93 protein-coding genes and 1 pseudogene (1 of these 94 running past the window's edge) are annotated in these 115,343 nt (G+C 62.0%); 32 read left to right on the forward strand and 62 right to left on the reverse strand.

What is annotated here, in order from left to right; translation table 11 throughout:
• From dnaA to ACN9M3_RS00025, 5 genes and pseudogenes are all read left to right on the forward strand, one after another.
• Nucleotides 1-1,392, forward strand: a complete 1,392-nt coding sequence (dnaA, locus tag ACN9M3_RS00005; RefSeq protein WP_426319736.1) for a chromosomal replication initiator protein DnaA — start codon at nucleotides 1-3, stop codon at nucleotides 1,390-1,392.
• A gap of 180 nt (nucleotides 1,393-1,572) precedes the next feature.
• Nucleotides 1,573-2,679: a DNA polymerase III subunit beta gene (gene dnaN, locus ACN9M3_RS00010; protein ID WP_426166308.1), complete on the forward strand. Its 1,107-nt coding sequence runs from the start codon at nucleotides 1,573-1,575 to the stop codon at nucleotides 2,677-2,679.
• 155 nt (nucleotides 2,680-2,834) lie between these two features.
• The gene (gene gyrB, locus ACN9M3_RS00015; RefSeq protein ID WP_426319738.1) at nucleotides 2,835-5,330 is read left to right on the forward strand and encodes a DNA topoisomerase (ATP-hydrolyzing) subunit B; all 2,496 of its coding nucleotides are present in this window, start codon (nucleotides 2,835-2,837) and stop codon (nucleotides 5,328-5,330) included.
• 38 nt (nucleotides 5,331-5,368) lie between these two features.
• Nucleotides 5,369-6,196, forward strand: coding sequence for a hypothetical protein (locus tag ACN9M3_RS00020; protein ID WP_426319740.1), 828 nt, complete (start codon nucleotides 5,369-5,371; stop codon nucleotides 6,194-6,196).
• 452 nt (nucleotides 6,197-6,648) lie between these two features.
• Nucleotides 6,649-6,879 (forward strand): annotated as a pseudogene (locus tag ACN9M3_RS00025) (integrase core domain-containing protein); the annotation flags it as partial.
• A gap of 61 nt (nucleotides 6,880-6,940) precedes the next feature.
• On the opposite strand, the gene ACN9M3_RS00030 reads toward ACN9M3_RS00025, so the two are convergent.
• From ACN9M3_RS00030 to ACN9M3_RS00065, 8 genes are all read right to left on the reverse strand, one after another.
• Nucleotides 6,941-9,694: a DEAD/DEAH box helicase family protein gene (locus ACN9M3_RS00030; protein WP_426319742.1), complete on the reverse strand. Its 2,754-nt coding sequence runs from the start codon at nucleotides 9,692-9,694 to the stop codon at nucleotides 6,941-6,943.
• Nucleotides 9,694-11,388, reverse strand: a complete 1,695-nt coding sequence (locus ACN9M3_RS00035; protein WP_426319744.1) for a site-specific DNA-methyltransferase — start codon at nucleotides 11,386-11,388, stop codon at nucleotides 9,694-9,696. The genes ACN9M3_RS00030 and ACN9M3_RS00035 overlap by 1 nt, the downstream gene beginning before the upstream one ends.
• On the reverse strand, nucleotides 11,389-12,138 hold the full coding sequence (locus ACN9M3_RS00040; protein ID WP_426319746.1) for a hypothetical protein: 750 nt from the start codon (nucleotides 12,136-12,138) through the stop codon (nucleotides 11,389-11,391).
• A 7-nt stretch (nucleotides 12,139-12,145) separates the two neighbouring features.
• Nucleotides 12,146-13,966: an AIPR family protein gene (locus ACN9M3_RS00045; RefSeq protein WP_426319748.1), complete on the reverse strand. Its 1,821-nt coding sequence runs from the start codon at nucleotides 13,964-13,966 to the stop codon at nucleotides 12,146-12,148.
• Nucleotides 13,938-17,021, reverse strand: a complete 3,084-nt coding sequence (locus tag ACN9M3_RS00050) for a TrlF family AAA-like ATPase (protein ID WP_426323890.1) — start codon at nucleotides 17,019-17,021, stop codon at nucleotides 13,938-13,940. Before ACN9M3_RS00050 ends, ACN9M3_RS00045 begins: the two co-directional genes overlap by 29 nt.
• Entirely contained in the window at nucleotides 17,021-19,891 is a 2,871-nt protein-coding gene (locus tag ACN9M3_RS00055; protein WP_426319750.1) for an SNF2-related protein, read from the reverse strand. The genes ACN9M3_RS00050 and ACN9M3_RS00055 overlap by 1 nt, the downstream gene beginning before the upstream one ends.
• A 62-nt stretch (nucleotides 19,892-19,953) precedes the next feature.
• Entirely contained in the window at nucleotides 19,954-20,151 is a 198-nt protein-coding gene (mads1, locus tag ACN9M3_RS00060; RefSeq protein WP_426319752.1) for a methylation-associated defense system helix-turn-helix domain-containing protein MAD1, read from the reverse strand.
• Nucleotides 20,152-20,345: 194 nt separating this feature from the next.
• Nucleotides 20,346-21,290 carry a type VI secretion system Vgr family protein gene (locus tag ACN9M3_RS00065; protein ID WP_426319754.1) on the reverse strand — a complete coding sequence of 315 codons (945 nt, stop codon included), beginning with the start codon at nucleotides 21,288-21,290 and terminating at the stop codon, nucleotides 20,346-20,348.
• Nucleotides 21,291-21,486: 196 nt separating this feature from the next.
• Here ACN9M3_RS00065 and ACN9M3_RS00070 point away from each other — a divergent pair, with 196 nt between their 5' ends.
• From ACN9M3_RS00070 to ACN9M3_RS00125, 12 genes are all read left to right on the forward strand, one after another.
• Nucleotides 21,487-22,440: an aspartyl protease family protein gene (locus ACN9M3_RS00070; RefSeq protein WP_426319756.1), complete on the forward strand. Its 954-nt coding sequence runs from the start codon at nucleotides 21,487-21,489 to the stop codon at nucleotides 22,438-22,440.
• 34 nt (nucleotides 22,441-22,474) lie between these two features.
• Complete coding sequence (locus ACN9M3_RS00075; protein ID WP_426319758.1) at nucleotides 22,475-22,780, forward strand: hypothetical protein; 306 nt, start codon at nucleotides 22,475-22,477, stop codon at nucleotides 22,778-22,780.
• A gap of 58 nt (nucleotides 22,781-22,838) precedes the next feature.
• On the forward strand, nucleotides 22,839-23,303 hold the full coding sequence (locus ACN9M3_RS00080) for a hypothetical protein (protein WP_426319760.1): 465 nt from the start codon (nucleotides 22,839-22,841) through the stop codon (nucleotides 23,301-23,303).
• A 488-nt stretch (nucleotides 23,304-23,791) separates the two neighbouring features.
• Complete coding sequence (locus ACN9M3_RS00085; protein WP_426319762.1) at nucleotides 23,792-25,054, forward strand: TonB C-terminal domain-containing protein; 1,263 nt, start codon at nucleotides 23,792-23,794, stop codon at nucleotides 25,052-25,054.
• 65 nt (nucleotides 25,055-25,119) lie between these two features.
• A complete protein-coding gene (locus ACN9M3_RS00090; RefSeq protein WP_426319764.1) occupies nucleotides 25,120-25,779 on the forward strand; it encodes a TetR/AcrR family transcriptional regulator in 660 nt (219 codons plus the stop codon).
• 94 nt (nucleotides 25,780-25,873) lie between these two features.
• Entirely contained in the window at nucleotides 25,874-26,146 is a 273-nt protein-coding gene (locus tag ACN9M3_RS00095) for a type II toxin-antitoxin system Phd/YefM family antitoxin (protein WP_426319766.1), read from the forward strand.
• Entirely contained in the window at nucleotides 26,143-26,466 is a 324-nt protein-coding gene (locus tag ACN9M3_RS00100) for a type II toxin-antitoxin system RelE/ParE family toxin (RefSeq protein WP_426319768.1), read from the forward strand. The genes ACN9M3_RS00095 and ACN9M3_RS00100 overlap by 4 nt, the downstream gene beginning before the upstream one ends.
• Before the next feature lie 142 nt (nucleotides 26,467-26,608).
• Entirely contained in the window at nucleotides 26,609-26,944 is a 336-nt protein-coding gene (locus ACN9M3_RS00105) for a c-type cytochrome (protein WP_426319770.1), read from the forward strand.
• On the forward strand, nucleotides 26,941-28,308 hold the full coding sequence (locus ACN9M3_RS00110) for a D-arabinono-1,4-lactone oxidase (protein ID WP_426319772.1): 1,368 nt from the start codon (nucleotides 26,941-26,943) through the stop codon (nucleotides 28,306-28,308). Before ACN9M3_RS00105 ends, ACN9M3_RS00110 begins: the two co-directional genes overlap by 4 nt.
• An 8-nt stretch (nucleotides 28,309-28,316) precedes the next feature.
• Entirely contained in the window at nucleotides 28,317-29,594 is a 1,278-nt protein-coding gene (locus ACN9M3_RS00115; protein WP_426319774.1) for an alanine racemase, read from the forward strand.
• Nucleotides 29,595-29,852: 258 nt separating this feature from the next.
• Entirely contained in the window at nucleotides 29,853-30,359 is a 507-nt protein-coding gene (locus ACN9M3_RS00120; protein WP_426319776.1) for a hypothetical protein, read from the forward strand.
• A 34-nt stretch (nucleotides 30,360-30,393) separates the two neighbouring features.
• Entirely contained in the window at nucleotides 30,394-30,777 is a 384-nt protein-coding gene (locus ACN9M3_RS00125) for a type II toxin-antitoxin system CcdA family antitoxin (RefSeq protein ID WP_426319778.1), read from the forward strand.
• Between the two features lie 68 nt (nucleotides 30,778-30,845).
• Here the strand turns inward: ACN9M3_RS00125 and ACN9M3_RS00130 are convergent, their stop codons facing one another.
• Nucleotides 30,846-31,142, reverse strand: coding sequence for a helix-turn-helix domain-containing protein (locus ACN9M3_RS00130; RefSeq protein ID WP_426319780.1), 297 nt, complete (start codon nucleotides 31,140-31,142; stop codon nucleotides 30,846-30,848).
• Nucleotides 31,143-31,326: 184 nt separating this feature from the next.
• Here ACN9M3_RS00130 and ACN9M3_RS00135 point away from each other — a divergent pair, with 184 nt between their 5' ends.
• Nucleotides 31,327-33,336 (forward strand): neutral/alkaline ceramidase, encoded by a 2,010-nt coding sequence (locus tag ACN9M3_RS00135; protein WP_426319782.1) that lies wholly within the window; start codon nucleotides 31,327-31,329, stop codon nucleotides 33,334-33,336.
• A gap of 24 nt (nucleotides 33,337-33,360) precedes the next feature.
• Here ACN9M3_RS00135 and ACN9M3_RS00140 read toward each other — a convergent pair whose 3' ends face one another.
• Nucleotides 33,361-33,666: a hypothetical protein gene (locus ACN9M3_RS00140; RefSeq protein ID WP_426166389.1), complete on the reverse strand. Its 306-nt coding sequence runs from the start codon at nucleotides 33,664-33,666 to the stop codon at nucleotides 33,361-33,363.
• Between the two features lie 242 nt (nucleotides 33,667-33,908).
• Here ACN9M3_RS00140 and ACN9M3_RS00145 point away from each other — a divergent pair, with 242 nt between their 5' ends.
• The gene (locus ACN9M3_RS00145; RefSeq protein ID WP_426319784.1) at nucleotides 33,909-34,130 is read left to right on the forward strand and encodes a hypothetical protein; all 222 of its coding nucleotides are present in this window, start codon (nucleotides 33,909-33,911) and stop codon (nucleotides 34,128-34,130) included.
• A 1-nt stretch (nucleotide 34,131) separates the two neighbouring features.
• Here ACN9M3_RS00145 and tssF read toward each other — a convergent pair whose 3' ends face one another.
• The 11 genes from tssF to ACN9M3_RS00200 all read right to left on the reverse strand — a co-directional run bounded on the left by tssF (nucleotide 34,132) and on the right by ACN9M3_RS00200 (nucleotide 45,843).
• The gene (gene tssF, locus ACN9M3_RS00150; protein WP_426319786.1) at nucleotides 34,132-35,808 is read right to left on the reverse strand and encodes a type VI secretion system baseplate subunit TssF; all 1,677 of its coding nucleotides are present in this window, start codon (nucleotides 35,806-35,808) and stop codon (nucleotides 34,132-34,134) included.
• Nucleotides 35,809-35,810: 2 nt separating this feature from the next.
• A complete protein-coding gene (locus ACN9M3_RS00155; protein ID WP_426166398.1) occupies nucleotides 35,811-36,569 on the reverse strand; it encodes a hypothetical protein in 759 nt (252 codons plus the stop codon).
• A 93-nt stretch (nucleotides 36,570-36,662) separates the two neighbouring features.
• Nucleotides 36,663-37,925, reverse strand: a complete 1,263-nt coding sequence (locus ACN9M3_RS00160; protein WP_426166401.1) for an NAD(P)/FAD-dependent oxidoreductase — start codon at nucleotides 37,923-37,925, stop codon at nucleotides 36,663-36,665.
• 13 nt (nucleotides 37,926-37,938) lie between these two features.
• Nucleotides 37,939-40,839, reverse strand: coding sequence for a diguanylate cyclase (locus ACN9M3_RS00165; protein WP_426319789.1), 2,901 nt, complete (start codon nucleotides 40,837-40,839; stop codon nucleotides 37,939-37,941).
• Between the two features lie 2 nt (nucleotides 40,840-40,841).
• A complete protein-coding gene (locus tag ACN9M3_RS00170; RefSeq protein WP_426319791.1) occupies nucleotides 40,842-41,144 on the reverse strand; it encodes a c-type cytochrome in 303 nt (100 codons plus the stop codon).
• Nucleotides 41,141-41,818 (reverse strand): sulfur oxidation c-type cytochrome SoxA, encoded by a 678-nt coding sequence (gene soxA, locus ACN9M3_RS00175; protein WP_426319796.1) that lies wholly within the window; start codon nucleotides 41,816-41,818, stop codon nucleotides 41,141-41,143. Before soxA ends, ACN9M3_RS00170 begins: the two co-directional genes overlap by 4 nt.
• A gap of 122 nt (nucleotides 41,819-41,940) precedes the next feature.
• Nucleotides 41,941-42,264, reverse strand: coding sequence for a thiosulfate oxidation carrier complex protein SoxZ (soxZ, locus tag ACN9M3_RS00180; protein WP_426319798.1), 324 nt, complete (start codon nucleotides 42,262-42,264; stop codon nucleotides 41,941-41,943).
• A 1-nt stretch (nucleotide 42,265) separates the two neighbouring features.
• Nucleotides 42,266-42,709 (reverse strand): SoxY-related AACIE arm protein, encoded by a 444-nt coding sequence (locus ACN9M3_RS00185; protein WP_426319800.1) that lies wholly within the window; start codon nucleotides 42,707-42,709, stop codon nucleotides 42,266-42,268.
• The gene (soxX, locus tag ACN9M3_RS00190; RefSeq protein WP_426319802.1) at nucleotides 42,706-43,068 is read right to left on the reverse strand and encodes a sulfur oxidation c-type cytochrome SoxX; all 363 of its coding nucleotides are present in this window, start codon (nucleotides 43,066-43,068) and stop codon (nucleotides 42,706-42,708) included. Before soxX ends, ACN9M3_RS00185 begins: the two co-directional genes overlap by 4 nt.
• An 88-nt stretch (nucleotides 43,069-43,156) precedes the next feature.
• Nucleotides 43,157-45,352 carry a molybdopterin cofactor-binding domain-containing protein gene (locus tag ACN9M3_RS00195; protein WP_426319804.1) on the reverse strand — a complete coding sequence of 732 codons (2,196 nt, stop codon included), beginning with the start codon at nucleotides 45,350-45,352 and terminating at the stop codon, nucleotides 43,157-43,159.
• The gene (locus ACN9M3_RS00200; protein WP_426319806.1) at nucleotides 45,349-45,843 is read right to left on the reverse strand and encodes a (2Fe-2S)-binding protein; all 495 of its coding nucleotides are present in this window, start codon (nucleotides 45,841-45,843) and stop codon (nucleotides 45,349-45,351) included. The genes ACN9M3_RS00195 and ACN9M3_RS00200 overlap by 4 nt, the downstream gene beginning before the upstream one ends.
• A 167-nt stretch (nucleotides 45,844-46,010) precedes the next feature.
• Here ACN9M3_RS00200 and ACN9M3_RS00205 point away from each other — a divergent pair, with 167 nt between their 5' ends.
• On the forward strand, nucleotides 46,011-46,613 hold the full coding sequence (locus ACN9M3_RS00205) for an OmpW/AlkL family protein (RefSeq protein ID WP_426319808.1): 603 nt from the start codon (nucleotides 46,011-46,013) through the stop codon (nucleotides 46,611-46,613).
• Between the two features lie 10 nt (nucleotides 46,614-46,623).
• On the opposite strand, the gene ACN9M3_RS00210 is transcribed toward ACN9M3_RS00205, so the two are convergent.
• From ACN9M3_RS00210 to ACN9M3_RS00230, 5 genes are read right to left on the reverse strand one after another with little or no spacing between them, the layout of a single operon-like run.
• Nucleotides 46,624-47,094 (reverse strand): DUF2244 domain-containing protein, encoded by a 471-nt coding sequence (locus tag ACN9M3_RS00210; protein ID WP_426319810.1) that lies wholly within the window; start codon nucleotides 47,092-47,094, stop codon nucleotides 46,624-46,626.
• A gap of 9 nt (nucleotides 47,095-47,103) precedes the next feature.
• A complete protein-coding gene (locus tag ACN9M3_RS00215) occupies nucleotides 47,104-48,324 on the reverse strand; it encodes a hybrid sensor histidine kinase/response regulator (protein ID WP_426319812.1) in 1,221 nt (406 codons plus the stop codon).
• Complete coding sequence (locus ACN9M3_RS00220) at nucleotides 48,324-48,929, reverse strand: chemotaxis protein CheB (protein ID WP_426319814.1); 606 nt, start codon at nucleotides 48,927-48,929, stop codon at nucleotides 48,324-48,326. The genes ACN9M3_RS00215 and ACN9M3_RS00220 overlap by 1 nt, the downstream gene beginning before the upstream one ends.
• Nucleotides 48,929-49,759, reverse strand: a complete 831-nt coding sequence (locus ACN9M3_RS00225; protein ID WP_426319816.1) for a CheR family methyltransferase — start codon at nucleotides 49,757-49,759, stop codon at nucleotides 48,929-48,931. The genes ACN9M3_RS00220 and ACN9M3_RS00225 overlap by 1 nt, the downstream gene beginning before the upstream one ends.
• Nucleotides 49,759-53,289 (reverse strand): response regulator, encoded by a 3,531-nt coding sequence (locus ACN9M3_RS00230; RefSeq protein ID WP_426319818.1) that lies wholly within the window; start codon nucleotides 53,287-53,289, stop codon nucleotides 49,759-49,761. The genes ACN9M3_RS00225 and ACN9M3_RS00230 overlap by 1 nt, the downstream gene beginning before the upstream one ends.
• A gap of 113 nt (nucleotides 53,290-53,402) precedes the next feature.
• On the opposite strand from ACN9M3_RS00230, the gene ACN9M3_RS00235 reads away from it, so the two are divergent.
• Nucleotides 53,403-53,852, forward strand: a complete 450-nt coding sequence (locus ACN9M3_RS00235) for a hypothetical protein (protein WP_426166440.1) — start codon at nucleotides 53,403-53,405, stop codon at nucleotides 53,850-53,852.
• 9 nt (nucleotides 53,853-53,861) lie between these two features.
• On the opposite strand, the gene ACN9M3_RS00240 is transcribed toward ACN9M3_RS00235, so the two are convergent.
• Nucleotides 53,862-54,797 (reverse strand): zinc-dependent alcohol dehydrogenase family protein, encoded by a 936-nt coding sequence (locus ACN9M3_RS00240; RefSeq protein WP_426319820.1) that lies wholly within the window; start codon nucleotides 54,795-54,797, stop codon nucleotides 53,862-53,864.
• 108 nt (nucleotides 54,798-54,905) lie between these two features.
• Here ACN9M3_RS00240 and ACN9M3_RS00245 point away from each other — a divergent pair, with 108 nt between their 5' ends.
• Entirely contained in the window at nucleotides 54,906-55,784 is an 879-nt protein-coding gene (locus ACN9M3_RS00245; protein ID WP_426172352.1) for a LysR family transcriptional regulator, read from the forward strand.
• Here the strand turns inward: ACN9M3_RS00245 and ACN9M3_RS00250 are convergent.
• Nucleotides 55,781-56,782 carry an aldo/keto reductase gene (locus tag ACN9M3_RS00250; protein WP_426319822.1) on the reverse strand — a complete coding sequence of 334 codons (1,002 nt, stop codon included), beginning with the start codon at nucleotides 56,780-56,782 and terminating at the stop codon, nucleotides 55,781-55,783. The genes ACN9M3_RS00245 and ACN9M3_RS00250 overlap by 4 nt on opposite strands.
• Nucleotides 56,783-56,883: 101 nt before the next feature.
• Here ACN9M3_RS00250 and ACN9M3_RS00255 point away from each other — a divergent pair, with 101 nt between their 5' ends.
• A complete protein-coding gene (locus tag ACN9M3_RS00255; protein WP_426319824.1) occupies nucleotides 56,884-57,777 on the forward strand; it encodes a LysR family transcriptional regulator in 894 nt (297 codons plus the stop codon).
• Between the two features lie 70 nt (nucleotides 57,778-57,847).
• On the opposite strand, the gene ACN9M3_RS00260 is transcribed toward ACN9M3_RS00255, so the two are convergent.
• The 14 genes from ACN9M3_RS00260 to ACN9M3_RS00325 form a co-directional block, all read right to left on the reverse strand.
• Nucleotides 57,848-59,209: a thioredoxin family protein gene (locus ACN9M3_RS00260; RefSeq protein WP_426319826.1), complete on the reverse strand. Its 1,362-nt coding sequence runs from the start codon at nucleotides 59,207-59,209 to the stop codon at nucleotides 57,848-57,850.
• Nucleotides 59,210-59,212: 3 nt separating this feature from the next.
• Complete coding sequence (folE, locus tag ACN9M3_RS00265; RefSeq protein WP_426166450.1) at nucleotides 59,213-59,779, reverse strand: GTP cyclohydrolase I FolE; 567 nt, start codon at nucleotides 59,777-59,779, stop codon at nucleotides 59,213-59,215.
• 49 nt (nucleotides 59,780-59,828) lie between these two features.
• A complete protein-coding gene (gene nudC / locus ACN9M3_RS00270) occupies nucleotides 59,829-60,641 on the reverse strand; it encodes an NAD(+) diphosphatase (RefSeq protein WP_426319828.1) in 813 nt (270 codons plus the stop codon).
• Between the two features lie 45 nt (nucleotides 60,642-60,686).
• Nucleotides 60,687-61,448, reverse strand: coding sequence for a hypothetical protein (locus ACN9M3_RS00275; RefSeq protein WP_426319830.1), 762 nt, complete (start codon nucleotides 61,446-61,448; stop codon nucleotides 60,687-60,689).
• A 75-nt stretch (nucleotides 61,449-61,523) separates the two neighbouring features.
• Nucleotides 61,524-62,594 (reverse strand): hypothetical protein, encoded by a 1,071-nt coding sequence (locus ACN9M3_RS00280; protein WP_426319832.1) that lies wholly within the window; start codon nucleotides 62,592-62,594, stop codon nucleotides 61,524-61,526.
• Nucleotides 62,591-65,404 (reverse strand): DUF4132 domain-containing protein, encoded by a 2,814-nt coding sequence (locus tag ACN9M3_RS00285; RefSeq protein WP_426319834.1) that lies wholly within the window; start codon nucleotides 65,402-65,404, stop codon nucleotides 62,591-62,593. The genes ACN9M3_RS00280 and ACN9M3_RS00285 overlap by 4 nt, the downstream gene beginning before the upstream one ends.
• 15 nt (nucleotides 65,405-65,419) lie before the next feature.
• A complete protein-coding gene (locus tag ACN9M3_RS00290; RefSeq protein ID WP_426319836.1) occupies nucleotides 65,420-67,477 on the reverse strand; it encodes an SWIM zinc finger family protein in 2,058 nt (685 codons plus the stop codon).
• Nucleotides 67,474-68,598 (reverse strand): vWA domain-containing protein, encoded by a 1,125-nt coding sequence (locus tag ACN9M3_RS00295; RefSeq protein WP_426319838.1) that lies wholly within the window; start codon nucleotides 68,596-68,598, stop codon nucleotides 67,474-67,476. Before ACN9M3_RS00295 ends, ACN9M3_RS00290 begins: the two co-directional genes overlap by 4 nt.
• Nucleotides 68,595-70,973, reverse strand: coding sequence for a DUF5682 family protein (locus ACN9M3_RS00300; RefSeq protein WP_426319840.1), 2,379 nt, complete (start codon nucleotides 70,971-70,973; stop codon nucleotides 68,595-68,597). The genes ACN9M3_RS00295 and ACN9M3_RS00300 overlap by 4 nt, the downstream gene beginning before the upstream one ends.
• Nucleotides 70,970-72,079 carry an ATP-binding protein gene (locus tag ACN9M3_RS00305; protein ID WP_426319842.1) on the reverse strand — a complete coding sequence of 370 codons (1,110 nt, stop codon included), beginning with the start codon at nucleotides 72,077-72,079 and terminating at the stop codon, nucleotides 70,970-70,972. Before ACN9M3_RS00305 ends, ACN9M3_RS00300 begins: the two co-directional genes overlap by 4 nt.
• 4 nt (nucleotides 72,080-72,083) lie before the next feature.
• Nucleotides 72,084-75,947 (reverse strand): WGR and DUF4132 domain-containing protein, encoded by a 3,864-nt coding sequence (locus tag ACN9M3_RS00310; RefSeq protein WP_426319844.1) that lies wholly within the window; start codon nucleotides 75,945-75,947, stop codon nucleotides 72,084-72,086.
• A gap of 33 nt (nucleotides 75,948-75,980) precedes the next feature.
• Entirely contained in the window at nucleotides 75,981-79,505 is a 3,525-nt protein-coding gene (locus ACN9M3_RS00315; RefSeq protein ID WP_426319846.1) for a DUF4132 domain-containing protein, read from the reverse strand.
• Between the two features lie 78 nt (nucleotides 79,506-79,583).
• A complete protein-coding gene (locus ACN9M3_RS00320; RefSeq protein ID WP_426319848.1) occupies nucleotides 79,584-83,102 on the reverse strand; it encodes a DUF4132 domain-containing protein in 3,519 nt (1,172 codons plus the stop codon).
• Between the two features lie 347 nt (nucleotides 83,103-83,449).
• Entirely contained in the window at nucleotides 83,450-84,496 is a 1,047-nt protein-coding gene (locus ACN9M3_RS00325; protein ID WP_426166474.1) for an RNA-guided endonuclease InsQ/TnpB family protein, read from the reverse strand.
• 142 nt (nucleotides 84,497-84,638) lie between these two features.
• Here ACN9M3_RS00325 and ACN9M3_RS00330 point away from each other — a divergent pair, with 142 nt between their 5' ends.
• Nucleotides 84,639-84,923, forward strand: a complete 285-nt coding sequence (locus ACN9M3_RS00330) for a nucleotidyl transferase AbiEii/AbiGii toxin family protein (RefSeq protein ID WP_426166476.1) — start codon at nucleotides 84,639-84,641, stop codon at nucleotides 84,921-84,923.
• A 126-nt stretch (nucleotides 84,924-85,049) separates the two neighbouring features.
• Here the strand turns inward: ACN9M3_RS00330 and ACN9M3_RS00335 are convergent, their stop codons facing one another.
• From ACN9M3_RS00335 to ACN9M3_RS00355, 5 genes are all read right to left on the reverse strand, one after another.
• Nucleotides 85,050-85,844 (reverse strand): hypothetical protein, encoded by a 795-nt coding sequence (locus ACN9M3_RS00335; protein ID WP_426166478.1) that lies wholly within the window; start codon nucleotides 85,842-85,844, stop codon nucleotides 85,050-85,052.
• A 100-nt stretch (nucleotides 85,845-85,944) separates the two neighbouring features.
• The gene (locus ACN9M3_RS00340) at nucleotides 85,945-87,276 is read right to left on the reverse strand and encodes a type II toxin-antitoxin system HipA family toxin (RefSeq protein ID WP_426319851.1); all 1,332 of its coding nucleotides are present in this window, start codon (nucleotides 87,274-87,276) and stop codon (nucleotides 85,945-85,947) included.
• Between the two features lie 3 nt (nucleotides 87,277-87,279).
• Complete coding sequence (locus ACN9M3_RS00345; RefSeq protein ID WP_426319853.1) at nucleotides 87,280-87,627, reverse strand: helix-turn-helix domain-containing protein; 348 nt, start codon at nucleotides 87,625-87,627, stop codon at nucleotides 87,280-87,282.
• A 754-nt stretch (nucleotides 87,628-88,381) separates the two neighbouring features.
• On the reverse strand, nucleotides 88,382-89,416 hold the full coding sequence (locus ACN9M3_RS00350; protein ID WP_426319855.1) for a hypothetical protein: 1,035 nt from the start codon (nucleotides 89,414-89,416) through the stop codon (nucleotides 88,382-88,384).
• A 711-nt stretch (nucleotides 89,417-90,127) separates the two neighbouring features.
• Entirely contained in the window at nucleotides 90,128-90,310 is a 183-nt protein-coding gene (locus tag ACN9M3_RS00355; protein ID WP_426319857.1) for a hypothetical protein, read from the reverse strand.
• Nucleotides 90,311-90,449: 139 nt separating this feature from the next.
• On the opposite strand from ACN9M3_RS00355, the gene ACN9M3_RS00360 reads away from it, so the two are divergent.
• Nucleotides 90,450-90,794, forward strand: coding sequence for a hypothetical protein (locus ACN9M3_RS00360; protein ID WP_426319859.1), 345 nt, complete (start codon nucleotides 90,450-90,452; stop codon nucleotides 90,792-90,794).
• Between the two features lie 77 nt (nucleotides 90,795-90,871).
• Here ACN9M3_RS00360 and ssb read toward each other — a convergent pair whose 3' ends face one another.
• Both ssb and ACN9M3_RS00370 read right to left on the reverse strand, forming a co-directional pair.
• On the reverse strand, nucleotides 90,872-91,378 hold the full coding sequence (gene ssb / locus ACN9M3_RS00365; protein WP_130316421.1) for a single-stranded DNA-binding protein: 507 nt from the start codon (nucleotides 91,376-91,378) through the stop codon (nucleotides 90,872-90,874).
• 105 nt (nucleotides 91,379-91,483) lie between these two features.
• Entirely contained in the window at nucleotides 91,484-92,707 is a 1,224-nt protein-coding gene (locus ACN9M3_RS00370; RefSeq protein ID WP_426319861.1) for an arabinose transporter, read from the reverse strand.
• 112 nt (nucleotides 92,708-92,819) lie between these two features.
• Here ACN9M3_RS00370 and ACN9M3_RS00375 point away from each other — a divergent pair, with 112 nt between their 5' ends.
• From ACN9M3_RS00375 to ACN9M3_RS00385, 3 genes are all read left to right on the forward strand, one after another.
• Complete coding sequence (locus ACN9M3_RS00375; protein ID WP_426166482.1) at nucleotides 92,820-93,458, forward strand: TetR/AcrR family transcriptional regulator; 639 nt, start codon at nucleotides 92,820-92,822, stop codon at nucleotides 93,456-93,458.
• A gap of 83 nt (nucleotides 93,459-93,541) precedes the next feature.
• On the forward strand, nucleotides 93,542-96,394 hold the full coding sequence (gene uvrA / locus ACN9M3_RS00380) for an excinuclease ABC subunit UvrA (protein WP_426166484.1): 2,853 nt from the start codon (nucleotides 93,542-93,544) through the stop codon (nucleotides 96,392-96,394).
• On the forward strand, nucleotides 96,394-96,852 hold the full coding sequence (locus ACN9M3_RS00385) for a YbaK/EbsC family protein (protein ID WP_426319864.1): 459 nt from the start codon (nucleotides 96,394-96,396) through the stop codon (nucleotides 96,850-96,852). The genes uvrA and ACN9M3_RS00385 overlap by 1 nt, the downstream gene beginning before the upstream one ends.
• A 1-nt stretch (nucleotide 96,853) precedes the next feature.
• Here the strand turns inward: ACN9M3_RS00385 and ACN9M3_RS00390 are convergent, their stop codons facing one another.
• The 5 genes from ACN9M3_RS00390 to ACN9M3_RS00410 form a co-directional block, all read right to left on the reverse strand.
• The gene (locus ACN9M3_RS00390; RefSeq protein WP_426319866.1) at nucleotides 96,854-97,594 is read right to left on the reverse strand and encodes a hypothetical protein; all 741 of its coding nucleotides are present in this window, start codon (nucleotides 97,592-97,594) and stop codon (nucleotides 96,854-96,856) included.
• A gap of 13 nt (nucleotides 97,595-97,607) precedes the next feature.
• Nucleotides 97,608-99,782, reverse strand: a complete 2,175-nt coding sequence (locus tag ACN9M3_RS00395) for a hypothetical protein (protein ID WP_426319868.1) — start codon at nucleotides 99,780-99,782, stop codon at nucleotides 97,608-97,610.
• A gap of 6 nt (nucleotides 99,783-99,788) precedes the next feature.
• On the reverse strand, nucleotides 99,789-100,835 hold the full coding sequence (locus tag ACN9M3_RS00400) for a hypothetical protein (protein ID WP_426166492.1): 1,047 nt from the start codon (nucleotides 100,833-100,835) through the stop codon (nucleotides 99,789-99,791).
• Nucleotides 100,836-100,889: 54 nt separating this feature from the next.
• A complete protein-coding gene (locus ACN9M3_RS00405; protein ID WP_426166494.1) occupies nucleotides 100,890-101,495 on the reverse strand; it encodes a 2-hydroxychromene-2-carboxylate isomerase in 606 nt (201 codons plus the stop codon).
• Between the two features lie 203 nt (nucleotides 101,496-101,698).
• Nucleotides 101,699-102,316, reverse strand: a complete 618-nt coding sequence (locus ACN9M3_RS00410; protein WP_426319871.1) for a TetR/AcrR family transcriptional regulator — start codon at nucleotides 102,314-102,316, stop codon at nucleotides 101,699-101,701.
• 121 nt (nucleotides 102,317-102,437) lie between these two features.
• Between ACN9M3_RS00410 and ACN9M3_RS00415 the strand changes: the two genes are divergently transcribed.
• Nucleotides 102,438-104,978 (forward strand): kelch repeat-containing protein, encoded by a 2,541-nt coding sequence (locus ACN9M3_RS00415; RefSeq protein WP_426319873.1) that lies wholly within the window; start codon nucleotides 102,438-102,440, stop codon nucleotides 104,976-104,978.
• Here ACN9M3_RS00415 and ACN9M3_RS00420 read toward each other — a convergent pair.
• Nucleotides 104,972-105,460, reverse strand: coding sequence for a GNAT family N-acetyltransferase (locus ACN9M3_RS00420; RefSeq protein ID WP_426166500.1), 489 nt, complete (start codon nucleotides 105,458-105,460; stop codon nucleotides 104,972-104,974). The two genes, ACN9M3_RS00415 and ACN9M3_RS00420, sit on opposite strands and share 7 nt — an antisense overlap.
• 20 nt (nucleotides 105,461-105,480) lie before the next feature.
• Complete coding sequence (locus ACN9M3_RS00425) at nucleotides 105,481-105,927, reverse strand: GNAT family N-acetyltransferase (RefSeq protein WP_426319875.1); 447 nt, start codon at nucleotides 105,925-105,927, stop codon at nucleotides 105,481-105,483.
• A gap of 292 nt (nucleotides 105,928-106,219) precedes the next feature.
• Here ACN9M3_RS00425 and ACN9M3_RS00430 point away from each other — a divergent pair, with 292 nt between their 5' ends.
• Nucleotides 106,220-107,014, forward strand: a complete 795-nt coding sequence (locus ACN9M3_RS00430; protein WP_426166504.1) for a DUF6624 domain-containing protein — start codon at nucleotides 106,220-106,222, stop codon at nucleotides 107,012-107,014.
• Here the strand turns inward: ACN9M3_RS00430 and ACN9M3_RS00435 are convergent, their stop codons facing one another.
• From ACN9M3_RS00435 to ACN9M3_RS00455, 5 genes are all read right to left on the reverse strand, one after another.
• Nucleotides 107,015-108,814 carry a DUF2201 family putative metallopeptidase gene (locus ACN9M3_RS00435; RefSeq protein ID WP_426319878.1) on the reverse strand — a complete coding sequence of 600 codons (1,800 nt, stop codon included), beginning with the start codon at nucleotides 108,812-108,814 and terminating at the stop codon, nucleotides 107,015-107,017.
• The gene (locus tag ACN9M3_RS00440; RefSeq protein WP_426166508.1) at nucleotides 108,811-109,884 is read right to left on the reverse strand and encodes an AAA family ATPase; all 1,074 of its coding nucleotides are present in this window, start codon (nucleotides 109,882-109,884) and stop codon (nucleotides 108,811-108,813) included. Before ACN9M3_RS00440 ends, ACN9M3_RS00435 begins: the two co-directional genes overlap by 4 nt.
• Before the next feature lie 4 nt (nucleotides 109,885-109,888).
• On the reverse strand, nucleotides 109,889-110,035 hold the full coding sequence (locus ACN9M3_RS00445; protein ID WP_200951750.1) for a hypothetical protein: 147 nt from the start codon (nucleotides 110,033-110,035) through the stop codon (nucleotides 109,889-109,891).
• Nucleotides 110,036-110,038: 3 nt separating this feature from the next.
• Nucleotides 110,039-111,247: an RtcB family protein gene (locus ACN9M3_RS00450; RefSeq protein WP_426166511.1), complete on the reverse strand. Its 1,209-nt coding sequence runs from the start codon at nucleotides 111,245-111,247 to the stop codon at nucleotides 110,039-110,041.
• 258 nt (nucleotides 111,248-111,505) lie between these two features.
• Nucleotides 111,506-112,021, reverse strand: coding sequence for a hypothetical protein (locus ACN9M3_RS00455; protein WP_426166513.1), 516 nt, complete (start codon nucleotides 112,019-112,021; stop codon nucleotides 111,506-111,508).
• Between the two features lie 93 nt (nucleotides 112,022-112,114).
• Here ACN9M3_RS00455 and ACN9M3_RS00460 point away from each other — a divergent pair, with 93 nt between their 5' ends.
• Nucleotides 112,115-112,594 (forward strand): hypothetical protein, encoded by a 480-nt coding sequence (locus tag ACN9M3_RS00460; protein ID WP_426166515.1) that lies wholly within the window; start codon nucleotides 112,115-112,117, stop codon nucleotides 112,592-112,594.
• Nucleotides 112,595-112,639: 45 nt separating this feature from the next.
• On the opposite strand, the gene ACN9M3_RS00465 is transcribed toward ACN9M3_RS00460, so the two are convergent.
• Complete coding sequence (locus ACN9M3_RS00465) at nucleotides 112,640-114,502, reverse strand: phosphoenolpyruvate carboxykinase (GTP) (protein WP_426166517.1); 1,863 nt, start codon at nucleotides 114,500-114,502, stop codon at nucleotides 112,640-112,642.
• A gap of 359 nt (nucleotides 114,503-114,861) precedes the next feature.
• Between ACN9M3_RS00465 and ACN9M3_RS00470 the strand changes: the two genes are divergently transcribed.
• On the forward strand, nucleotides 114,862-115,343 hold the 5' portion of the coding sequence (locus ACN9M3_RS00470; RefSeq protein ID WP_426319881.1) for a D-2-hydroxyacid dehydrogenase family protein. It continues 469 nt past the right edge of the window; 482 of the gene's 951 nt are visible here — the first part of the coding sequence; its start codon is at nucleotides 114,862-114,864; its stop codon lies beyond the right edge, outside the window.

Below are 115,343 nucleotides of genomic sequence, written 5' to 3' on the forward strand. Positions count from 1 at the left end.
ATGGATAATTTCTGGCAGTCCTGTTCCCAGCAACTGGAACTTGAGCTGACGCCGCAACAATTCAGTGCCTGGATTAAGCCGCTTGTGCCCCTCGATTTCGAGAACAACAAGCTGCGTGTTGCTGCGCCAAACCGGTTCAAGCTGGATTGGGTAAAGACCCAATTCGCGAGCCGCATCACGGCCCTGGCCTGCCAGTACTGGGAAACCGTCATCGAGGTGCAGTTCGTCCTCGACCCGCGCACCCACGCCCCGAAAAAGCCTGCCGCACCGGCCGTGGTCTCCGGCCCGCTGAGTGACATGCGCCCGGAAAGCCCGGCCGCCGCCGCCGCGCCGACCGCCGCCGCCGAATACCAGAACCCGAAAACCCGCGAAAACAGCCGCATCAACCCGGACCTGACCTTCGAATCCTTCGTGACCGGCAAGGCCAACCAGCTGGCGCGCGCCGCCGCGATCCAGGTAGCGAACAACCCTGGCGTGTCGTACAACCCGCTGTTCTTCTACGGCGGCGTAGGCCTGGGCAAGACCCACTTGATCCACGCGATCGGCAACCAGGTAATGGCCGACCAGCCAGGCGCCCGCATCCGCTACATCCACGCAGAACAGTATGTTCGCGACGTAGTGACCGCTTACCAACGCAAGGGTTTCGACGACTTCAAGCACTACTACCACTCGCTGGACATGCTGCTGATCGACGATATTCAATTCTTCGGCGGGAAGTCCCGCACGCAGGAAGAATTCTTCTATGCGTTTGAAGCGCTGATCGCGGCCAAGAAGCAGATCATCATCACCTCGGACACGTATCCGAAAGAGATCACCGGCATGGACGACCGCCTGATCTCGCGCTTCGACTCCGGCCTGACGGTGGCGATCGAGCCGCCGGAACTGGAAATGCGCGTCGCGATCCTGCTGAAGAAAGCCAAGTCCGAAGGCGTGACCTTGAACGACGACGTCGCCTTCTTCGTGGCCAAGCACCTGCGCTCCAACGTGCGCGAGCTGGAAGGCGCGCTGCGCAAGATCCTGGCTTACTCCCGCTTCCACGGCAAGGATATTTCGATCGACATCGTGAAAGAGGCGCTGAAGGACCTGCTGTCTGTGCAAAACCGCCAGATTTCTGTGGAAAACATCCAGAAAACGGTGGCGGACTTCTTCAACATCAAGGTAGCGGACATGTATTCCAAACGCCGCCCAGCCAACATCGCCCGCCCGCGCCAGATCGCCATGTACCTGGCCAAGGAGCTGACCCAGAAATCGCTGCCGGAAATCGGCGAACTGTTTGGAGGACGCGACCACACCACCGTGCTGCATGCCGTGCGCAAGATTGCGATGGACAGGACCAAGAACCCGGAGTGCAATCACGAGTTGCATGTGCTGGAGCAGACGCTGAAAGGCTAAAACCGGTAAAGCGGCGGGAACTGGCCCTAGGTCCAGCTCCCGTCCCTCACTGCAAATCACGCGACCGTCGCGTATCAGTGTCTGACCCTGCGGGTCAGACACTGGGTTACCGGTTTCAGACTGCTATACTGTCGAGTTAACAAAAGAACCAACGTACCAACCCATTAACTGAGGATATTTATGCAACTGGTCAAAACCACCCGAGACACGCTTCTCCGGCCACTGCAGATTGTGAGCGGTATTGTCGAGCGTCGGCACACTATGCCGATTCTGGCCAATATCCTCATCCGCAAGGAAGGCGAAAGCGTCTCGTTCCTTTCCACCGACACCGAAGTCCAGATCACGACCCACGCAGACATCGGCTCGGGTGCCGACGTTACCGGCACCACGGTCGCCGCGCGTAAGCTGCTGGACATCCTGCGCGCCCTGCCGGAAGCCGGCGACGTAACCATGACCCTGCTGAACAAGCGCCTGACCGTCCAAAGCGGCAAATCGCGCTTCGCCCTGCAGACCCTGGCCGCCGAAGAATTCCCGACCGTGCAGCAAGCCGAAAGCTTCACCGCCAGCTTCCAGCTGCCGCAAAAGACCCTGAAGCACCTGTTCAACATGGTGCACTTCTCGATGGCGCAGCAGGACATCCGGTACTACCTGAACGGCCTGCTGCTGGTATTGGACGGCAACAAGGTGATCGCCGTAGCGACCGACGGCCACCGCCTGGCCTTCTGCCAGGTAGAGACCGACCAGAACTTCGCCCGCGAAGAAGTGATCATCCCACGCAAGACCATCATCGAACTGCAACGCCTGCTGGAAGAAACCGACGAACCAGTCTCGCTGGACATCGCCGCAAGCCAGGTCAAGCTGACCTTCGCCGACATCGAGCTGATCTCCAAGCTGGTGGAAGGCAAGTTCCCTGACTACACCCGCGTGATCCCGAAGGGCTATACCAACAACTTCACCATTGGCCGCGAAGAGCTGCTGCGCTCCCTGCAGCGCGCCGCGATCATGACCAGCGATAAGTTCAAGGGCGTGCGCTGCATCATCACCCCAGGCTCGCTGAAGATCTCGTCCACCAACGCGGACCAGGAAGAAGCGGTTGAAGAACTGGAAATCGACTACGGCGGCGACAGCGTGGACATCGGCTTCAACGTGACCTACCTGCTGGACGTGCTGAATAACCTGAAGTGCGACCAGGTGAACGTGGCGCTGGGCGATAGCAACTCGTCCGCGCTCATCTCGATTCCTGAGAACGCAGACTTCAAATACGTTGTAATGCCGATGCGCATTTAAAACCGGTAAAGCGGTGTCTGACCCGCAGGGTCAGACACCGGTCTGCCGGAGCCGCTGGCCGTAGAACAGATGGTGTCAGACCCTACGGGTCTGACACCGGTTTACCGGTTTAAAAAAGAGCAGAAAAAGAAATTCGTTAAGAGAGAAAGCAGTCCATGTCCGAAAGCCACAACGAACAACCAAAGGCCAAAGCAGAAGAATACGGCGCCTCCTCGATCCAGATCCTGGAAGGCCTGGAAGCAGTCCGCAAGCGTCCCGGCATGTACATCGGCGACACGTCGGATGGCACCGGCCTGCACCACCTGGTATTCGAGGTGCTGGACAACTCGATTGACGAAGCCCTGGCCGGCCACTGCTCCGAGATCCACGTCACCATCCACAGCGACAACTCGATCTCGATCACCGACAACGGCCGCGGCATCCCAGTCGGCCTGAAGATGGACGACAAGCACGAGCCAAAACGCTCCGCAGCCGAAATCGTACTGACCGAGCTGCACGCCGGCGGCAAGTTCGACCAGAACGCCTACAAAGTCTCCGGCGGCCTGCACGGCGTGGGCGTCAGCTGCGTGAACGCACTGTCCAAGCTCCTGCGCGTGACCATCCGCCGCGACGGCAAAGTCCACCAGATGGAATTCGTCAAAGGCGTCGCCCAGAACCGCGAGATCGAAATGATCGACGGCGTGGCGACATCCCCGATCAAAGTGATCGGCGAAACCGACAAGCGCGGCACCGACGTGCACTTCTGGGCCGACGAAGAGATCTTCACCCACGTGGAATTCCACTACGAGATCCTGGCCAAGCGCATCCGCGAACTGAGCTTCCTGAACAACGGCGTCAACATCAAGCTGACCGACCAGCGCACCGGCAAGGAAGAAGTGTTCGCCTTCGAAGGCGGCACCCGCGGCTTCGTTGAATACATCAACAAAGCCAAGACCGTGCTGCACCCGACCGTGTTCCAGGCCACCGGCGAACGCCAGTCCGACCAGGGCACCACGATCTCGGTCGACGTCTCCATGCAATGGAACGACGCCTTCAACGAACAGGTACTCTGCTTCACCAACAACATTCCGCAGCGCGACGGCGGCACCCACCTGACCGGCCTGCGCGCGGCAATGACCCGCGTGATCAACAAGTACATCGACGAAAACGACTTCGCCAAGAAAGCCAAGGTCGAAATCAGCGGCGACGACATGCGCGAAGGCCTGACCTGCGTGCTGTCCGTCAAAGTACCGGAGCCAAAATTCTCCAGCCAGACCAAGGACAAGCTGGTCTCCTCCGAAGTACGCGGCCCAGTGGAAGAAATCGTCGCCAAGACGCTGACCGACTTCCTGATGGAAAAGCCGAACGACGCCAAGATCATCTGCGGCAAGATCGTGGAAGCAGCACGCGCCCGTGAAGCAGCCCGCAAGGCTCGCGACCTGACCCGCCGTAAAGGCATCATGGACGGCCTGGGCCTGAGCGCCAAGCTGGCCGACTGCCAGGAAAAAGACCCAGCCCTGTCTGAACTGTACATCGTCGAGGGTGACTCCGCAGGCGGCTCCGCCAAGCAGGGCCGCGACCGTAAGTTCCAGGCCATCCTGCCGCTGCGAGGCAAGGTGCTGAACGTGGAGAAGGCGCGCTTCGAAAAGATGCTGTCGTCCGAGCAGATCACCACCCTGATCGCCACCCTGGGCACCAGCATCGGCGCCGACGAATTCAATATCGAAAAGCTGCGCTACCACCGCATCATCATCATGACCGACGCGGACGTCGACGGCGCCCACATCCGCACTCTGCTGCTGACGCTGTTCTACCGCCAGATGCCGCAGCTGGTGGAACGTGGCCACATCTACATCGCCCAGCCGCCGCTGTACAAGGTGAAGGCCGGCCGCGATGAGCGCTACCTGAAGGACGACCTGGAAGAAGCCGGCTACATGATGAACGTAGCGCTGAACACCGCCGCCCTGACCCCGCGCGAAGGCGCAGACCTGATCCAGGGCGAAGCGCTGGGCGAACTGGCCCGCACGTACAACATGGCCAACGCCATCATGACCCGCCTGACCCGCGTGATCGACCGCGCCGCGCTGACCGCCATCATGACCGGCGTAGCGCTGGACCTGGGCACCATCGAGTCCGCACAGAACTCCGCCGAAGCGCTGATGGCCAACATCGACGACAGCGCAGTAAAAGTCGTGGTGACCACCGACGAAATGACCGACAAGCACACCCTGCGCATCGAACGCCTGCACCACGGTAACGTGAAGGTCTCCTCGATCGACGCCGACTTCGTGCAAGGCGCCGACTACAAAGTGCTGGCCGACGCCGCCGCCACCTTCACCGGCCTGATCGGCGAAGGCGCCGTGATCCGCCGCGGCGAAGGCGAGCGCACCAAGGAAAGCGCCGTGGTCGACTTCCACCACGCCATGCAGTGGCTGCGCGACGAAGCGGAACGCACCGTTTCCAAGCAGCGCTACAAAGGTCTGGGCGAGATGAATCCAGAGCAGCTGTGGGAAACCACCATGGACCCAACCGTCCGCCGCCTGCTGAAGGTGCAGATCGAAGATGCGATTGCCGCTGACCAGATCTTCACTACGCTGATGGGGGATGATGTGGAACCGCGACGGAACTTCATTGAGACCAACGCACTGCGCGCAGGTAACATTGACGTTTAAACGGTACGACTAATTCAACTTCGAAAAGCCTCGGCTGTATGCTGAGGCTTTTTTTCATTTTAGATATGGCCAAATCGCAAAAATCCTCTTCGCAAGGTACCTTACAAATAGTTCCTGCCACCTCTGCTGCCCCTCTCATCACTCCAAAAGCTAACTTTGGCGGCCCGTCGGTTTGGCTTTCTGGCATTACCTTGCTGCTGACTGTTGTGACAGTGATGCTGTATGCCGCAGGTAAGGCTTATCGTGCTGCGCACTTAAACGAATTTGGTGGATCGGACTGGATGGTACCCTGGTCATCTCAAGAATTAATTTACCTCGGCGCGACCTGTCAATTGTCGAAACTGCTCTTTGTACTCCCCGCACTCCTCGTTTTTTGTCTCGCATCGATGTTGTGTGTCCTTCTGTTATTAGTCGGAAAGCGATTCGCCAAGAGATTCGTTAAGGATCGCAAAGGCAAGCCCAATCGAGCTCCTTCCAATGACACAGCACCGTCAAATAGCTTTGACGATATAGTCGAATTTCTGAGCTTACTTTCACATGTAAGCGCTATATCTGCGCTTATCGTCGTCATGTGTACAGTGTATGTAAGTCTGGCCGAAAAGAAGGGAACGCAGGACGCGAGAGAAACGATAGAAAATATCCTGACAAATTCTAGCCCCAACAGAACTAAGCACCTTCTTTACTATACTGAAATCACTAGGAAAATTCAGTCCGAAACCATAACCGAACGTGGATATGCAGTCACTTGCAATGAAAAGGCATGCCTACTCTATATGGCTCCAATAGAGCGCGGCGACTCACCGACACTGAAATTCGTCCCCTTAGACAACATAACAAATTGCGTGACTTCTTCGAAAGCCTTCTGAAAAAGAATTGATCTGAGACGAACATCAACGACAGCGCCGTGAAGGTGCGCGTGGCTACTGACGAACGAACTAATCGACAAGCACACTCTGGTAATCGAGCGTATGCTCCACGGTAACGTGAAGATTTCCTCGAACGACGCCGACTTCGTGCAAGGCGTCGACTACCACGCTCCATCGACAAGTGCAGGATTCGAACAATATTGTTTTCACAACCATGTGTTGAAGCGGATGAGGGAGCGCAAGATAATCAAGTAAAGTGGACCCATCAGTTGTAGTAGTTCAGATCTGATCGTACAGTAAGGCCTTGCCAAGGGTGGGGTTACCCGGTTTGATAGAGGTGCGAATCTTTATTAAACCAGCATGAAAACGCAAGGAGTAACCCCATGCGTAGTTTTCCTCAGAACGTCATTAAACACAAGGTCGGCCTGCTAAATTTGGCGACCGAGCTTGGCGAGCGCTTCCACAAGACAGTGCTGAACGAGTTTTACCAGGTGAACTTCCGTAAGAAGATCTACCGCAGCATCGCAGAACTGCAGGAAGACCTGGACGACTGGGTCTATCGCTACAACTACGAGCGCACGCACCAAGGGAAGATGTGCTGCGGACGCACGCCAATTCAAACACTAATTGACGGAAAGGAGGCGTGGCGCGATAAAATCAGCGCATTGAACGACGGAATTTGACCTGACAGAACCGACGTCAAACCGGGGCACTGTCAGATCGGATCGCGACCACTACAGATTATCAGTGGGCTGCTGTCCCGTCCTTGAAGTGCATCTCAAATTGCAAGAAGTCGCTAAGTCGTTTTGACTCAACAATGCTATCGTGCGGTACCAGGAGGTAGTGCCAAGCCTTGCCATTTACTGATGCCGCATGGTCTGACGCATGCGTGCACCAACGCGCTGCGGCGGCGGCTTTTGCCTGCACCTCTTGCGTGTCGATATCGGCCCGAGCCTTAGTCTCGACCATGAAGATTACAGCGTCAGCCTCTGCAACGAAGTCGGGGATGTACTCCGGCTGCTCACTGCCCAGTTTGTAGTAAATCTGAAACTGTCCCTTGGCGGGCTTGAACCACTTTAAGGCATCGCGTTCCAGGATGACCGCGAAGCGGCGTTCGGTGTCTGAGTCGAACTTCTGTAGTGGGTATAGGCAGCGGGAAAATCCACCAAACAGCATCTGCTTGATCTTGCCCAGCTCTGTCACGGTTTCACGATAGTGGTGCGCTATTTGCCCTGCCACCGCCGTGTAGTTGCATGGTTTGAGTTCAGTGAAGCCTCGGCTGACCTGTACCTCGTACTCGGTGGCCTCTTCCCAGAAGTGGGCCATCATTTCGGCCCGGATCAGACGGGCTAGTTCCGCGCCATAAGTGTCGAACACTTCGTGCAGCTCGTTCTCGGAATAGTTCTGTGCCTTGTAATGGGCAACCGCTTGACTTGCAAGGTCATAGAGCAACTCTGCCTGCGTAAAGTAGTCAATGTCGTCAAAGTCGATCAACTTCTTGACGATGTAGTCCTCGAAGCGCTGCTCCCTGATGCCAGCTTCCCGGCTCATAGTGAACTGATGATTCGTACGCAGCTCCTGACCCACGATCTCACGTTGACCTGGCTGGAAGTTTGGCAGCGAACCCAACTTAAACTGGTGGAACCCCGTGGTGACGTCACCAGCGGGCACCACTGCAATTCGAGGAATGTCGATGGTTTGCTGGACCACGATCTCAGTGGTCTTGGACACCACTGCCGACAAATCAAGCGCAGGTAATCCATCATCTGAGCCAGCCAGCAAATCACCTTGGGCAGGCTTCAAGCGCTCGGTCACCTCAGTCAGGATGGCCAATTGCACCTTCGGGGTAAGCAGCGCGTTGCTGGTCGGTACAAGGTCACGCTGGACCTCGTACTTGCCAATCACATCCATCACAACGCGCGCAACTTGACGCTCACGCGCTGTGGTGAATATAGGCGCAAGTGCAGTGGCTGGCGCGACTCCAGCGCTGGCTGGATGGGTGGCAATAGTCGGCGCTTCGGAGAGCCCGAGGAGTGCCATCGCCCCGGAGCCAACTTGCACGCTCACCTTCTTGTCGTCGGCGCTCGGGGCCTCAAGAATTACTTGCGTCAGTCGTATCGGCGAATCGCCCCGGTTAGCCTCGTCGATGATTTCTTGAAACTTATCGTGCGCCACGATGTTCAGGCGGTCCACCGCGGCCACCCCGGTGCGTTTGCCATAGGGCAAGCGCAGGCCACGACCGATAGACTGCTCGATCAGCGTTCGCGCGTTGGCTGCGCGTAAGGGCACGATAGTGTAGAGGTTGGTCACATCCCAGCCCTCTTTGAGCATATTGACGTGGATAACGATCTCGGTGGGTTCATCCACGCTTTCCACCGCGAGAAGCTTTGTGATCATCTCCTCTTCTTCGGCGCCGGTGCGGCTGGAATCCACTTGGATCACTTTGTCCGCGTAGCGCCCTTCGTAGAAGGACGACGACTCAATCAGCATCTTCAACTGCGACGCGTGAGTGGTATCCCGCGCAATCACGAGCATGAAGGGCTTAACCACCTTCACTCCATTTTCTCGGGCGTAGGTTAGAAGCTCAACCTTAGTCGTCTCGTGTAAGCGGACACCATCTTCAAGCTTGATTTTTTCGATCTCCTCGGGCGAATGAGCCCGGGCGTCGAAGTTGCGCTGGGTAACGGCAGCAGGTTCTTTGACGAAGCCGTCCTCCATCGCCCGCGCTAAAGGGTAGTCCATCACGACGTTCTTGAAGGGCACTGGGCCGCGCGTCGACTCGACGAAGGGGGTGGCTGATACCTCAAGGCCGAATAGTGGCTTCAGCTCATTGACGGACCGCACTCCGGCACTTGCGCGATAGCGGTGCGACTCGTCCATCATCAAGACAAGATCGGGTAGATTTGCCAGATGATTGAAGTAGCTGTCTCCTAGCACCTCCTTCATCCGTTTGATGCGTGGCTCTTTTCCGCCACGGACCTCCGAGTTGATCTTGGAGATGTTGAAAATGTTGATACGCACGTCGTGGGCGAAGCCCATTACTTGGTCGTCTACCGCTGCGCCAGTCTGGTCATAGTTGTCACCCGTAATGATTAGTGGCGGCTGCTGTGCAAACTCTGAAATGCCCTTGAACACATACTTCGGCGTGTTGCGTGTGAAATCTGTGATCAGCTTGTTGTAAATCGTCAGGTTGGGCGCGAGCACGAAGAAGTTATTGATGCCGTGGGCCAGATGCAGATAAGCGATAAAGGCACCCATCAGGCGCGTTTTTCCAACGCCCGTGGCAAGAGCAAAGCATAGCGAAGGGAACTCACGCTCGAACTCCTCTAATGTGCTGAACTCGGCTCTCAGGGTGGACAGGATGATAGAGACATCGCGCTCGTGCACTAACAGTTCGGGAGCGGCATCGAGCGCATTAGCCAGCTTGACGAGAGACTCGGCCTGGGGGGAGCGCAGAGACAGGCGAGCGGTGACTGCATGAAGGACGCGGGTATCCATTATTCGTTCTCCCCAAACAGGCCGCCCTGTCCCGCGTTGACGAGGGCTATTTTCTTACTCTTGGTTTTTTTGACGTTTTCGCTATCGGCCGCAGGCGGTGTTTCCTCAATTTGTGCCATCGGCAGGTTGGCTACGTTGAGGCTGTAGTCGTCGTGGCCCCATTCGCAGCGGGCCAACACCATCTTCGGAATTTTCTTCAACGTCAGACTCGGCCAGCGTTCAGCAGCCTTTGCTGCCGTCACACCGCGAAAGGCCGAACAACAAACCAGCAGGCTATATTCTGGACCTACTTCATCAGACAGGGCCTGCAACTGCTCGGCGGACAGAGTCTGAGTTGTGACATAGATGAAGTCACGTTCGCTGGAATAGCCATGCTGCCACCAGTGCGTCTCCGACGGCGCGTAGGTGAAACCTTCCAGCTTTGCCAGTGCCTCGGCCAGTTGAGCGGCGTTGTACTCTGGGTTGACGACCGGATTACCCCAGCAGTCGTTGATAATCAGAGTGGGTGCCAGACGGTAGTAACGGAAACCGCCGCCCCCCTCCCAGCTGACGGCTTCAGTAATACCGCCTTTGTCCTCTCCATCAATCACTTTCTTCAGCCGCGGGATGACATGCGTATGGCAATGCTCGCCCAGTTCAACCATGATCCAGCGACGGCCCATCTTTTGCGCGACCGCACCGGTAGTGCCAGAGCCTGCGAATGAGTCGAGCACGAGATCGCCGGGTCGGGTGGCTAGGGTAAGGACGCGCTCAAGCAATCTTTCCGGTTTCGGAGTGTCGAATAGATTTCCTCCAAACAGAGCGCGCATCTCTTTCTTTGATTCGTCATTGTGCCCAACCTCGTCATACGTCCAGATGGTCGTGCTCGGGATGGTATCGGTTACCTCTGAGAGAAATCTCTTGTATGCAGGGCGGGCGTCGCCGTCTACTCCGAACCAAATGCGATTGTCGGAGATTAGTTCCGCGAATTTTTCTTTCGTATAACGCCAACTTGTTCCGGGAGGCGGATAAACTTCCCGACCAGATGGCAATTTGACTGGAAAGATTGCGTAGTCTCTGGCTTCGTTTCGTAAAACGTCACTTGCCTTCCATGGGCCTCTCGGATCGTTGTCGCGATTGGTATATCTGCCGGTTTGCTTCTCAGTTTTTGCGAGACGACCGAGATTAAACTTGGTCAAATCTTTTGCAATGACCAAGACAAAGTCGTGCGAAGTGGAAAAGTACTTCGAATCAGATTTAGGGGCGTATTTTTTTTGCCATATGACTGTTGAGACAAAGTTTCCGCGCCCGAATATTTCGTCGCATAGTACTTTTAGGTAATGACCTTCATTGTCGTCAATTGTGATCCAAAGTGAGCCGTCATCGGAAAGAAGTTTTTTGATAATCTCAAGGCGATCCCGCATCAAGCCCAACCAAATCGAATGCTCTAAACCGTCCTCGTAATGAGTAAACGCACTACCGGTGTTGTATGGCGGATCGATAAAGACACATTTAACTTGTCCTGAGAACTCTTGCTCTAGAGCTTTGAGTGCGAGAAGGTTGTCGCCAAAAATCAGACGATTGTCAAAAATATCGGCACTGGTGAAACGCTTGGTTGCGTGATACGACTTGCTTTGATCCTCAAGAAGAATCCTTGGCTCAAGCTTTGGCTTCCGTTCTTTGCCGATCCATGTAAGTTCGAGTTTTTTATTCATTTACGCACCTGAAGTGTTACGACCGACAACTGCATGCATCATTTGGATGCAGTCATGGGCCTGGCATACTGGATATATTGCGCGGTATGACGCGCCGTCCTGATCTGTTCTGTCAACACCCTTGGACTCTAGGATTCGTCTGCTTGCGCCGCCGACGACATAGCCAGTAACAGAGCCGGCCTTTAGCTGATCTTCAAATGTTTTTATATTCAGACTGCTCTCGTTCGGAACGTCTTGCGGGCGGAGGTAATAAACCACCTGGAAATACCAGTCCCTTGGGGGCTCGACAGGTTTGTTTGCCGAGGTGTACCAGCCGTAAACGGAAAGTTTTTCGACAATTTTTGAAACCGGGGCAAGTTTATAGCAGAATGACGACCTAACCTCAATGGTTTGCGTCGCTTGTGTTCTCAGATTTGTCAGCTCCAAATCGTAAGGATCTGGATTCTCAAAATTGTCGGCTCTATTCTTGTCATATTCACTGACGTCATATACGTTGGTCATACCCCAATGACTTATGCATTGGGAAATCATCGTTAGCACTGCTGAATCGGCGAGCTTTCCTGCAATTATTCGATTCTTGATAACCTCGGGCGATCTGCGAATGCCGCCAGGGTTATGAGCGTTGATAAATTGGACCTTAGCGTCAGCAACGGCGATAGCAGAATCTATGTCATTCTGATCAAAGTTGACCTCCACAACAGAATGATTGACCACTCCAGAGCAAGGCCATTTAGTTGATTGTATTTTCATTTTGCTTTTACAGTTGTGGTGCGCGTTGCGACAAATAGTCGAGTAGGCGCTTGCGCGGGTAGGCGTCCGCCGCATTTTGAACATTGCGTAGTGGTGCTATCGCCGGATCGCCGGCCAGCTCGAAATGTGTTTCCATCAGGTCGGCCAGAAAGGCTGCGACGTTACCTTGGTTGCGGAAATAGGCCAGTGGCCCCTCCAGAAGGAGCCGTTGCCGCCCGAGGTCGAAAGCCTGCTGCCGCAGTTGATCAAGAGGTAGGCTGATAAGTGCAGGAATTGTCGTCGGATCGATGACAGCCGCTGCGCCAATTTTGTTACGCAGGCGCTTCAACATTACCGCTGCGATGGCGTGAACTCCGTGCCGATAAATCAGGCGCTCCTGGCTGCGTGCCGCCGCGTTCTGCTCATACCCGATTACGAGAGTGCGAATCGCGCGGAGGCATGCCACGGCGTTGATTAGAGTGACTCCCCTAAGAACAGTAGTGAACAGGGCCTGGTACTCAGCAGAATCGGGATCGGCGAGGCGCGCGGGTTCGCTCCTGAGCCAGACTGCGTAGCGTGGGTCGTTCTGCTGCAATGCCAGTGCACGCAACGCTTCGTCGAGCGTGACGGCATCACTACCATTTGTCATGGCCTCTGGGCGATAATGGTAGTCAAAGCCAAGGTGGGCGATCTCCTGCCGTAAGCGCTCCTGATTTTCGTCCAGAGAGGCAAAGTTGGCGGTCTGTACGGGGTTTTGGTGATTGCGAGCCTTGGTTATGGTCTTCCCAAACTGACCATCTGCCGATGCATTGATCAAGGTGAGCATCACCTTGGCATCATCAATGCACTTGTCAGGGTACTGACGTACGAATTCTGCAGCCGACGCGACAGTCTGCGCGCCGTTGATAATGGACAGACCGCGAACCTTAAATTTTTTGACGCCGTTCTTGTTGGCCTTGGGCTCAATCAGGTCACAGACTGCAGTGACACCGTTATTGAGGTAGAAGAAATCGACTGGGGCATCGTGCAGAGTGCTCTTGATGGCCTTGTTGACATCGGATTTGCTGCTGCCAAGGAAGTAGCGGATGTTGCGTTCGTATAGGGCCTTACCATGTGTCTGGTGAAGCGCCACCAAGTCTGCCAAGCGTGCGACGCCGTAATAGGTGGCTCGTGGGCTTTCGATTTTCGCGTATTTCTGCAATGAGATATCAGAGTGCACGGGCTGATATGCCTGCTCCGCCAGCAGGTCGCGGACTATCTCTGTCGCCGCGTAGTATTCGACATGCTTGTCCAGCCGCTCTTCATCGAGGTCGTCATCGTCGAGCAGCGCCTGCAAAGCTTCACTAGCGGCTTTTGAAATTCCATCACCGGTGTATGGCACAACTAGCTTGATGTGGCTACACGCATCGAGCGCGCCCTCAATATCGGCCCTCCGACTTTGGACGTTTTCGTTGAATGCGGTGAAGTCCTGTTTGAGCAACAGGCGAATACCCTCACAGAACGGCAATGCATCCTCTTGCTTGAACTGTTCGGACTCCTTCAACTTAGTTTGCAGTAGGTACAACGTCTCTGTCTGCGCGTGATAGTGGATCGCGTCGATACCTTTGTCGTTGAAATCGTCCACAACCGAGGCGGCCGCCGCCTGTGGCGTGATGTCAAGCAGCTTGTGGAGGACGAAGGCACTGAAAGCACGCGAAAGCTGCTTTGCCGCTTGATCTGCGGGATTTGCGTTGCCGAGCAATGGTGGAAGGAAAGGCACAAAGCGAGTGGAGAGTGCTCTCTTGAGGATGGTCAAGTACTGAGGATCGAGCGCTGCCATTTCAGTGATACTTCCCGTTTCGGTTTTCAAATGCGGGCTTCGTACCTTCTAGTACGGTCACGACGACTTCGTTCAGCCCAGTATTCTCGATGGCGCCCGATTCGTAGCGGATGGTGGAGTCATCCCCCCGGTCGAACGTCGCATGGATAATTTGTTCTGCGTCGCACACAACCGCCAAGTTGGGGTTGTGTGTGACCATGATGATCTGCCGCTGCTTCTTGGCTTCGGCGAGAACGGGAACTAACAAACGGAACACCGTCTCGTTGTCGAGGTTTTCCTCCGGCTGATCGAGGATGATAGGGGTCTTCCCCTTGTCCACCAACAGGTAAAAGATCAGCAAAAGCGCCCCACGCTGACCAGGGGACAACTGTTCGATCTGAGTATCCAGGAAGAGTAGCGAGTAACGAGGCTCAAGGAAGTTCAAGCCGAAGATGAGGTCGTAGACAGCCGCTGCCGACTGCCCCTTCTTTAGCAAGCTGAAAATCCCCGCCTCCGAACCCGAGGCTTTTGCCGCTTCCAAGACTTTCTCCTGCAAGGAGGTAATAAAGTCTATCGCTCCATTTTTTGCGTTCAAGTCATGTCCATCGAACAGTCTTCTGATGGTTGAAAGCGCTTCGTCCTGCCCACGAAAGTCGCCAGAGGTCTGCTTTATCAACGCAAACAGTTGGTCGGCAATTGCATCGACGGATGCCGCAAGCGTCGCCTGGAACTGCAACCGGTAGTCTTCGCGTATCAGGACATTCTTCTGAATCAGGTCCTGCACCGGCTTGAACAGTTCTGCGCGCGAACGCCGCTGTGCATCAAGAGTGTCGAAGATCTCCGCCGACAACTGCAAACGGCTCGCTTCCAACTCTTTGAGTTGCTGAGGAAGCTCCTTGATCTGCTCGATCCTGGTTTCCAATCCGACCTTGGTCTCAGGCTCAGTCGTTGAGCCGATAAGTTCGTTGCGCTTTGTGTTCCACTCCGCAAGCTGGCGCAGGTAGGTCTCATACTGCTGCTGCGGTGCGTTCAGCTTCGCCGTGAAACTTTGTTGTGTTGCGATGAATGAAGTTAGGTCTGCCGCCAATTTTTCAGATTCGATCTTTATCTCGCCTTGCTTCGTCGCCAATTCGGTCGCCTTTTCGTCGAGGACGGCCGTCTTGATGTCGATGGCCGCAAGATCGGTCCAAGCGAAGTCAAGAAGCTTGAGATCATCGGTGATGGTTTTTTCGGCTTGATCGAAAGCTCGTTGCAGCAACCTCAGCTGCTCGCGAATATTCCCTATGGCCTTCTGTCGTTTTGCAAGTTCAGTGGTCTCGCCTGTAATTTCTTGGCCGCGCTTCCTGGCAGCTTCCGCCTGTTTACTTGCTGCAGCCAAGCCATCAGCCGATTGCTTCTGCTCAGGGCTCACCTGCTCGGTAGGCGCGGCGACTTCCATGGGTTTCAGCTTGTCGTGCTCCTCGATCTGCTTGCGCTTCAGCAGGAGTAAATCAGTGAGTTTCTTCAGCTCTATAGGCTGAAGCTGCTCCTCGATACGAACGATCGCCGCATTGGCCGAAGTAAGTTCCTTACGGTACTCGCCGAGTCGGTTCCGAAGCGACTGCTCCTGCTGCTCGGTCAGTTGATCGAAGTCGAGCGCACCTAGCCTCATCTCTTCGCTCGCATGTGAGAAGATCACCGACCTTAGCTCCCTTTCGAAAGCATTCGATTTGCCAGACACGTGTTCATTGCAAAGCTCTTCGAAATAGCCTTGTGGGATATAGCGAACAAGTTCTGCCTTCTCTTCAGAAGGCGACTCATGCAATGGCCGAGCCTCGGTACTTTCGTCTCGCCAGGTCAGTGTTCCGGTGAAATGGCGTGCAGGTTCTCCAGTCTTGCCCCAAAAGCGATCCTTCTTCAAAAAGCTGAAGTGTTTGGACTGCTTGGAATTGCCGAGGGTCGCGATAACATCTGCCAAAGCGCTTTTGCCACTTCCTTTGTTCCCGATGATGGCGACAAGATCAGGGTTTAGTGGAATGTCACAGCCGTGCAGCCACTGCCCCACGCCAGCCTTAACTCCCGTTTTGGTAATCTCGATAGACTCAATGTAGAAAGTCTTGTTCGATTCAACTTCTTGGACCTTGGGTGGCTTGTCGCCAATGAATGAGCGTTTTGCTGGCTCAAGAATAGCTTGCTTGAGACCGTAAAACGTCGGGTCGGCCTTGATCCAAGTTTTCTTCCCCGAGGGGAAGTCGCCGTATCCCCGCTTGTTGTTATCACCTGCTATCCCAACGAAGCAGTGGGCATCGCTCCCTGAGACAGCCAGGCGCGGGATATTCTTCAGCCCCGCTTGAAAGTTCTGAAAATACTTGGCATTGCCCTGTGTCTGCTCTCCAACAAATGCATCACGTAGGTCAATGTTCCGTGTTTCGAAGATCGGTGATGTTTGGAAGAGATTCATGGTGTAGGCGTAGTGCTCCTGCCATACGACGTCTGCCAATCCATCGTTAGTGTCAAACGGCATTAAGCCTATTGCGTGATCATTGGGCACCTTACGGATCGCCTCCCGGTATGAGTCAGCGTTGATCTCCGCAATCACAGCACCCGCGAGCAAAGCCTTTTCGTCGGATGCGTCTACCTCGGCCTTCTTGAAACCGTGATGCTTCAGCTTGTCCTCAGGGATCCTCCGAGCGAGTTCCCTCAATGCAGAATCCGAAAGCGGCCTGTCTATCAACTCAATGCGCAAAGCAGATTTGAAATCGAGAAGCACCTGTTCTTCAACATCGTTCGAGAACAACACATGGGCGTTCAGTCGTCCTTTCATCGGAGCGGCGAGTCGTAGCTCAATACCTGGAAGAACAAGCTTTTTTAGGACGGGGGCGTGTTGATCCTTGAGGCGCTTTTGCAGCGCAAGCCAGCCATCGAATGTCCAGTAGTCCATGATTGCGAACACGGCTGGTTCGGCATTGTTCATGGCCTTGATCATCTCATCGACCAGCTTTTTGTTCGTCGCAGAGGATAGGTCGTCATTGAACCTTTCTCCCAACCAATGGAACGATGCTGGCGTATGGATATGCAAGTCCCACTGCCGCCAAATTGCACCTCGTGAAAGGTCTCTTTTTGTCATCATTTCAGTTCCCACTCGATAGTGAACAGTACGCGCTCCTCCACTTGCTGTTGAAGTTGCAATTCCAACTTGCCAATGAGGTCGTTGCGCTGGGCTTCTACTTCATCCTGCCGGGCGAACAACTCGCGCCTCAGTTTGCTACGTTTGCCTTCAAGTTCACGCTGCTTCTTCTGCCAGGACAACTTTTCTTCCAGCGTAGGCGCTGTGGCAGCGGTGCCACGCACCTCCTTGATTTGCCGGTCAATCTCTCTGATTTCCTGCTCAAGGCCTAGCTTCAAGTCGTCGGCCCACGCATCCAGCTTCTGAACTTCCTGCTCGAAGTAGCCGAGGTTACGTTGATTAATCTCACGCAGCAGTGCAATCATTCGTGACTCGACGTCTTTTTCGAGCGCAGCGTTGCTAATGCTGGACAGGTCGATCATTTGGCTGACGGCGGGAAGGCGCAGCAGCTTTCCCGGGTCATCCTCGGCCAGCGGTGTACCATCTGCCGTAGCCGCAGCAACGATCATGTGCTGCTCCATTCGACCCAAGGCTTCGACCGTGACCAACTTCAGCGCGAGTATGCCGGTCTGGCCGCGGTGGACTTTGAGCGTACTGACTTGAGCACCATAAGCTTCGTAGTCGAAGACCAGTTTGGCCTGGCCGAGTTTTCGGTTCTTCGCTTGCGAAGTTACCCATTCGGCCAGCGGATGGCTGAGTCGGTACAAGTGAGCTTCGCCGCTTCGCCGTGGTAATTCGTAGCGACCAAGCTCGATTTCGCTGAGGCCAGTATCAGGCCGGCGCTGGAGTGAGAAGCCGTCGTCGTCGAATGCGGCGCACTGGCCAAGTTCGGCCCTTGTAAGGTCCAAGAGCATGCGCTCGTAGCGACCACGCGCCGCTTTGCTAGCCTCGGCTCGGACACGTAGCTTGTCCTGCACCTCCTCGTCGAAATTCTCAAGAAGGAGCTGCCTGGTTTTGACCATTGCCTCGTTGATCTCATTGGATAGATCGAACTGCAATTGCTCGAAGCTGGACTTGATGGCCTCTGAGTCGCGAGAATTCTGATAAATCTCGGCGATGCGACGCTCGAAGTCCACACCGGAGCCGATGACACCGAGCACTTCGTCGCTGGCACCAAAGACGCCCTCAAAGAGCTTGAACTTCTGCGACAGCAGCTCATAGACACGCTTGTCGGCTTCGTTACTGAGATCGATCAAGTTAACCACGACCACATCAAACTTCTGTCCGTAGCGATGGCAGCGACCGATCCGCTGCTCAATGCGCTGCGGGTTCCACGGCAGGTCGTAATTGATTACAAGGGAACAGAACTGAAGGTTGATCCCTTCCGCGCCAGCTTCGGTGGCGATCATCACCGTGCCGCGCTCCTTGAAATGCTCAACCAACGCAGCGCGGGTATCCGCGGTTTTTGAGCCGGTGATGCGATCCGTTCCTTCATGGCGTTTCAGCCAATCGCGGTAAATCGCTTGTGCACGAGCGTCGCTGTTGGTGCCATTGAACAGCACAATGCCCTCCCCGTAGGAGGTGCCTTCCATAAGGGATAACAGGTAGTCCTGGGTCCGCTTGGACTCGGTAAAGATAATGGCCTTCTTGGCCGCGCCTAACCTTTCTAGTTCCTCGAACGCACGTACTAGCGCGGTAAGAAGCGCATTGCCTTTTGCGTTGTCGCGGATGCTTGTCGCCAAGTCCTTGAACTGGTGCAGTTCCTCGATTTCCTGAGCGATGGCGTTACGTTCGCTCAGCGACGGAGACCCTGCCGTCGGGCCATGCTCGGTCCACTCATCGGCCGTCTCGTCGAGTGACTCATAGTCGTCATCTAGCACGTCAGCAAGATCGGGAACTTCGGCCATCTCGTCCAGCACGCCTTGGAGGCGCTTGGCCATGGTCTCTAGTGCTCCGGCAATGGCATGGGTGCTAGAGGCCAGAAGCTTCCAGAGTACGAGCGAAATCAGTTGTCGCTGCCCATCGGGAAGAGCCTTAAGATTGGGGCGACGTAGATAATCTGCGACAAGTCCCGAGAGTTGCTGCTCTTTGACCGATGGAGTGAACTCTTCTACGATGGCAATACGAGCAGTGTAGGAGACGTATGGCTGCACCTGCTTGCGCAGCGTCCGTTTGCAGACCGGTGCGAGCCGCTCACGTAGCCTGTTGAATGATTGACCACGACCTTGTGCCGTGAACTGCGTGCGAAAGCTGTCGATGTCGCCGAACACCCGGTCATCGATCATGCTGACTAGGCCGTAGAGTTCAAGCAAGGAATTCTGCAAAGGAGTGGCAGTCAGCAGCACCTTGGAATGAACGTGGTGCAGCGCTTCCTTCAGCGTCTTCGCGATGACATTGCTGGTTTTGTAGACATTGCGCAGTCGGTGCGCCTCGTCGAGAACAACCAAATCCCACTCGATGCACCCAATGTCGTCTGCCTTGGTCTTGGCGAACTGGTAAGAGCAGATGATCGGCCCTGACGACACCAGGAAAGGACTCTGTCGTCCTTGCTTGCTCAGAGCATTGTAGCTCTTCGCCTCAAGGATGGTTCCCTGAAGGCCGAATTTGTCCTGTAATTCTTGATGCCACTGCTTGCGCAGATTGGCGGGCACAACAATCAGAACACGGCGACGGCGCTCGGCCCAACGCTGGGAAATTACGAGTCCCGCCTCGATGGTCTTTCCGAGGCCGACCTCATCGGCAAGGATCACTCCTCGCGACAATGGGTTCTTGCAGGCGAAAAGCGCGGCCTCCACCTGATGAGGGTTAAGATCGACCTGAGAATCCACCAGTGTGCCGGCGAGGGAATCCACGCTGTCGCTGGCTGCCCGCCGAGTCAGTAGCCATGCGTAGTACTGGCTCTGGTGCGGTGTCAGTAGCTGCTGAGTCATTGATCGCGTTTCCCCCATGCAACCATGTTGTCGCCTGATTTGCACATCTGTGTTCGAGTACATCAAGCCACCCCTGGCTTCTTGCTGATGCTTTCTGCGATCCAGCGATCCAAGTCGGAGCGCCGGAAGCGCCATGTCCCGCCAAGTTTGAAGGCGGGAATCTCTCCCTTCTGAGCAAGACGGTATACCGTTCGTTTTCCTGCCTTGAGATACATGGCAACTTCATCAAGCGTAAGGATTTCGCCTTCCGTTTCAGTCATGGGGCTCACCTTTAACATTTGCCGCCGTTGATATCCGCTTGCCAAAACTGGCCAATTTTACCGTGTTTGGGTTGGCTCAGCCAAGACGGCGTCCTGAACCACGGGAATGTAGAAAGGCTGGTGACTACTGCGTGGGGTAACAAACTGAAGGGGGATTTCTGGAACATCGGGAAGCGGCTGTCGCTGACTTGCATTCAGGCTTCATCACGAGTGTGAGTGTAAGTCTCACCAACTATGTGGTGGCGAGTGATCAGGTAATCATTCAAAGAAGCCGACATTTCGTTGCCGTTCGCCCCTTGATCGGAGCGGCCCTCGACCTGGGCGCTCATAAAATCAGTACCTTGGGGATTCCTGTAATTCCAGCTGAAGCGCGACACCCGGCCCGGCTGCAGGGCGCGAACAGCGCGCCATGAGGTGATGGTGTCGCGTTCTTCAGTAGCAGCATCGCGGTGGTAGCGTACAACGCCGGCGGCATTGGGCTGCAGCGTGTCAGCGCTGTCGAACAAGACCATCGTATGTGAAGGCCAGTTGGACTTAGCTGCGCGGAAGTACCAGGCAATGCCTCGGCGTTTGAGCAGGCGGCGGATAAAGGCTGCATCAGACTCGTTGTACTGCATGGTGAATTTGCGCTGTGGGTATGCATCGACCTTGAACGAATCATCCATCTCGTAGCGGAAGCAGGTGCCGATGATAGGGTTGGTATGTATCCATTCATCCAGAATAATCTGCACGATCTCCACTTCATTCTTGCAGCGGAACACACGGGTGTTGTTGCGCTTTTCCATGATGGAGAGCGCATCGCGCAGCACAAGCTGGTAGCTGGCCAGGCCACCGTCGCTGTCGCCGGCATGCGCTTCGGTGACAATGCCGCATACGCTGCGCAGATCGCCGCGGTCAGTCACAATATCGACCGCCGCGGGGAGTGCGATGAGCTCCTTGAGCGGGATGAAGGCATCGAGAGAGAGGCAGAGGATGCGGTATTCAACGCTGCCGCAGATGGATTCGCTGCCTTGCACATGCTGGGGTAGCAGCACGTCTTCCAGCATCTGCGTCGGATGCGCCAGGCGCAGTCGCAATGGACGGCTGTCGGTGATCAGGTCCTTGTCTTGCCGGAAGAAGCTGAGCAGGGCGTTGTCCACGTTTGGCTCCGTTCGTCTGGTTGACGCGAGCGCCTATAGTGGCACGCGTGATTTGCACCGGCCTTGATGTTTGGCAAATATGCTCGTCGCACCAGCATTGCCAAATTAGCCACATTGGTAACCGGACTGGTTATAATTTGCAGCCGTATTCCTGCGGCCGCATAAAAGCAAACTTATAAATCCTCGTCCAACACCCATGCACTTCCTCGCCCGCACCCTGCTGGCGGCCCTGCCGCTTGTCGCCATGCCCGCCTTCGCAACAACGACCTACCCTCCTTCAGCCTACCGCGATGGCGCGGTCAAATGCCAGCAGCTGCGCCAGCTCGATTGCGCGGAAAAGAACTGGGTGCAGTACATCAAGATGAACCCTACCGACGTGCATGCCATTGCGAGCCTGGCGGTGATCTATAGCTGGGACGAAAAGCACGCACTCGCCATCGTCCAGGCAGAAAAAGCCATCGAAATGGGCCAGGGAACTTACGACCTGTTCGCAGCCTATGCACGAAGCCTGGAGAAGGTGGGCCGCATCGACGAGTCGATCGACTGGAACTACAAGACGCTGGCGATCATGCCCAAGCTGGTGAATGTGCGCGGCGACCTGGCCAGGCAGCTGGTGGCGAAGAAGCGGGAATACGAAGCCTTGGCGCTTCTGGCCTCGTTCGACGCCACGCTGGAAGAGAAAGGCCATGGGCACTACTTTGACGGCCAGCGCATCGCCATCGAAACGACGATCGAACGCCAGGGCCAGGCACTGGCCGGCGCACAAAAGAACCTGCGCCTTTCCAAGACCGGCGACCATTTCTACGCACCGGTGCGCATCGGCGACGCACGCCCGACGGCGTTCGTTGTGGATACCGGGGCCGCCAAGACCATGCTTAGCGAAGATATGCTCGCCGGCTCCAGGGCAAGCTACAAGGTGCTGCAGCCCAAGGTCGTGATCGGCCTTGCCGACGGCCGTCGTTCCACCGCGCGACTGGTTGTGCTGGATGCGCTCAATGTCGGGCCTTTTGAGCTGCGCAAAGTCACCGCCATTGTCTGCTCTACCTGCGTACCGCTTTTGGGCCAGGCATCGCTTTCCCAGTTCAATATGGCTTCGGCCAAGAAGCAGGGCGTGGAGTTCATGACGCTGGAACCACGGGCGGTACGGTAACGGGCGCTGAAATCCGCGAACTATGAAAGCAGCTATGACAGATCCTGAAACCAAACAGATGGCCGAATTCCTCGTGAAGATTGAATTGACCCTTGCCCAGGTGTTGGATGCCCAGCGTGAGCACAACAAGTCCGAGCGCGATTGGTTTGCTGCGGATATTCGACTTCGAGAAGAACAACTCACTCTCCAGCAAGCTCTGCTTCAAAATAATAGGGCCGCCCAACGGAAAAGCACGCGCAATGTGCTGGTGATGGGAATGTTGGCCGGGGCCATGCTCTTGCTGGGGCTTGGGCTTCTAACGGAGCCTTGGTGGATGCCAGTGGTCTCGGGCGGCCGATAAGGTGCTGCGAGACACTGAAAGGCATGGTTCTTTCAGAAACGGACTAACCGCCCCCCTCATGACAGGCAAAACCATCGCAGTCACCCAGTTTGACGGCACCGTCACGCTGATGAAGATTGACCTGGCCACCTGTGCCAGGGAATTTGTTCCGTCCACGGAAGTAGACGAAGAGAAGGTCGCGTTCGGGCTATACGAGATTGAAGAGAGCGGCCATCACGTGGAATCGATTGTCTTGCTGGCGACTCCTGATGGGCCCCTTCTGATTTTCAACGACACCCTGTACCACCCTGATGCCGATGAAACCAAAGTGGAGATCGCGGATCAGGAAACGGTCTCGCACTTCCGCGTTCTTCATCGCGGCACACCAGTTTTCGAGTTGGCTTACGAGAAAAAATCTGCAATAGGCCTACACCCCTATGCTCGACATCGCGAAGACGTGGACTTCTACTTCTGGCTCAAAAGCAAAGTCAACGAGCCGGATTTTTATCGCGCCTACACCAGGGAAATTGTCTTCGTGACGTAGTTCAGTGTTGCGTATTTCACCCTATCAGTTGCCAGTTGATTAATAGCCACCTGCCTTTGTGATAGTCTGTGCTGATGTCCTCAGCAATCACACTCGGCCGACTCAATAGCTTTCAGCGCGAACCGTGGCGACTGAGCTCTGCGCTCGTGATCTCCGCATTCGTGCACGCACTGCTGTTGAGCATCAGCGTGGGTGGCCAGACATTCGGGCTTCCCGCCCTCAAGTTCCCGTGGCAAGAACGCCGCCTGGGGGCCAACGATTTGCAGGTCTTGCTGCTGCCGGCCCAGCAGCCTGCCGCACCCATATCGGGGCCGCTGCAACTACCAGCGGAACCGACGCGGCCAACAGTCCCCGCGCCGGCCCCGCCAATACCCGAAAAGACCGCGCTTGCGAGTACCGTGACAACCATGCCCATGTCACCTCCCGCCGTGCCTCCAACGCCGACACTTGCGCCAACGCCCGTTCCCGCGCCGGCACCAGAGCCCACAGTGGCGTCGAAGCGCCCCGATGTTCCGTTGCCGACAGCGCCCGCCGCGCCGCCAATCGTTACGCCCAAGGCGAACGACATCCCGCTGAAGCAGCCCGAGCAGGAAACCCGGGAGCGCTCGCATGAACAGGCCAAGCTGGAGCAAGAGCAGCAAGCCGCAGAAAAGCTGCGTCAATCTGAGCTGATCGCCGAGGCCGAGCGCGAGGCCACGCGCCAGGAGCAGCTCCGCCAGGAAACCGCCCGCGCCGAACAGGCAGCGCGTATCGAGGCTGCCCGCCTGCAGGCCGAACGCCAGGAGGTTTCTCGACAAGAGCTGGCACGCGCCGAAGCCGAGCGCGTGGAGGCTGCCCGCAAGGAGGCCGTGCGCCAGGAACAAATCAAGCAAGCGCAGCTCGAAGCAGCCCGGCAAGAGCAATTGCGGCTGGATGCCGCGCGCGCGGAGCAGGCAGCCAAAGCGGAGGCTGCACGTAAGGACGCCGAACGTCAGGAACTCACCCGCCAGGAGGACGCCCGCCGGGAGCGCGCGAAACAAGAAGAAACGGCACGGCAAGAATTGGCCCGCCAGGAGCTGCAACGCGCTGAAACCGCGCGCCTGGAAGCAGCGCGCAAGGAAGCCGCCCGACAAGAGCAGGCGAAGCAGGCGCAGATCGAAGCAGCACGTCAGGCGCAGCAACTGGAAGCTGCCCGCCAGGACACAATCAGGCAAGAGGCGGCCAGGCAGGAAGCAGCCAAGCAGGAGGCTGCGCGCCAGGAACAGGCAAAGCGCGAGCTGGCGCAACGTGAGAAGGCCAAGCAAGAGGAAGAGCGTGAGGAACGCCTGCGCGCCATCGGCCGGCAACTCAACGAAGAGGCGGCCCAACGCGATGCGGCGGCGAAGAACCCATCACGCTCGCTGCTTCCCACTGTTAGTGGCCTCCGCCGCGGCTGGCTTTTCGGGCGTGCCGATCCGAACATCGACCTCGTTCAGTACGCGGAGGCGATGAGCAAGAAATTTGAGCTGAACATGGCGTTCGACATGCTGCGCGACGTGGTCAAACAGCGCCACGTGTCACCGATGGTGACCGTCGCCATCCGGGCCGACGGCTCCGTGGAAAAGGTGACTTTTGTCGTCTCCAGCGGCGTGGCCGCAATCGACGAAGCAATCCGAAAAGTCATCTCCAGCCAGGCGCCTTATGGCGCCTTTCCACCTGCGCTCGCGCGCCAATATGACGTCATCGAAATCCGTCGGACATGGGTGTTCGACACTGCCATTCGCTTGCAATAGGCTGGTTGCCCAACAAAAGGCCGCATGCTAGTCTCGGTCGCGTAGAGCGAACTTGAGAAAACCGAATGAACAAGTCCAACAGCGTAGAGCTTCGAAAGCTGCGTGAATCCGAGCAGCGCCGCAAAGACATCATCAAGGCCGTGCGTGCCTTGATCAAGGCGGGCGGTGCGCGCGAGATTACGCTCCGCAAGGTAGCGGAGAAGGCCGGCTTTTCGACGACCGTGGTCTACAACCTGTTCCAGAACAAGGCTACGCTGATCACCCAGGCGATGGACAGCGACCTGCTCGACCTGGTCAAGGCCATGCGCAACGCCGTGGATGCAAAGCTGCCGCACCTCGAAAACATCCGCCGCGTAGGCCGTGCCTACGTGACCTTTGGCATGCGCCACCCAGACCAGTACGCGCTGGTCTTCATGGAGCGCAGGCCGCACGCGCCGATTGAGAGCTCCCGTGTCGAACACGGCAACCAGGCGCAGGACCCGTATGCCTTCGCTTGTCAGCTCTTTGTCGACCTGGCTGGCACTGGGCAGATTCCACTGGACCAGGCGGAAGCGATCGCCCAGATCTTCTGGGAAGGCCTGCACGGCATGGTGTCATTGCGCCTGGTATTCGGGGAGAACGAACCGTGGTTCGAGCATGACGAATTCAATCGGCACCTGGATGCATTGATTGACGTGCTGTTGGCCGGTATCCTGCATCGCTTCGCCCCTACCGCCTTGAGGTGATGCTGATGAGTGAAAGCCTCACAGTTGGGGTTTCATCTGCTGGACACTGGACTAAAAAAAGACCAAAATTGGTTCATAGGATCCAGGACTCCACATGAAATACTCAGCCCAAGTCAAACCAATCAGCTACCTGAAGAGTAACGCTGCAGAGGTTATCAAAGAACTCACCGAGTCGCGCGAGCCCATGTTGATCACCCAGAATGGCGAAGCCAAGCTCGTCGTCATGGATGTGCGTTCATACGAAGAGCACCAGGAAACCCTTGCCATGCTTAAGCTACTTTCCATAGGCAAGAAAGAGGCGCTCAGTGGCGAATATCGCGACGCGGAGGATGTGTTCGCCGATTTCGATAAGAAAGATGGCGAGTGAAAGTTGTCCTGCTCGCTGGCGCCGAGCAAGATTTGATTGAGCTACGAAATTATGTAATCAAGAATTTCGGCAAACTAGCTTGGGTTTCGACATACCAACAGATTAAGTCCGCGATTCGTTCATTGCGCGACTTTCCCACGAGCGGTGCCATTCCTGACGAAATCGCAGAGCTTCAGCTTGGGCAATTCCGCCAGGCTATTGCAGGCATGAACCGCATAATCTATGAAATCGTCGGGAACGTGGTCTTCGTCCACATCATTTGCGACACTAGGCGCCAACTGCGATCGATCCTTACCAGGCGGCTTCTGCGCGCGAAATAACGTTCGAAAAACTCGTTGTAGCATTTTCGACAATGCATCCGTGCCCCCAGGACAAAAACATTGTTTTTTTCGAAGTTCATCGTTATTCTCGCTTGACGTTGTCCCACTTGAAGAAGGGGAGTCGATGCGGGCGTTGTTGCGAATGGCGATTCTGGCAGGCCTGTGCGCCTGTTCTGCTGCCAAACAGGAGCCGGCTGCGGCCGACCTGCAATGGGCTGATACGGCGCGGCCGGGAGAGTTGCGGCTGGCCGAGCGCTACGAGCGTTCGTGCATGATGTGCCATGCGCGAAACGGCAGCGGGGCGCCGCTGGCGGGCTTCGCGCCGCACTGGAAGCCGCGTCTCGACAAGGGCATCGACCAGCTGGTGCGGCATGCAAGCGATGGCTTCAACGCCATGCCGGCCATGGGCCAATGCAACGACTGCAGCGCCGATGACCTGCGGGCTCTCACCCTCTTCATGGCAAGGAGCGGATCATGAGGCAGCGTCGCCTGTTCCTGAAGGCCGGCGCCATGGCGGCGGCGGCGGGTTTGCTAACGGGTCGTGCGCACGCAGCGCCGATGCAACCGCGTCCCTTCCGTTGGAAGAACTGGTCGGAAGTGCAGCAATGCCAGGCGCAATCGCTTGCCACGCCGGCCGACGAGCAGGCACTCGCAGACCTATTGCGCAATGCTGGCGGCACGGTGCGCTGTGTAGGCGCGGGCCACTCCTTCACTCCCCTGGTGCCTACCAACGGCACGATTATTTCGCTGGAGCGCATGTCCGGCGTGCTGTCGCACGACAAGGCGGCCATGACTGCCACGCTGCGCGCAGGCACCCGCCTGGCTGCGATCTCGCGCGAGCTCGATGGCGTTGGGATGGCCTTGCGCAACCTGCCGGATATCGACATGCAGTCGCTGGCAGGCGCCATCAGCACCGGCACGCACGGCACGGGGGCGAACCTGCAAGCCATGCATGCGGACGTGATGGCGCTGCGCCTGGTCACGCCGCAAGGCGAGATCGTGGAGTGGGACCAGGAGCGCCATCCCGAGCAAATGGCGGCGGCGCGCGTTTCCCTCGGCAGCTTGGGTGTCATCACGCAGGCGACCGTGCGGGTTGTGCCATCCTTCAGCCTGCACCGCAAGGTGTGGCTGCGACCTGTGGGTGACATGCTGGAGCAGGCCGGCGAGCTGGCGCGCAAGCATCGGCATTTCGAGTTCTACTACCTTCCCTTCACCGGCTTTGCAGCGGGCATTGCGCATGACGAGTACCAGGGCGGCGATGTGCTGGTGCCGCATTCGCAGGATGAGGAGATGTTGAGCGACCTGCGCAAGCTGCGCGACTGGCTGGGCAGGTTCCCCGACCTGCGGCGCTGGGCGGCAGGCAAATTGATCGATCCGGACCTGACCGAGGAGGCGAAGAACCGCTCGTGGAAGCTTCTCTCCACGGTACGGCCAACGCGTTTCAACGAAACGGAATACCACGTGCCGCGCGAGGCGGGCATCGCCTGCGTGCGCGAAATCATCGCTGCGCTGGAAAAGCGCAATGAAGTGTTCTTCCCGATGGAGTTCCGCTTCATCAAAGGTGACGATGCTTGGCTCAGTCCCTTCCACAAGCGTGACAGCTGCTCCATTGCCGTGCATGCGGCGCATGGGGAGGCTTACGATTACCTGGTGACCGAGCTGGGCCCGATCTTCCGCAAGCATGGCGGCAGGCCGCACTGGGGCAAGCTGCACAACCTCACGGCAAAGGAGCTGGCGGCGCTTTATCCGCGCTGGAACGACTTCCTGGCGCTACGGCAGAAGATGGACCCGCAGGGCCGCATGCTCAATCCGCATTTGCGTTCGATGTTTGGGGTGGCGTGATGGTGGCGTTGAAACGACGTGCTGTGATGACGGCCATCGGCGCAGGACTGGTGGGCGCTGCTGCGCTGGCGGTCCGCCCGCGTGACAAGGGTGCGCCGCATGCGGAATACTTTGCGCGCGCTTCCAGGGCCTTACGTGCGGCAGGTATTGCCACGCCTACCATGGTGATCGACCGCGACCGCCTTCTGGCTAATGCGCGCCAGGTAATGCGCAATGTGGATGGGCGCCTGCCGTTGCGCTTGGTGGCCAAGTCCCTTCCCTGCCTGCCCTTGCTGGATCTACTGATGCAAACCATGCAGACGCGCCGGCTGATGGTGTTCAACCTGCCTTACCTGCAGCAGCTTGCGGCGCAGCGCGGGGACGTGGACCTGTTGCTCGGCAAGCCTCTCCCTGTTGCTGCGGCAGCGGAGTTCTATCGGAGCTTCCAGGGTGGGCAATTCAATCCGGAGCGGCAGTTGCAGTGGCTGGTGGATACGCCGCAACGCCTGGCACAGTATCGCGACCTGGCAAAGGCGCAGCAGCTGGATATGCGCGTCAGTCTGGAGATCGATGTGGGCTTGCATCGTGGCGGCGTGGATAGCACGCAGATGCTGCAGCAGATGCTGGCGATCCTGCGTGAGGAGCCTCGCCTTAAATGGGCGGGAATGATGGGATATGACGCGCACGTTGCCAAGCTTCCATTGGCGAGCTTGCGCAAGAAGGCGCTGGTCGAAGCCAAAGCCATCTACCGTGATTACGCCGGGATTGCTACGCAGGGCATGCGCACCCAGGGCGAGGCAGGTGCGCTGGTGTTCAACGCGGGCGGTTCACCGACCTACCGGCTGCATGACGGCAGCGGGGCTGCAAACGAAATTGCGCTGGGCTCCGCGCTAGTCAAGCCGAGCGACTTCGATACCGACTTGCTGCGGGATTTGTCTCCAGCTGCTTTCATCGCTACGCCGGTGCTGAAGGCCGATAGACGCTTCCAGATGCCGATTGGCGTTGAGGTGCTGGGCGATGCGGCGCGCGCATGGGATGTGAACCAGGAACACGTCTACTTCGTCTATGGGGGCAACTGGATGGCGGAACCGGTGTCGCCGGCGGGGCTGGCTGCTAGCGGCTTGTATGGAAATTCGTCCAATCAGCAGGCCTTGCTAGGGTCGGGGGCGCAGCAATTGCAGGTCGACGACTACGTGTTCTTCCGGCCGCGGCAGAGCGAGGCAGTCCTGCAGCAGTTCGGCGATATCGCTGTTATGGACGATAGGAAAATTACGGAGCACTGGCCCGTCATGCAAGCCATGCCGTAAGCCAGCGCACCGTAACAACAGCTAACTCAACATTGCAGTTCTACGATCATGGCCTTATTCCGTGGCCCGCTCGACGACGGTCTATTCAGGTCCACTTTCGGCTATTCGCCACTAATTCTCACTTGCTCCGGTCTATCGCGGTCCCAGATCTCCCGGCATCGATCCAATTCGGTCCAGCGATCTTCGGAAAAAATATAAAGTGAACTATTTTCCCGTTCCACGATCCAACCTTTAGCTCATTTTCGAAAGGGTTGAATCATGGGATACGAAGCAAAGCAGCCTGTCGACATTCCAGTAGCCGATTTTTTGGAACTGGAGTTCTACCTAATGGATGTGCGCCCTGGCGTCAAAACAGAGGCCTTTATCGCAGAACTCGTGAATCGTTGGCTCAAGACCGAGCTGGAGCGACGCGACTTAAAGGACAGAGGACATTCATTGCGTGGGTTTCAGTGGAAGAGCTTATTTCTTCCCGAAGGAACTAACCTGCGAACGAGCTACTGCAGCGTAATCGAATTCGCAAAAGTTGTAGGCGATCGTATCGTTGCAGAGGACGGCGCAATGTTGACGCCCTCGCAGTTTGCTAATCGACGCGCCAAAGGGCGCAATGCATGGCGGTTCGTCTGGCTGCGCTTTCCTGGCGACGACTATTGGATTCGCGCCGAGGATCGCAGACTACGGTGTGACGACCTGCTGTCTAAGCAATCTAAAACACGGGGTGAGCTCTCTAAAGCAGTCTCTCGCGGAGGACCAGAGCATCTAACTTAATCTAAAGATTTCCCAGCAAGGGCGCTTTCGGTCTATGAAATCAGGCGCCCTTGCAATTCTGGATCTGTTTAGTCAAGGTTATCGCGTTTTAGAGCAAACTAGACAGGGCATTCACGGAAACAGGTGTGCATTACGTGCCCTCACCATTGAGGCACTCCCGAATCATATGAAACCCGCACGTACCAGACCCAAGCTGCCAGATAAAAGAGCCACCAACATTACCCTGTCCATGGACGTGTATCTGGCAACCAAGAGCTTGGGCATCAATACTTCCCAGGTTTGTGAGCAGCGCTTGCGTGAAGAAATGAAGGCGAGAGGAGAACAGCAATGGAATGAGGAACATGCCGCCTTTCTCGATGCTTATGACGAGCGAATAGCCGAGGAAAGAGTTGCTCTGCAGGAGTTGCGCGCATTCTGATGGCTCGCTTTGACATCCACATCAATCCTGGGCAAAAGCATTTGAAGGGTCAAGCCTGTCTCTCTGGACTAGACAACGTCGGCCAGTAGTCCTGAGGGCAGGCGTTGCAGTAACTCGTGATCTTTCGGCGCAATCACCAAGGCCAAGCCAAGTCCGTCCAATACCGACAGAAGCTTGTCGGTGCGGATGCCTCCGGCACCATTCTCGAGGCGCGACAGCAGGTCCACCGAAACGCTGATCAGCGCCGCGGCATCGTCAATGCGCAGTCCTTGCTGCTTGCGATGCGCTCGCACTTGCCGGCCAACGTCGGCCAATTCGCGTACAAGTTGCACGGCAGGCAGTGCGGGTAAAACAGTTTGGTTCATATTTCGGAATTTCAGAAAAATTGGCGGTGACGATCAGTATATCCCACGTATTTCTGATATTCCGAAACTGACAGCTTCTCACTTGCTACTGTGGCGTTTTGACCAAGATCATCGGCAAAAAGAAAAACGCTGTTATTCTCCAAGTTCGTCGTTTTTCAAACAGCAGCGGCAAAAGGGGACGGTCATGACGAAATATTTTCGGTTCGTGCGCCTGGTTTCTCTGTTGGGCGCAAGCGTAGTTTGCAGCACGGCATTTGCAGATCCTTTCCTGGTCGGGCGCGGCATGTCCGACATCACGGGCGAGGCGGCCGAAGTGGGCATGATGGGCTATGGCTCAACCTCGCAGGTGACGGCCGGCATCCACATGCGGCAGCGGGCGCGGGCTTTCATCGTGGTGGACCAGGCCAGCGGCAAGCGCATGGTCTTCGTCAACAATGACCTGGGCATGGTGTTCCAGGGCGTGCAGCAGGCGGTCTTGCGGCAGTTGCAGGCGAAGCATGGCAGCCTGTATTCGGCGGAGAACGTGATCCTGTCGGCGACGCATACGCACGGCGGGCCTGGCGGCTTTTCGCACTACGCGCTGTACAACTTCACTACCTACGGTTTCAACCAGCGTACCTTCGATGCGATTGTCGGCGGCATTGTAGCGGCCATCGACAAGGCGCATCGCGACCTGAAGCCGGGCAGCATCGCGATCGGCAAGGGCGAGTTGACGGATGCGAGCAATAACCGTTCGAACCCGGCCTACCTGCGCAATCCGCAGGCGGAGCGCGAGCGCTGGGGGCGCAATATCGATCCGGAGATGACGGTGCTGCGCTTCAGGCAGGGCGGCAACGATGTGGGCGTGATCAGCTGGTTCGCCACGCATGGCGTGTCGATGACGCCGCAGAACCGCTTGATCACGCCGGATAACAAGGGTTATGCGGAATGGCGCTGGGAGCACGACATGAAGGGCGTGCGCTATAACTCGGATGGCGATTTCGTGGCGGCCTTTTCGCAGTCGAATGCGGGCGACATGACGCCGAACCTGAACCTGGACGGCACAGGGCCTACGGCGAATGAGCTGGATAACACGCGCATCATCGGCGAGCGGCAGTTGCAGAAGGCGCTGGCCATCTATAACGGCGCGCTGGAGCTGCTGGCGGGGCCGGTGGATTACCGGCAGCGCTATATCGACTTTTCCCGCGTCACCGTACAGGCGCGCTTCGCGGATGGCGTGGTGCGCAGCACCTGTCCGGCAGCCATTGGCAGCGCTTTCGCGGCGGGTACCGAAGACGGGCGCGGGCTGGATGGCTTCAATGAGGGCGATCTGACGGGCAACCCGTTCTTCCAGGCGCTGGGCGGCATCATCGCGCCGGCGCCACAGTGGGTGCGCGATTGCCAGGGCGTGAAGCCGGTGCTGCTGTCGACGGGCACGCAGGCGCCCTTCCCCTGGTCGCCGGAGGTGCTGCCGATTTCCATCGTGCGGATCGGGCAGTTGGCGATTGTTGCGGCGCCGGGGGAGTTCACCATCATGTCCGGGCGGCGCGTGCGCGAGACCGTCAAGGCGGCGTTGGGGGATAGCGTGAAGCACGTGGTCTTTGCCGGGTATGCGAATGCCTACTCCGGCTATGTGACCACGCCGGAGGAGTACGACGCGCAGCATTACGAAGGCGCCTCGACGCACTTCGGCAAGTGGACGCTGGGGGCTTACCAGCAAAGCTTCCATGAGCTGGCGACCGCGATGCGGCAAGGGACTGCGGCTGGCGCCAGCGCGGCGGTGCGGGATTTGAGCGGCAACCAGATGTCGTTCCAGACTGGTGTGGTGCTGGATAACACGCCGATCTTCAAGAGCTTTGGCGATGTGGTGCAGCAGGCCAATGCGAGCTATTCACGCGGCCAGCGTGTGGAAGTTTCGTTCTGGACTGGGCATCCAAAAAATAACCTGCGCCTGAACGGCAGCTTCCTGGAAGTACAGCGCTGGGACGGCTCGGCGTGGCGTACCGTGGCGGTGGATGGCGACTGGAACACCAGCTATCGCTGGGTGCGGATCGATCCGGTGTGGGGTACTTCGCAGGCGGTCATTGGCTGGACGATTCCGGCCGATGCGGAGACCGGGCAATACCGCATACGGCACAATGGGGACTACAAGAACGGCTGGAACGGCGCCGTGTATGGGCTGAGCGGGACCAGCAGGACTTTCGTGGTGAACTGAGGTTCCGCCGGCCTGGCCGCCGCACTAGGCGAACGAGTGGCTCGTTGCGGCGGCATACAGCAAGCCATACACGGCGAACAGCGCCGGCGCCAGCCAGAATTGGTGGGCGAGCGACCGGCTCCTGAAGAACAGCGCGCCGCCAACGGCGCCAAACAGGAGCAGGTACGGCGCCAACGCCATCGTCCCGAAGATCACTTCATACCCGACCGCGTCCCTCGCGAGGAGGAACAGGATGAAGATGATTGCCGAATACACGACCGTGATGAGTCCAATGATGCCGGCAGTGATAGGGTGGCGGCGGATAACTGCTTCTTCCTGCATTGAGTCCATGCTTCGGTCGTCGGGTAATTGTCAAAACGGAAACGATAGCAGAGTTGATTTTTTCCGGCCACACGTTTGGCTTGATCGTTCTCACAGTTCGCACCTGCCTGCGCTGCCTACAATCGGGTTCGCGTGCGATTTGAGGAGCCTACGATGGAATTCCGGGTCTTTGATGACAAGTCAGGAGCATTCGTCTTTACCGCGCCGGGTTCGCAGGAAACGTCCGACAAGTTCGACCGGCTGGTGGGCAAATGAACAGCCGCCGCTGGCCAAGCTGTACCTCGGCTCGCGCCAGGATGATGGCATGCCGGGAGCAGCGATCCATTGACGTGAGCCTGCCGCCGCCCGATGCGCAGGTTGCGCATTATCGAGAACTTGTGGCCGCGATTGACGACGCGCTTTCCGGCGACATTGTGCAGCGCAGGCCTCATGGCGAGGGATACATGAAATGGCCGTGGCAAGTCTATAGCTGATTCACACGAGCTGCCGCGTGCCGGCGCGGGGCGTGGAAAGGTAGAGGATTCGGCCCTGCCGGTTGGCGATGCGAAGTTGGGCGAAGCGGTTTTCGCGCAGCTTGTCGGCAAGCGCGGCGGCCAGGATCTCGCCGAGCACGTGGATGCTGTGGCCACGCAGCCCATTCTCATCGGCCAGCAGGGTGAACTCTGTGCCGTGCATGTGAAGCCGGCCCATTGGGTGCACCAGCCAGGCGGCGGATGGCTTGGCGAACAGGCTTTCCAGGCTTTCGCTGAAGGGGCAGCCGTGGAGTTGCAGCAGCTTGTGCAGGGCTTGCAGGCTGGTGTCCAGCGTGTAGAGGCTGTCGCATAGTTCGCCAGGGCTGGCAAGGCGCTGGCCACCTGCCGGGCCATGGACGAAGCTGATCGGAAAGGCGCCGGCGCTTGCTTCTGTCGTCAGCCTGGCGCCACGCTGCGGCAATTCATTGTTGGTGCACGTGAGCTGCACCGCGATCGTTCCTGTATCGAGCCTGGCGGGGCGCTGCTCGCGGTCGATGAGGGCAAGGGCGAAACCTTCCTGTTCGTCCAGTTGCCAGTAGGGGCCTGCCGCCGTGTGCGCAGCGCCGTGGAAAGGCGGCAGGACGCGCTCGCCGTTGCGGCTCATGAGGGAGACCTTGTCGACGCTATAGATCTCGCATCCCGGCTGGTCCGGCGCAAGCGGGTAGGACTCTTTTCTGCCGTCCAGGCGAATCGGGTCTGCGGCCTGCAGGAAAAGATTGACGACCGGCGTGCATGAGAGCTGGAAGTTTGCGGCGCCGGCACGGCGAAGTTCCGGCTCGCAGCCGGGAAGGACGACGTGCAGCGTGAGGCGCTTGCAGCCGGGCGGACAGCGCGCGGCGATGGCCTGCAGGTCAAGGTCGATGAAGTCGAACTGTTGCGGCATGTGGAAGAACTCCGTCAGCAGCCGCTGGCTTTGCTGGCCGGCGCGCGGCGGCAATACAGCTTCTTCGATCCCGGTTCCGGCCGGTGAGAACGGCGATGCAGGCAACAGGCGCCAACTGCCTTCGGCTTCCAGGCATACGCACAGGCGGTGCATCAGGATGGCGTCAAGGAGCGTTGCGCGCAACGGCGCGTCGCCATCCAGCCACAGTCGCAGCGTGGCGATGGGCGGCTGGTCGAATGCGGCGCTGCCGGCGGTGGCCTCGAGGCTGAGGCAGAGCGCCGACCTGGCTTCGCTTGGGAGGCGCAGCGTTGCCGGCAGGTCGATCGTCGGCTGGAACCTGGCGCCGGCGACAGCAATAGGGGCAATGCGGACATCATAGGCAGTCGCGAACTTGCTGCCGCCGCAGCGCAGGATTGCGCCGCGCGGCAGGCGGCTGGCGGTACTGATTTCGTTGGAGCGTGCAGCCGAGGTGTCGACCTGGATAATGCCGCAGGCGGGAACCAGGCGCAGGTAGTGCGGCTGAAGCGTTTGCAGGAGAGCCTTGTGGAAGTCGTTGCGCCCATCCTCGATGGAATGCTGCATGCTGGCGTTGAGCAGCGCGATTGATTGCAGCAGGCGCTCCACTTCGGGATCGGTGCTGGCGCCGGCTTCCAGTTCAAGCGCGGCGGCGGTTTGCGGGTGCGCGTCGGCATACTTACGGATGGTCCGGCGCAGGCGTGTGAGCTCTTGTTCGTAGTGATGCAGGAGCTTGTCCATGCTCAGCTCCCACTGCGCAGGTTGACGACAACCTTTACCCCCGAATCGCGTTCGAAGCGGCGCAGGCGAAAGATCCACAGGTAGGCATGCACCACCATGCGGGAGAAGGCGTGCATCGCCATGGGCGTGGTGAAGAGGGCGCAGATTGCAAGGCTCGCTCCGGCACGGTCGTAATCGATGCTGGCCGCGAGAATGGGCGCGCCGGCGGCGGCGGCGGCGATCATGGACCAGCCGTCGATGCGGCTTGGCTCGGTGGCGTGGCGGCCAACGTGGTTGAGCAATCCACTCAGCGAACTGGCGGTGATGGCATCGCCTTTCAGCTGCTCCGCCAGCCATGTTTCGAAGCAGTGGCCGGTGTTCTTGCCGGTGGCCGTGCTCCACAGGCGCACCAGTGCCAGGGCCGCGCCGCATACGGCCATGATGGCGATGACCGCCAGCCAGGAGCCTGCCGGCATCGCGTATGCCGCCAGCACGATCACGGGCGCGGCGAGCATGCATAGGGGGACGATGTAGATGAAGGCCAGCGTAATGATGGCGATGTCCAGCAGGCGCTCCGGATTGCCGTGCCTTGCAAGGCGCCACATGTAGAACACGCCCCCGAGGTGCACCGCCGTCAGGCAGAGCTGCAGGCGCATGCCAAGCGGGTTGACGCTGATGGGCATGGCAAACAGCGACAGCAACAGGAGCGAGGTGCCCCATACCAGGGCGGAAAAATGCCAGAGATTGGGACTGCGCTGTGCGGCGGATTGTGGCTTGGACATGAGGTCACCATTAGTCAGGGGATAGCCCTGCCAATGGTGGCACCCGGGAGCAGGTCAGCGTTTGAGGTGAAGCAAAGGTGCAGCGCGCGGCGGTCAGGAAAGCATGTCGCTCCAGATGTTTTGCGCCCAGCTGTCGGCGTAATGCCCTTCGAGCTCCGACGGGCCGGGGCTGACGCCGCCGCTGCCGGGTACCACAAGCAGCGTTTTCTTTTCGGCGTTGTAGGCGTGCACGCTGGCGACGTGGATCACGTCCTTGTCGCTTACATAGCTGTAGCAGGTGTTGGTCAGCAATGGCGTCTGCTCGGGCACGCGCCCGCTTAGCAGGTCGACCACGGCGGCGGCGCAGACCTTGGCGTGCTGGTTGGCCATGTGGCCGGACTTGGGCATCAGCGGGGAAACCTGGATGGCGTCGCCGATCACGTGGATGTTCCTTGCCTGCGTGGATTCGAAGGTGATGAAGTCGACTTCGCACCAGCGCTTGTTCATGTTGGCCAGGCCGGTCTGCGCGGCGATCGCGCCGGCCCGGTGGGGCGGCACGATGTTCAGCACGTCGGCCTTTACCTTGTCGCCCAGCTCGGAGATGGCGGTGCGGGCGGCCACGTCCACGTCTACCGTCTTGAAGCTCGGGCGGTACTCGATGATGCCGGCGTAGCGTTCTTTCCAGACCTTCTTGAACAGCGGGCCTTTGCTGACCACGTCCTCGTTGGCGTCGAGCAGGAGGACCCTGGATTTCGGCTTGTGCTGGCTGAAGTAGTGGGCTACCTGGCAAACGCGTTCATAGGGGCCGGGCGGGCAGCGGTAGGGTGCGGGGGGCACGGTCATGACGAATACGCCGCCGTCGTGCATGGCTTCGAGCTGGCCGCGCAGGGCGGTGGTTTGCGGGCCGGCTTTCCAGGCGTGCAGGATCTTGTCCTGCGCGCCTTCCACGCTCATGCCTGGCAGCTCGCCCCACAGGAATTCAATGCCGGGGCTGAGGATCAAGCGGTCGTAGCTCAGGACCTCGCCGCTTAGCAGCTTGATGGTGCGCTTTTCCGGGTCGATGCTGGAGGCGCTGTCGTGCAGGATCTTCACGCCGTGCCTGCGCTGCAGCTCGTCGTAGCTGCGGGTCAGGTCTTGCAGCTTGCGCGAGCCGCCCAGCACCAGGTTTGAAAGCGGACAGCTGACGAAGCTGGCATTCGGTTCGATCAGCGTGACGTCGATGCCGCCCTGGCTCCACAGGCGCACATGCTTGGCGGCTGTGGCGCCGCCGTAGCCGCCTCCGACGACCACTACGTGCGGCCTGGCCTGGCCGCCGATGCTGGCACAGCCGGTCGTGGCGGTGAGGATCGCTGCTTGCACAAATGTTCGACGGTCCATGGTGCCTCCTCAATCAGGTTTGCATTGCATCTTCCACATAACTGATACGGTCGCGTCCTTCGCGTTTCGATCGGTACAGGGCTTCGTCCGCCAGGTGCAGCAGCTCGGTAGCTGCAACCTGCCGTTGCGGTGTGAACGCCACCACGCCGAAGCTGGCGGTCACTGGCAAACCTGCCTCGCCGCCAATGTCGACCGGCTCGCTGCGGATAGCCCGGTGCAGGGTTTCGATGCGGGCAGCGCCGGCTGGCAGGGTCAGGCCAGGCAGCAGTACGATGAATTCTTCGCCGCCGTAGCGGCCTACGGCGTCGTAAGAGCGCGTTGCAGCGATCAGGCGGCGGGAGGTTTCCACCAGCACGGCGTCGCCTGCCAGGTGGCCGTGCGTATCATTGACGCGCTTGAAGAAGTCCAGGTCGAGCAGGACCAGCACGAAGCTTTCGCCCGTGCGCTGGCATTTTCCGATTTCGCGCTCAAGGATTTCCATCATCGCGCCTCGGTTCCAGGTGCGTGTCAGGGCATCTTTCAGCGCCCTGACACGCAGCGCTTCCTGGGCCTCTTCCAATTCGCGCGTGCGTTCCTGCACCATGGCTTCCAGCTCTGCTTCGTGGCGCTTGTGAACCAGCAACCGCATGCGGTGGAACAGCAGGAAGCCGAAAATCACGGCCGCAGCGCACAGGGCATAGAAGGGATAGCTGCGCCACCACGGTGGAGCGATGGAGAATGCGAGTTCGGTGGGCTTCGGCTGCACGGCGCCTTCCACATCCACGGCCATGGCCTGGAAGCGGTAGTCGCCGGCAGGCAGCGCGGCGTAGCGCATTTCAGGCAGCACTGATTCGTTCCACTGGTCTTCCATGCCGGCCAGGCGGTAGCGGTAGCGCAGGCCTTGCCGCCCTTCGAACTGGAGGCTGGCGAGGCGGAATACCACCGGGTCCTGCGACCATGGCAGGCGCCCGGCATTTGCTGGCAGCGGGCGGCCGCCGCGCAGGGCTTCTTCAATCACGGCTTCCGGCGTGCTTACCTCGAACAGGGTTTCCGGGCGCAGCACGTGGGACAGGCCGTTGCTGGTGACGATCCACATCGAGCCGTCCTTGTCCTCGTAGAAGCCCACGCCATTCAGGTCATTCCACACCAGGCCGTGGGTCTCGTTCAGCATGCGCCAGCGGCTTCCATTCCAGACGGCGAAGCCGGCGTCGGTGGCGATCCACAGCCAGCCGCGGCTGCCTTCGAACATGGCGTACATCGTGCGGTCGCGCAGCACAGGGGCTTCGATGCGTGTCGCCTTTGCTTCGCCCTGCACTTTCAGGCTCCACAGCGTGCCGCCGGTGCTGGCCCACAGGGTGCCGTTGCGCGAACAGGCGATGCCGTCGAAGGTGCCGTCGCCTAATGCGGCGCCGAACTCCAGCGCTTTCCACGCAGTGCCGTCGTAATGCAGGATGTCGGACTGGCTGGGCAGCCAGATGCCGCCTTGCGCGTCCATGCAGCCCGGGCCGACCGGGTTTTCGGGGTGGCGGTTTGCGGTGGACGGCATCTTTACCACTTGCGGCTGCGTGCCGGCTGGCGCGTTGTCGGGCAGGGTGTAGACGCCTTTCCAGGTGGTGAGCCACAGCTGGCCTTTGCGGTCGGCCAGCACCTGCGAAATGAAGGGCAGCCTGGCGACCAGTTCGGTCTTCCGGGTGTCCGGCAGGGAGCGCATCAGCATGCCGGAATAGCTTCCGGCCCATAGCCTGCCGTTGCGGTCCGTTTCCATCGTGGACCATTGCTGGTCGGCCAGGGCTGGCGGGGTTGGCGGCGTTGTGAACCCGTTGGCGCCGGGCTCCATCACGGCGTGGCCGGAACGGGTGCCTACGTGCAGCCGGCCTTCGCGGTCGCGCTTGACGGAGATGATCACGTCATCCGGCAGGCCTTGCTGCATGGTCCAGCTTTCCCAGTTGCCGTAGCCGCGCCAGTGCAGCAGGCCGCGGCCGCGCGTTGCCAGCCAGGTGCCGCGTCCGCGATCGCGAAGGATGTCGGTGACGCCGCCGCCCGCATCGAGGCCGTTTTCCTTGCCGTAGGACTCCCAGCGGCCCTGGCGCCAGCGCAGCAGGCCGTTATCGGCGTTGGTAAGCACGTTGCCGCTGTCGTCGATGTGCAGCTCGCTGCGCAGCATGTGCTTGCGCATTACGTCTTGCGACGGCGTGCGGTCTTCGAAGCGCGTTGCGCCCTGGGGCAGCGTGAAGATGCGCTTTTCGCTGCGAATCCAGAGGTTGCCGGCCCTGTCGCTTGCAATGCTGGTCCATTGGTCGTGCGGCAGGCCTTCCTGTTCGCTGAATACGCGGATGTCTTTCCCGCTGGCCTGGCAGAGCGATTCCTTGCATGCCATCCACAGCGTGCCTTTTTCGTCGACGTGGACGCTGCGGACCGATTTCAGCTCGGCGTGCGCCTGCAGCGCGGCGGCGTCGAAATACTGGCGGATGCTGGTGCGGTCGCCCTTCGTAGCAAGGGCGAACAGATCGCCCTCGCTTGCCAGCAGCGTTTCGCCGGCGGGGCTTTCGGCCAGGGGCTGGAGCGGCCATACGGGCAGCTTCTTGCCTTCCCATAGCACGGGAACCAGGCGGTCCTGCTGCAGCCGGTACAGGCCCGCATGATTGCCTACCCAAAGGGCGCCGGACGAGCTGCTGTGCAGGGCGGTGACGAAGGTGTCGTCCATTGCCTGCGTGCTGCCGTAACGGCGGAATTCCGCGCCGTTGTAGCGGAACAGGCCATTCTCGGTGCCTACCCACAGGTAGCCGCTGGCATCCTGGGCCAGTGCCGTGAGCGAAAGGTTGCCAAGGCCTTCGCTTTGTCCGAAGTGTTGCAAGGAGATGTGCTGGGCGCCGGCGCCACATGTGGTCAGCGCCAACGCCGCAGCCAGCAGGCTATGGGCCAGTTTGAATCGCATTTTTATTTTTTCTGGGCGGCGAAGTACGCTGCCAATATTTCCAATTGTTCGTCAGTGTACCCTTTGGCGAGCTGGGTCATGATGGTGGCGGGGCGTTTGCCGGATTTGAAGTCCCTCAGCGCGGCCTGCAGCTGGTCCTTGGGCTGGCCGGCCAGCGGCGGCAGCGCATTGCCTTGCGTGGCGCCGTTGGTGCCATGGCAGCCGGTGCAGCTGGCTGCGAGGCGGGCGCCGTTCGGGATCGCTTCTACGGCGGCGGCGGGGAGCGTGGCGGACAGCGCGAGCATCAGTGCGGCGATTGTCTTCATGGGCGGACTCCTGGGGTTTCTAGTGGCATGCCCTGGGCGCGCAGGGCAAGGTAGGCTTCGAGGTCTACCAGGTCGGGGGCGCCGTAAGGAGGGACTTCGGCTCGCACGCCGCTCATGCAGTTGCGCAGGCGGCGTTGCAGGCTTCCTGCGCCTTGCCATTCCAGCCGGTAGATGGGATAGGCGTTGGCGTGGCCTTGGGGGATGGGTGCGCCGGCCAGGCGTTTGCCGGCGTTGTTGTCGTGGCATTGGGCGCAGCTCAGGTTCAGCTGGCCGATGCGGGTAGTGAAGAGTTTTTGGCCGCGATCGGCGGCTTGCCTGGTTTCCTTGTCGGCTGCCGGCGTCACAGGCATGCCGCGGCTTTGCAGGGCGATGTAGGTTTCCAGGCCCAGCAGGTCGGGTGATTCTGGCTTCAGCGGGGCGGCCTTCAGGGCGCCGGTGCGGCATTGGTTGACCTGGCCGGATAGCGTGATCACCTTGCCGGCTGATTGGCTGAAGCGGGGGAATTTTGCGGCTGCGCCGCGCATGCTGGACTTGGCGTCGGTGTGGCAGGTGGCGCAGGATTTGCCGTTGCCGCCGATGGGGGCGCTACGCCAGAGCGCTTCGCCGTTGGCGACCCAGAGAATGGCGGGGTTTTGGGTGTCGTCGGCTTGCATCGCTTGCGTGGCGGGGGACATGTAGTCGCGGCCGGATTTGCGCTCTAAAACCGGTAAACCAGGGTCAGACCCGGAGGGTCTGACCCTGTCTGCGCTGGCGGCTGTGGTGACGGCTAGCGCCAGTAGCAGTGCGAACGTTGGCTTCATGGTTGCACCTGCAGCTGCCTGGTTTCGGTTTGTGCGAAACTGTTGTCGCCGGTCCAGGTGAATTCGAGCGGGCCGCTGGTGGCTGCCTTGATGAAGAAGGCTATATACGGGTTGGCGCTCGTGGCGGGATGCAGCTCGGCGCTGATGACCTGCTTGCCGTTGTAGCGGCATTCGAATTTGCGGATGATGTCGCGCGGGAGGGGCTTGCCGTCGGGGCCGGGGCGGAAGCCGGTCTCCATCGTGTGGGCGATCAGGGCGCGTACTTCGATTATCTCGCCGGGCCTGGCGCTGGCGGGCATGTGGATCAGGGCGCTGGCCATGTCAGATGGGCTCCCCTTCTACGCAGGCCGCCAGGGCGACGATCACGTCGACCGTCTGCTGCCACCATTGGCCGTCGCTGGTGCGGGCCAGGGCGGTGAGCGTCTGGCTGGTGGCGAGGCGGATGCGGGTGCTGATTTCCGGCGTGCCGGCCAGGGCCGTCAGCTTGAATCTCGCGACGTCGGGGAGCGGGTTCTTTTCGTTGAAGATGGCGATGTCGGTGACGTGGGCTTGCTCGGTCATCGGGCTGTCGACCCTTACCGTGATGGGGACTGCGTTGCCGTTGTCGATCAGTTGGGCGATGTCGATCTGCACGCGGCCGCGCTGGATGCTGGCGTTGCTGGTGTAGGCGGCGATGGCGGCTGTCATCTCGGCGGGCGTCGCTCGGGCGGGGCGGACTAGCGCCAGTAGCGGCAACGCGGCGAGGAGTTGGCGGCGGGTGGTCATTTCTTTTCTGCGGCCTTGAGCGTGACGAGGTAGGCGACCACGTCTTCGATCTGCTGAGCGGTGAAGATTGGCTTGTCGCGGTAGGCGGGGGCTACGCGTGTGAGGCCTTCCGTTTTGGCGTATGAGGGCATGATGGTGCTGGGGTTGATGGCGCTGCTGTCTGCGATTCGCTGGCGGAGCTCGGACCTGGTGTAGCGGTCGCCGACGCCGGCGAGGTCGGGGGCCAGGTTGCCCTGGAAGCGTTCCTCGGGGATGGGGGCGCTGTGGCAGAGGAGACAGAGGCCTTGCTGGCGGCTGGCGACGATGGCGCGGCCGGTTTCCGCGTTGCCTTCCTGGGCTTGGGCGGTGTTGAGCGTCAACAGGGCTGCAAGCCAAAACCGGTAAACCTGGGTCAGACCCAAGGGTCTGACCCAGTCTGCTCGCGGGCCGCGGACTGGCGGCATTTCTTTATGCCTTTTTCAGGCTGTGGTTCTTCAGTGGGAGGTCGCGGATGCGCTTGCCTGTGGCGGCGAAGATGGCGTTCAACACTGCGGGGGCGGCGACGGCGATCGTCGGCTCGCCTACGCCTCCCCAGAAGCCGCCGCTTGGCATCACGACCGTTTCGACTTTCGGCATTTCGTCCATCTTCAGCACGTTGTAGGTGTCGAAGTTGGTTTGCTCTGCTGCGCCGTCCTTGATCGTGATCTCGCCGTAGAGCGCTGCGCTCAGGCCGTAGACGAAGCTGCCTTCCACTTGCGCTTCGATCTGCTGCGGGTTCACGGCGTGGCCTGGGTCGGTGGCGGCGACGATGCGGTGGATCTTCAGCTTGCCGTCCTTGCTGACCGAGACTTCCGCCACGGCGGCGACGTAGCTGCCGAAACCCATGGTTTGCGCGATGCCGCGGTAGATGCCTTTCTTCGGCGGCTTGGACCAGCCGGCTTTCTCGGCCACCGCGTTCAGGACTGCCAGGTGTTTCGGGCTGTCCTTCATCAGCTTGCGGCGCAGGGCCAGCGGGTCCTGTTTCGTGGCGTGCGCGATTTCGTCGAGGAAGCATTCGACGTAGATCGTGTTCTGGTTCAGGTTCACGCCGCGCCAGAAGCCTGGCGGCACGGCGGGGTTGCGCATGGCGTGGTCGATCAGCAGGTTCGGGATGGTGTAGCCGAACGAGGCTTCCGGGCCGGGCGGGTTCAGGCCCTGGAAGACTGCAGGGTCCTTGCCGTCCTTGACGTTCTGCGGGAACAGCGCGGCGAGGATCGATTGGCCGGCGATGCGCATGTGCAGCGAGGTTACCTCGCCTTTGGCGTCCAGGCCTGCGGTCAGCTTGCACTGGGTGACCGGGTGGTAGCGGCCGTGCTGCATGTCTTCTTCGCGGGTCCAGATCAATTTGATCGGCGTGCCCGGCATTTCCCTGGCGATCTTCACGACCTGGGTTACCCAGTCGTGCGTGGCGCCGCGCCGTCCGAAACCGCCGCCGAGATGCAGCTTGGTCACGTCGCATTTGGACTGCGGCAGGCCGGCTGCCTCGCTGGTCGCGGCCAGGGCGGCTTCGCCGTTCTGCGTCGGGGTCCAGACGTCGCAACGCTCCGGCGTCCACACGGCGGTGGCGTTCATCACCTCCATGGTGGCGTGGTTCTGGTGGGGGTAGCTGTAGACGGCTTCGATCTTGCGGTGGGCGCGGGCCAGGGCGGCCTTGGCGTCGCCGTTGCTGTTGCCGACTGCCGCTTCCGGTGCATCCAGGCCGGCCTTGATCCAGGCGGCGGTGTCCTTGCTGTTCATGCCGGAGTTGGGGCCTTTGTCCCATTCGATCGGCAGGGCGTCCAGGGCGCTGCGGGCGCGCCACCAGGTGTCGGCCACCACGGCCACGGCGCTGTCGCCGACCTGCAGCACTTTCTTCACGCCGGGCTTGCCGGCAATGGCGGCGGCGTCGAAGCTTTTTACCTTGCCGCCGAAGACCGGGCAGTCCTTGATCGCTGCGTTCAGCATGCCGGGCAGCTTGAAGTCCATGCCGTAGACCTGCTTGCCGGTGGTCTTGTCGACCGTGTCCAGGCGCGCCAGGCGCTTGCCTGCCAGCTTCCAGTCTTTCGGATCTTTCAGCTTGATGTCGGCAGCGGCGGGCGCCTGCAGCTTGCCTGCTGCGTCGGCGACCTTGCCGTAGGTGAGCGTGCGGCCGGACGGCGTGTGGGTGATCACGCTTTTCGCGGCCGCGCATTCGGCGGCCGGCACGCCCCACTGGGCGGCGGCGGCCTGCACCAGCATCATGCGGGCTGCGGCGCCGCCCTTGCGGACGTATTCATGCGATTCGCGCACGCCGCGGCTGCCGCCGGTGGAGAAGCTGCCCCAGACGCGATTGCGCGCCAGCTGGCGGCCGGGCGACGGGTATTCGGTGGTGACCTTGCTCCAGTCGCCATCCAGTTCTTCCACCACCAGTTGCGCCAGGCCGGTCAGCGTGCCCTGGCCCATCTCGGAACGGGCGATGCGGACCACGATGGTGTCGTCCGGCTTGACCACGACCCAGGCGTTGATCTCGGGCGCATCCGGTGCCGCGGCGGCCTGCGCCTGCTGCGCTTCTGCGAACGGGATATGGAAGCCGAACATCAGGCCTGCGGTGGCGCCCAGCGAGCGGCCGAGGAAGCTGCGACGGGAATGAGAAACTGCGGCGCTCATGCTTTGCTCCCTTCCACGATGTCCAGGCCTGCGGTCTTCACGTCGCCGCCCCTGGCGATCACGTGGATGGCCTTGCGCACGCGGTTATAGGTGCCGCAGCGGCAGATATTGGTCATCGCCGCGTCGATGTCGGCGTCGGTCGGGTTCTTCTTCTGCTTCAGCAGCGCGGCGGCGGCCATGATCATGCCGGACTGGCAGAAGCCGCATTGCGGCACGTCCAGCGCGGCCCAGGCCTTTTGCACGGGATGGCTGCCGTCCAGGCTCAGGCCTTCGATGGTGACGATCTTCTGGTCGGCCGTCACGGTGGAGACAGGGCGCACGCAGCTGCGCGTCGGTTCGCCGTCAATGTGCACGGTGCAGGCGCCGCATTGCGCCACGCCGCAGCCGTATTTGGTACCGGTGAGTCCCAGCTGTTCGCGGATCACCCACAACAGGGGCGTATCTTCTTCGGCCTCGAACTCGCGTACCTGGCCATTGACGTGCAATTTCATTTCCTGCCTCCGGGGATAGGGTGGGATGTGAATTCGCGAATCTTACTCTCGTTTTAGCTAACTTGTGTTCGTTCGGGCAATTTTGACTTAGGTCAAAGATTTTGCTGCGTCGCATCAATAGACTTTTACTTACCGAATATCAATGACCACATGAAAGAGGTAGTGAAATGAAGAAAGCGATTTTGGCAGTTGTCCTGGGTAGCGTGGCGTTTGGTGCAATGGCACAGGAAACGCCTTGGCAAGTGCGCGCACGTGCCGTGCACATCAACCCCGCAGACAAGTCCGACCCGATTGCCGGCGTGGGCCCATCCGACCTGATCACCGTCAGCAGCAAGACCATTCCGGAAGTGGATATTTCCTACTTCTTCACCCCGAATATCTCCGCCGAGCTGGTGCTGACCTATCCGCAGAAGCACACCGTGTATGTGGCTGGCGAATCCGCCGGCACGTTCAAGCACCTGCCGCCGACCCTGCTGGCGCAGTACCACTTCACCCCATCCTCGCAGCTCAGCCCTTACCTGGGCGTGGGCGTGAACTGGACCACCTTCTCCAAGAACAAGATCCTGGACGGCCAGGGCAGCCTGGAACACGACAGCTTCGGCCTGGCCCTGCAGGCTGGCGTGGACTGCAAGCTGGACAAGAACTGGTCGCTCAACCTGGACATCAAGAAAGTGCAGATCCGCAGCGACGTGCTGCTTGCCGGCACCAAGGTCAGCAAGGTCAAGGTTGACCCGGTCATGTTCGGCGTGGGCGTAGGCTACCGCTTCTGACGGCTGGCACCTAGTTGCTGAACAAGCCGCCCTGCACTTCCGCGCGCAGCTCCTGGGCCAGCGCGCGGCGGCGCGGGTCGGTGGCGAAGTAGCCGATATCGACTGCGACGCCATTCGATTCAAGGTGAATCAGGTCGCCGTAGCGGGCGGGCATCTGCAGCCGGAGGAAGTAGAGTTCGAGCTGCGTCACGCTCATTTTGCCGGCGGAGACCTGCTCCACCAGCAGCTTGCCGTTGGCGAGCACGATGTGTTCATAGTCCGTGGCATGGCGGGCGAAGTAAAGGAAGGCGGCCGCCACGGCCGTCATCTCCAGCACGGTGAACAACAGCACCTGCCACATGCCCATGATCACAAAGCCGGTGGCAACCGCAAACGAGAGCAGGCACATCAGGGCATAAGCCATCCCCATCTGCTGGGGCGACAATGAGCAATTGCGCCGCAGTAGCCATTCCCTGCGTTCCCTGAGCAAGTCCCGGTTCATGGGGACATTCTAGGCACAACTCGCTGGCAAAGGCAAAATGTCCTTGGTGCTTCCCGTGCCCGGCGTGGGCTTTTCGTCGGCGCGCGGCAACGTGAAGATGAAGGTGGCGCCTTCGTTCGGCTTGCTGCGGGCCGAGAGCGTGCCGCCGTGGGCTTCGGCCAGCTGGCGCGAGATGTAGAGGCCCAGGCCCAGGCCGGCCGGCATGCCTTCCATCTTTCCGCGTTCGAAGGGTTCGAAGATTTTCGGCAGCACTTCCTCGGGGATGCCGACGCCCTGGTCGATCACCTCGATACGGGCGTTCTGGCTGTCGGCATGCAGGCGCACGTCGACCGGCTTTCCGCCGCCGTAGCGCAGGGCGTTGTTAATCAGGTTGACGATGACCTGCTCCACGCGGAACTCGTCCCAGCACCCGGCCACGGGCTGCACGATCGACAGGCGCAGTTCGCTGTGCATGTCGGCGGCTTGGTGCGACAGGTCGCCGACGATGCGCTGCAGCAGCGCCTCCAGGTCGACGCGGGCCGGGCGGATCGACAGCTTGCCGGCGCGGATGCGCGATACGTCGAGCATATCGTCGATCAGGCGCACCATGGCGTGGATCTGGCGCATGTCGCGCGCCACCATGCGTTCCAGCTGCTCCGGCGCGAAGTGGTCCATGTTGCCGCGTTCGAGCTGCAGCTTGCGCATCTGCGCTTCCAGGTACAGGGTGTTGAGCGGCGTGCGCAGCTCGTGCGCCACCATGGACATGAACTGGTCGCGCATTTCCAGCGCGCGTTGCAGTTCCTGCTGCACGGCGTTCAGCTCGCGCACCGTGGCCTCGCGCTGTTCGACGATCTGCCGCACTTCCTGCTTTTGGCGGAACAGGTCGACAAAGACATTGACCTTGCTTTTCACCGCCTCCGGATCGAGCGGCTTGTAGAGGAAGTCCACCGCGCCCGCTTCGTAGCCCTTGAAGGCGTAATTCAGCTCCTTGCCGGCGGCGCTCACGAAGACGATCGGGATATGGCGCGTCTTGCCGGTGCCGCGCATCAGTTCAGCCAGTTCAAAGCCGTCCATGCCCGGCATCTGCACGTCGACGATGGCCAGCGCGAATTCATGTTCGAGCAACAGGGCGAGCGCCTCTTCGCCGGTACGGGCCTGGTAGATCACGCGGTCGTCGGCGCGCACCAGGGCATTCAGCGCGCGCAGGTTTTCCGGCAAGTCGTCCACCAGCAGGACATTGGTCGGTTCCATCAGTGCTTCTCCAGCATCAGCAATAGTTGCTTGATTTGTTCCAGCGGCAACACCAGGTCCGGCTGGCGCACGCGGATGGCCTCCAGCGGCATCACGCCGACATTGGCTTCTTCCGGGTCCTGCACCACCGTCAGGCCGCCCGCCTTGCCAATGGCGGCCATGCCTTGCGCGCCGTCGTCATTGGCGCCGGTCAGCAGCATGCCCGCCAGGCGTGATCCATACACGTCTGCCGCTGATTCCATAGTAATGTCGATTGCGGGACGTGCAAAGTGCAACGGTGCGTCGCAGCTCAGCGAAAAGCTGCGTTCATTTTCAAGCAACAGGTGGTAACCGGCTGGCGCAAAATACAGGGTACCCGGAATGATGTCTTCCTTGTCGCCCGCTTCGCGCACCGGTACCTGCACCCGTTGTTGGAAGACGTCCACCAGCTGGTTTTGGCGACCGCTCCTCACATGCAGCACCACCACGATCGGCAGGCGGTAACCGCGCGGCAGTGCCGGCAGCACCTGGATCAAGGCGTTCACGCCGCCGGCCGACGCGCCAATGACGATCGCCTCCGTGGTTCGGCCTCGCACAGCCATGTCCAGCGCAGGGTCGGTTTGCATTATTTTTTCCTGAACAGGCGGTCGCGCTTGGCGAGCACTTCAAACCGGGAAGCGTAAGTGGAGAAGTCGATGCTCTCCTTGCTGCCCAGCCCCAGGAAGCCGCGATGGCAAAGCGACTCGTGGAACAGCCCGAGGGCCCGTTCCTGCAGCTTCTTGTTGAAGTAGATCATCACGTTGCGACAGCTGATGAATTGGGTTTCGGCGAACACCGAGTCGGTAGCCAGGCTATGGTCGGCGAAGGTGACGTTTTCGCACAGCGAGCGGTCGAACAGGGCGGCGTTGTAGGCGGCCGTGTAGTAGTCGGAGAAAGCGCGCTTGCCGCCGGCCGCCTGGTAATTGGCGGTGTAGGTGCGCATGTTCTCGAGCGGGAAAACGCCTTTCCTGGCTTTTTCCAGCGATTGCGGGTTGATGTCGGTCGCGTAAATGAGGCTGCGCTCCAGCAGGCCTTCTTCCTTCAGCAGGATGGCGAGCGAATACACTTCCTCGCCGGTGCTGCAGCCCGCGACCCAGATCTTCAGCGAGGGGTAGGTTCCGAGCACCGGGGTCACATGCTCGCGCAGGCCGATGTAGTACGTGGGGTCGCGGAACATTTCCGTGACGGGGATGGTCAGGTATTGCAGCAGCTGGCTGAAGGCGTTGGGCTCGTGCAGCACGCGCGATTGCAGCTGCGAGACGGTGGCGCAGCCCATTTCACCCATGGCGTGCAACACGCGGCGTTTCTGCGAAGCGCCGGTGTAGTCGCGGAAGTCGTAGCTGTACCTGAGGAAGATCGCCTCCATCAGCATGCGCAGCTCGATGTCGACGCTGCCGATTTGTGCGCCGTCGCTCATCACACCGTGTCCAGGGCAGGCATCCACACGCGGAGCAATGAATACAGGCGCGACAGGTCGATCGGCTTGGCCAGGTAGTCGTTGGCGCCGGCGGCCAGGCATTGCTCCTGGTCGTCCTTCATGGCCTTGGCGGTGATGGCGATCACCGGCAGGCGGGCGAAGCGCGGGTCGGCGCGCAGGCGGCGCGTGGCTTCCAGGCCGTCCATGCCGGGCATCATGATGTCCATCAGCACCAGGTCGATGTCGGGCACGGCATCGAGCTTGTCGAGGGCTTCTTGGCCATTGCGGGCGATTTCCACCAGGGCTCCCTGTTGTTCGATGGCGCTGGTCAGGGCGAAGATGTTGCGCACGTCGTCGTCCACCAGCAGGATGCGGCGGCCTTCGAAGACGCGGTCGCGGCTGCGCACTGCCTTCAGCATGGTTTGCCGTTCGCTGGAGAGCTGGGACTCGACCTTGTGCAGGAACAGGGTGACTTCGTCCAGCAGGCGCTCCGGCGAGCGGGCGCCCTTGATGATGATGGAGCGCGAGTATTTCGACAGCTCCGCTTCTTCGGCGCGCGTCATGCTACGTCCAGTATAGACAATCACCGGCGGAAAGCTGGCGATCTCCTGCTGCGACATGTGCTGCAGCAGTTCGCTGCCTTGCATGTCGGGAAGTTTCAGGTCCATGATCATGCAGTCGAAGATGGTGGCGCGGAGCTGCTCCAGCGCTTCGGCGCCGCTGGAGACGGCTGCGATGGCGATGTCCTCGTCTTCGATCAGCTTGACCATGCTGTCGCGCTGGCGGGCGTCGTCTTCCACCAGCAGGATGTGCTTGATCTTTTGCGTGAAGCGGCGCTCCAGGCGCTCGAACACGGCCAGCAGCTGGCTGCGCCCGGCGGGCTTGTGCACAAAGCCGATGGCGCCCAGGTGCAGGGCTGCTTCGCCGCTGTCGGCGCCGCTGATCACATGCACGGGAATGTGGCGGGTTTGCGGGTTGTCTTTCAGCATTTGCAGCACCGACAGGCCAGAACGGTCGGGCAGGCGGATGTCGAGCATGACGGCTTGCGGCTGGTGTTCTTCGGCCAGCTTCAGGCCTTCCTCGGCGGTGAAGGCGACCAGGGCGCGATAATTCGATTCGTGCGCCAGGTCGTACAGGATGCGGGCGAAGTCGGGGTCGTCTTCGATGATCAGCACTTTGCGCTCCGGCGGCGGGGCGGCGGCGCGGTCGTCGTCGAAGGGGCGCAGCGGGGCGCCGGCCTCGCCCGGACCGGCGGCGGCGATCGGCAGGTCGCCCGGCATCGATAGCGGCGCGGTTGCGGCGACAGGCGGTGCGGCGGCGGGCCCGCTAGGCGGTGCGTCCGCACGGCCTGCCGGCTGCAGCGCCGCGTCGCCGGGCGGCGCAGCTACCGCCCACTGCGTCGGCAACAGCAAAGTGAAGGTGCTGCCCTGCCCTTCCACGCTGGACAACTCGACTTCCCCGCCCAGCAAGCGCGCCAGGTCGCGCGAAATCGACAAGCCCAGGCCGGTCCCGCCAAAGCGCCGGCTTGGCGTGCCGTCGCCCTGCTGGAAGGCATCGAAGATCGCGCCCTGCTGCTCGGCCGGAACGCCGACGCCGGTATCGATGACGGCAAAGCGCAGCAAGCCCGCCTCGCCCGGCGACACGCGCAGGATCACCTTGCCGCGATCGGTGAACTTGACCGCGTTGCACAACAGGTTCTTGAGGATCTGCTCCAGCCGCTGCCGGTCGGTATAGACCTTTTCCGGCAGGCCGGGCAAAAGGTCGACCACGAACTCGAGCTGCTTTTCCCGCGCCAGCGGGACAAAGGCCGCCTGCAGGGAATCGATCATCGCCTGCAAGGCCACTTCTTCCGGCGCCAGTTCCAGCTTGCCCGCCTCCACCTTGGAGATATCGAGGATATCGTTGATCAGCGCCAGCAGGTCGTTGCCGGCGTTGTAGATGGTCTGCGCAAACCGCACCTGCTCCTCATCCAGGTTGCCCTGCGCGTTGTCGGCCAGCAGCTTGGCCAGGATCATGGAACTGTTCAACGGCGTGCGCAGTTCGTGCGACATGTTCGCCAGGAACTGCGACTTGTATTCGCTGGCCCGCTCCAGGTCGCGCGCCCGCGCCTCCACGTCGACGCGCGCCGCGGCCAGGGCGGCATTGCGCTGGTCCAGCATTTCCGCTTGCAGCTCCAGCTTCTGGTTGCTCTGCTCCAGTTCCAGCTTCTGCGTTTCCAGGCTGACCTGCGAGCGCTCCAGCACGCGCGACTGCTCCTCCAGTTCCTCGTTGGCGGTACGCAGCTCCTCCTGCTGCACCTGCAATTCCTCGTTCAGCGACTGCGTTTCGGCCAGCACCTCGGCCAGGCGCTGGCGGGCAACGGTCGCCTCGATCGCCATGCCGACATTGCCCGCGACCAGTTCGAGGAAGTCCAGCTCGCGCCGCCCCACTTCGCGCAGGAAGCCCAGCTCCACCACGCCGTTCACCCGGCCATCGCTATGCACCGGCAGCAGCACAAGCTGTTGCGGCATGCCGTCGCCCAGCGACGAAGACACCTTGATATAGCCGGCCGGCAGCTGCGCCATGTGCACGGCGCGCCGCGTGCGCGCAGCCTGGCCCACCAGGCCTTCACCCGGCAGCAAATGCTGCCCCTTCGCCTCATCCTCCTGGCGGAAGCCATGGGCCGCCGTGCGCTCCAGCGATCCATCCGGCTTGACCACGTAGAACGAGGCCACCGCCACGTCCAGGTAGCGCGCCATGAAGTCCAGCAGCGTCGACGACAGCAGCGGCAAGGCCATCTGGCCTATGCCCTGCTCGGCCAGCTGGCTCTGGCCCTCGCGCAGCCAGGCCTGGTGCTGCAACTGGTAAGCATGCGTGTGCTGCTCCTGCAGCGCATCGCGATAGACGTCCGACAGCCGCATCAGGTCGCGCCGCCCGAGCCACGCCAGCAGGCTGCTCACCGCCAGGCTGACGGCAAGGAAGATCGCCACTGTCCAGAAGCCCACCACGCGCACCGCCTCGCCGCGATTGGCGCGCTCCCGCTCTTCATGCGCGATGAACGCGCGGAACTGTTCGCGCAGGTCTTCCAGGGCCGCCTTGGCGGCGCCGGCGCGCAACATGCCGAGGTAGTCGCCCTGCTGGCGGCGGGTTGCGATCATCTGGTCCGCCGCACGCATCCACGCCTGGTGCTGGGCGCGGATCTGGCGCAGGCGCTCGACCTGGGTGGAGTCGTCCTCCACCAGTTCGCGCAGCGACTCGGAAGAGGCCTCGAAACGCGGGCGCGCGGCAATGTAGGGAGCAAGATAGGCATCATCACCTGTCAGCAGGAAGCCGCGCATGCCGCTTTCCATGTCGACCGCCAGCTTGCGCAATTCCTGCGCATTGCCGATCGCGCGCTCGGTGGATTCCACCGCGCTCCATGTACTCATCAGGTAGGCGAACAGCACAACGAAAATGCCGGCAGCAACGATCCCGCCGAGCAGCGGGACCTTCACATTCCGGTTGAGGATTCGGCGAAAGCCCTGGTCATCGATGGTCGAACTTCTTTGCATTGAAATGGTCAGACAGTCATCGGAAGCTCCCAGTGTACGCCTACGGCGGAGCTTGCGCGGCAATCGTGCGCGGAGGCTATAATTGCTTTCAAACCAATCACTTCCTTTCGCCCATGCGCAAAATCCTGACTGTCGTGCCGCTGTTATTGCTGGCTGGCTGCGTTAATGATTCCGCAACCTTCTATGCGGACGGCACGCGCGAACATACGCTGACCGTGCGGCGGCAGCAGGAATTTTTCTGGAAGGAAGATGCGCAGTACACGCTGATGGCCGCGCGACTGCCGGAATGCCAGCGGGCGATTTCCTTGGGCGAGATGCCGCTGGAAGGACTGGAGTTCGAGTTGTTCGCCAGCGGCGACAATGTCTGGAGCCTGCGCGCCGGAAAGTATGTCTGGCAGGTGGAAACCCAGGGCTGCACCCTGGTCGCCGAGGGCGGCAATACCACCGCCAGCGGAACCAAGCTGGGGACTTACGTGGCGGAGAGCAAGAAGTCGAAGATGCGTTTCGACGCGGAGGCTGCGCCGGCTGGCGCCTCGGCCGATGCTCCGCCCGCGCCGCAATAGCCGCCCTGCTCAGGCAATATTTACCACTACTTTACCTCCCCCGGCTGCTGCATGCGCGTGGTTCGCTTGCGCGAGCGTGAAGCGCTCGGCATTCAACTGCACCGACAGCTTACCTGCATCGACCAGCCGCGCGGCCTCGCGCAGGATGGCGCCATGCGCCGCGCGCCCCTTGCCCGACAACAGGGGCAGCAGGGTGAATACGCCGGAATAGCTGGCTGCCCGGAACGACAGCGGCGCCAGGGCATGGGTACCCCAGCCAAGGGCACTGACCACGTGCCCGCCGTACTCGCGAACCACGCGAAACGATGCATCCAGCACTTCGCCGCCGACCGTGTCGTACACGATGTCGAATTCCTCGCCTTCGGCCTGCTCGATGAAGCGCGCCCCAAGGGCTTCGATCGCTTCGCGCTGGCCGGCACGGCCGGTTGCCGCAACCTGGGCGCCAAAGGCCAGCGCGAGCTGCACGACCATGCGGCCAACACCGCCTGCGCCGCCCTGCACCAGCACCGACTGGCCGGCCTGTACGCGCGCCCGGTCCACCAGCCCTTCCCATGCGGTGATGAAGGCCAGCGGCAGGGCTGCCGCTTCGCGCAGGCCGATGGTGCGTGGCGCATGTGCCAGCAGGTCGGCGTCGACAGCAGCATATTCGGCCAGAGAGCCCTGCACGCCACCCACGCCTCCCGTCATGCCGAATACGGCGTCGCCCGGGGCGAATGCGGTAACGCCAGGGCCGGCCGCCTCCACCACGCCCGCCATGTCGATGCCCAGCACCGCCGGCAACGGCATGCGCGCATGGGCAGCCTTTCCGGCGGCGATCTTGAGGTCGAGCGGATTGACGGCGCTGGCATGGATGCGTACCAGCACCTGACCTGCCGCCGCTACCGGCTTGGCGATTTCGGCTTGGACCAGCGGCTGGCCGGCCGCTTTGAGAATCATGGCTTTCATGGCGAGGGCTCCTGTGGGTTTCGATGACTGGCAGTGTAGGCATTGGCAGGCGCCGGAAAAACAGGGGCTGGCTGCAAACAGAATCCACGAATTGTGGATAATGGCGTGATGGACAAACTTGATGCCTTGCGCGTCTTTTGCGCGGTAGTGGAAACCGGTGGCTTCTCGCGCGCAGCGGAAAGGCTGGGCATTTCGACATCGTCCGTCACCGCGCAAGTCAATGCGCTGGAGGCCCACTTCGAGGTCAAGCTGTTGAACCGCACGACGCGCAGCATGTCGCTCACTGGCGAAGGGCGCGAGTGCTACGAGCAGGCGCAGCGCCTGCTGTCCGGAATGGAAGAGCTGGAGGCGAACCTGCAGCATGCGGCCCGCGAGCCGCGCGGCACCTTGCGCGTCAACATGCCCGGCCTGGTGTCACGGATCTACGTGGCGCCGGCATTGCCGCGCTTCCTCGCTCGCCATCCCGGCATTGTGCTCCAGGCCAGCGCCAGCGACCGCCTGGTCGATATGGTGGAGGAAGGATACGACGTGCTCTTGCGGCTGGGCGAAATCGGCGATGAGCGCCTGATCGCGCGGCAATTGCTGCAAACACGCTTCATTTGCTGCGCATCCCCGGCCTTCATCGCGCAACATGGCACCCCTTCGACACCGGGCGAACTGGCAGGATTCGCGTGCCTGCAATTCATCCTGCCGCGCGCCGGCCGCCTGCGCGCGTGGCGGTTCTCGGATGGCCTGGCGTTCACGCCGCCGGCGCGCGCCGCGTTCGACCATGTGGATTCCCTGGTCGAAGCATGCAAGGCCGGCGCCGGCATTGGCCAGTTCCTGTCGCTTTCGGTGGAAGGGGAGCTGCGCAGCGGCGCCCTGGTTCCGCTGCTCGCCGACTACCAGGCGCCCGGCCCCGCATTGACCGCGCTGTACCAGCAGCGGCACCAGCGAGCGGCCAAGGTGCTGGCGTTCGTCGACTTCCTTGGCGAGGTTTTCGCCTAGGCGGCCTTTTCACTGTCGAGGTGGGAAAGCTGGTAGTCGTTGTAGCGGCCGCCGGCTGCGGCGCCTTGCGGCACGATCAGCTCCAGCGCTGCCAGGTCGGATTGCAGCAGCACCGCGTCGAGCGCGCCCAGCGCTTCCTGCAGGCGGGTACGGGTGCGGGCGCCGACCAGGGGCACGATATCGGTGCCCTGCGCCATCACCCAGGCAATCGCCAACTGCGCCACGCTGATGCCCTTGGCCTGCGCCACCGCCCGCATGCGTTCCACCAGTTCCAGGTTGTGCTTCAGGTTATCGCCCTGGAAGCGTGGGCTGTGCAGGCCGCGGTAATCCTGCTCGCCTTCGCGCTGCGCGCTCCAGTGGCCGCTGATCAGGCCACGCGACAGCACGCCGTATGCGGTGATGCCGACGCCCAGTTCCCGCGCCGTTTGCAGCAAGCCGTTTTCGATGCCGCGCGAGATCATCGAGTATTCGATCTGCACGTCGGCGATCGGGTGCACGGCATGGGCGCGGCGCAGCGTGTCGGCATTCACTTCGGACAGGCCGATGTGACGTACATGGCCCTTGCGCACCTGCTCCGCGATGGCGCCGACGGTGTCCTCGATCGGCGTGGCGGGGTCCAGGCGGGACGGGCGGTAGATGTCGATGTAGTCGGTGCCCAGGCGGCGCAGCGAATAGGCCAGGAAATTGGCCACGGCCTGCGGGCGCGAGTCGTAGCCGATAAAGCCGCCGTCCGGGTCGCGCAGGGCGCCGAACTTCACGCTGACCTGCACCTGCTCGCGGTGGCGGCCCTGCAGCGCCTCGCCCAGCAGCATTTCATTGTGGCCCATGCCGTAAAAGTCGCCGGTGTCGAGCAAGGTGACGCCGGCATCCAGCGCGGCGTGGATGGTGGCCAGGCTTTCGGCGCGGTCGGCCGGGCCGTACAGGTCGGACATGCCCATCAGGCCGAGGCCGAGTTGGGAAGTTTGCGGGCCGGTGCTGCCAAGTTTGCGGGTTTCCATGCGTGCTCTCCAGGTGGGGTTTCGATGGGAACCATTGTGCTATTATCGAATCCAACAATAAATGCCTCGTTTATTACATCTTTATTCGGCAATAGATAACAATGGACCAGTTCAAGGCCATGCAGGTCTTCCTGGCGGTGGCCGACAGCAAGAGCTTCACCCAGGCCGCCGAACAGCTCGACCTGCCGCGCCCCACCGTGACCAATGCCGTGCAGGCCATCGAGCAGCAGCTCGGCGTGCGGCTGCTCCAGCGCACCACGCGCAAGGTCAGCCTGACGGTGGAGGGGCAGCTGTATGTGGAGCGCTGCCGTGCGCTGCTCAATGAACTGGAGGACATCAATGCCCTGTTCCTGTCCGATGGCCGCAAGCCTTCCGGCACGATCCGGGTCGACCTGCCGGAGCGAATCTCGCGCTTGAGCGTGATTCCTGCGCTGCCGGACTTCTTCTCGCGCTACCCGGAGATCAAGATCCGGGTCGGGGCCAATGACCGCATGGTCGACCTGGTGGGGGAAGGCATCGATTGCGCGGTACGGGCGGGGGTGTTGCGGGACTCCACCCTGGTGGCCAGGCCGCTGGGGGCGATGGTGCAGGTGAACGTGGCGTCGCCTTCTTACCTGGCGGCGCATGGGACGCCGCGGACGCTGGAGGATTTGCGCGAGCATTGGGCGGTCAATTACTTTTCCAGCCAGACCGGGCGCGACCTGCCCTGGGAGTACGTGGTGGATGGGGAGGTCAGGACGCTGTCGGTGCGCAGCAGGGTGTCGGTGGGGAGTTCGGAGGCTTACCTGGGGGCTTGCCGGGCGGGGATCGGGCTGGCGCAGATTCCGTTGCCGGGGATTGAGCACTTGCTCGCCAGCGGGGAGCTGGTGGAGGTGCTGCCGGCGTGGCGGCCGGCGCCGTTGCCGGTGTCGATCATTTACTCGCACAACCGGCATCTGTCGCCGCGGGTGCGGGTGTTTGTGGATTGGCTGGCGGAGGTCTTGCGGCTGGGCTGATTTGACCCCTGGTACGCGACGGCCGCGTATCGGTGTCTGACCCTGTGGGTCAGACACCGGTTTACCGGTTTTAGATACCCGCCCGCAAAGCGTCAACCAACGCAAGCCCCGCCGGCAGCTTCGCCACCAGCTTCTGCGCCTGCGTCAGGTTACGCTGCTTGAACCCATCCGGCGCATTGGCAAAATCCTGCCCCAGCGCCGCGGCCGCAGCTTCGATACGCGCGGTATCGCCCGGCGTGGTATCGATCAGCGCCAAGAGGTAGGTCGCCCCCCACTGGATACGCGTCGCCGGCCCGACCGCCGAACGCCACGCCTTCTCATACCAATCCAGCATGCCCGGCAGGTCGCCGCGCCGCTTGGCCGCCGATGCAAGGCTCAACTTGAAGTAATACGGCGCATGCGATTCCACCAGCACCGACTGCAGCAAAGCTTCCGCCTCCGCATGCAGCCCCGCATCATTCAGCGCGCTGACCGCCGTGTTGACCAGCGTATGCCGCCCATACTTGTCATCCACCAGCGCCAGCGCCTGCTGCACACGGGTACGCACAAGCTGCGGCAAGCCTTCCGCCACATGGCCCATGCGCGACATGCGCACCTGCAAGCGCACCGCAGTCAGGCGGTCCGGCGCCGACAACCACATGTCCTCGGCCCATACCTGAGCGGCACCGGCCATGGCAGCCGCCAGTTCAGCGTGGCGCGCCGGCGCAGCGCGCACCAGCTGGTGGCCGCTGTTGCCGAAGATGTCCATATTGGCGCGCGCAACGCGCTCGTCGCCCAGCACCTTCAACAGGAATTCAGGCGACGAGGCATCGACCACGCGGCCGGCCTGCGCCACCATCGCATGCAGGCGCAGGCGCACGGCGGCATCTTCCACCTGGCGCGCCGCAGCCGGCGCCTCGCCGGTCACGGCGGCGGCAGCCAGTTGCGACAGGGTGGTCAGCGTCACGCCCAGGTCGCGCCCTTGCAGCAGCACGCCTTCATCGGTATCCCACGAGTAGTTCGACAGCAGCGTCCATTCGGACGGCGACAGGGCACGCTTGCCATCCAGCGCAGCAGCCATCGACTCGCCCGCCGTATGGCCGGCAAAACGCGCCGCCATCAGGGCCTCGCCAAACAGTTCGCCATCGAGTTCGCACGGCAGACGGGTGATCTCGCTGCCATCCGGACGGTACATCACCATGGTCGGATAGCTGCGCAGCTTCAGGCGCGCCGCCAGTGCCTGCGCGTTCGGGCTGTCGCCATCGAGCTGCATCGCCACCATGCTTTGCAGCCTGGCCTGGAAATCTTCGCGGCCGAAGATTTCGTACTTGACCCGGTTGCACGGCGGGCACCACACGGCGCCCCAGTACAGGAACAGCGGACGGCCGGCAGCGCGGGCTGCCTCCAGTGCGGCGTCGAAATCGCCTTCGAACCATTCGATAGCGTTAGCCATGGATCAGGACTCGCGAGCCAGTGCCAGGAATTCGGTGCGCATCGCCAGGTTCGGCTGCAGCTCGCCCAGCATGGCGGAGGTCACGGTCTCTTCGCCGGCGGTGCGGATGCCGCGCGACTCCATGCACAGGTGGCGGCACTTGACCACCACGCCCACGGCCTTCGGTTCCAGCACTTGCATCAGCGCTTCGGCGATCTGCATGGTCATGCGTTCCTGCACCTGCAGGCGCTTGGAGAACACGTCCACCAGGCGGGTCAGCTTGGACAAACCGACAATCTTGCCATTCGGGACATACCCCACGGTGGCCTTGCCGAAGAATGGCGCCAGGTGGTGCTCGCAATGGCTGTACACCGGGATGTTCTTCACGACGATCAGCTCGTTGTACTGCTCGGCGCCATCCTCGAAAGCCTTCAGCACTTCCGCCGGGTCCTGGCCGTAGCCCGACACCCAGTGCTTCCACGCCTTGTGGACGCGGTGCGGGGTTTCGATCAGGCCTGGACGGTCCGGGTCTTCGCCCAGGTGCTCCAGCAGGCGGCGCCAGTCGGCTTCGGTGAATACTTCTTTAGTCATGATTGCAAGAACCGTGAAATGTGGAATCTAATCCACCAGTATACAGCGTTCAGGGTCGGTTCGCTGCCAGCAGCTCGCTGGCGATGGAAACCGTATGCGTCAGTGCCGGCCACTCATCTTCGGGGCCAAACCAGCGCGCATCGCTGATTTCGCTGGGGTCGGTGACGATCTCGCCGTCCAGGTATTCGGCGGTGAAGGCGATCATCAGCGAATGCGGGAAAGGCCAGGACTGGCTGCCGAAGTATTTGAGATTGTGCACGCGCAGGCCGACTTCCTCGAACACTTCGCGGTGCACTGCTTCTTCCACCGATTCGCCGGCTTCCAGGAAGCCCGCCAGCGCCGTGTAGCGCTTGTACGGCGAATTGGCGTGCGCCGCCAGCAGGCGCTGCCTGCCCTTCCTGATCAGCACCATCATGGCAGGCGAAATGCGCGGGTACGCAAGGTGGCTGCAGGCGGTGCAGCGCATGGCGCGCTCGCCGGGCGCCAGCAGCATCGGCGAGCCGCAGGCGCCGCAAAAGCGGTGCGTGCGCGCCCATTCGGCGATCTGGTAGCCGCGCCCGGCCACGCCGAGCAAGCCATCGTCGACGGCGCCGAACAGTGCGCGCAGGCCGACGTAGGCGTGGCCCTCCAGCGGCGGGGTGTCGTGCGGCGCCTGCGCGACCTGCCAGTAGCGCCCTTCCCAGGTGCCGAGCGGCATCGCGCCGGCCAGTTCCAGGCCGGCGGCAAGCAGTTCCGCGTGCGGCGGCAGGGCCAGGCTCTCCTCCCGCAACAGCAGCCGGTCTTTGTGGAAGACCAGCGTCTGGATGTTTTCAGCAGGAGCTGGCTGGATCAGGGGCAGGAAACCGGCGGGGGTCTGTAGCATGGCGTTCAATATAGTCCTGGCAACAGGGCGATCATACTTGAACTTCTAGCGCCGCGAGCGAATGGCCTCGAGCACCTGGGCTGCCGTCAGCTTCTTGCCGATCTTGTGGCCGGCCTGCTTGTATTCACGCAAGGCGCGCTCGAGCTCGGCTTCGCTCGGCTTCACCGGCGCCAGGGATTTCGCCAGCAGCGGCAGGATTTCCTTGCGCATGAAGCGCGGCCCCGAGGCGATGAGCTGCCAGATCAGCAGGCCAAAGCCGGCCACCAGGCCCAGCAGGAAGCCCGGCGGACCATAGCTTGACGATATGGCCGAGCCAATGACAGGCAAGACAAAGCACAGGCCGATGCCGCCGGCGATTGCCAGCGCCACCCCGCCATCCATATGCGTGGTGGCGAAGTGCCGTTCCACCTTGGGCGACAACAGGTTGATCGGGGAGTAGATCAGCCCCAGGCGCTCTTCTTCCGACAGCAGGTGCGGTGCGGTCTTGACGCGCACTTCGAGGGCCAGGCGCTGTTCCAGGGCCTCATCCAGGCCGGGGTGGGTCTCGCGCTTCAGGGTTTCCATGGGACCGGAGCTCTTCGAGACGCGGGCATAGGCATTCACGTCGGCATCGCTGAACGCGCCGCAACTGGTGCAGGTGCGCTGGTGCCCGACCAGCTTGCCCTCGCCGAAGCTGATGTAATACACGTGGCCGGCCGAGCCGAGGCGCGTCATGCGGAAGGCGCGCGGCACCCTGCAAACGCCGCAGAAGTCCGCGACATATCCCACTGTGCGGCGCGTAATCTTGCGCCCCCAGACAATGAACACGATCTTTTCCTTTGGGAAATAAATATCAAATCATGAATGACCGTGTATTTTCTGTCAATTACAAATATTACATAACTACTTTTTTTGTCGCATCAGCGCCAACGGCAGGCCCACCAGCATAGCCAGCCAGGGGAAGCGGACGATGATGTGCGATACGGCGACCACCAGCACACTGAGTACCGCAATCGCGGCGGCGAGGCCGATGCGGCGCGTCCACTTGCCTTCCGCCGGTGGCTGCGCTGCGCCGACGGGCGCCAGGTTCAGGGGCGCGGCCCGAGCCGAAGGCGCGACCGGCGCTTGCTCGGGCGCCGGCGGCGGCTGGAGCAGGCGTGCGCCGGCATGCTGCGTGGCCGTTGCGCTGCCGATATTGGCGGCGCGCAGCAGGACTTCAGCGACCCAGCTATCGAGACGCTCGCCCCAGTGCCGCATGGCTGCCGCGCCCGCCTCGTCCATGTAGTGGTAGCTGCTGTTTTCGTTCTTGGAATTGGTGTCGTTTGCGAATTTTCCCTGCTTGTGGACCAGCGTCGCCAGCACCCGGTGCGCCAGCGAGTCGGCGCCGTGGGCGACGAACAGCGGCATCCTGGCCCACTCAGCGCTCGCCCTGGTTTCGGCACAAAAAGGCGCGGCCGGCACCGCGTCGGAAGGCACCGGGGCCGCGAGATCGGCGGCGATCTCGGCGGCCAGCTTCTTCCAGTCCGTATGCGGCACCTCGAGCACGCCCGGCCGCTCCTCCAGGTACAGGTAGCAATCGACGTCGCCGGCATGGCTGGCGGCGCTGGGAACACGCTGGCTGCCGTCATTCCACGCGGCCCGTTCCTTGCCAACGGCCCAGAGCTGGTAGCGGTCGGGAAAATGGACCGCCACCACATGCCGGCTCCAGTCCATGGCCGGCAAGGCGGCGATGCCAAGCCCCGTTGCCGGATGCAGTGACAGCCGCGTGGCCCCGGCTTGGGCCAGCGTGGCCAGCCACAGGGGGAAGTCGTCGGCCAGCAAGGCGTTCCCGCTGCGGTCGCGGAACTGCAGCCGCGCGCCAAAGAAAATCCCATGCTGGTACCAGTCCTCGAGCGCAAGCTTCTTGCGCAGGAAGGCGCTGCCATGACTGACCAGGGCCACCTGGCGCTGGATAGACTCCCGTTCGCAGCTCATTGAGTCCAGTTCATCTGGTGCAGGTCGCGCTGGATCTCGCTCACCAGCAGCGGCGACAGGGAACGCCAGGACGCTCCGCCCAGCCCGCAACGCGTGATCGTATGGATCGCCGCCGGATCGGCAGGTCCACCGACGAACCACTCCCCTTCCAGGGCGAGGCAGACCGTCTGCCCGCCGTCGAGCGTCTTGGTGAACGAGCCGATGCAGCCGCCATCGCCGACTTCGCGCTCCCAGCCGCGGTTTTCCAGTCCCAGCAGGGCGCCCGTGCTGACTTTGCGGTCCCGCCATTCGGGCAGGATGCTGCCGTCGAGCGTCGCCTCGTCCAGGCGGTAAGTGGCGCGGCCCAGTTGTTCGAAGGGCTGCAGGATGTCGTAATCGGCGAACAACTGCGCAAACGCCTGCGCGTCGGCATCCGCCAGTTCGAGGCGGTGCGGGATGCCTATCCTGGCGTCCTGCGGCAGTTGCACGGCGCTGTCGTCGACGCCGGCATAACTCAGGTCTTCGGCAACCCGGAACAGGATAAGCAAGCTGCCGCCCGCATCGTAGGCGCCCCACGCCAGCCGCGAGACCAGGTGGCGCAGCAAGGGATGGCGCACCAGCAGGGTTTCGAACTCTTCCACCGTCCAGCGCCGCTGCTTGCACATGGCGCTTTCCAGGCGAGCGACCTGGGTGCTGGCGACGTTCTTCGCCTGCTTCTTGAGGTCCTTGTAGCGCTGGGAGGCGGCCTTGGCGATCGCTTCATCGTCCTTGCTGTTCGGCTTGGGCAAGTCCTTGATGCGCTTGCCGTCGCTGTCGCACACATAGGGCAGCAGGTGTTCGTCGAAGCGCACGATGAAGGAACGCGGGCCGAAATCGAGCGCCAGTCGGCCGGTTTCGTCCAGGCCCAGGTCCGGCACTGTGCGGTCGGCCAACTGCTCCATGCTGAGGCCACGCTGCTGCGCGAGGTCTTGCATCATTTCTTCGGCACGCTCCTGCAGATCGTTGTAGCGGGTCTGTTCGCTCAACTGGTGCAGGTACATCAAGGCGACGTCGGAACCGATCTGCACCAGCATTTCCATCGCATCGTAGGCGCGCACGCGGATCAGCGCGGCGCGCCACTGCTTCAGCGCCACGTTCAGCTGGCGGGCGGTTTCGTCATTGCCGATCACGCCCTGCATCCAGAAGATCCAGCGCTCCTTGGGCGGCGTTTCGCTGTCGCGCCACCATTCGAACAAGGCTTGCCCGAACCTGGCGAGCGAGCCTGGCGTCAGCGCCTCACGCAACGCGAGCAGCCCGCTGGACGGGGCGTCCTGCTTGGACAGCGCCATCATGGTCAGCACGTGCGGTACCGCGTCGAGCGGCAGCGCCTTGCCGTTCGACGTGAGGTACAGGCGCGGCAGGCCGGGCACGTGCAGGCTCTTTGGCGGCGTCGGCAGCTTGTCCGGCAGCCATTCGCGCTGCGGCTCGGACAGCATGATGCGCAGCGCCTCCGCCGCAGCGTCGCCGTAGCGTGCTGCCTGTGCCGCCAGCACCGCCTCGTGGCCGTTGCCGGCAAGGTAGCGCAAGGCGTTCTGTGCGATGAAGCGCTCGCCGGGATCTTGCCCGACTGCCGCAGGCAGCAGTCCGCGTGCGGCGGCGGCCGGGTAGGCAAGCAGCCAGTCGCCGGCGGCATCCTTGACCCAACGGTTTGCGTAGAAGGCCCGTGCGACGTACAGCGCGATCTGGTCCCACTCCAGGCACGCGGCCAGCGTCATCGAACTTAGCGATGCGGTCGGAAAGACGCGCGTGAAAGCCGGCAGGCCGTCCTGGCCCATCCACGCAAACACCGCGGCCATCTGGCTGGAGTAGCGCAAGCGTGAAGCGGGAATATTGCAAAAGACCGAGCTGGCCAGTTTCGGCGGCAAGGCCTTCAGATAATTTGCCGTGTACCAGCCATAGACGGACGACTCCGCGAAATCGCCTTCGCTCACGGTTTCAGTCGCGATGGCACGCTCGATTGCGCCAGGCTCGATGCCGATAATCCAAAGCACCTTGCGCGGAAGATCCCATGCTGCGGTTTCCGGCGGCAAGTAGGTATTCAGGTACTTGAGCGCGTACTCGTCGGGATCGTTCAGTTCCAGGCCGTCGCTGCCGGACCATTTCGACCAATGGAAGCACGGCGCGTCATGCATTGCCTGCAATGCCAGCACCGGCACGCGGGAAGGCTCGCGGTTCGACCAGGGCAGCTCGCGCAGCACCAGTGGAAGGTCCGCCGGCGCCGCTTCTTCCGCCGCATCGGCAACTTCGAGCAAACGCTCCAGCGCATTCGCCTGCGCTTCGTCGGCCTGCTTCCGCAACAGCGGCAGGCAGGCCGGGTCCTGGCCAAGGATTTCCTGGATCAGCAAGGCAGCCGGCTGCTTTTTCGACGGATTCACATCGAGCAGCTTGCGCAGAACCACGATCGGCCATTTCTTCGCCTGTTTCAGGACCAGCGGCCGAAACTCTGCGCTGCGATGCCGTTCGACCACCGCGTCGACAGCCTGCTCGCTGTGGATGTTCAGCAGCGCCGTCTGCACCGCCGGCGGGCTGTAGCGCTTCGATTCGATCCAGTCCACGAACAGCGGCAAGGCATCCACGCCGTGCAATTGCAAGAGGCGGAAAGCTGACGGTACCCAGTTTTCCTTGCCCATCAGCGCCTTGTGCTGGGCAAGGCCGTCCTCGAAGCTGGCGCCAGGCGGGAACAGGCCCGCTTCGCCGACGAAAAGATCAAGCCATTCCTGCATGCCCTTCGTCCAGTGGACTTTGCCGTCAGGCGCTGCCAACAAGGGATCGGTCTTTGTTCTTCGTGCCACGATAGCTCCCGGGTTTCAAGCCGAACGTGCAACTTCGGCGAGTAAAAGATAAAGCGTTGCCAGCTTGCCGGGCAAAGGCTGCTTGTCCGGCGCCTGCATCAGGGTCACGGCCTCGCGCAGCAGGGCGGCGGAAGCGGCAAGGCCGTTGCTCTCCATGGCTGCCGCAAGGTCCTCGGCCTCCTTCAAGGCGCCCGCAGCCTGGTGCCGCAAGCCTTGCCGCATCCATCGGCCAAGCAGGGCGTGCACCTGGCCGGCCAGGTGCACCAGCGGCGGCGCCTCATGCAGCAGCGCGGCCGGCGCGAGTTCGCGCGCCGCCGTGCTCTCCACGTCGGGCACCACGGCGCGCTGTTCGGTCAGGACGGCAAACGGATCGATGGCCACCAGTCCCCCTTCCAGCGTGACCGTTCCGGAGACCGCTAGCGGTGCGCCGAATTCCCCGGACAGGGCGCTTGCCAGCGCATCGACGGCATGCGGCGCGGCCGGGTTGTGGCGCTTGCGAAGGAGCAGGCGCTGCCCGGGCTCGTGCAGCCCCTGGCCCACTTCGATCCAGGCCGACAGCGTCTGGCGCGCCGCATTCCACTCCCATTCGCCGACTTGCGCCACGGGAACGACGTGCATGTGTTCAATCGCCTGCAGCGGCCGCGCGAAATCCGGCACGGCATCCAGCAGGTAGTCGCGCAAGCCCTCGGCGGACGACTGGCGCAGCGGCGCCATCAGGTCGTCCCAAGCCCTGGACGACAAAGGCAGCACGTTGGTCTGGCGCGCACCGGCGGCAATTTCCAGCGCACCGTTGGCGCGGCGCCGCGCGCCGCTGGTAACAACCTGGCTGGCGGCCAGCCTTTCCACCGACTGGCCTGCGATCCTGCGCGACTTGATGGCGATGCCCGGTTCGCCCGCCTTCGGCTTCGGCCAGCTGCGCTCAATCACGGTCACCGCAAGCGTGTCCGGGTCGGCAAATACCAGCAGCGCGCCCTCGGCTTCGTCATCGGCCCAGAGCTGGGCGCCGAGGGAGACCAGCCGCAGGTGATCCAGCGCCACTTCGCCCTTGACGCCGATGCCGAGCAATTGGCTGGCCGGTACTTCCGGCAGCCGGCCGGCGGCAGCCTGGCCATCCGCCAGCACCGCCGCCGCCAGGCGCGCATGCAGGTCGGCGAGCGCCGACAGCAGCAGTTTCGGATCAAAGCGGCTGGACCGCGCATGCTGCGCCAGCATCAGGTCCTTCATGCCGTGCAGGGACTCGCCGATCCAGCACCATTCGAGTTGTTTGGCCAGGCCAAAGACTTCTTCGAAGCGCGCCTCCAGTGCCAGTACCGGCTGGCTGGAACCGTCCAGCCAGACTTGCAGCGCCAGGGCCTGCGTGCGCTCCAGCAGCGTTGCCGCCGCCTGCGTGCCGAACACGCGCGCCACGGGCGCCGGGCCGCCTTCCTGCGGACCGGCCAGGGTCACGCTGGCTTCGGCAAAGCCCGGCGACTTCAATTCCGCCTGTGCGAACGCCCACACGGCCAGGACGATGTGGGCGCAACCGCTGCCCTCCTTGCAATCGCATCGGGCGTGCGTCAGGCTGCTGCGCGAGAAGAAGCGCACATTGCACATCGGCAGGCGGGCGCTCGGCACGGCGGCCGCTTCCTGCCACGCGATAAGCTTGACCACCGGTTGCGCCGCCGCCAGCCTGGCCGCCTGTGCCAGCGTCGAGGCAGGAACCGTATCAGCCATCGTCGCTGCGAAATGCGCCGGCGACCAGGGGCCGGCATCGTCGGCAGCCTGGTTCTCCGGCTGCGCCGGCGACAGCGCCCTGGCCTGCGCCTGGTACGCCAGCACCAGCGTGACCCGGTGGCGGCACAAGCCGCTGGCTGGACAGGTGCAGCTGGCGTCGCGCAGCGTGCTGTTGGGGCCAAGCACGGCGCAATGGCCATCGGCGTAGGTTGCGCGGATCGTGGCGTCTGTGAGCTCCTCGAGCACCGGCAGGTTGCCTTCAGCCACGTCCTTCTGCGCGCGCTTGACGAAGCCCGCATTGGCCAGGGCGATCAGGGCCTCGGGCGTCAGTTCCAGCAGGTCGGTTCGTGTGGCGTTCATCCGCGCACCTTTTCCGCCAGCCAGGCTGCCAGTTGTCCGGGCGTCATCGCGCCCACGTGCGCGCCCTCGCGCACCAGGCGCGCCGCCATGTCGCGGTCGTAGCAGGGATCGGCGCGCGCATCCAGTGCCGCCAGTCCCAGCACCGTGACGCCGGACTGCACCAGCGCCTTGACCCGGCGCACCAGTTCATTCTGCGAGCCGCCCTCGTAGAAATCGCTGACCAGCACCACCACCGTGCGCTGCGGATTCTCGACCAGGGACTGCGCATAACCGACAGCCTTGGCGATATCGGTGCCGCCGCCCAGCTGCACCTTCATCAGCAGTTCGACCGGGTCGGACACGTCCGAGGTCAGGTCGACCACTTCCGTGTCGAAGGCGACCAGGCGGGTCCGCATGCCCGGCAGGTTCCACAGGCAGGAGGCCATGACCGCCGAATGGATCACCGATTCGACCATCGAGCCGCTCTGGTCGATCAGCAGGCAGATGTCCCAGCGCTCTGTGTGGCGCCTTACGCGGCTCATGAAGACCGGCGCCTCCAGGAACAGCTTTCCGCGCTGCGGGTCCCAGCGGTGCAGGTTGCCTTGCACCGTACGCTTGAAATCGAAATTGCGCGCCACCTTCAGCATGGAACGGCGGCGCCTGTCGCGCGCGCCGGCGAACTCCTGCCGCACCTCGGTCGCCATCTTCTCGATGATCTGCCGCACGACTTCAGCCACCAGCCGCCGCGCAGCGGCCAGCACTTCGGGATTCATCAGGTGCTTGGTGTGCAGCACCGCGCGCAGCAGTGCCTCCGACGGCTCGATCCGCTCCAGCACCTCAAGGTTGGTGACCACTTCGTCGATGCCGTACAGCTCCACCGCGTCTGCTTCGAGGCGCTCGATCACTTCCTTCGGGAACAGTTCATGGATCGTGTTGATCCAGTCGGGCGTGGAAAGCTGCGATGGTCCCAGGCCCGCACCGCGCTCACCGCGCGCGGCGACGTCGCCATCGCGCCCGTACAGCCAATCCAGCGCCATGTCCGCCGAGCGGGCCGCGCCGGACAGGCCGCCCAGCGCAGGCGTCGCCGCTTCGCCGAGCAGCAGGCGCCACCGCGCCAGCGAATCAGGAAGTTTCAAGTTCATGCTGCCAATCCCCAGGAGGCAAGTTTGCGCAGCGCGGCCTGCTCCAGCAGCGCCGCCCTGGCCACGTCTTCCGCATCGGCGCCGGCGAAGTGCGCGGTCAGCGCGCGCCGCGGCAAATGCGCCGCGTTGTGCTGGGCCAGCACGGCGTCGGCCAGCAGGCCGCGCTCCTGCGGCGGCAGCCAGCTGAAGGCATTGCGCATGGCCGGCAGGGCGAGCACGAAGTCGATGTCGTCCAGCGCCTTCACCATGGCATCCAGCCCGGCAACGAAGTGCGCCTCCTGCACCAGCTCATCGCGCGCCAGCGCCAGCATGCCCGCCAGCGCATCGCCCACCTGCGCCGGCGCGATTTCGCCCAGCAAGGCCAAGGCCTGCGCGATGGCTTCGCCGCTGGCGGCGCTACGTCCGGCGTTCAGGCTGACCAATCCTCCCAGCGCGGCGCCGCGGCTGAGCGGCGCGGCACGCTGGTCGGCAAGCTTGCGCTGCCATACAGCGAGGGCGCGCCCGGCCTCCACCTGCAAAGGCAGCGCAGCATCGCCTGCCAGCGCATCGCGCGCCACCTGGCGCAGGGCGAGGAAGCCATGGATATGCGCCGCGAATTCTCCCGCCGGTACCGGCCCCGTGGCCTCCAGCAGCCATAGCGCGCGGTCGAAGGCCGCCGCGACTACCGTGCGCAGGACCGGCGCGCCCGCCATGCCGAGCGACTGCCCGTGGCGCAGCAGGGAATGCAGCACCGGCAGCGCAGTGCCGAAAGCTTCGAAACGCGGTTCGCCGCCGACCGCTATTTCCAGCTCGGACAGGATGCCGTCGCTCATGCCGGCCAGGCCGGCAAAGGCAGCCTGGTTCAGTGCATCGGCGAGTTGCGCGAAACGGCTCTCGCCGTTGGCGCGCCCCGCAGCGCGCAGGCGTTCTTCCAGCTTCATGCGCGCGGCGTCTTCCAGCGAGGCGCCATAGGCCGCCGCCTCGATCAGCGCGGCGCGCTGCTCCAGCGGCGCCCGCAGCGACCATTCCTCGCGGCGCTCGCCGGACAGCGCCAGGCCGGGGCCGGCGCGCCGGTCGATGCCGGGAATCTCCAGCAGCAGCAGGCGATGCAGCACGCGGCTCTTGTCGCGGTCCGCGGGCTTGAGCAGGTCGAGGGAGAGGTCGGCGGGCAGCTTGATGCCGCGGGCTTCGAGTTCGGCCTCGACCGCGAGCACCAGCGGCGGTTGCGGCGTGCCGGGCGCCAGGCGGCCCGCAACATCGCCCGCCAGCACGTCCATGATTTCGACCAGGATCGGGTCGGTGCCGAAGCGCAGCGGCCCGCGGTAAGTCCACGGCAGCGGCGCATCCAGCGCATCCTTGACCAGCGAGCCGGCCAGCGCGTCGAGCCAGTCGCAGCGTGCCGGCAGCGCATGGCCGCGCAGGCGGGCCAGGGCCTCGGCCCGCGCGTGCACGGCGATCAGGTCGGCGGTCGATGCCGCCAGCTTTTTGTTGCGCAGGCGCTGCGTGACCCGCTGCAGCAGCGCCGGCCCGGCGCCCTGCATGCCCTCCTCCCATGCCAGCTGGTAGAAGAACGGCGAAGGCATGCCCGATGCGTAGCCGGTGAAGGAATCGAGCCGCTTGAAGGTGTACGGCACCAGGTAGGAGCCGAAGCGCACGGTCCCGCCGGCGTCGTCCGGCAGCGGCAGCGCCGGCGGGCTGGCGCCGTCCTCGCTGCGCCAGGCACGCTGCAGCGCCGGCGCATGGTAGCCGCCGCAGACCACCAGCACCGGGCCTTCGCCGCGCGCCATCGCCCAGGCGATCCAGCGCGCCATCATGCGTTCGCGCGCCTGGTTGCCGATCGAGCCCGCATCGCCCGCGCGCAGATGCTCGAAATGGGTGGCAAGACCCTGCTCCAGCAGCTCCAGCGAATCCTGCTGCTCGAACAGCTTGTCCCACAGCGCATCCCTGCTGTCGACCGCCATCTTGCGGCGCAGCGCATCTTCGTATGCGGCGGCGCGTTCGGCCTGCGTCTCGTCGCTCACGTCGGCATAGCGATTGAGCACGTCGGCAAAGGCATCGTCCCACGCCGGCAGGTCGATGAAGCGCAGCTGCGCGCCTGTTTCACGCCCGACCGCCAGCGCCTGCCACTCCGGCGAATGCTCGGCAAACGGCGACCAGGACGCGCGGTGCCCGCCTTCCGAGGAAAGGAAGCTGTAGACCGCCAGCGGCAGCTGGTGCGGCAGCGAGAGCTGCTCCAGCTTGTCGTTGAAGTCGGCCGGGCCTTCGATCAGGACGTAGGCCGGCCGCAGGCTGCGGATCTTGTGCGCCACCAGGCGCGCGCAGGCCGGGCTGTGATGCCGCACGCCGAGAATGACCGGCTCGTTCGACACGTTCGGCTCGTTCGATACGGGCGTCACGGCAAACGCTGCCTCGCTTCGAAGTAGGCCTGCCAATGGGCGCCGTTCTTCCTGGCCACCTTCTGTTCGAAGTAGCGGCGCAGCTTGGCACGGTCGTCGGCGTTGTCCTTGACCACCGTGCCGGCAATGCAGTCGACCAGGTCGGCCGGGCTGCCGTCGCGCTGCTCGAGGAACCAGGCGCGCACGCCGACCGCATGGGCGACATTGACCGCCTCGGCGGTCGACATGACAGCTGTCAGCCGGTCCATGGCCGCGTCGCCGCCGTGCGCCTGGACGGCGCCGCGCAGGTCGCGGAAGGTGGTCACCAGCAATTCCAGCACCGGCACCGGCAGGCTGCGCGGAATGGCGCTCTTCTCCAGCAGGCGGGCGGAAGCTTCCTTCACCAGCGCCAGCTCATGGTCGAAGTCGAGGATGGGGAACACGGTTTCGAAGTCGAAACGGCGCTTGAGCGCTGCGCTCATTTCGTTCACGCCGCGGTCGCGCGTGTTGGCCGTGGCGATGATGTTGAAGCCGTCGCGCGCATACAGCATGCCGTCATCGCCCGCCAGTTCAGGCACGCTCATGACGCGGTCGGACAGCATGCCCAGCAGGCAGTCCTGGACTTCCAGCGGCGCGCGCGTGATTTCTTCGAAGCGCACCACCTGGCCGTCGCGCATGCCCTGGTACAGCGGTGCAGGCACCAGCGCGCGCGGGCTCGGGCCCTCGTTGATCAGCAGGGCGTAGTTCCAGGAATACTTGATCTGGTCTTCGGTGATCGAGGCGCCGCCCTGGATGGTCAGGGTCGACTTGCCGCAGATGGCGGTGGCCAGCAGTTCGGACAACAGCGACTTCGCCGTGCCCGGCTCACCGACCAGCATCAGGCCGCGGCCCGTTGCCAGGGTCACCAGCATGCGCTCGATCGATGCGGCAGGCGCCACGATCTTGCGCGTGACATCCAGCGTGTCATCGCCCAGGATGAACTTGCGCGCCGCGGTCAGGCTGAGCGCCCAGCCCGGCGGGCGCGGACCGTTATCGCTCTCGCGCAGGCGCTGCAGCTCCTGCGCATGGAGGATTTCCGCCGGTGGGCGCTGCAGGGCCGGCGATTCTTTGATGGGTGTTTTCTTCATGGTGTCATGCCCGCAAGGATTCGAGGTCGCGTATCAGTTCACTGGTGGCGATCGGGTCGAGGATCGCCAGGCTTTCGGCCGCCCTGATCTCGCCCCAGCTCGATGGCGAACCGACCGAGACGGTCTGCAGCGTCTGTTCCGGATACTCGTCCACCATGCCCACGATGATGCCGGGGTCGAGGGTCAGTTCGATCACCCTGGAGCGGCTGAGCGGCTTGTGGAAGAACCAGATGCCGCCGGCGTCCTGCGCCTGCCCGCGCCGCCAGCCTTTGTTGACCAGGCCAAGCACGCGGCCGGTGGGAACGACGGCGCCTTTCCAGCGCTCCAGGACCGTCGCGGACTGCTCTTCGGCGTCCAGCGCATAGGTATCGCGCCCCAGCTGGGAAAACGGCTGCAGCAGCTCATAATCGGCGAACAGCTGGCCGAACTGCGCGGCAGTTTCGGCCGCCAATTCAAGCGGATGCGGCAGGCCGACGCAAAGATTGGCGCCTTCCGGCATCGTGAAGCTGTCGTCCTCGCCGGTGGTCCAGCTGCCGTCTTCGGCCACGCGGAAGCATGCCAGCAGCTTGCCGCCGGCGTCGCCGCTGCCGGCCATCTCGTAGACGCCCCACACCAGGCGCTGCACCAGGTGGCGCACCAGCGGATGTTGGGCCAGGAACTGGCGGAAGTGCTCCGGCAGCCAGCGGCGCCGGCTGCACATGGCCCATTCAAGGCGCAGCACTTGCTGGCTGGCGATGGTGCGGGCGTCCTTCTTGAGCAGTTTGTAGCGTTCGACGGCGGCGCCGGCCAATGCCGCGTCGTCGCTTTGCTTCGGCTTGGGCAGGTCGGCCAGGCGCTTGCCATCGCTGTCGCGCACATACGGCTTCAGCGCCTCGTCGAAACCGACGCGGAACTGGCGCGGGCCGAAGTCCAGCAGCACGCTGCCGTTGTCGTCCAGGCCCAGGTCGGGCGCCAAGCGGTCTTCCAGCTCCTCGGTGGTCAGCTCCCGCTCCTCGGCAATCTTGTCGATCTTTTCGCGCGCCTTGTCCTGCAGGCCCTTGAACTTGACCTTTTGCGCGATGCCGTTCAACAGCATCAACGCGGTGTCGGTGCCGATGTCGGCCAGCACGTCCAACGCCGACACGGCACGCGCATGCGCCGACTCGCCCGGCCAGGCGCGGATGTACGGCGTGAGCTTGCGCGCCGTGTCGTCCGTTCCCAGCCAGCCCAATGCGGTCATGGCCCAGCCTTCCTTGGAATTGCCGCCGGCATTCAGCCAGGACGAGAAACAGTCCCAGGCAAAATCCGCCAGCGATTCCGCAGTGAACGCGTCCTTGATTTGCGCAATGCCCGGGTACAGTCCTTCCGCGGTTGGCAACATCAGCATGGTGCCGATGTGGTCCAGCGCCTGGTCCGGCACCGCCTTGCCCGCGCCGGCGCCGCAGCTGTCATTCAGCACCGGGCGGCGCCATCCCAGCGGCGCCCAGAAATCAGGCAGCTTGGGCAGCTTGGCCGGCAAGCGTTCGAGCGGATCTTCATCGAGCAGGGCGCGCAATGCCGCGTCAACTGCAGCGTCCTCGTAACGTGCCGCGATGTCGAAGATCAATGCCTCGTGGCCGTTCATGCGCAGGTAGCGCAGTGCCGACGCCGCGCAATCACGGTCCTCGCCCGCCTTGCCGAGCGCCGGCGCAATCAGGCCGCAAATCGCATGTGCGGGGAAGCGCAGCAGCCACTGGCGGGCTTCCTCCTGCACCTTTTTGAGCTTGGTCGCGGCGCGCGCCATGGGCGATGCCATGCCAACGGCGCCGAAGCATTTGGCCAATGGCGCCATATCTGCCGGACGGCGCGCCAGCATCGCCTCGAAGCCGGGCAGCGCGGGCAGCCCAAGCCTGGCGAGCAGGAAGGCAATCTGCGGCGGGTAAGGATCCACGTCGCTGGCCAGCATATTCCAGGCATCGGCGCCCATCGCGCCGGGCAACAGCGGAATAGCCATCGCGCAGATCACTCGACCAGCTTCCCTCTGCCGGTACATGCGCCAAGCTGCGGCCAGTGCGTTGGCATCGGCATTTGCAATGGCCTTGCTGGCCTGGGTGCACGCTTCCACATCGGGTTCGTGCCAGTGGAAACGCATCGCCCATGCCATCTGGTCGGGAGTTTCAGGCTCGCCCTCGATACGCCCCCAGTAATGGCTGCGTGCAGCGGACAGCCATTCCTCGCGGTCGATGTCGTCCCAGCGCTCGACCGGCGCCAGGGGCAAGGGCTGCACCACCAGTGCGGGAGCAGGCTTCTTGCGCGGCCGCAGCCATGGCGGATCGGCCAGCACGCCCGGCAGGTCTTCCTGTGCGGCCAGCGCAACCGTGGCGCTGGTTTTCTCGAGCTGGCGATGCAGCAAGGCCTGCGCGGCAGGAGACAGCCATGGCATCAGCTGCGGAACCTGACCGGAATGGATGCGCAGCAGCATCGCCAGCGTCAGCTGCAGGACTTCGCCTTCCTTGCCGCGCCGTTCGCCCAGTTCCGCCAGGGCAGCAATACCCGCCAGGGGCGCGTGCATGACCGCGGCCGAGAAACTGGCGCGCGCCAGTTTCAGCGACACGGGAGTCCAGGTACTGGTATCGGACACCTCGGCCAGGACCTCGACCAGCAGCTTGACGGCTTCCGGCGTGCCGACGAAAGCCAGGGCTTCGTTGGCCGGTTCGCAGTACGGCATCAGTTTCAGCACTGCGAAGGCATGCGGGCCGCGCTCCTGCACCATCGTCGCCGCCAGCATCGGATTCCTCGACCAGCGCTCATGGCTGGAAATCTTGATACCGGACTTTTCCAGCAGGCCGGTATCGCTGGCCGCCAGCTGCAGCAGGGGCAGGGTCTCCAACGCCGGGCCTTTGGACAGCTCGGGCACCAGCCGGTCGGCAACCTCCGGCCGCTCGGGCAACTGTGCCGCCAGTCCGGCCCTGCGCAGCGCGTGAACGGAGGGGATGGCATTCTCGATCTTGTCGGCGCACGCCTGCCATACTGCTTCCGGTGCCGACGACAACTGGATCCGCATGGCGACTTCGACCGGCGTCATCAGGCTCGAGGTGCCCAGTTCACTGGTGATGATGGACGTGATGCTGACTTTGCGAGGCAGGTTTCCGGCACTCTGCCACTTTACCTGCATGCGCTGCATTTCGATAAAGGCATCGACGCAGTGCTCCAGGCCCTTGTGCTTGACGAGGGCATGCAGCATCTTTAGCGCCAGCAGCTCATTCTTGCCTTCCCAGTCATAGGGAAGCTTGGCCGACAGCGCGAGCAAGACGGCGTCCGATTGCAATGAGCCGTCCAGGACCTGGTTCCGCAGCCGCTCCCATGCTTCTTCGAATGCGGGCCGCAGTTCGGCGTCTGTCGCGTCGGCATCCGGCTGCTGGCACTCGAAGAAGCGGCGGAACACGTCCTGCGCATCGACCGCCGGCACCGGTTTCGGGAAGCGGCGCGATGCCAGCGCTGCTGCCGCCAGCTTCCTGGGCAGCGACACGGGCGGCATGTGCACCAGCCAGGGCGGCGTGGTCGCCGGATCGGCGGCGGCAACGGGCGCCGGCGCAGGGGCCGCCGCCGGTGCCGGTGCCGGCGCTGGTGCCTCCGCAGCGGCCACGGGCTCCGGCGCCGCCACCGGCTTGGCCGCAGTCTTGCCGATCGCGGCAGCCGGCGCCGTGTCCACTTCAGAATAGCCCTTGCCGGTCTTTTCGGCGATGAGCTTGGCCATGGCGGCGCTGCACTTGGCATTGTCGGCAAAGGACTTGGTCTGGCTCTGGCCCTGGGTACCGATCCTGCCCCAGCGCAGGTTCAGGTCCAATCCATCCTGTTCAATTTCCCAAAATTTGTTCGAGCTGTCGTCGACGAATTCAAAACGGCGCATAGGAGTTCACATTCAAGTAGTGTTTGCGGGCGCTCATGCCCGCAGGGATTCGATGTCGCGTATCAGTTCACTGGCGGCGATCGGGTCGAGGGCAGCCAGGCTTTCGGCCGTCTTGATTCCGCCCCAACTTGCAAGCATGCCCACGGAGATGCTTTCCAGCGACTGCTCCGGATTCTCGTTGACCATGCCCGCGTAGATGCCAGGTTCGAACGTCAGCTCGATGATCCTGGAACCATTGGCCGGCTTCTGGAAGGAGCAGATCAAGCCGCCGTTGATGGCCTGCCCGCGCCTCCAGCCCCTGCTGGCCAGGCCAAGCACGCGGTTTGTGGCGATCACGACGCCCTTCCAGCGGGCGAGCTGCGCTTGCGCCTGTTCGCCGGCTTCCAGCGCATGGGTATCGCGCCCCAGCTGGACGAAAGGCTGCAACAGCTTGTAGTCGGCGAACACCTGGCCAAACTTCTCGGCGGCTTGCGGCGGCAATTCGAGCGCATGCGGCAGTCCCACCCGGATATGCTCGCCCTCCGGCAAAGTGAAGGCATCGTCGTCGCCGGTGGCGTAGCTGCCGTCTTCCGCGACGCAGAAGCAATCCAGCAATTGCGCGCCATCGCCGCCCACCGCATACACGCCCCAAACCAGGCGTTGCACGAGGTGGCGCAGCAGCGGGTGCTCGACCAGGAACTGGCGGAAGTGCTGGTGGCTCCAGCGGCGCCGGCTGCACATGGCCCATTCCAGGCGCGCTACCTGCTGGCTGGCGATGGCGCGGGCGTCCTTTTTCAGGGCCTTGAAGCGCTCGACCGCGGCTGTGGAGAGCGCCTCGTCATCGCTCTGCCTCGGCTTCGGCAGGTCGGGCAGCCGGTAGCCGTCTTCGTCGCGCACAAAAGGCTTCAGCGCCTCGTCGAAGCCGGCCCGGAAGCGGCGCGCACCGAAGTCCAGCACGAGGGTGCCGTCCTGCCCGAGGCCCAGGTCTGGCGCCATGCGGTCTTCCAGCTCCTCGGTCGTCAGGCCGCGCGCCTCGGCGATCCTGGCGATTTTTTCGCGCGCCTTGTCCTGCAGCGGCTTTTGCCTGGCCTTCTGCGCGACGCTGTTCATCAGCATCAGCGCAAGTTCGCTGCCGATGTCGGTCAGCACGTCCAGCGCCGCTACCGCCCGTGCATGCGCCCCTTCCGGCGGCCACGCCTTAATGAACGGCATCAGCTTGCGGGCGGTATCGTCCGTGCCCAGCCAGCCCAGGGCCGACATCGCCCAGCCGTCCTTGACGACGCCACCGGCATTCAACCATGCCATGAAACAGTCCCAGCTAAAGTCCGCCAGCGATTCGGGGGTGCAGGCATCCCGGAGCTGGGCGATGCCGGGATACACGCCATCGACCGTCGGCAGCATCAGCATGGTCCCCACATGCACCAGCACGTCGTTCGGCACCGCCTTGCCGGCACTGGCGCCGCCGGACTCATTCAACACCAGGCGGCGCCACCCGCGCGGCGCCCAGAAGTCAGGGAGCTTGGGAAGCTTGGCCGGCAGGCGTTCAAGCGGATCTTCATCGAGCAGGGCACGCAGCGTGGCAGAGACTGCGGCGTTCTCGTATCGGGCCGCAACCTTCAGGATCAGCGCTTCATGCCCGTTCGCGCGCAAGTAGCGCAACGCAGACATGGCGCAGGACTTCTCTTCGCCCGCCTTGCCGAGCGCCGGTGCAATCAGCCCGCAAATCGCATGTTCGGGGAAGCGCAGCAGCCATCGCCGCCCCTGCGCCTGCAGTTTCTTGAGCTTGACCGCAGCGCGCGCCATCGGCGCCGCCATGCCGACGGAGCCAAAGCACGGGGCATACTCGACCACTTCGTCGAAGCGGTGGCGCAGCAAAGCCTCAAAGCCGGGCAGCGCGCGCAAGCCGAATCGCGCCAGCAGGAATTCCAGGCACCTGCCACTGACGTCGACTGAATTGGAAAGCAGGCTCCAGGTCTCGACGCCCATTTCTCCCGGCAGCCGCGTAATCAACGGCGCATAGAGGCGCGCCCACGGATCGCCCAATACGTACAGCCGCCAGGCGGCCACCATCGCCTTGCTGTCGGCTTCTGCGATGGCCTGGATCGCCTGCCTGCGGGCTTCATCGCCGGACGTCCCCGGATTGCGGCTGAACCCCAGCTCCGCCACCCACGCTGCCGGATCCTTGCGTGCGCGCTCGAAGGTGTCTTCCCACCATGGGCCCGCGTTCGCCCATTCTTCGCGGTCGACGTCGTCCCATCGCTCCACGGGAGCCAGCGGCAACGGCTGCAAATCGATCGATGCAAGGGCCTTCTTGCGCGGCCGCAGCCACGGCGGGTTCGCCAGCACGCCCGGCAGATCCTCGCGCGCCGCCTCTTCCAGCGAAGTATCGCGTTGTCCGAGCAGGCGTTGCAGCAATGCCTGCGCAGCCGGGCTGACCCAGCGCAGGAGCTGGGGAACCACTTCGGCATGCTCGCTGACCAGCGCCGCCAGGCTGGACGACGCCACCATGCCAACCTTGCCCGGCCTTTCGCCAATCTCCGCCAGCGCAGCGATGCCGGCAACGGGCCATTGCTGGAGCGCCGCAGCCAGGCGCACCAGCGCGGTCCGGCGTTCGACCGCGGTATCCCATCCCTCGTATTCCGGATCGGTAGTCTGCGCGACCGATTCGACCAGCAGCCGGATGGCTTCCGGGGTGCCGATCTGGGTCAGGGCCTCGCTGACCACATCGCGCGTGACGGCAACGCTGAAGGGCGAGCATGCCTGCACGCCCTTCCCGGCCAGGATGGTCGCCGCCAGCATCGGGCTGGTGAAGTAGCGTCCGCGCTCAGGCATTTTTTCGCCCAGAACCCGCAGCAGTTCCGGCTCGTCGGCCGACACCAGCAGCAGCGGCAAGCTTGCATGCGCCGGGCTGCCTGCAAGTTCATGCACCAGGCGGTTGGACAGCTCCGGACGTTCCGGCAACTGCGCGGCGAGTGAAGCCCTGCGCGCGAGCGGGATGGCGGGCAGCGCTTGCTCGATCTTGTCGGCACAAGCCCGCCAAGTCGCCTCCGGTGCATTGGACAGCTGGCGGCGCAGGGCAATTTCGGCCCCGCAGAACGGCTCATACTTGGCCAGCGGAAGCAGCTCGCGGCACTCGATGACCGCCTTCCGCTTTTTCTCCCGCGACGGCAGGAAGCCCACTTGCAGCTTGAGCATTTCGATGAAGACGTCGACGCAGTACTCCAAGCCTTTGTGCGCGGCGATGGCATCGAGCATCGGCTCGCCAAACGGATGCACATCCTCCGCGCCGCTGCGGAACACTGGATTGTTCGACATGGCAAGCAGGATTGCATCGGACAGCAGCGAACCGTCGAGGGTTTGCTCCTGCAGCCGCTGCGACGCTTCCGCGCATGCCTCGCGAAACTCGGCATCGCTGCGCGCCGGGTCAATCTCGAAGGTCTCCCACATGCTGCGCAAAACCTGCTTCGGGTCGACTTGCGGAACCGGTTTCGGCGCGCGGCGCGAAGCGAGTGCCGCTTCCGCCATCCTTTTGGAAATCGCCAGCGGCTCACCCTGCGCCAGCCAGGGTGGGGTCGTCATATCGGGGAGCTCATTACCGTGCATGAAAGTTCAATTACCTAAAGGAAACTTGTAATTTTGACTTTACCACGCGGCCGCTCAGGTTAACAAGGACTCCATGTCCCGCACCAGCTCACTGGCGCTGACGGGATCGAGGCTGGCCATGCTGCCATTCCGCATCGTGACGGCGCCAAGCGTCTGCTCCGGATATTCGTCGGCCAGGCCGACGATGATGCCCGGATCGAGCATCAGTTCGACCACCCTGGCGCCGGCAACCGGCTTGCTGAAGTACGAAACGCCGCCGCCGTCCATGGACGATCCGCGGCGCCAGCCCCTGCTTGCCAGGCCGAGCACGCGGCCGGTGGCGACCACCTTGCCTTTCCAGCGTTCCAGCGCGGTGGCGGAATGCTCCCCGGCTTCGAGCCGGTAGGTATCGCGCCCAAGCTGGGCGAAAGGTTGCAGCAGCTCGTAATCGGCAAACAACTGTCCGAATTGCACAACATCCTGCTGCGGCATGTCGAGCGGGTGCGGCAAGCCGACGTAAATAAGCTCGCCTTCCGGCAGCGCGATCGGGTTATCGTCCGCGTCCGTATAGCTGCCTTCTGCAGACACACGGAAGCAATGCAGCAGCTTCCCGCCGCCGGCCTTTCCTTCTTCCTGGACGTAGACGCCCCAGGCCAGGCGCTGCACCAGGTGCCGCACCAGCGGATGGCCGGCAAGGAACTGGCCGAAGTGCTCGGGGCGCCAGCGGCGGCCGCTGCACATGGCTTGCTCCAGGCGCAGCAACTGCTGGCTGGCGACGGTGCGGACGTCCTTCTTCAGTGCCTTGAAGCGCTCGACCGCGTCGGCGGCCTGCGCTTCGTCGTCGGTCTTTTTCGGCTTGGGCAGGTCCTTCAGGCGCGTGCCGTCGCTGTCGCGAACATAAGGTTTCAGCATTTCGTCGAAGCCGACGCGGAACTGGCGCGGGCCGAAGTCCAGCAGCATGCTGCCATTGTCGTCCAGGCCCAGGACGGGCGCCAACCGGTCTTGCAGCTCCTCCCTCGACAGGCCGCGGTTCTCCGCGATCTGGTCGATCTTTTCGCGTGCCTTGACCAGCAGTCCCGTGAACTTCAACTTTTGTGCAATGTCGTTCAGCAGCAGCAGTGCGACGTCGGTGCCGATATCGGCCAGCACGTCCAGTGCGGCCACCGCGCGCGCATGCGCCGCTTCTCCCGGCCAGGCGCGGATGTAAGGGGTGAGCCGGCGCGCCGTGTCGTCGTTGCCCAGCCATCCCAGGGCCGACAGGGCCCAGCTTTCCTTGGCAGGCCCGCCTGCGCTCAGCCAGGCGGTAAAACAATCCCAGCTGAAGTTCGCCAGGGACTCGGGCGTGCAAGCCTCCTTGAGCTGCGCAATGCCGGCGTACACGCCGTCCACGGTCGGCAAGGCCAGCATGGTGCCGATGTGATCGAGCACTGCGTCCGGCACGGCACCGGCGGTGCCGTTCAGCAGCGGACGGCGCCAGCCCAGCGGCGTCCAGAAATCGGGCAGCTTGGGCAATTTGGCCGGAAGGCACTCGAGCGGGTCTTCGTCCAGCATGGCGCGCACTGCCTCGGCAACCGCAGGATCTTCGTAGCGCCAACTCATGCCGACAATCAGCGACTCATAACCGTGGCCGCGCAGGAAGCGCAGCGCCGACAATGCACTACTGCGCGCCGCGCCCGCCTTGCCGATCGCAGGGGCGATCAGGCCGGCGATGGCATGTTCAGGAAAACGCAACAGCCAGCGGCGCGCCTCGTCCTGCAGCTTCTTGAGCTTGGCCGCGGCGCGCGCAACCGGCGCCGCGAGTTCCACCGCACCGAGGCATGGCGCCAGCGGCAGCATCTTGTCAACGCTGTCGCGCATCATTGCCGCAAAGCCGGGCGCCGCCGCCAGGCCGAACTGGCTAAGCAGGTAGTCCACGCCATAAGGCTCCGCCTCGCCGGCCAGCCTGTTCCAGGTTTCGACGCCCATGTCCCCCGGCAGCAAGGTCAGGAAGCGCGTCGAGAGCGTTGCCCGCTGGTCGCCTTGCCGATAGAGCTGCCAGGCCTCGGCCAGCTCCTCGCTGTCCGCGTTGGCAATGGCCTGTGCAGCCATGCGGCGCGCCTCGTCGCCGGCATGTCCCGGATTGCGGCAGAAGCCCAGGGCATCCACCAGCACGGCGGTGTCCTTGCGCGCCTTGTCGAAGTCCTTCTGCTGCCAGCGGTCCAGCGATGCCCATTGTTCGCGGTCGATGCCATCCCATCGCTCGATTGGCGCCACGGGCAAAGGCAGCACGGGCAGCGCAGCGGCGGCCTTCTTTCGTGGCCGCAGCCAGGGCGGATCAGCCAATACGCCCGGCAGGTCGGCCTGCGCCGCCACCGGCACCGCCGATCCGGATTGCTCGCCAAGGCGTTGCAACACCGCCTGCGCGGCGGGGCTGACCCAGGGCAGCAGTTGCGACACGTGTCCCGCATTCGCCCGCACCAGCTTTGCCAGTTCCGCCTGCAGCATGTCGCCATCCTTGCCGCGCAAGCCGCCCAGCTCGGCCAGGGCCGCAATGCTCGCAAGCGGCCATTGCTTGAGCGCTGCGGTCAGATGCCGAAGCGCCGTCTTGCGATCAGCGAGCCACCACATCATGTCGTCGGAAATGCCGGACCGCGCCGGCGTGGCGCAATACACTTCCGCCAGCAGTTTGATTGCCTCCGGCGTGCCGATCTGGCTCAGGGCGATGGTGGCTGCGGCGCTGCTCGCGACCAGTTCCAGGACAGGAAGCGCGTCCACACCCTGTTCCTGCACGACGCTGGCCACCAGCATCAAGCCTGAAGCCCAGCGGTCTTCTTCGATCAGTTCACTGCCCAGCATGCCGTGCAGCGCAGGATCGGTGGCCGTCAGCAGCAGCACGGGCAGGGAGGCGGAGGCCTTGCCCTTGGCGAGCGTGTGCGTCAGCCGGTTCGACACCTCGGGGCGCTCCGGCAGTTGCGCGGCAAGGCCGGCCCTGCGCATGGCTGGAACGTTCGGGATCGCGCTTTCGATCTTGTCCGCACAGGCTTGCCATACCGGCTCCGGCGCCGACGACAACTGCCGCCGCATGGCAACTTCGACGGGCGACAGGGGATAGCGGTCGCCGAGTTCCCGGGTTACCTTGCGCGTGACGCCGGCCTGCCAGTTCTTGTACTCCTTGTGCGACAGCTTCACCTGCAAGCCTTGCATCTCGATGAAGGCATCGACACAGTATTCCAGGCCCTTGTGGCTGGCCAGGGCGTCCAGCATGCGCTCGCCCAGCGGCGCTTCGCCCTTGTTCTGTGCGCCGTAGGCGGGATCGTTGGCCAGCGCCAGCAAGATCGCATGCGACAGCAGCGAGCCATCCAGCGAACCGGTGAGCGTGCACATCCACGCGTCCGAAAAGTCCAAACGCAGATCGGCATCCGTGGCAGCCAGATCCGGTTTTTCGATTTCACCCAAGCGCAGCAAGGCCGCTTGCGCATCCGCCTCCGGCACCGCTTTCGCGAAACGGCGCGAAGGCAAGGCCGCAGCGGCCATTTCAGGAGAAAGCGAGACCGGCACACCCTGTGCAAACCAGGGCGGTAAGGAGCTGTTATCGGCGAAGTCGAGGCGGCGCATGAGTCTATTACCAAAAAGAAATGTTATCTTTTCGACTATAGCATGCGGGCGCGGGCCGGGCCCGCACCGTTGCCGCCGTGACTTGGAAGGTGATCAGGCCCGCAAGAGTCCACGGGCCTGAAGAGCGGCCTGGCCATCGCTGCCAAGAGCGCAAGCACCAGTTACCGCGAGGTTCTCACGGCCAGCGAATTGGCTGCGGTCCTGCGGACAGGTGAGGTTCCCCCTCAGTTTCGGCCGCACATCATGGCGCTCCTTGAAGAGGCGCCGTTGCCGGTGATGGTCAAGGCCGTCACCGAAGCTGCAAGCGCTGATGCACCTTCGAGCAAGATCTTGACGTCCTCCCCGCCCTAAAGGACGGGGATTCCTGCTTCCAGCGTCGCACGTCCGCGACGGAGAATGTTTAACGCAGCATTACGATCACGATCATGTACCACACCGCATTCGCTGCATTCCCACTCTCTTATTCCAAGGCCTGCGATACCCTTCGGCCTCGAATCGGGCAGTGCACCACAATTCGAGCAGGTCTGGGTGGTAAAGCGTTCGTCCACTTCCACGTACCGCGCGCCATGCCTCATGGCCTTGTACGCCAGCATCTTACGGAAGGACGACCAGCCTGCATCAAGCACGGACTTCGCCAGGCTGGTTTGGGCGAGTCCACTGGCATTGACATTGCCAACAGCAATATGGTCGAAGGCGCGGGCAAGTTCCACCGACCTGTTATGCAAGAAGTCCAGTCGACGCCGCGCCGTGCGCGCCTGGATGGCTTTGATGCGGCGCCGCTTGTGGGCTCGCTGCGCTATTGCCAGCGCCGCTTCCGCCTCACGATAAAAGCCCGGCGCCGGAATTTTTTCTCCCTCGGACGGGGTAGCGAGATCCTTCAAGCCAAGATCGATACCGACACCGTGGTCGAGTGGCCGGACCGGCGGCTCGGCTACCTCGATCGCAATATTGAGGAACCAGTTCCCGCGACTGTCTTGCGCAAAGCAACTGCCATCCTTGATTTTCCCTTCAGGAAGAGGGCGAGAGTAAAACACCCGGAACGTATTGCCTGCAAAGCGAAACGCGTTGCCTTCCCTGTGCAGGTCACGTCCTTTGAGCGGAACCCGGCCCAAGGACCTTCGGCCGCGGTAACGCAAATACGGCCGGCGGTGTTGGGCACGCGATTTGGCAAATTGTTCGCATACGGCATTGATCACACCAGAGTGCAGCTCCAATTCTTTGCTGCTGCCGGTAGTCAGCTTGTTCAAGTCGAAGCCGGTCAGCCAAGGGCGCTCAAATCGCAAGGCATCTTTCTGCCGATCATTGCAGTAGTTCCAGACGAAATTCACCTTACGGGCTTGCAGATCAAGCAGCCCGTTTTTCGATTTCACACGGAAACGGTAGACGAGAATCATACTGTAATTTTATACAGTATCTCACTAATCTCAAGGCGAGCGCCCGCGTTGCGGCCGGCTCCTTTCACTCCCGCCCTCAGACGGGGTTTCTCGGAGCAAATCTGATGAAAAAACTGCAGCGCCTTGCGAAGGAATGGCATGTATGTCGGGAAGTTTGGCAGCGTTGAACCAGGGTGGACTTCCAGACACTTGGGAGTCTCTTTTCAAGAAGGCGCTGATCGCGATCGACGAGATTGCAGCGCATGGCTACGCGAACCCGTTTTGGACTTTCGGCGGCGGGACCGTCCTCATGCTCCGGTATGGTCACCTGTTCAGCAAAGACGTCGATATCTTCGTTCCCGATCTCCAGTCCTACAGAACTGCACCTTGGTTATCAGATGTCTTCGAGAACGCCCAAGTCGCGGCCCGCCAGAATACTCATTCCTGAAGGTCGGCGTTGAAAACGCATGCATATGAGACTGCGGCAAGAACTGGCTTCTCTCCGCTCGATGAGGCTTATCACTCAGCTCGCTGAACTAGCGGATGCCGTTGGGCGCAGCCAGCCCAGTTGCCGCTACGGGTTGCGCGGGCTCAGGCTACCGGCAATGGAGTGCCATTGCTGCCGGTGCTCCATGTATCTGGCGAGGCCTTGTGCGAAGAAGGTCTTCTCCTCGATATCCATGTCCCCCGGCAGGTCATCGCACAAGGGGTCTTGATAGTCTTCCGGCCATTGCGACGCCTCCAGGACAGCATAGACTGACTTTTCGTCGAGCCATCTCGTTGCAGTCATCGCGTGGCCCGGTTCGTCTGCGTTCGGCTGAGAAGCCAGCGCTGCCACGCGGTCCAACCCCAGCTCGTAATAGTGGGGGGCGACGCCGTAAAAGAACTCTGCAGGCTTATGCTCAAGAATGTCACGGAATTCCGACCGATAGTCCAGCAAACGCAACTCGAGCGCCCGCTTATGCGCATCCACTGTGACAGCAGCCGCCAGGACCTTTCCGTGCTTGAGAATCCTGGCTGCACGGATCCAGGTTGCGCGGTGGTTGTTGCCATCACGCAGAAGGCCGAGGGCCTGGCTATACGCCTGGATGCTGGCCTCCAGATTGAACAGGGAGCGACGCTCTGCCACTTCTTCGTCGTCTTTCGTCGCCTGGATCGCCATGTCTTTTTTCTGCAGATATAGCGTGAGCAGGATGCCGGCAAAACCAAGGCTTGAGAACAATGCATTCAGGGCGCCAAAGGTATCGCCGATCTGCCCACGCTCACCTACGCCGAGCTTGCTGATGCCATCGGCTGGAAGCACCCACAGCGCGAAGCCGGCATACACCACGACGACGATTAAAAACAGGGGAATTGCAATTTTTCTCATCAAAGCTGTTCCGTTACAGGATAAAGAGGTCTTCAGAACGGCAAGCCGTCCTTGGTATGGTTTTGCTCAGCGATTGTCGCCATTGGACGCATGCTTCGACTCAGGTCTCGCTCAGCTTCACGCTCTGTTCCGTCATTCCAATGAGAATGCTGTCTACCAGGTCAAGTGGAAACGCTGGCGGTATTTTCTGTCGGACTGAATCGACAGCTTTGGGAACTGCCTCAAGGACTTCTTCAATTATCGCTTCGGCAGCTTTCGCACCCAAGCCAAGCTGTTGCGCCATCGCAGACCAATGACGCCTTTGGATTCGATTGACGTGGTAGTAGTTGGTGCTCCCGCGAACGGCCATGGCCAGCCTTACATCCTGGGCTGGGATTTTACTCGCACCACGCCCGACGATAGGGTGCACCGAAAGCACGTCATACAATGGGGTCGCCTGGTATTTCCCCCTCGGTCCGAGCGCGATGCTGAAGTTCTTGGCATGTCCATCCGTAGCGAGCAAAAGCCAGAATATAAGTTGTGTCTTGAAGAAGTTTCGCCGATCTTTTTCCGCGACCTCCGATCCTAAAAGGAGGTTCATGATGCGCTCGATCCCGGGTCCACCGTCTTGCTGGTACTTGGCCAGGGGTGAATACCCCATGGCTTGACACATGTCTTCTTGCGGCAGACGGACAATCCAGGTCTCGTCGTCCGAGTATTTGCGGTCAAACCGCTCCACTCCCAAAACTTTCTGATCCTCGAACTGGAGGATTGCGGTCCTTGCTATGGGAAGTCCAAATCCTTCCATAATTTGCGCGCACAACCATTCGTTCTCCACCGAGGTTCGCATATCGGCACGCATATTCCCCACAAGTCCTAGCGGCAGCTTCAGAATGTGCGTCGTGGGTGTGCTTCCAGTCGGAAGCTTCCATCTTCCCTCGTGCCACAAGAGCGCATTTTTCTCTTGTGCGCCGGCGATAGACAACCTGAGATCAGGGACATGATCTTCGTGGCCCAATCCACCAGGTGAAGTTGTAGCGCGAAGCAACTCAGCAATAGCATGCTCATTGAGTTCTTCGCCTTGAATAGTAAAGATGTCGTTCGGAGCCTCGTCCGGCTCCAGCAATTGAACGGCTCCTACGCAGTCTCTTCCTATCGCTTCAAGCAGGTCGAATGGGGAAGTACTTCCTGTGCGATACCGTTGTGCCAGGCGCCTGCGAATAGGCTCGCTGTCCGGGAGGAGATTATCAAAGTAGTTTGTGGCCACATCGTCTACGTATGGCCGATTGTCGGCCGTCAACGGCATCGATAACGATAGAGGGCGACGGTTCTCGTCATTTAACCAATCGTCGAAATATGTGAAGGTTGAGCTGTTCCGGTGAATAGTCCATTGACCCACTGGGGTGCCGTTCAACCATACATTCAAACTGCTTCGCGTTCCTCTTCGTGCCATGTATCACCACTTCGTCGTGTCGTTACGCTTGATCACCTTTGCCGGTGCTTTTTTAGACTGGGTAAGGCTCAGTGCTTGGTCTCGAGTAACAGAGGCTGGTTGAGAAGAAATCTCATCGCTCTCTTCTGATGTACTCTCACGTTCATCGAAGACTAGCTGCACGTTGAGCAACCGGAGAACTTTGTATAAGCGCTCAACACTTGCACTACCGAGGTTTGACTCCAGTTGAGCATAATTTTGTTGGGTCACCCCTAACTTTTCGGCCATTGCCGTCTGAGTAAGACCCGCTTTCCGCCGAAATCCCTGGAGCAGTGGCTTTAATTGATCGATAGTCTGGATTGTGTACTGCATAGTCATCCTGTGGAGGCGTAGTGTGGAAGTTTAAGAATGCGCTAGCTAGCTCACAAGCTGCAGATTGTATTCTGAATTTACAATTTGTAGTTTGTAAATTCATTTTACAAGCTATTGCTAGTAATTGATATTAACAATCTATGGATTGTGGCTGCGTCTACTGATGTCCGCAAAAGGGGCTACCTTGGGTCAAATGAGCTGTAGAAGTTCAACGTTGACCCAACGAAGGTGACAGACTTTCGGCGACTTGCGCTCCCGTTGAAATCGCGTGGCCAAGCTAATGCAGAAGGCCGGCATGAAAGCACGTCATCGACCCCGCCGGCATCATGGTCAAGTTGCTGGAGAGGTTCACGCAATCGCACCGGACCTGCTGGACCGCCAGTTAGAAGCTAGCGAACCAGACCAGCAATGGGCAGCGGAATTTACATACGTATGGACTGGAGAGGGCTTGCCCTTTGTCGCCATGGTTTTCGACCTCTACTCGCGCCGTGCGGTCAGGTGGTCGATGCAAACGAGCATGACCTCGCAGCTAGTTATGGACGCGCTATTGATGGTAGTTTCGGCGTGGCCGGCCAAAGGAAATGCTACGTCACTCCGATCAAGGTCTCATGCCAGTGAGCTCTATCAGGGACCTGCTAACGCGCCACGACCTCGTTTGCAGCATGAGCCGGAAAGGCAACTGTTGGAACAATTCAGTCGCTGAGCGCTTCTTCCTGAACCTCAATGGAGCGTGTCTGGCAGCGGCAATACGCCTTCACGCTTCGTCGTCTGGCCATGAACCCATAAATAAGCGCGTCGTTCCGCCGCAGGTGCAGGTGCGTGTCTCGCTAAAGAACGCGCTGCGTGGGCGAGCGTATCCGTCCCGTGAGCAAAAATAGATGTGGCATGTGGTGCATTGATGCCATTTTGTACTTCTCGTCGCCAGGCCCCGTTTCAGCGTCCCGCAAACTGAGCACCTCGGCGTGAAGGTGTAGGTCACGCGCGCATTGTTGCCGGCATTGGTGTAGTGATTACCGTATTGCATTGCGACGAATTGATCTTGTCTATGCATGAATTTGGTGCCCTCCTTGTGCCTGTTCCGCTCGTCCAGTTGCGTTTGAGTTGGTGGAAGCTGGGAATATTTTGCCCGTGCTTGCGCGATCAGATTACGCGCCGTATGCGCGCTCAGCGGTGGCAGGTAGCCCGCCGCTTTACCGGGTTTGCAATAGATCGTGTTACCCTGATAGCGCGCGGCCTTGTGGTGACTGTCTGTCCACAGCACGGCGTCGGCGTTGAGGTACCAAGAATCGACGATTATGAGCCGTTGTGGAGCAACCTGGCGCTGGTCATGATCGCCGATCGTGCAGAAATAATGGACGATGTCGGTCTCGAATACATAACTGACCATTCGGTCGGACGGAAGATACCTGCGCAGCAGCGCGTAGGTCAGCGCAGCGTAGTCCTGGCACATGCCCACATACCGGTCGCCGAGGGCGGCCAACGTTACCTTAGGGCGGTGATGCGCCGCCGTGTGGCCATAGGATGCGCGGATCTGGTTGGTATTCTGCCGGGTCACGTGGTTGACAGCACCGATACCTGCCACGCGCATCTGGTTGCTGACTCCGAGGAACATCTCGCGGTCGGCCCAGACATCCTGAAACCTGTTGATATCTCCGGTGTGATTGATGGCAAGCGCTTCACGGCCGCGCACATTAAGAGGGACGGTTCCCAGGACCTCCTTCACCACCGCGATGATGCGCTGCGATTGTAAAATTTCCGAATACAACCGAGCATCATCAGTTTCGGGCATGACTGGCTCCTTCGCATTACAGACTGGGTATTGAGTTCTTCGACGGCGTATTCAATCTGAATTAAACCCGTTGCAACCACGATAGTCGTAACTTTCGGCAGCCGACAGTATCAACAGGTAACAGGCCTGTCGATGTGGACAGGGCGTTCCTCGCGCATTACCCGGCCCAATGCTTGTGACACCCAGGAACGGGACGCGTGAGCTATCGCGATAGTGCGAATGCGAAGTGAACCAGGACCCCGGGCAACCTTCCTGCGGGATCGAACCGCTGCCTCGGTGTCACAACGGTATCCTTTGGTTGCGTTAATACACCAATCTCAGCCTCGAACGTTGTCCAGCCTTAATGACCAAAAGGGATTTTTGTCGGCAGTCTAACTATCGTTATTTCATGATTTCACGACGGCGAGAAAGTGCCTTGCTACAGCTGGAGCGACAAAATTTGTTTACGTTGGGTTGACGTACGCAGATGCGGTGGAAGATTGATTACGCTCTAGAAGGGTTATGCGCAGTAATCTGTGTAAACGACGAAAGAAAGCCTGAAAATACAATGGTTCCACAGTGTGGCTACGCTTAGCTGCTCGAAATATCTCTCCCGCATCTTTCGGCCATGGCGCAGGCGTGATTCCAATCTTTACCTTATCTACTGGTGCCGGAGATGAAATTGCAGCGCCGACGAAGGTGTGGGGCGTCGTGGTTATCCAAACTTCCTTCTTACACGAGCGAAAAATGGCTGCCTCGAATAGCGTTCTGCGACAGGCGACCGCCATGTTCCTGGCAGAGATCGGCCAGCCGCATGCGAACCGCCTCCGGTACCTCGACCCGGCCGTGCCATTCGAAGTGGTGGTGAGAGACCTCCAGGCTGGCGTTGGCGTCCTGCTCGATCTTGCAGTGCAAGACCGGGGTAGCCTGACTGGGACAGGTCGTGGGACAGCGCCCGTACAACAAGTTAGTTGCGAACTTACTTATGCGATATGATTCTTGCTCAATCGAAAAGAACTCACACAACTATTAATTGCGCACGACCTTTAACTTCATGAAACTCAAGAAAATATTCATTAAGGCTTTGTTGCTGGCTATCCCATGCACATCATTTGCCGCTTCATCCGATGCCCTGCAAATCGAAAGGATTGCAACTCAAGAAGACGGTACGGTGATTTTGTACGCGAAGAACGGTTGGGGCGCCTCAGCCACTAATGCCTGCTCAACCACCGGTGTGCTTGCCTTCAAGGCCACTACTGTTGGCGGTAAAGCCATGCTCAGCACTGCCTTGGCAGCGCAAATGGCGCAGAAGTTAGTGGTTGTCGCAACGAGCGATACCCTCTGCACAGCGGTGGGGGGCTGGGCCCCCACTGTGACGAGGGTTGACGTACTTTATTGAGCTAATGAGCGATGGAAAACGTTCTGTAAGCCAACGACTTACAGGGCGTTGTTTTACCTAGCAACGATTACTGTATCTCAAAACGGAATATCGTCATCCATATCCGAGAAGTTCGGCGCTGGGCGTGGTGCCGGACGTGGTGCCGGTGCCGGAGCTGCCTGTGGACGTGGTGCCTGGCGTGGAGCAGGAGCGTCGTAGCCCATGTCGTCGCCACCGCCCATGCCGCCACCCATGCCGCCGCCGGTATCGCCGCGGCCGCCCAGCATCTGCATGTTTTCAGCAATGATGTCGGTGGCGTATTTTTCGATGCCGTCCTTGTCGGTGTATTTACGGGTCTGCAGGCGGCCTTCCACATAGACGGAAGAACCCTTTTTCAGGTACTGGCCGACGATTTCAGCCAAGCGGCCGAAGAAGGAGATGCGGTGCCACTCGGTCAGCTCTTTCTGTTCGCCGGTGTTGCGGTCTTTCGAACGATACGAGGTAGCCACGGCGATGTTGGCAATCGCGTCACCGCTAGGCATGTAGCGGATTTCCGGATCGCGACCCAGATTGCCGACGATGATCACTTTGTTGACTGATGCCATTTATGAAACTCCTGAAGGAATGTGGGGGCCGTTTCGGACAGCCCCAAAACAACGGAGTTTACCCTAAATTAATAGTCCCTCAAATATCGCAAGGACTGACGCAGCTCAATTTGTTGTCGGGTTAGCGCGTGAGGGCTTCAGCAGGCGCAGGGCGATCACCAGGGCGCAGGAAACGGCGCCGCAACCGGCCAGGTACACGGCGCTGACGCCGTGCTGGCCAGCCAGGGCGCCGGCCAGCGGACCGGTCAGGCCTAGCGAAATATCGAGGAAAGCGACATAGGCGCCCATCGCCGCGCCGCGGCTTTGCGGCGGGGTGCGCTTGACCGCTTCCACGCCGAAACCGGGGAAGGCCAGCGAGTAGCCAAAGCCGGTCAGCGCGGCTCCCGCATACACCAGCAGGGGTGCCGCCGCTTGCCAGATACACAATTGACCGGCCGCTTCGATCAGCACACACACCAAGGCCACGCGCGCACCGCCGATCCTGTCCGGCAGATGGCCAAACAGCAGGCGGGCGCCGATGAAGGCAATGCCGAAGGCGGTGAAGGCTAGCGATGGGCTGCCCCACTCCTTGGCCGTGAACAGCAGCGAGATAAAGGCGGTGATGACACCGAAGCCGACGCTGGAAAACGCCAGCCCCATGCCCGGCCACCACACGGCGCCCAGCACCTTGTAGAACGGGATACGGCGCGCGCTGGCTGGCGGCAGGCCCTTGATGCCGGCCAACACCAGCAGCGCCAACACCGGGGCCAGCATGCCGGCAAGCGCGATACCGTGGAAGCCGGCCTGCTGGTACAGCGCCATCCCAGCCGGCGCGCCAGCGGCGTAGGCGCCGTACATTGCAATGCCGACCCAGGCCATGACCTTGCCCGCGTTTTGCGGGCCGGCCAGGCCGACGCCCCAGCTCAAGGCGCCCGTGACGACCAGGCTTTCGGCGCCGCCCAGCAGGATGCGGCCGGCGATCAGCACGGCGACCGATGCTTCCGGCTGGTCGACCATGGAGAGCGACGCCAGGTAAGCCAGCGCGGAGGCAACGGCCAGGGCGAAGCCTGTCATCACGGCGCGCTTGGAGCCGCGAGTGTCGCACAGGCCACCGGCCCAAGCGCGGGTCAGCGGGGCCGCGACGAACTGGGCGCCGGCCACCACACCGACCATCAACGTACTAAGGCCGAGCCGGTCATGCACGTGCAGCGGGAGCGCCGGAAGGGCGATGCCGATGGCGAGGAAGCTGGCGAAAACCGCCAGCACGATAGGGAAAATCCTGGGTACTACATTGACGGCCTGCGTAGCAGCGGTCGGGGCGGGAGAAGCGAAATCTTTAGGCGGGCTCATATAAAAGCTTTCATAGTTGACAATGAATTCCGAGAATGCGAGCATTTGCTCACATACAGCCAAAATTTTAAAATCAACAACATCCCGCGAAAACTCGCATTCGAAAACGCCCATGGTCGACATCCCGCAACCCCGCAAAGCCCCGCGCCAGGCGCGTTCCCGAGCCACCGTGGAGGTGATCCTGGAGGCGACGGCTCGCATTTTTTCCGAGCATGGCTACGCCGGAACCAACACCAACCTGATCGCAGAGAAGGCCGGCATCAGCATCGGCTCGCTCTACCAGTACTTCAAGAACAAGGATGCGTTGATCGCGGCCTTGCACCAGCGCCACGCGGAGCAGGTGCAGCAGACCGTGGAAGAAGTATTGGCAAAGCCTTACGAGCCGACGCTGGCAGGGCACATCGGCGCCTTGGTGCGGGCGCTGCTGGCTGCCCACCTGCTGGAGCCCGACCTGCACAAGATGCTGGAGCTGCAATTTCCCTACTTCGACGCGCCGCAGTCGGAAAACGAGGCCGACCAGGGCATCTTCAAGCGCGTGCGCGCCCTGCTGGAGGACTGGCGGGCCGACATCGTGCCCCCCAACCTCGACATGGCCACCTGGGTTGTCTTGCAGATCATGGAATCGATGGTGCACGCGGCCGTCATCGAGGCGCCGGGCTTCGACATGGCCGACATCGAAGCGTCGATCAGCAACGCCGTCATGGGCTACCTGACGTACCGCCCAAATACTGGTAATATGTACAGTATTTGACGCTGGGCTTGGTGTATCCGGGGCGCGGCGCAAGAATTCATTCGACGCTATAGTATCGGGCTGACCCCGAAAGGTATCCACGCATGGAAGAAATCCGCATCCGCGGTGCGCGCACGCACAACCTGAAAAACATCAACCTCGACCTGCCACGCAACAAGCTGATCGTGATCACCGGCCTGTCCGGCTCCGGCAAGTCGTCGCTGGCGTTCGACACCCTGTACGCTGAAGGCCAGCGCCGCTACGTCGAGTCGCTGTCGGCCTACGCGCGCCAGTTCCTGCAGTTGATGGAAAAGCCTGACGTGGACATGATCGAAGGCTTGTCGCCCGCAATCTCGATCGAGCAGAAGGCCACCTCGCACAACCCGCGTTCGACCGTGGGCACCGTGACGGAGATCCACGACTACCTGCGCTTGCTGTACGCGCGCGTCGGCACGCCTTACTGCATCAACCACCCGGACCACGCGCTGGCCGCGCAATCGGTATCGCAGATGGTGGATGCCGTGCTGGCCATGCCCGAGGGCACCAAGCTGATGATCATGGCGCCGGTGGTTGCCAACCGCAAGGGCGAGCACGTCGACCTGTTCGAGGCCATGCAGGCCCAGGGCTTCGTGCGCTTCCGCGTGCAGAGCGGCACCCACGAGGCCAAGATCTATGAAGTGGACGACCTGCCAAAGCTGAAGAAGACCGAGAAGCACACCATCGACGTGGTGATCGACCGCGTCAAGGTGAATGCGGAGATCAAGCAGCGCCTGGCCGAATCGTTCGAAACCGCGCTGCGCCTGGCCGACGGCCGCGCCATAGCTTACGAAATGGATTCCGGCGCCGAGCATATTTACTCGAACAAGTTCGCCTGCACCACCTGCGGCTATTCGCTGCAGGAGCTGGAGCCGCGCCTGTTCTCCTTCAACAACCCGATGGGCGCCTGCCCCGAGTGCGATGGCCTGGGCCATATCGAGTTCTTCGACCCGCGCCGTATCGTCGCCTTCCCCAACCTGTCGCTGGCTTCCGGCGCGGTGAAGGGCTGGGACCGCCGCAACCAGTTCTACTACTCGATGCTGGCTGCGCTGGCGGCGTACTACGATTTCGACCTCGACACCCCGTTCGAGCAGTTGCCGGCGAAAGCGCAGGACGTGGTCCTGCACGGCTCCGGCAAGACCGCCATCCCGTTCACCTACATGAATGAACGCGGCAAGGCCGTGGTCAAGGAACATACCTTCGAAGGCATCGTCAACAACCTGCAGCGCCGCTACCGCGAAACCGATTCGATGGCGGTCAAGGAAGAACTGGCGAAGTTCATCAACGAGAAGAAGTGCCCGAGCTGCGAAGGCGCCCGCCTGCGCGTGGAAGCACGCCACGTGAAGATCGGCACCGGCAAGCAGGAGCGCGCGATCTACCAGATCGCCGACAAGCCGCTGCGCGATACCCTGTCCTACTTCGAGCAGTTGAAGCTGAAGGGCGCGAAGAAGGACATCGCCGACCGCGTGATCAAGGAAATCGTGTCGCGCCTGACCTTCCTGAACAACGTGGGCCTGGATTACCTGTCGCTGGAACGCAGCGCCGATACCTTGTCGGGCGGCGAAGCACAGCGTATCCGCCTCGCGTCGCAGATCGGCTCCGGCCTGACCGGCGTGATGTACGTGCTGGACGAGCCGTCCATCGGCCTGCACCAGCGCGACAACGACCGCCTGATCGACACCCTGAAACACCTGCGCGACATCGGCAACTCGGTGCTGGTGGTGGAGCACGATGAAGACGCGATCCGCACCGCCGACTACGTGGTCGACATGGGCAAGGGCGCCGGCGTGCATGGCGGCGACGTGATCGCCGCCGGCCCGCTGAAGGACATCCTGAAATCGAAGGAATCGCTGACCGCGCAATACCTGAGCGGCAAGCTGCAGATCGCCGTGCCGAAGAAGCGCCACGTGGCCGATCCGCAGCGCCAGCTGACCATCACCGGAGCTACCGGCAACAACCTGAAGAAGGTCAACCTGTCGCTCCCCGTCGGCCTGATGACTTGCGTGACCGGCGTGTCCGGTTCCGGCAAATCGACCCTGGTCAACGACACCCTGTACCCGGCCCTGTCGCGCCACCTGTTCGGCTCCCAGACCGAACCGGCACCGCACGACTCCATCAGCGGCCTGGAACATTTCGACAAAGTGATCTCGGTCGACCAGGCGCCGATCGGCCGCACCCCGCGTTCGAACCCGGCCACTTACACCGGCTTGTTCACGCCGATCCGCGACCTGTTCGCCACCGTGCCTGTCGCGAAAGAGCGCGGCTACTCGGCCGGCCGTTTCTCCTTCAACGTCAAGGGCGGCCGCTGCGAAGCCTGCCAGGGCGACGGCGTGATCAAGGTCGAAATGCACTTCCTGCCGGACGTGTACGTGCCCTGCGACGTCTGCCACGGCAAGCGCTATAACCGCGAGACGCTGGAAGTCCACTACAAGGGCAAGAGCATCACCGAAGTGCTGGACATGACGGTGGAAGATGCACACGAATTCTTCAAGGCCGTGCCGGTCATCGCGCGCAAGCTGCAAACCCTGCTCGACGTAGGCCTGGGCTACATCAAGCTGGGGCAGAGCGCCACCACGCTGTCCGGCGGCGAGGCGCAGCGCGTCAAGCTGTCGCTGGAACTGTCCAAGCGCGATACGGGCCGCACGCTGTACATCCTGGACGAGCCGACCACCGGCCTGCACTTCCACGATATCGACCTGCTGCTGAAGGTGATCCACCGCCTGCGCGACCACGGCAACACCCTGGTCATCATCGAGCACAACCTCGACGTGATCAAGACTGCCGACTGGATCGTCGACCTCGGTCCAGAGGGCGGCGCCGGCGGCGGCCAGATCATCGCCAGCGGCACGCCGGAGGAAGTGGCGGCCAACCCGGCCAGCGTGACCGGCAAATATCTCGGTCCCCTGCTGAAGAAGAAATAATGAGCCTGCATTCCGTCAAACACTTCCTGGCGCAGCACGCGCCGGACCTGGAAGTCATCGAACTGGCGGAAAGCACCGCGACCGTGGCCTTGGCCGCGGCCGCGCACGGCGTCGAGCCGGGCCAGATCGCCAAGACCCTTTCGCTGCGCATGAAGGACGGCGTCGTCCTGGTGGTGACACGCGGCGATGCGCGGCTGGATAACAAGAAGTTCAAGGCCCATTTCGGCGCCACCGCACGCATGCTGGGTGCGGAAGAAGTGGAAGCGCTGACCGGGCACCCGGTCGGCGGCGTCTGTCCTTTCGGCCTGCCGGGTCCGATTCCGGTCTATTGCGATGTGTCGCTGCGCAGCTACAAGGAAGTACTCCCTGCCGGCGGCGCAATCAATGCCGCAGTGCGCATCTGCCCCGAGCGCATGGCCGCCCTGACCGGTGCGCAATGGATTGACGTGGCGCAGTAGGCTACTCCTGCGGCGTCGGGTACTGCCTGCCGTCGTAGTGCAGCAACTGCGTCGTGGGTTTCGCGCCAGGCTGGTCGGACTTGCGCGTGACCAGCAGGTCTGCATAGCCCTTGCTGCGCGTGGAAGCGATGGCTATGGTGGAGTTGAACCTTTCGATTTCGGGTGCAGGGCCATCTTCTTCCGCGCCCTTCTCCCATGGGTCGTTCAGCAAGCGCCAGCTCGCAATCGCCATGCCTGAAAGGACAGGACGGATCGCCTCCCCCTCGCGCACATACAGCGTGCGCATCGGACCATAGCCGCCATACTGGTAGCGCGGCTCAGTCGTGCTGAAATCGACGCCGAACGCGCGCAGGCCCGGCTGCAGCTGATAGCGGGCGGTATCGATCCTGATCCCTTCGCGATAGGTCTCAATGGCATCGCTCGGCACGGCAGCCCAATAACTGGCGACTACCGTGCTGCGCGGCTGGTCGAGCAGGGCAACAAGAATACGCCTCGTATCTTGCGCAATGCCGTCGTACACGAACACACCCAGCGTATAGGGCTCTTTTCCGGGCCATGGCTTGCAGGCGCTGGAAATGGCGGGCCTATCGTCTCCGCCCCCCTGGCGTCTTCCGTTCGCCTGGAGAAAGCTGCCGGCAACTTCTTGCAGCTGCTCGCTGCAGACCGGGTCCCGTTCTGCGGCAATCGATGGCAGCGCCAGCATGGCAAGGGTTGCCGTACACACGGCGCGTTTGAAATCCATGGTCATCCCTTTGCTAGTCCATCTGCTGTGGCGCCGGATAGTGCTTGCCGTCGTAGCGCAGCAACTGCGTTGTGGCCTTGACCTTGGGCTGGTCGGAACTGCGCGTGATGAGCAAGTCCGCATAGCCGTTGCTGCGCGTGCCGGCAATGCCGATGGTGTAGCTGAAGGTCTCGGTTTTAGGCTCATGGTCCGGGTCTTCGCTATTGCCGTTTTCCCACGGTGCCCTGCCCGGCAGGTAGCGCCAGGACGATACCGCCATGTCGGACAGGATCAGCCGGATGGCAGCCCCCTCGCGCACGTACAGCGTGCGCATCGGCCCGTAGCCGCCTTCCGCAGAGCGCGGGCTATACGTGCCGACGTCGATGCCGAATGCGCGCAACCCTGGCCGCACAAAATAGCGTGCCGTGTCGAACTTGATTCCATCGACATAGCGCGTGACCGCGTCTACTTCCACCAACGTCCAGTAGCTGGCGATTACCTTGCCTTGCTCCTGGTCGATCAAGGTGACGAGCATCTGCTTTTGTTCTTCTTTTTGCCCCTCGTAAATGAAGACGCCCAGCGTGTAAGGTTCCTTGCCGGGCCAGGCCTTGCATGCACTGGCGACGCCTTCGGTGAGCTGGCGTTTCCGGCTCTTGCGCAGGAAGTCGCCAGCCAATTCGATCATCTCTTCGCTGCATACCTGGCGATCGACCAGATCCTGGTTTTCGCGCGCCAGCCTGCTCGTCTCCTCCGCAGCTTGCGCCTCCCGCTGCTTGCGTTCCGCTGCCAGCAAGGCTGCTTTTTCCTCGGCCAGTTCACGGCACACTTTCCACAAATCGTTGGCAGGGCTGTCGCCGCATTTGGCGCCCAGCGCTTGCCTCACTTCGTCGCGTGCGGGACCCGGCGTAGCAATGAACGCCAACAAGCCTTCCAACGGCGCCAGCGCTTGCAGCGTAGCGGCCTGCACATAGCTTTCCGACAGGCCTTTCACATTCTCGAGAGCGCGACAGCTGGTCTGCTCCCGTTCAAGCTTGCCCAGTGCATAGCCCAGTAGTAGCGGAGCGGGCAGTTCCTGCATTTGTTCCGCCGACAGCTGGCAACCCTTGGTCGAAGCGCTGTCCCGGCCCAGGCGCTGCAGCTCCGCCAGTTGCCCCGGCTGCAAAGGCTGCGCCGCGGCGAGCGCCATCCATGGCGACGCGATCCGCTTGCCCGCTGGGCTGAATGGGTTGTAGCCCTGGTAATTCGCCATCAGCAGATCCAGCGCCACCGTCTTCGCCAGCAGGCGCTCCAGTTCCCCGGCCGGCCATGCCTTCGGATGATCCAGCAGCGCCGGCACTTTCGCCGTCAGGTAAACCAGTTGCAGGAATGCGGCCTCGCGCTCGTCAAGCGACGTGTCCTGCACTCGCGGGAAAAAGTATGGCTCGAGCTTTTGCAGAACGCGCGGCAACTGGGCATGATGCGGATTCAGCTCGACCAGTGCCGGCAGAAGATGCACGCAGCTGTCGGGCCCTTTGCCCTGACAGCCGTTCGAGAGCAGGAATTTGCTCAACCTGTCTTCGATAATGGCGGCCGATGCCAGGCCACGTGCGGTTTCCGGCGAAGTTTCACTGATCCCGCCTACTTCTTCACGCTGCTTGCGCACGCACTGGCGGAAATCCAGGCCCGCGCCGGCCCGCCAATCCGCGTTCTTCATCCCCCAGACCAACGGTTCCATGTGCTTGACACGCCAGGCCGCGGCAGGAAGGCATCGCAGGAAAGCGATTTGTGCGCCCGCTTCCTTGCCCCATTTTTCGTCCGCATAATAGACATGCAGGCTTTCGGCCGAACGCTGTCCTTCCCGCACAGGATCGTTGATCCGCTCTTCCGGCAGGATGCGCGCCCATACGGCCTGGGCCCTGGAAGGCGACTCGAGCCGGAAGTAGTCCCAAGCGCCGGCCTGATCAATCAGCGGCTGCTTCAAGGTCCAGAATGTGGCCGCGAATTCCGGCATGTCCAGCAATCGGGGCAGTTTTTCCCGGTCAAGGAACTCCCATGGCTGGCCGGCCGGATCTTCGCGGCGGTAACGGCGACGCGCTTCCGCCATGACGGCAGAGAATTCTTCTTTGCTCAGCGGCTGCAGGCGCGATGCACCGTCATCGCTGGACGCCGCTGCGCCGCCGGCAGCGCAGGCGAGCACCAGGCCCAGGCCAGTCAAAATGGATTTGCTCATAAACGATCAGGGGGATGACTTGATGGGCGGCAGGCGCAACACCTTGCCGTTCTCGCGCAGGAAGACCACGATCCCGCCGTCGCTCAAAGGTGCCAGGATGGGAATATAGGTATGGGGCAAGCGCCTGATCGAAACAAGGCGCTGCGCCGCCGGGTCGAACCATTGGACGGAACTGTCGTTGGCGGTCACCAGCTGATCGTGATCGCCGAAGTTGGCATAGCTGCCGCCGATGCCCATCCGGGCGCCAGCGTCCGCGATCGAAATCCATGCTGCCTTGCGCGCATCCCAGCGGAGCGGCCAGTCGCTGTGATCGGGCACAGCGACCAGCGTCCCGCCCGGCAGGAGTCGGCGCTGGAATCCTCGCGATGCGTCCTTGGCATATTCCTTCGGCGGCGACGCCATCGTCCAGTTGCAGCTGGCAGTGTCGAAGCTGAGCGGGATGGCCGGCGCCGGCCCGAGTTCCACATCATCGACCTTGCCCCGGACGCCGGCTGCCAGCAATGCTGCGCGTGTGGCCGGCGACACCGGCTCCTGCTTCAGCGCTCCTCCGCTGACGCGCAGCAGCATGGCGCGGCTTGGCGCAGGCTGGCCCCCCTCCTCCTTACCGGTTCGCATGCACGCCAGCGCCAGTTGCGGATCGATGGAAATGAGCCGCCGCATGACCGTGCCAAGGGGCAGCACCAGCGGCGGCGCAAAGCTGCGCGATTCCGGGTTCCACCAGGCCAGCGAGGCGAAAGGCTGGTCGGTATCGTCGGTGTGCGAACCGCCGGCGACCACCGTGCCATTCCCAAGCCTGCTCCAGCTTCCTTCGATCGAGGTATGGCGAGGCCAGCCCTTTGCCGCCGCCATCTGCCGCGTGAGCGCATTCCACACCGCGAAAGCCTTATCCGTCAGCAGCAGGAAGTCGTCATTGCCAAGCGTGACGACGTCCGGGTTCAATTTGTTGGGCCAGTCGATCACTGCGTACGGCGGCTCGTCGGCCTGCGGCGCCGCCATGGCCGGATGTGCCATCGCTGCAAGCGCCATCGCATAGGCGAGATGTTTGAGGTTCATGCGGGCAAGCATAGACAAACTGCCCGCTAAAGTCACGCTTCCGTCACGCCCCCCTCACGCTGCGCGACGCGACGCTGCCAGCCAGCGCTCCAGGTGCGGGAAGCGGTCGTAGCCCCAGAACGGCTCGCCGTCCGCCAGCACGAAGGGCACGCCGAACACGCCCTTGGCCAGCGCATCCTCATTGCCCTGCTTGAACTGGGCCTTGATCGCCGGGTCTTCCATGCCCCCCAGGAAGGCCGAGCCGTCGATGCCCTGGCTTTCCGCTATCCCCAGCAGCACCGCCTTGTCGGCGATGTCCACGCCGTCGGCATAATAGGCCTGGAAGCAGGTGCGGGCAAACGACACCGCCGCATCGTCGCCATGGTTGGCGCGCACCCACAGCATGGCCCTTCCCGGCGCCATCAGCATTTGCGGGAAGGCGCTGGAAGGATTGAAGGGGATCGCCTCATCCTGCGCCGTGCGCTGCATGTCGCGCGTGACGTACTTCCATTTGACCGGCACCACCGGCGACGGCAGCACGCCGGTCACCTGGGTCAGCGCCGGCAGCAGCACAGGATGCCAGCGCACAGTGGCGCCGTTGGCTGCCGCCAGCCATTCGATGCGGCGGGCGGCAAAGTAGGAATAGCCCGAGGCAAAATCAAAGTAGAAGTCGAGGACCATGGCCGCTCCTTAGTAGTTTTCGCCAAAATCGTTATTGTTCTTCGGCAATCCGCGCAGGATGCCCCACAGGCTGCTGTGGCTCATGAAGTAGATGCCGACCGGCACCAGCAAAAGCAGGAATCGCATGTTCTTTCCCCAATTTCGCACACCCGTGCGAAGTCAAGTTAAAAAAAGGCCGCAGGCGAACCCGCGGCAACCCAAAATCACAAATCGTTGAAACTCTTGTACGTCGAAATCAGGCGGTTGAAAGCACGCTGCGCATGGCGCGGCGACTGCTCGTCACGCAGGAAGCGGGCATCGTGCAGCAGGCCCACTACCAGGCTGTAAATCTCGAACACCAGTTGCTCGGGTTCGGTGTCCGGCCGCAGCTGGCCGGCTTCCATCGCCTGCAGGATGGTCTTGCGCAGCGAGGCGCGCCAGGCCAGCGCGCCTTGCGCCAGGCGGTCGCGCACCGCACTGCCTTCGTAATCGTCGAACTCGAAAGCGCCCGCCGTGTACAGGCAGGATGTGCGCAGCGCCTCGTCGGCCGCGCGCTGGAACCAGGCCGCGACCTGGGCCTGCAAGCGCGGCAGGCCGCGCGGCAGGGACAGCGACGGCATGAAGACTTCGGCCGCGAAGCGGCGGTCATATTCGTCCAGCACCGCGCATTGCAGCTGCTCGAGCGAACCGACGCGCGAAAACACCCCGCTCTTGCTGATGCCGGTGCGCTTGGCGATCTCGCCCAGCGACAGCTTGCCGATGCCTTCCGCCGCGGCCATTTCCATGGCGGCGCCGAGGATGGTGGCGAAGGTCGCTTCGCTTTTTGCGGTCAAGGTGTCCATGGGTCAAACTTTAGCACACATGTGCGAAATGTCAAACCTGAATATTTCCTTGTTTTTTTTGATTGACTATTTCGCAAATATGAATAGAGTTGTGCCCGGGAAATATCTGAGGAGAAAAGCTTTGTACCCAACCCCACTGCGCCAACTCGCAGCAGCCGCCCTGCTGGCCTGCGCTACCCTGTCCGCCCAAGCCCAGGTTTCGACCGGCAACATGACCGTGCCGCGCATGCTGCACCAGGCAAGCGCCCTGCCCGACGGCCGCATCCTGCTGACTGGCGGCGTGTCCACGCCCGGCGCCCCGATTTACGCCAGCACCGAAATCTATGATCCTGTCACCGGCCAGTTCACGCCTGCCGCGCCAATGCTGACTGCCCGCCGCGAGCATGCCTCAGTCACGCTGCAGGATGGCCGCATCCTGGTTGCCGGCGGCATGACGCCGGCGGGCGCCTACACCAACACCGCCGAAATCTACGACCCTGCGACCGGCCAATGGACCGCCGCCGGCAACATGAACTCCATGCGCTTTCGCACCATCGCGCGCCTGCTGCCTGATGGCCGGGTGATGGTGATGGGCAAGGACGGCTATTCCACCGGCGGGTATGCCGATATCTTCAATCCCGCTACCGGTACTTTCAGCAAAACCGGCAACTTTGTCGAGAACTCAGGCTGGCACGGCCTGGTAGTGCTGGCCGACGGCCGCGTGATGAAGGTTGGGGGCGAGGCCAGTACGGCACCTGCTCCTTATGCTCCGTACAGCACCCGGGCTGAGATCTGGGACCCTGCCAGCAATCAATGGAGCGCCACGGGCCCGATGTCCATCGGGCGCTCAACCATCGAACCGGTGCTGCTGGCGGACGGCAAGGTCCTGGTGGCCGGCGGCCGCAATACGATGTCCCAGCGCAGCACTGAAATCTACGATCCGGCCACCGGCGCCTTCACTCCGGGCCCCGAGATGCCGGCCGATCTCGAGCCGCAGACTGCCACCGTGCTGCCGAACGCGGATATCGTCTACACCGCAGGCTATAACCGTCAACTCATGCGCTACAACGCCGCCAGCGGTACCTGGAACCTGAGCGGCCCGCAACGCATCCGCAAGCGCGACCTGAGCGTATCGCGCCTGCCCGACGGCAACGTGCTGCTTGCCGGCGGAGCCGAACAAAACGACTCCACGGCATATGCCGCAATCTGGGACCAGGCCTGCTCCAGCCAGTTGACGACCGTGCCGGTGCGCACGCAGAACGTCGGCGGCGATGCAGGAACGGTCAGCTTTACCGTCAATGCAGCACCCGGCTGCCGTTTCGAGGCGGCGAACCTGCCAGACTGGCTGTCCGTTGACGGCGCCAATCCACAGCAAATGCCGTCCGGCGGCTCATTCGCAATGACGTTCAAGACCACCGCCAACTTGAGCGGCGCATCGCGCACCGCATCGTTCTTGCTGGCGAATGAGACCGTCTCCGTCACGCAGGTGGCGTCGGCCAGTTGCCCATCGGCGCCCGTCGTATCGCCGGCCACGACGACTGTCAGCGGCTCCGGCGGCACCGGATCGCTCAGCGTCTTTGCAGCCGCCAATTGCCCGTGGAACGTGGTCTCCATGCCCAGCTTTGTCACCGCCACCGGAGCGACCAGTGGCAGCGGCAACGGCAGCATCGCCTACTCGGTTGCCCCTAATCCGGATACCACGGCCTCGCGCAGCGGCTCCGGCCAGGTGGCGTCGATGGGGTATGCCACGACGTTCACCTTCACCCAGGACGCGCGCAAGCTCTGCCCGACGCCGCCGGTCATCAGCTTGAGCAACGCATCGTTTACTACCGCCGGCGGCAGCACGACGGGCACCATCACCGCCGCGCCGACTTGCAAATGGGCCCTGGCCGTGCCGGTCACCTGGGTCAGCGTAACATCCGGTTCTTCGGGTACCGGCAACGGCAGCTTCAGTCTCAATATCGCGCCCAACACCGGCGCCGCGCGCAGCGACTACATGTCCGCCACCACGCCCGATGGCGTTGGCATCGCCAAACTGAGCCAGGCCGGTTCTGCATGCGCCACCTGGAGCGTCACGCCGGCCAGCAGCAGCTTCCCGGCAAAAGGCAGCAGTGGCAACTTCACGATAGCGGCGCCAGCCAGCTGCAACTGGAGCTTGTCCGGCGTGCCAAGCTGGATGAGCATCACCAGCGCCATCAGCGGCACCGGGAACGGCAGCATCACCTACTCGGTCAGCGCCAATCCCGGCGAGGCGCGCAGTGCCACCGCAACCCTCAGCGGCAGCGGCCTGACGCTGCCGCTGAGCCTGAACCAGCAGGGCTCGACCCAGTCCACCGCCTGCAGCAAATGGATCGTCAGCGGCGAGCCGGCAAATGGCAACCTGCAGTCATCGACCTGCCCGGCCGGCGCACGCGGCACCGGTTACTACACTGACCGCTACACCTTCGGCGTCTTGCCAGGCCGGGTAGTGACGATCACCCTGAGCTCGTCGAGCTTCGATACCTACCTCTACCTGCGTGACGGCGCCGGCAATATCATCAGCTCCGACGACGATAGCGGTGGCGGCACCAATTCGCGCATCAGCTACACGCTGCCGGCGGGTGCATGGGGCAACTACACCATCGAGGCGACCAGCTACTACTCCGGCCGGTCCGGCGCCTACACCCTGAACTTCACTCAGTAAGGATCGGGACTCCAGACGGCGTACATCTCGCCGTCTTCCTCTACGCCCGCCTCGATGAAGCTGCAGGCGGCGTAGAGATCCTTCGCCACGGCGTTGTCCGGACGGTAGCTGGTCCAGATGCGCTGCACGTCGCCGTGCTTCTGGATCTCGGCCAGCGCCAATTCGACCGCGCGGCGGCCGTGGCCCCTGCCCTGGAAGCGGCGGTCCACCATCAGGTGGTAGATCGCGTAATCGCCCGCTTCATCCTCGGCGCCGGGCGCGGCGTACATCAGGAAGCCCACCACGCCGTCCTTGTCGGCGATGGCGCGGCAGTGATAGTTCGGGTGGAAGCTGGCTTCCGCAATCGCATACATGGTGGCTGCCGCGTGGTCCTGCTGGTATTCATGCAGTTCCAGCTCGGCGATGTCGGCGAAATTTTCCTTGGTGACCACGTGCAGGTTGGTCGTAATCCATTTCCTCAGGAAGCGTTGATATGGTCTCATTCATGACTCCTTCTTCTTCGTTACAGCTCTAATACTGCGTTCATTTCGCCGTCCTCGTCGAAGTCGGTTTCGACGAAGCCCATGCTGGCGTAAAGATCCTTGGCCCTGGTGTTGTCGGGCTGGTAGCTGATCCAGACCTTGCGCACGCCGCCGCGCGCCCGGATCTCGGCCAGCGCCGCCTGCAGCGCCTTGCGGCCGTAACCCTTGCCTTGGTGGAGGATGTCCACCATCAGGCGCCACACGCCGAATTCGCCGGGCTGGCCTTCCAGTTCCAGGTCCACATACATCAGGAAGCCAAGCAATTCCTCGCCCGCATAGATGGCGCGCGCCTGCATCTGCGGGTAGAAGCTGGCCTGCGCAATCGAGTAGGCATTGCTGGCAATGTAGTCGCGCTGATGGTCCAGCAGCCGCAAGTCGGTGATGTCGTCGAAGTTCTGTCGGGTGACAGCTTTGAGTTGGATCTCCATGATTCCTTTCCTCCTTGCGCCGGGGACCAAAAAACAAAAACCCCGGCAAGTTTCCTCGCCGGGGTTTGTCGTCGGACGTCCGGCTCGGGGTGGCAATTTGCCAGTGCCCCGAGCGCACGCGCATCAGGGCTATCTGGTGTGCTTAATGCAGGTGATAGCGAAATTGCGCATGGCCGTCCTTTCTTGATCTGGGTTATACAACTAACGAGCGCTGATTCTGCGCTCTGCGCGAATGTGGTGTCAAGAAAAACTTTGTATAAATACTCACCTTGTGTTCTTGTACAGGACAGCAATGCGCTTGATGCTCAGCCTGGTACGCCAGGCCGCCACGCGTGCTCCATTGTTCGCACAGGTTTGCTACCGTAGGTACATGATGAGCATCTACAAGCTTGCGCTACCGTTGCTGCTGGCCTGCCAAGGGCTTGCCAATGCCGCCGAGCCAAGCCGCATCAGCGTGCAGACGCTGGCGGCGGGCAAGGAGGTCGCACGCATCATGCTGCCCATCGGCCAGCAGCATACGGTGCAGGTGGAGGCCAACCAGGTCGAGCAGGACCACCGCGGCTCCACGCATGCGCGCGGCAATGTGCGCGTGACCATCCGTACCGGCGGCGCAGCCACGACCATCCTTGGCGAAGAAATCATCATCAAGCGCAAGGTGCTCGATGCCCGCGAGCTGGCCGCCATCCGGGCGCTGGAAGGCATGGGTGCACCCGGCAAGCGCGATGCGGCGCGCGACCGCAAGGAACTGGCGCGCCTGAAGACCATCGTCGCTTCCCACGGCTGGCCGGGCACGCGCTTCGCCGGGCCCGAGCTGTCCCAGAATGCATTCACCGTCCTGATGCGCGTGCCCGAGAAGGAACTGGAAGCCCTGCTACCGGACTTGCGCGAGGCCCAGGCGGAGAATGACGTGCCGGGCTCGCAACTGGCGCAAGCCGAGGACAGGCTGCGTGTCGCCAAAGGACTGCCGCAACGCTACGGCACCCAGCTCGCCAGCGGCAAGCCGGTCGTGATCGAAGACGAAAGCGGACTCGACATCCGCCGCAAGATGATGGGGCTGCCGCCAATGCCCGCCTCTTCCGGCCAGTAGCTATTCCGTCATGTAGAAGACTTCCCCGCGCGGGACAAACGGCAAGCGGCGTCCGTCGGCCAGCAGGTAGGCGTGGTCCATGCGCGTCTCGAGCTTGTCCTCGCACCAGCCGTCCGTCACTACCAGCACCGGGCCGTGCGCCGGCAGCTCGCCTCGGTGCGCCAGGTCGCGCAGGTGATCGAAGCCCGGCTGCAGCACCGTTCCGCCGCGTCCGCGCAAGGTGAAGCGGTCCAGCAGGTTATCCGGTTCGACCCAGCCGCAGTCGTAGGCCGCGGCGTCGCAGCACACCAGGCGCACGGCAATGACGTCGCGCGCCATCGCATAGCTGGCGATGGCGCCAAGCGCCTTGCCCAGCATGGTAGGCTCCATCGAACCCGAAGTATCGAGCAGCACGCCGAAGACGCGGCTCTTGCGTTCTTCCTCGGGCGGCTTGCACAGCGAAGGCCGCGGAATATCCGGCGTCGCTCCCTGCCGGCGCGAAGGCCGCGCATAGCTGCGCCGCAGCTCCAGCGGAGGGAACCTTTCGTCGAACCAGTGCGCGAGCCGGGCGTCCCACGGAATCGGCGGCTGCGCCAGGCTGCGGATCTCCTCCAGCAGGCCAGCCGGAACGGTGCCGCGCGCGCCCTCATATTCCCAGCGGTCCATGCCTTGCGCGAGTGCGCGGCGGCAGTATTCCTCCGCGTCCGTAAACTGGGCGCCGCTGTCCTCGCCCAGCAAATCCGGCTGCCCAACGCCGCGCATCGTAGCCAGCTTGCGTGCACGGCGAATATCGCGCGCCAGGCCGTCATAGATTTCATCTGCGGATTGTCCTGCCAGTGCAGCGTCGTACAGCATGCCGATGGCGGGCGCCGCACCAACCTGCATCTCGACCAGCCAGCCATTAATCGCGAAATCGCAGGCGACATTCCACAACACCGGATCACGCCCGCGGCGACGCGACGCGTGGTTGAGGCCAGCGTGCAGCAACTCATGGGCCAGCACGAACAACGTTTCGTCGTCATTCAGGCCGGCCGCCGGATTGATCCAGATGCGGCGGGCGCCGACATCGATGGCGGCAACGCGAATATCGTACTGCTGGCAAATCCGGATATCGTTCTCCAGGTCGAAGCTCGCTGCCAGGGCGCCTAGCAAAGGATAGCAATCCATCATGCGGCGCCGTGCGCGGTGCTCGCGGCTGTGCGGCCTGGCCGCCTGTTCGACAGTTGCGCCGCCCGCGATGGCAAGCGCCCTGCCGACGCCGCGCGCAATCCCATCTGCCAGCAATTCATGCCACGGCTTGTGGCGCTTCCAGGGCATCGCCTTCTCGTCGAGCGAGGTGAACACCGACCCAGTGCCGGCAATGTCCGCGTGCCAGGCCAGCAGCGGCGCGGGACAGCCGCCGCTGCAAAAGCGCTGCAGCAAGGTTTCCACGCCGGCGTCCTCGCATTCGGGCAAACGCCATTCTTCCGGCAATTCGCCCAGCTTGAGTTCAGCGCAAAAACGCGATGCAGACACCAGCGCTGCCAGCTCCCACAGCAGCGCCGGTTCACGGCGCCGCACCAGGCCCAGTCCAAGGCAGGACAGCGCGATGCCGATCACGCGCGCCCATTCGTCCGGCTGCGCGCGCCGCTTCGGATGCAGCCAAAGTGTGCCGCCGGGCGACACGGCAAGCCATCCGCCGGACGGCACGAACTGGTGCGTCGCATCGGTGTGAAATTCCGCCTGGGCCGCGATAGCGCCCAGCACCGGATGCGCCCGCACATGGGCAATCCCGGCCTGGCGCGCGGACGCGGCCGGATCGGGCTTCCTGTCCCTGCTCATGCAGTCTCCTTCTGGCTGCGGCCGGCCAGTCGTGGCAGGTCGCGTGCCACTTCGACCAGGAACCACGCAGGCAAGCGGCGGCCCTGGGCATCTTCGCCGAGCAGCGATTGCGCGATCTCGACGCTGATACGCGCCAGGTCGCGCAACATATCCTTGGCGCGGATCGACAAGGCATGGTGCGCGCTGCGCACTGCCGATTCCTCTTCCGGCAGCTCCTTCACCAAATGGGCGCGGAAGGATTGCGCGAGGAAGTACAGCACGTCCCGATCCGCCGGTGCATCCGGCCAGTGCTGGTCGCCCTTGATAATCGCATGCAGGCCATGCTTGTGCCGCAGCTGCTTGAGAAAGCCCTTGAAGTTGCCAGCGTGATTGGGCGACAACAAGCCATAGGCCAGCGCATCCACCAACTCCTCGCCGGAACCTTCGCCGAAGGAATGCAGCGCGTCCGACAGCATGTGCCAGCTGCGCGGCGTCGAGAACGGCTCTTCGTGTTTCGGCGGCTCGCTCCACAGATGATCGGGACGCAGCTGGATGTACTCCAGCACCCAGGGATGGATGCCGCCCTCGCCGCTTGCCCATTCCAGCCACTGGCGGTGGTCGGAGCGCAAGTGGATATGGACCATGCGGTTCACCAGTGCCGACGGCATCGGCTTGACGATGGCCGCATCCTTGGCGCGGTTGCCGGCGCCGATCACGATGGTTCCTTTCGGCAGGCTGTATTCGCCGATGCGCTGGTCCAGGATCAGCGAATAGAATGCCTTCTGGATCTCGTGCGACGAAGCATTCAGTTCGTCCAGGAACAGGACGAAGGGCTCATCACGCACGATGTTTGCAGGAGGGAAGAAGCGCGAGCACTTGCCGTCGATCTGCGGAATGCCCAGCAAATCTTCCGGCGCAAGCTGGCTGCCGAGCAGGGAGACGCACTCCATGCCGACGGCTTCCGCAAAGCGGCGCACCAGGGCGCTCTTGCCGATGCCCGGCGGGCCCCACATGAATACCGGGCGGGTGATCGCAACGTGCAGCAGGAAGTCAATCGCCTGCTGTTGGTTCAACATGATTGCCGATTGCATGCGCTCACTCCTCCCGTTCCAACTGGCGGCGCAGTTGCTGCTTCAGCGCGCGCCGCGATTGTTCGACGCGCTGGTGGCCGCCGGCCTTGCGCTGGCGCGCCAGCACGGCCAGCGGGTTGCGCGGCTTGGGTAGTTTGATGGTTACCTTCATGATTTATCCTTTCACGCACACGACTTGCTTCAGCGTGTGCACGATTTCGACGAGGTCGGACTGGTGCGCCATGACCTGGTCAATGTCTTTGTAGGCGGCGGGGATTTCATCCACCACGCCGCCATCCTTGCGGCATTCGATGCCCTGCGTCTGTTCGGCCAGGTCGAAGCGGTTGAATTTGCGTTTCGCTTCGCTGCGGCTCATGCGTCGTCCGGCGCCGTGCGAGCAGGAGCAGAACGATTCCTCGTTGCCCTTGCCGCGCACGATGTAGCTGCGGGCACCCATGCTGCCCGGGATGATCCCCAGCTCGCCTTCGCGCGCCGAGATGGCTCCCTTGCGGGTGACGTACAGCTTGTGGCCGAAGTGCGATTCCTGCGCCACGTAGTTGTGGTGGCAGTTGATCGCCTCGCCGTCGAGCTTGAACGGCGGGACGTGCGGCTCCAGCGCCGCCACCACGCGGCGCATCATTTCGCGCCGGTTCAGCATGGCGTAGTCCTGGGCCCAGTCGACTGCTTCCACATAGTCGTCGAACAGTTCCGAACCTTCGCTGAAGTAGGACAGGTCGCGGTCCGGCAAGTTCACCTTATGGCGCATCATTTCCTTGCGTGCAGCGGAAATGAAGTAGCGCCCGATGACATTGCCGATGCCGCGCGAGCCCGAATGCAGCATGATCCAGACGCGCTGCTCTTCATCGATGCACAGCTCGATGAAGTGATTGCCGCCGCCCAGGGTGCCAAGCTGGCAGATCCAGGTCTGCGCGAACTTGTGCTGCATCTTCATGATGCCCTTGTGGCGCGCCACGATGCGGTCCAGGCGGTCGTTCAGCGGACGTCCGACGCGGGCGTGGGCGGAGCCGCGCACCTTGTCGAAAGCGTGCTGCTCGAAGCCGACCGGCACCAGCGTTTCGATCGCGCTGCGCACGCGCGCCAGGTTGTCGGGCAGCTGGCTCGCGGTCAGCGTCGTGCGCACGGCATTCATGCCGCAGCCGATGTCGACCCCGACAGCGGCGGGAATGATGGCGCCGCGCGTCGGGATCACGCTGCCGACGGTTGCGCCGATGCCGGCGTGTACGTCGGGCATGGCCGCCACGTGCGGATGCACGATCGGCAGGTTCGCAATATTCAGCAGTTGCTGGATGGCCGAATGATCAATGTCATCCGTATAGATGTGCACAGGCACCAGGCCTTTGTGCAGGCTTTGCTTAATTGGCATAACGTCTTTCGTTATGCCGGGGCTGTAGAAACAAAAACCCCGGCGAGTTTCCTGGCCGGGGTTCGTGTTGGAAGAACGACCGGCTCGGGTGGCTTGATTGCCTGCCCCGAGCGCTCGCGCTGCGGGGCTATCTCATTTGCAGATTGTGGATAGCCGTACGTGGCATGGTCGTCCTTTCGAAAATGGGGTTGGTAAAAAATCAGTGGACGCGATTCTGCGCCCATTACAAATCACATGTCAAGAAAAACTTTCAGAGCTTCAATCGAGGCTGATGTTTTTCTCGGCTGCCACCTTGGCAAGCTTGGCGATCAGCAGCTCCCATGCGGCACTCGCGGCCCCATCCAGTTTTTGCAGCTTGTCGATAGCATCGTATCCCATAAGGCACGCAGCCCTATCCCTTGCAACCTTATCATTCCCTGCCACGATGTCGACTCCCTCCAGCGCATACAGCTGCACCTTCAAATCGGTGGCCGCCTTCTTCCGCACAGCCTCCGCCTCTTTGGCCTCCTGGTCCAGGATCGCGAAATTCATTACCTGCAGGGAGGCTTCTTGCGGAGTCCAGGCACCTGCATTGATTAACCTGGCTTTGATAGCGTCAATTCTCTTCGTATATTGCTTCTCACGGTCGGTCATGGCAGTACCTGCAGCCATGAACTCTTTCTGGAATCCTGACACGTATGCCTTGGCGTGAGCAGCATTCTCGCAATCCTGCTTGGCGGCAAACGCCTGCATGTTCAGCGCCGCGATTGCCGCAGCAACAAATGCCTTCTTCATCGTTTTTTCTTCTTCATATTTACATTGCAGTTTCAACAAATTTCACGGAAGCTTATTGGGAATCAGGTACCTGGTCAACTATCGGGATGTTGAATGAAGATTCGCAGTATTGTGTCTACTGGCGCGCTTTTCATCGCGTGTTCAACTGCCAGCGCGGGAAGCCTGGTCAAGGCTTATGCCGACAAGGCGAGGAATGTGCACGTCGTGACTGCGTCGGGCAAAGACATCAAGCTGACGACGGACCGAAGGGCAGATGATGTCCGGCTCGCTCCCGACGGCGAGTCTGCAGCCTGGCTCGTGCTTGCGTATTTCGCCGCGGATGGCAGGCGATGGCCCACCGAGCTGCATGTCTATCACGGCGGCCGCACGCGCTCCTCCAAGTGCGGAATGATCATTCGCGAATACTGGTTCTGGAAGAACGGCACGCACGTTGCCACCGATTGCGGAGGCCTGCATTTCTCCGGGATCGAAACGCTGTACGATGTGCGCACCATGAAAGAGGTCGACAGCTTCGACCAGGCCGAGGTTCCGGTTGAGCAGCGACCTGAATGGTCGAACGCGAGCAGGGAATAAAAAAACGCGCCCCGTGAGGCGCGTTTTTTTTGGAAGCGGTAAAGCTTAGCCGTTCAGGCGCTGCTCCAGCTTGGCCATATTGTCCTTCAGCTCTTGCGGCAGGTGGTATGCCAGCTTCTCGAACAATTCAGCGTGCAGCTTCAGCTCCGCGCGCCATGCATCCTTGTCGATCGAGGTGATGGTCTCGAACTCCTCGGCGGTGAATGGCAGGCCGTCCCACGAGATGTCGCCGTAGCGTGGGGTGGTGCCGAAGATGTTCTCGACGCCGCCGCCGGTGCCTTCAACGCGCTCCAGCATCCACTTCAGCACGCGCATATTGTCGCCGAAGCCAGGCCATACGAAATGGCCGTTTTCGTCGGTGCGGAACCAGTTGACGCAGAAGATCTTAGGCAGGGTGGCGCCCTTGCCTTCCAGGCGCTTGCCCATGTCCAGCCAGTGCTGGAAGTAGTCGCTCATGTTGTAGCCCATGAACGGCAGCATGGCGAACGGGTCGCGGCGCACCACGCCCTGCTGGCCGGCGGCTGCAGCGGTGGTTTCGGAGCCCATGGTCGCAGCCATGTACACGCCTTCGATCCAGTCGCGCGCTTCGGTCACCAGAGGCACGGTGGTGGAACGGCGGCCGCCGAAGATGAAGGCGGAGATCGGCACGCCGGCTGGATCGTCCCAGGCCGGGTCGATCACCGGGTTCTGGGTTGCGGCCACGGTGAAGCGCGCGTTCGGGTGCGATGCCTTGGTGCCGGACGCCGGGGTCCAGTCCTTGCCTTGCCAGTCGACCAGGTGCGCAGGCGCCTCCTTGGTCAGGCCTTCCCACCAGATATCGCCGTCGTCGGTCAGCGCGACGTTGGTGAAGATGGTGTTCTCGTTCAGGCAGGACATGCAGTTCGAGTTGGTCTTGGTGTTGGTGCCAGGAGCCACGCCGAAGTAACCCGCTTCAGGGTTGATCGCGTACAGGCGGCCATCCTTGCCCGGCTTGATCCAGGCGATGTCGTCGCCGATGGTGGTGACTTTCCAGCCGTCGAAGGTCTTCGGCGGGATCAGCATGGCGAAGTTGGTCTTGCCGCAAGCCGAAGGGAAGGCAGCGGCAACGTAATGCTTCTTGCCTTCCGGGGATTCAACGCCCAGGATCAGCATGTGTTCTGCCAGCCAGCCCTCGCCGCCGTTCTTGGCGTCGTTGTAGCCCATGGTGGAAGCGATGCGCAGCGCGAAGCACTTCTTGCCCAGCAGCGCATTGCCGCCGTAGCCGGAACCGTAGGACCAGATCTCGCGGGTCTCAGGGAAGTGCACGATGTACTTGGTGGCGTTGCATGGCCAAGGCACATCTTTTTCGCCGGCAGCCAGCGGCTTGCCGACAGTGTGGATCGCAGGCACGAACTCGCCATCGGTACCCAGCACGTCGTACACGGCCTTGCCCATGCGGGTCATGGTGCGCATGTTGACGGCGACGTATGGGGAATCGGACAGTTCCACGCCGATGTGGGCGATCGGCGAGCCCAGCGGGCCCATCGAGAACGGCACCACGTACATGGTGCGGCCGGCCATGCAGCCATCGAACAGGCCGTTCAGGGTGCCGCGCATTTCCTGCGGGTCCATCCAGTTGTTGGTCGGGCCGGCCGCTTCCTTGGTCTGCGAGCAGATGAAGGTGCGGTCTTCAACGCGGGCGACGTCGGTTGGGTCGGAGCAAGCCAGGTAGGAGTTTGGACGCTTTGCTTCGTTCAGCTTTTTCATGGTGCCGGCGGCAACCATTTCAGCGCACAGGCGGTCGTACTCTTCCTGCGAGCCGTCGCACCAGTAGATGCGAGCCGGCTTGGTCAATGCGGCGACTTCCGCCACCCAATTGATCAGCTTTTGCTGTTTGATGTAAGCTGGTGCGTTCATGGTTACAACGCCTCCCATAACGGGCTGATTCATAGTACCTCCAATGCCAATAAAGAATTCTGTCTTGTCCCGGCACGGCAGGAATCGTCGTCAGCTGATAGCTTGCGCGGAAGAATTGATACTTCGGCGAAATACGGCGGTTCTGTCGATGCGCCCGATAACTCGAGGGCGCGAGCGCCAGGCGGGGGTGTGCCCGGTCGCTGGAACATATGCTGCTGGAGCCAGCCTGGCTTACCCGGCCGGGCTCCTTGAATTTGGCCGATTGTACACCTGCGATCCCGCGCTTCCGACAAAAATGTAGGAATATTGCCCGACTAATGTAGTAGGCTATTCCAGATATTCACAAACCTGTTATTTCCCTACCATTTTCATCACAAAATCTGCTAACTGACATGAAAATTGCGATTCTCGATGATTACCAGGATGCAACTCGTGGCCTGGAATGCTTCAAGCTCCTGGATGGCCACGAGGTCAAGGTTTTCAACAATTCCGTGAAGGGCATGGGCCAGCTGGTGGCCCGCCTGGCGCCGTACGAGGCGCTGGTGTTGATCCGCGAGCGCACTGCGTTCAACCGCGCTTTACTGTCCAGGCTTCCTAACCTGAAAGTGATTTCGCAGACCGGCAAGGTCAGTGGACATGTCGACATGGAAGCTTGCCGCGAACTTGGCATCACGGTCCTGGAAGGCGTAGGTTCGCCGACTGCGCCCGCGGAATTGACGTGGGCGCTGGTGATGGCAGCGCGGCGCAAATTGTTCCAATACGCCGGCAAGCTGCGCGACGGACAATGGCAGCAGGTATCGATCAGCCATGAGCACAACACGCTGGGCCTGGTGCTGGCGGGCAGCACGATGGCGATCTGGGGTTACGGCAAGAT

This window comes from Pseudoduganella sp. R-43, from assembly GCF_049913255.1.
Classification (GTDB): Bacteria; Pseudomonadota; Gammaproteobacteria; order Burkholderiales; family Burkholderiaceae_D; genus Rugamonas.

Coding starts and splice junctions, on each gene's coding strand:
- ACN9M3_RS00370 (WP_426319861.1), bottom strand. CDS start 92,707: ATGAGCCCGCCTAAAGATTTCGCTTCTCCCGCCCCGACCGCTGCTACG.
- ACN9M3_RS00245 (WP_426172352.1), top strand. CDS start 54,906: ATGGACAAACTTGATGCCTTGCGCGTCTTTTGCGCGGTAGTGGAAACC.
- ACN9M3_RS00205 (WP_426319808.1), top strand. CDS start 46,011: ATGAAGAAAGCGATTTTGGCAGTTGTCCTGGGTAGCGTGGCGTTTGGT.
- ACN9M3_RS00310 (WP_426319844.1), bottom strand. CDS start 75,947: ATGCGCCGTTTTGAATTCGTCGACGACAGCTCGAACAAATTTTGGGAA.
- ACN9M3_RS00095 (WP_426319766.1), top strand. CDS start 25,874: ATGAAATACTCAGCCCAAGTCAAACCAATCAGCTACCTGAAGAGTAAC.
- ACN9M3_RS00105 (WP_426319770.1), top strand. CDS start 26,609: ATGGCGATTCTGGCAGGCCTGTGCGCCTGTTCTGCTGCCAAACAGGAG.
- ACN9M3_RS00430 (WP_426166504.1), top strand. CDS start 106,220: ATGCGCTTGATGCTCAGCCTGGTACGCCAGGCCGCCACGCGTGCTCCA.
- ACN9M3_RS00160 (WP_426166401.1), bottom strand. CDS start 37,925: ATGGACCGTCGAACATTTGTGCAAGCAGCGATCCTCACCGCCACGACC.
- ACN9M3_RS00350 (WP_426319855.1), bottom strand. CDS start 89,416: ATGCCCGAAACTGATGATGCTCGGTTGTATTCGGAAATTTTACAATCG.
- ACN9M3_RS00195 (WP_426319804.1), bottom strand. CDS start 45,352: ATGAGCGCCGCAGTTTCTCATTCCCGTCGCAGCTTCCTCGGCCGCTCG.
- ACN9M3_RS00030 (WP_426319742.1), bottom strand. CDS start 9,694: ATGGATACCCGCGTCCTTCATGCAGTCACCGCTCGCCTGTCTCTGCGC.
- ACN9M3_RS00235 (WP_426166440.1), top strand. CDS start 53,403: ATGCGCAAAATCCTGACTGTCGTGCCGCTGTTATTGCTGGCTGGCTGC.
- ACN9M3_RS00315 (WP_426319846.1), bottom strand. CDS start 79,505: ATGACGACCCCACCCTGGCTGGCGCAGGGTGAGCCGCTGGCGATTTCC.
- uvrA (WP_426166484.1), top strand. CDS start 93,542: ATGGAAGAAATCCGCATCCGCGGTGCGCGCACGCACAACCTGAAAAAC.
- ACN9M3_RS00215 (WP_426319812.1), bottom strand. CDS start 48,324: ATGGAACCGACCAATGTCCTGCTGGTGGACGACTTGCCGGAAAACCTG.
- tssF (WP_426319786.1), bottom strand. CDS start 35,808: ATGGACAAGCTCCTGCATCACTACGAACAAGAGCTCACACGCCTGCGC.
- ACN9M3_RS00295 (WP_426319838.1), bottom strand. CDS start 68,598: ATGAACTTGAAACTTCCTGATTCGCTGGCGCGGTGGCGCCTGCTGCTC.
- ACN9M3_RS00405 (WP_426166494.1), bottom strand. CDS start 101,495: ATGGTCCTCGACTTCTACTTTGATTTTGCCTCGGGCTATTCCTACTTT.
- ACN9M3_RS00020 (WP_426319740.1), top strand. CDS start 5,369: ATGCTGAGGCTTTTTTTCATTTTAGATATGGCCAAATCGCAAAAATCC.
- ACN9M3_RS00455 (WP_426166513.1), bottom strand. CDS start 112,021: ATGAAGAAGGCATTTGTTGCTGCGGCAATCGCGGCGCTGAACATGCAG.
- ACN9M3_RS00460 (WP_426166515.1), top strand. CDS start 112,115: ATGAAGATTCGCAGTATTGTGTCTACTGGCGCGCTTTTCATCGCGTGT.
- ACN9M3_RS00260 (WP_426319826.1), bottom strand. CDS start 59,209: ATGGCTAACGCTATCGAATGGTTCGAAGGCGATTTCGACGCCGCACTG.
- ACN9M3_RS00250 (WP_426319822.1), bottom strand. CDS start 56,782: ATGGAAACCCGCAAACTTGGCAGCACCGGCCCGCAAACTTCCCAACTC.
- ssb (WP_130316421.1), bottom strand. CDS start 91,378: ATGGCATCAGTCAACAAAGTGATCATCGTCGGCAATCTGGGTCGCGAT.
- ACN9M3_RS00040 (WP_426319746.1), bottom strand. CDS start 12,138: ATGAAAATACAATCAACTAAATGGCCTTGCTCTGGAGTGGTCAATCAT.
- ACN9M3_RS00170 (WP_426319791.1), bottom strand. CDS start 41,144: ATGAAGACAATCGCCGCACTGATGCTCGCGCTGTCCGCCACGCTCCCC.
- ACN9M3_RS00185 (WP_426319800.1), bottom strand. CDS start 42,709: ATGACCACCCGCCGCCAACTCCTCGCCGCGTTGCCGCTACTGGCGCTA.
- ACN9M3_RS00435 (WP_426319878.1), bottom strand. CDS start 108,814: ATGAGCAGGGACAGGAAGCCCGATCCGGCCGCGTCCGCGCGCCAGGCC.
- dnaN (WP_426166308.1), top strand. CDS start 1,573: ATGCAACTGGTCAAAACCACCCGAGACACGCTTCTCCGGCCACTGCAG.
- ACN9M3_RS00320 (WP_426319848.1), bottom strand. CDS start 83,102: ATGCGCCGCCTCGACTTCGCCGATAACAGCTCCTTACCGCCCTGGTTT.
- ACN9M3_RS00450 (WP_426166511.1), bottom strand. CDS start 111,247: ATGCCAATTAAGCAAAGCCTGCACAAAGGCCTGGTGCCTGTGCACATC.
- ACN9M3_RS00050 (WP_426323890.1), bottom strand. CDS start 17,021: ATGACAAAAAGAGACCTTTCACGAGGTGCAATTTGGCGGCAGTGGGAC.
- ACN9M3_RS00200 (WP_426319806.1), bottom strand. CDS start 45,843: ATGAAATTGCACGTCAATGGCCAGGTACGCGAGTTCGAGGCCGAAGAA.
- ACN9M3_RS00035 (WP_426319744.1), bottom strand. CDS start 11,388: ATGAATAAAAAACTCGAACTTACATGGATCGGCAAAGAACGGAAGCCA.
- soxZ (WP_426319798.1), bottom strand. CDS start 42,264: ATGGCCAGCGCCCTGATCCACATGCCCGCCAGCGCCAGGCCCGGCGAG.
- ACN9M3_RS00335 (WP_426166478.1), bottom strand. CDS start 85,844: ATGAGAAAAATTGCAATTCCCCTGTTTTTAATCGTCGTCGTGGTGTAT.
- nudC (WP_426319828.1), bottom strand. CDS start 60,641: ATGCTACAGACCCCCGCCGGTTTCCTGCCCCTGATCCAGCCAGCTCCT.
- ACN9M3_RS00345 (WP_426319853.1), bottom strand. CDS start 87,627: ATGCAGTACACAATCCAGACTATCGATCAATTAAAGCCACTGCTCCAG.
- ACN9M3_RS00135 (WP_426319782.1), top strand. CDS start 31,327: ATGACGAAATATTTTCGGTTCGTGCGCCTGGTTTCTCTGTTGGGCGCA.
- ACN9M3_RS00155 (WP_426166398.1), bottom strand. CDS start 36,569: ATGTCCAAGCCACAATCCGCCGCACAGCGCAGTCCCAATCTCTGGCAT.
- ACN9M3_RS00325 (WP_426166474.1), bottom strand. CDS start 84,496: ATGATTCTCGTCTACCGTTTCCGTGTGAAATCGAAAAACGGGCTGCTT.
- ACN9M3_RS00055 (WP_426319750.1), bottom strand. CDS start 19,891: ATGACTCAGCAGCTACTGACACCGCACCAGAGCCAGTACTACGCATGG.
- ACN9M3_RS00230 (WP_426319818.1), bottom strand. CDS start 53,289: ATGCAAAGAAGTTCGACCATCGATGACCAGGGCTTTCGCCGAATCCTC.
- gyrB (WP_426319738.1), top strand. CDS start 2,835: ATGTCCGAAAGCCACAACGAACAACCAAAGGCCAAAGCAGAAGAATAC.
- ACN9M3_RS00375 (WP_426166482.1), top strand. CDS start 92,820: ATGGTCGACATCCCGCAACCCCGCAAAGCCCCGCGCCAGGCGCGTTCC.
- ACN9M3_RS00330 (WP_426166476.1), top strand. CDS start 84,639: ATGTCGGGAAGTTTGGCAGCGTTGAACCAGGGTGGACTTCCAGACACT.
- ACN9M3_RS00400 (WP_426166492.1), bottom strand. CDS start 100,835: ATGAACCTCAAACATCTCGCCTATGCGATGGCGCTTGCAGCGATGGCA.
- ACN9M3_RS00120 (WP_426319776.1), top strand. CDS start 29,853: ATGGGATACGAAGCAAAGCAGCCTGTCGACATTCCAGTAGCCGATTTT.
- ACN9M3_RS00385 (WP_426319864.1), top strand. CDS start 96,394: ATGAGCCTGCATTCCGTCAAACACTTCCTGGCGCAGCACGCGCCGGAC.
- ACN9M3_RS00220 (WP_426319814.1), bottom strand. CDS start 48,929: ATGCAAACCGACCCTGCGCTGGACATGGCTGTGCGAGGCCGAACCACG.
- dnaA (WP_426319736.1), top strand. CDS start 1: ATGGATAATTTCTGGCAGTCCTGTTCCCAGCAACTGGAACTTGAGCTG.
- ACN9M3_RS00340 (WP_426319851.1), bottom strand. CDS start 87,276: ATGGCACGAAGAGGAACGCGAAGCAGTTTGAATGTATGGTTGAACGGC.
- ACN9M3_RS00410 (WP_426319871.1), bottom strand. CDS start 102,316: ATGGACACCTTGACCGCAAAAAGCGAAGCGACCTTCGCCACCATCCTC.
- ACN9M3_RS00290 (WP_426319836.1), bottom strand. CDS start 67,477: ATGAACGCCACACGAACCGACCTGCTGGAACTGACGCCCGAGGCCCTG.
- ACN9M3_RS00240 (WP_426319820.1), bottom strand. CDS start 54,797: ATGAAAGCCATGATTCTCAAAGCGGCCGGCCAGCCGCTGGTCCAAGCC.
- ACN9M3_RS00395 (WP_426319868.1), bottom strand. CDS start 99,782: ATGAGCAAATCCATTTTGACTGGCCTGGGCCTGGTGCTCGCCTGCGCT.
- ACN9M3_RS00110 (WP_426319772.1), top strand. CDS start 26,941: ATGAGGCAGCGTCGCCTGTTCCTGAAGGCCGGCGCCATGGCGGCGGCG.
- ACN9M3_RS00390 (WP_426319866.1), bottom strand. CDS start 97,594: ATGGATTTCAAACGCGCCGTGTGTACGGCAACCCTTGCCATGCTGGCG.
- soxA (WP_426319796.1), bottom strand. CDS start 41,818: ATGTCCCCCGCCACGCAAGCGATGCAAGCCGACGACACCCAAAACCCC.
- ACN9M3_RS00280 (WP_426319832.1), bottom strand. CDS start 62,594: ATGAGCTGCGAACGGGAGTCTATCCAGCGCCAGGTGGCCCTGGTCAGT.
- ACN9M3_RS00125 (WP_426319778.1), top strand. CDS start 30,394: ATGAAATCAGGCGCCCTTGCAATTCTGGATCTGTTTAGTCAAGGTTAT.
- ACN9M3_RS00425 (WP_426319875.1), bottom strand. CDS start 105,927: ATGGAGATCCAACTCAAAGCTGTCACCCGACAGAACTTCGACGACATC.
- ACN9M3_RS00360 (WP_426319859.1), top strand. CDS start 90,450: ATGAAACTCAAGAAAATATTCATTAAGGCTTTGTTGCTGGCTATCCCA.
- mads1 (WP_426319752.1), bottom strand. CDS start 20,151: ATGACTGAAACGGAAGGCGAAATCCTTACGCTTGATGAAGTTGCCATG.
- ACN9M3_RS00165 (WP_426319789.1), bottom strand. CDS start 40,839: ATGCGATTCAAACTGGCCCATAGCCTGCTGGCTGCGGCGTTGGCGCTG.
- ACN9M3_RS00145 (WP_426319784.1), top strand. CDS start 33,909: ATGAACAGCCGCCGCTGGCCAAGCTGTACCTCGGCTCGCGCCAGGATG.
- ACN9M3_RS00420 (WP_426166500.1), bottom strand. CDS start 105,460: ATGAGACCATATCAACGCTTCCTGAGGAAATGGATTACGACCAACCTG.
- ACN9M3_RS00080 (WP_426319760.1), top strand. CDS start 22,839: ATGACAGGCAAAACCATCGCAGTCACCCAGTTTGACGGCACCGTCACG.
- ACN9M3_RS00255 (WP_426319824.1), top strand. CDS start 56,884: ATGGACCAGTTCAAGGCCATGCAGGTCTTCCTGGCGGTGGCCGACAGC.
- ACN9M3_RS00075 (WP_426319758.1), top strand. CDS start 22,475: ATGACAGATCCTGAAACCAAACAGATGGCCGAATTCCTCGTGAAGATT.
- ACN9M3_RS00305 (WP_426319842.1), bottom strand. CDS start 72,079: ATGAAGAAAACACCCATCAAAGAATCGCCGGCCCTGCAGCGCCCACCG.
- folE (WP_426166450.1), bottom strand. CDS start 59,779: ATGACTAAAGAAGTATTCACCGAAGCCGACTGGCGCCGCCTGCTGGAG.
- ACN9M3_RS00445 (WP_200951750.1), bottom strand. CDS start 110,035: ATGAAGGTAACCATCAAACTACCCAAGCCGCGCAACCCGCTGGCCGTG.
- ACN9M3_RS00070 (WP_426319756.1), top strand. CDS start 21,487: ATGCACTTCCTCGCCCGCACCCTGCTGGCGGCCCTGCCGCTTGTCGCC.
- ACN9M3_RS00465 (WP_426166517.1), bottom strand. CDS start 114,502: ATGAATCAGCCCGTTATGGGAGGCGTTGTAACCATGAACGCACCAGCT.
- ACN9M3_RS00440 (WP_426166508.1), bottom strand. CDS start 109,884: ATGCAATCGGCAATCATGTTGAACCAACAGCAGGCGATTGACTTCCTG.
- ACN9M3_RS00090 (WP_426319764.1), top strand. CDS start 25,120: ATGAACAAGTCCAACAGCGTAGAGCTTCGAAAGCTGCGTGAATCCGAG.
- ACN9M3_RS00225 (WP_426319816.1), bottom strand. CDS start 49,759: ATGAGCGACGGCGCACAAATCGGCAGCGTCGACATCGAGCTGCGCATG.
- ACN9M3_RS00130 (WP_426319780.1), bottom strand. CDS start 31,142: ATGAACCAAACTGTTTTACCCGCACTGCCTGCCGTGCAACTTGTACGC.
- ACN9M3_RS00210 (WP_426319810.1), bottom strand. CDS start 47,094: ATGAACCGGGACTTGCTCAGGGAACGCAGGGAATGGCTACTGCGGCGC.
- ACN9M3_RS00140 (WP_426166389.1), bottom strand. CDS start 33,666: ATGGACTCAATGCAGGAAGAAGCAGTTATCCGCCGCCACCCTATCACT.